Annotated in this window: 108 protein-coding genes, 3 tRNA genes and 1 pseudogene (1 of these 112 only partly in view); 39 read left to right on the forward strand and 73 right to left on the reverse strand. The window is 36.0% G+C overall.

The window, feature by feature from the left end; all coding sequences use genetic code 11:
- The 24 genes from KQI83_RS11520 to KQI83_RS11635 all read right to left on the reverse strand — a co-directional run.
- On the reverse strand, positions 1-1,256 hold the 5' portion of the coding sequence (locus tag KQI83_RS11520) for a sensor histidine kinase (RefSeq protein ID WP_216558076.1). 61 nt of this gene lie to the left of the window's left edge; the window shows 1,256 of its 1,317 coding nt (coding positions 1-1,256); its start codon is at positions 1,254-1,256; its stop codon lies beyond the left edge, outside the window.
- 11 nt (positions 1,257-1,267) lie between these two features.
- A complete protein-coding gene (locus tag KQI83_RS11525) occupies positions 1,268-1,972 on the reverse strand; it encodes a LytR/AlgR family response regulator transcription factor (RefSeq protein ID WP_216558079.1) in 705 nt (234 codons plus the stop codon).
- Positions 1,973-2,153: 181 nt separating this feature from the next.
- Positions 2,154-2,561 (reverse strand): ATP synthase F1 subunit epsilon, encoded by a 408-nt coding sequence (atpC, locus tag KQI83_RS11530; protein WP_216558081.1) that lies wholly within the window; start codon positions 2,559-2,561, stop codon positions 2,154-2,156.
- An 11-nt stretch (positions 2,562-2,572) separates the two neighbouring features.
- Positions 2,573-3,964: a F0F1 ATP synthase subunit beta gene (gene atpD, locus KQI83_RS11535; protein WP_216558083.1), complete on the reverse strand. Its 1,392-nt coding sequence runs from the start codon at positions 3,962-3,964 to the stop codon at positions 2,573-2,575.
- A gap of 130 nt (positions 3,965-4,094) precedes the next feature.
- Complete coding sequence (gene atpG / locus KQI83_RS11540) at positions 4,095-4,955, reverse strand: ATP synthase F1 subunit gamma (RefSeq protein ID WP_216558085.1); 861 nt, start codon at positions 4,953-4,955, stop codon at positions 4,095-4,097.
- A gap of 18 nt (positions 4,956-4,973) precedes the next feature.
- A complete protein-coding gene (atpA, locus tag KQI83_RS11545; RefSeq protein ID WP_216558087.1) occupies positions 4,974-6,479 on the reverse strand; it encodes a F0F1 ATP synthase subunit alpha in 1,506 nt (501 codons plus the stop codon).
- On the reverse strand, positions 6,476-7,042 hold the full coding sequence (atpH, locus tag KQI83_RS11550; protein ID WP_216558090.1) for an ATP synthase F1 subunit delta: 567 nt from the start codon (positions 7,040-7,042) through the stop codon (positions 6,476-6,478). Before atpH ends, atpA begins: the two co-directional genes overlap by 4 nt.
- A complete protein-coding gene (gene atpF, locus KQI83_RS11555) occupies positions 7,030-7,548 on the reverse strand; it encodes a F0F1 ATP synthase subunit B (protein ID WP_216558093.1) in 519 nt (172 codons plus the stop codon). Before atpF ends, atpH begins: the two co-directional genes overlap by 13 nt.
- A 22-nt stretch (positions 7,549-7,570) precedes the next feature.
- Positions 7,571-7,825 carry an ATP synthase F0 subunit C gene (gene atpE / locus KQI83_RS11560; RefSeq protein WP_216558096.1) on the reverse strand — a complete coding sequence of 85 codons (255 nt, stop codon included), beginning with the start codon at positions 7,823-7,825 and terminating at the stop codon, positions 7,571-7,573.
- 66 nt (positions 7,826-7,891) lie between these two features.
- On the reverse strand, positions 7,892-8,629 hold the full coding sequence (gene atpB, locus KQI83_RS11565; protein WP_216558099.1) for a F0F1 ATP synthase subunit A: 738 nt from the start codon (positions 8,627-8,629) through the stop codon (positions 7,892-7,894).
- Between the two features lie 4 nt (positions 8,630-8,633).
- Positions 8,634-9,035 (reverse strand): hypothetical protein, encoded by a 402-nt coding sequence (locus KQI83_RS11570; RefSeq protein ID WP_216558102.1) that lies wholly within the window; start codon positions 9,033-9,035, stop codon positions 8,634-8,636.
- Positions 9,019-9,267, reverse strand: a complete 249-nt coding sequence (locus KQI83_RS11575) for an AtpZ/AtpI family protein (protein ID WP_216558105.1) — start codon at positions 9,265-9,267, stop codon at positions 9,019-9,021. The genes KQI83_RS11570 and KQI83_RS11575 overlap by 17 nt, the downstream gene beginning before the upstream one ends.
- A 145-nt stretch (positions 9,268-9,412) precedes the next feature.
- The gene (locus KQI83_RS11580) at positions 9,413-9,898 is read right to left on the reverse strand and encodes a deoxycytidylate deaminase (RefSeq protein ID WP_216558109.1); all 486 of its coding nucleotides are present in this window, start codon (positions 9,896-9,898) and stop codon (positions 9,413-9,415) included.
- A 16-nt stretch (positions 9,899-9,914) separates the two neighbouring features.
- On the reverse strand, positions 9,915-10,544 hold the full coding sequence (gene upp / locus KQI83_RS11585; protein WP_216558112.1) for a uracil phosphoribosyltransferase: 630 nt from the start codon (positions 10,542-10,544) through the stop codon (positions 9,915-9,917).
- On the reverse strand, positions 10,501-11,046 hold the full coding sequence (locus KQI83_RS11590; RefSeq protein ID WP_253295600.1) for an arsenate reductase/protein-tyrosine-phosphatase family protein: 546 nt from the start codon (positions 11,044-11,046) through the stop codon (positions 10,501-10,503). Before KQI83_RS11590 ends, upp begins: the two co-directional genes overlap by 44 nt.
- Before the next feature lie 16 nt (positions 11,047-11,062).
- A complete protein-coding gene (locus KQI83_RS11595; RefSeq protein WP_216558115.1) occupies positions 11,063-12,118 on the reverse strand; it encodes an L-threonylcarbamoyladenylate synthase in 1,056 nt (351 codons plus the stop codon).
- Positions 12,119-12,187: 69 nt separating this feature from the next.
- Positions 12,188-12,889 carry an N-acetylmuramoyl-L-alanine amidase gene (locus KQI83_RS11600; RefSeq protein WP_216558118.1) on the reverse strand — a complete coding sequence of 234 codons (702 nt, stop codon included), beginning with the start codon at positions 12,887-12,889 and terminating at the stop codon, positions 12,188-12,190.
- Between the two features lie 53 nt (positions 12,890-12,942).
- Positions 12,943-13,608, reverse strand: coding sequence for an FMN-binding protein (locus KQI83_RS11605; protein WP_216558121.1), 666 nt, complete (start codon positions 13,606-13,608; stop codon positions 12,943-12,945).
- A 3-nt stretch (positions 13,609-13,611) separates the two neighbouring features.
- Positions 13,612-14,181, reverse strand: coding sequence for a flavodoxin family protein (locus KQI83_RS11610; protein WP_216558124.1), 570 nt, complete (start codon positions 14,179-14,181; stop codon positions 13,612-13,614).
- The gene (locus KQI83_RS11615; protein ID WP_216558127.1) at positions 14,174-14,818 is read right to left on the reverse strand and encodes a TetR/AcrR family transcriptional regulator; all 645 of its coding nucleotides are present in this window, start codon (positions 14,816-14,818) and stop codon (positions 14,174-14,176) included. The genes KQI83_RS11610 and KQI83_RS11615 overlap by 8 nt, the downstream gene beginning before the upstream one ends.
- A gap of 140 nt (positions 14,819-14,958) precedes the next feature.
- The gene (locus KQI83_RS11620) at positions 14,959-16,782 is read right to left on the reverse strand and encodes a glycosyl hydrolase family 18 protein (protein WP_216558130.1); all 1,824 of its coding nucleotides are present in this window, start codon (positions 16,780-16,782) and stop codon (positions 14,959-14,961) included.
- 92 nt (positions 16,783-16,874) lie between these two features.
- Positions 16,875-17,675 carry an adaptor protein MecA gene (locus KQI83_RS11625; protein ID WP_216558133.1) on the reverse strand — a complete coding sequence of 267 codons (801 nt, stop codon included), beginning with the start codon at positions 17,673-17,675 and terminating at the stop codon, positions 16,875-16,877.
- Between the two features lie 865 nt (positions 17,676-18,540).
- Positions 18,541-18,741 carry a DUF1858 domain-containing protein gene (locus KQI83_RS11630; protein WP_216558136.1) on the reverse strand — a complete coding sequence of 67 codons (201 nt, stop codon included), beginning with the start codon at positions 18,739-18,741 and terminating at the stop codon, positions 18,541-18,543.
- 93 nt (positions 18,742-18,834) lie between these two features.
- Positions 18,835-19,254, reverse strand: coding sequence for an acyl-CoA thioesterase (locus KQI83_RS11635; protein WP_216558139.1), 420 nt, complete (start codon positions 19,252-19,254; stop codon positions 18,835-18,837).
- Positions 19,255-19,433: 179 nt separating this feature from the next.
- On the opposite strand from KQI83_RS11635, the gene KQI83_RS11640 reads away from it, so the two are divergent.
- Positions 19,434-19,604, forward strand: coding sequence for a DUF362 domain-containing protein (locus KQI83_RS11640; RefSeq protein WP_216558142.1), 171 nt, complete (start codon positions 19,434-19,436; stop codon positions 19,602-19,604).
- Positions 19,605-19,784: 180 nt separating this feature from the next.
- Here KQI83_RS11640 and KQI83_RS11645 read toward each other — a convergent pair whose 3' ends face one another.
- The 6 genes and pseudogenes from KQI83_RS11645 to KQI83_RS11675 all read right to left on the reverse strand — a co-directional run bounded on the left by KQI83_RS11645 (position 19,785) and on the right by KQI83_RS11675 (position 26,696).
- Positions 19,785-20,396: a MerR family transcriptional regulator gene (locus KQI83_RS11645; RefSeq protein WP_216558146.1), complete on the reverse strand. Its 612-nt coding sequence runs from the start codon at positions 20,394-20,396 to the stop codon at positions 19,785-19,787.
- A gap of 192 nt (positions 20,397-20,588) precedes the next feature.
- Positions 20,589-21,920 (reverse strand): replicative DNA helicase, encoded by a 1,332-nt coding sequence (gene dnaB / locus KQI83_RS11650; RefSeq protein WP_216558149.1) that lies wholly within the window; start codon positions 21,918-21,920, stop codon positions 20,589-20,591.
- 12 nt (positions 21,921-21,932) lie between these two features.
- Complete coding sequence (gene rplI / locus KQI83_RS11655) at positions 21,933-22,382, reverse strand: 50S ribosomal protein L9 (RefSeq protein WP_216558152.1); 450 nt, start codon at positions 22,380-22,382, stop codon at positions 21,933-21,935.
- Positions 22,379-24,430 (reverse strand): DHH family phosphoesterase, encoded by a 2,052-nt coding sequence (locus KQI83_RS11660; protein WP_216558156.1) that lies wholly within the window; start codon positions 24,428-24,430, stop codon positions 22,379-22,381. Before KQI83_RS11660 ends, rplI begins: the two co-directional genes overlap by 4 nt.
- A gap of 112 nt (positions 24,431-24,542) precedes the next feature.
- A pseudogene (locus KQI83_RS11665) lies at positions 24,543-26,467 on the reverse strand (6-pyruvoyl-tetrahydropterin synthase-related protein).
- Between the two features lie 73 nt (positions 26,468-26,540).
- Positions 26,541-26,696: a hypothetical protein gene (locus KQI83_RS11675; protein ID WP_216558161.1), complete on the reverse strand. Its 156-nt coding sequence runs from the start codon at positions 26,694-26,696 to the stop codon at positions 26,541-26,543.
- A gap of 285 nt (positions 26,697-26,981) precedes the next feature.
- On the opposite strand from KQI83_RS11675, the gene thrH reads away from it, so the two are divergent.
- Both thrH and KQI83_RS11685 read left to right on the forward strand, forming a co-directional pair.
- Positions 26,982-27,584, forward strand: a complete 603-nt coding sequence (gene thrH, locus KQI83_RS11680; RefSeq protein WP_216558164.1) for a bifunctional phosphoserine phosphatase/homoserine phosphotransferase ThrH — start codon at positions 26,982-26,984, stop codon at positions 27,582-27,584.
- A 130-nt stretch (positions 27,585-27,714) separates the two neighbouring features.
- Positions 27,715-28,398 carry a 4'-phosphopantetheinyl transferase family protein gene (locus KQI83_RS11685; protein WP_216558166.1) on the forward strand — a complete coding sequence of 228 codons (684 nt, stop codon included), beginning with the start codon at positions 27,715-27,717 and terminating at the stop codon, positions 28,396-28,398.
- 23 nt (positions 28,399-28,421) lie between these two features.
- On the opposite strand, the gene rpsR is transcribed toward KQI83_RS11685, so the two are convergent.
- From rpsR to KQI83_RS11730, 9 genes are all read right to left on the reverse strand, one after another.
- Entirely contained in the window at positions 28,422-28,685 is a 264-nt protein-coding gene (gene rpsR / locus KQI83_RS11690; RefSeq protein WP_075717519.1) for a 30S ribosomal protein S18, read from the reverse strand.
- Between the two features lie 17 nt (positions 28,686-28,702).
- Positions 28,703-29,146 carry a single-stranded DNA-binding protein gene (locus KQI83_RS11695; RefSeq protein ID WP_216558170.1) on the reverse strand — a complete coding sequence of 148 codons (444 nt, stop codon included), beginning with the start codon at positions 29,144-29,146 and terminating at the stop codon, positions 28,703-28,705.
- Between the two features lie 17 nt (positions 29,147-29,163).
- Positions 29,164-29,454: a 30S ribosomal protein S6 gene (rpsF, locus tag KQI83_RS11700; protein ID WP_075717523.1), complete on the reverse strand. Its 291-nt coding sequence runs from the start codon at positions 29,452-29,454 to the stop codon at positions 29,164-29,166.
- A gap of 111 nt (positions 29,455-29,565) precedes the next feature.
- Positions 29,566-29,754, reverse strand: a complete 189-nt coding sequence (locus KQI83_RS11705; protein WP_216558173.1) for a DUF951 domain-containing protein — start codon at positions 29,752-29,754, stop codon at positions 29,566-29,568.
- Between the two features lie 80 nt (positions 29,755-29,834).
- Positions 29,835-30,575 (reverse strand): NAD-dependent protein deacylase, encoded by a 741-nt coding sequence (locus KQI83_RS11710; protein ID WP_216558176.1) that lies wholly within the window; start codon positions 30,573-30,575, stop codon positions 29,835-29,837.
- 26 nt (positions 30,576-30,601) lie between these two features.
- Entirely contained in the window at positions 30,602-31,375 is a 774-nt protein-coding gene (gene srtB, locus KQI83_RS11715; RefSeq protein ID WP_216558179.1) for a class B sortase, read from the reverse strand.
- A gap of 76 nt (positions 31,376-31,451) precedes the next feature.
- Positions 31,452-32,687 (reverse strand): ABC transporter permease, encoded by a 1,236-nt coding sequence (locus tag KQI83_RS11720; protein ID WP_216558181.1) that lies wholly within the window; start codon positions 32,685-32,687, stop codon positions 31,452-31,454.
- A 28-nt stretch (positions 32,688-32,715) separates the two neighbouring features.
- Positions 32,716-34,386, reverse strand: coding sequence for an efflux RND transporter periplasmic adaptor subunit (locus tag KQI83_RS11725; RefSeq protein ID WP_216558184.1), 1,671 nt, complete (start codon positions 34,384-34,386; stop codon positions 32,716-32,718).
- Positions 34,387-34,389: 3 nt separating this feature from the next.
- The gene (locus KQI83_RS11730) at positions 34,390-35,091 is read right to left on the reverse strand and encodes an ABC transporter ATP-binding protein (RefSeq protein WP_305798549.1); all 702 of its coding nucleotides are present in this window, start codon (positions 35,089-35,091) and stop codon (positions 34,390-34,392) included.
- 218 nt (positions 35,092-35,309) lie between these two features.
- Between KQI83_RS11730 and KQI83_RS11735 the strand changes: the two genes are divergently transcribed.
- From KQI83_RS11735 to KQI83_RS11750, 4 genes are all read left to right on the forward strand, one after another.
- Positions 35,310-36,266, forward strand: a complete 957-nt coding sequence (locus KQI83_RS11735; RefSeq protein ID WP_216558187.1) for a dipeptidase — start codon at positions 35,310-35,312, stop codon at positions 36,264-36,266.
- A 37-nt stretch (positions 36,267-36,303) separates the two neighbouring features.
- A complete protein-coding gene (locus KQI83_RS11740) occupies positions 36,304-37,155 on the forward strand; it encodes a C40 family peptidase (protein WP_216558190.1) in 852 nt (283 codons plus the stop codon).
- A gap of 116 nt (positions 37,156-37,271) precedes the next feature.
- Positions 37,272-37,697 (forward strand): MarR family winged helix-turn-helix transcriptional regulator, encoded by a 426-nt coding sequence (locus tag KQI83_RS11745; RefSeq protein ID WP_216558194.1) that lies wholly within the window; start codon positions 37,272-37,274, stop codon positions 37,695-37,697.
- A gap of 6 nt (positions 37,698-37,703) precedes the next feature.
- The gene (locus KQI83_RS11750) at positions 37,704-38,363 is read left to right on the forward strand and encodes a YczE/YyaS/YitT family protein (RefSeq protein ID WP_216558196.1); all 660 of its coding nucleotides are present in this window, start codon (positions 37,704-37,706) and stop codon (positions 38,361-38,363) included.
- A 58-nt stretch (positions 38,364-38,421) separates the two neighbouring features.
- Here the strand turns inward: KQI83_RS11750 and KQI83_RS11755 are convergent.
- Positions 38,422-38,495, reverse strand: a tRNA-Met gene (locus tag KQI83_RS11755).
- Between the two features lie 226 nt (positions 38,496-38,721).
- Between KQI83_RS11755 and KQI83_RS11760 the strand changes: the two genes are divergently transcribed.
- Positions 38,722-40,011 carry an MFS transporter gene (locus tag KQI83_RS11760; protein WP_216558199.1) on the forward strand — a complete coding sequence of 430 codons (1,290 nt, stop codon included), beginning with the start codon at positions 38,722-38,724 and terminating at the stop codon, positions 40,009-40,011.
- 116 nt (positions 40,012-40,127) lie between these two features.
- On the opposite strand, the gene KQI83_RS11765 is transcribed toward KQI83_RS11760, so the two are convergent.
- Positions 40,128-41,540: an alanine/glycine:cation symporter family protein gene (locus KQI83_RS11765; protein ID WP_216558201.1), complete on the reverse strand. Its 1,413-nt coding sequence runs from the start codon at positions 41,538-41,540 to the stop codon at positions 40,128-40,130.
- 168 nt (positions 41,541-41,708) lie between these two features.
- On the opposite strand from KQI83_RS11765, the gene KQI83_RS11770 reads away from it, so the two are divergent.
- Positions 41,709-43,154, forward strand: coding sequence for an aminotransferase class I/II-fold pyridoxal phosphate-dependent enzyme (locus tag KQI83_RS11770; protein WP_216558204.1), 1,446 nt, complete (start codon positions 41,709-41,711; stop codon positions 43,152-43,154).
- Between the two features lie 36 nt (positions 43,155-43,190).
- On the opposite strand, the gene KQI83_RS11775 is transcribed toward KQI83_RS11770, so the two are convergent.
- Positions 43,191-43,907 carry an HAD family hydrolase gene (locus tag KQI83_RS11775; protein ID WP_216558207.1) on the reverse strand — a complete coding sequence of 239 codons (717 nt, stop codon included), beginning with the start codon at positions 43,905-43,907 and terminating at the stop codon, positions 43,191-43,193.
- 100 nt (positions 43,908-44,007) lie between these two features.
- On the opposite strand from KQI83_RS11775, the gene KQI83_RS11780 reads away from it, so the two are divergent.
- Genes KQI83_RS11780 through KQI83_RS11800 form a run of 5 tightly spaced genes read left to right on the forward strand, consistent with a single transcriptional unit; the run spans position 44,008 to position 47,777 of the window.
- Positions 44,008-44,622 (forward strand): guanylate kinase, encoded by a 615-nt coding sequence (locus KQI83_RS11780; RefSeq protein ID WP_216558210.1) that lies wholly within the window; start codon positions 44,008-44,010, stop codon positions 44,620-44,622.
- A gap of 25 nt (positions 44,623-44,647) precedes the next feature.
- On the forward strand, positions 44,648-45,088 hold the full coding sequence (locus KQI83_RS11785) for a YaaR family protein (RefSeq protein WP_216558213.1): 441 nt from the start codon (positions 44,648-44,650) through the stop codon (positions 45,086-45,088).
- A gap of 23 nt (positions 45,089-45,111) precedes the next feature.
- On the forward strand, positions 45,112-46,101 hold the full coding sequence (holB, locus tag KQI83_RS11790) for a DNA polymerase III subunit delta' (RefSeq protein ID WP_216558216.1): 990 nt from the start codon (positions 45,112-45,114) through the stop codon (positions 46,099-46,101).
- Between the two features lie 3 nt (positions 46,102-46,104).
- A complete protein-coding gene (locus tag KQI83_RS11795) occupies positions 46,105-47,013 on the forward strand; it encodes a PSP1 domain-containing protein (RefSeq protein WP_216558219.1) in 909 nt (302 codons plus the stop codon).
- A 26-nt stretch (positions 47,014-47,039) separates the two neighbouring features.
- The gene (locus KQI83_RS11800; protein WP_216558222.1) at positions 47,040-47,777 is read left to right on the forward strand and encodes a tRNA1(Val) (adenine(37)-N6)-methyltransferase; all 738 of its coding nucleotides are present in this window, start codon (positions 47,040-47,042) and stop codon (positions 47,775-47,777) included.
- 68 nt (positions 47,778-47,845) lie between these two features.
- On the opposite strand, the gene KQI83_RS11805 is transcribed toward KQI83_RS11800, so the two are convergent.
- The 6 genes from KQI83_RS11805 to lanM form a co-directional block, all read right to left on the reverse strand.
- Entirely contained in the window at positions 47,846-48,040 is a 195-nt protein-coding gene (locus tag KQI83_RS11805) for a hypothetical protein (protein ID WP_216558225.1), read from the reverse strand.
- A 29-nt stretch (positions 48,041-48,069) separates the two neighbouring features.
- On the reverse strand, positions 48,070-50,175 hold the full coding sequence (locus KQI83_RS11810; protein ID WP_216558228.1) for a peptidase domain-containing ABC transporter: 2,106 nt from the start codon (positions 50,173-50,175) through the stop codon (positions 48,070-48,072).
- On the reverse strand, positions 50,168-50,923 hold the full coding sequence (locus tag KQI83_RS11815; RefSeq protein ID WP_216558230.1) for a flavodoxin family protein: 756 nt from the start codon (positions 50,921-50,923) through the stop codon (positions 50,168-50,170). Before KQI83_RS11815 ends, KQI83_RS11810 begins: the two co-directional genes overlap by 8 nt.
- A gap of 68 nt (positions 50,924-50,991) precedes the next feature.
- Positions 50,992-51,216, reverse strand: a complete 225-nt coding sequence (locus KQI83_RS11820; RefSeq protein ID WP_216558234.1) for a mersacidin family lantibiotic — start codon at positions 51,214-51,216, stop codon at positions 50,992-50,994.
- Positions 51,217-51,230: 14 nt separating this feature from the next.
- On the reverse strand, positions 51,231-51,452 hold the full coding sequence (locus tag KQI83_RS11825) for a lichenicidin A2 family type 2 lantibiotic (RefSeq protein WP_216558237.1): 222 nt from the start codon (positions 51,450-51,452) through the stop codon (positions 51,231-51,233).
- A gap of 101 nt (positions 51,453-51,553) precedes the next feature.
- Positions 51,554-54,622, reverse strand: coding sequence for a type 2 lanthipeptide synthetase LanM (lanM, locus tag KQI83_RS11830; RefSeq protein ID WP_216558240.1), 3,069 nt, complete (start codon positions 54,620-54,622; stop codon positions 51,554-51,556).
- 158 nt (positions 54,623-54,780) lie between these two features.
- Between lanM and rsmI the strand changes: the two genes are divergently transcribed.
- Positions 54,781-55,623: a 16S rRNA (cytidine(1402)-2'-O)-methyltransferase gene (gene rsmI / locus KQI83_RS11835; RefSeq protein WP_216558248.1), complete on the forward strand. Its 843-nt coding sequence runs from the start codon at positions 54,781-54,783 to the stop codon at positions 55,621-55,623.
- A gap of 33 nt (positions 55,624-55,656) precedes the next feature.
- Here rsmI and KQI83_RS11840 read toward each other — a convergent pair whose 3' ends face one another.
- The 3 genes from KQI83_RS11840 to KQI83_RS11850 all read right to left on the reverse strand — a co-directional run bounded on the left by KQI83_RS11840 (position 55,657) and on the right by KQI83_RS11850 (position 58,742).
- Positions 55,657-56,280 carry a GTP pyrophosphokinase gene (locus KQI83_RS11840; protein ID WP_253295601.1) on the reverse strand — a complete coding sequence of 208 codons (624 nt, stop codon included), beginning with the start codon at positions 56,278-56,280 and terminating at the stop codon, positions 55,657-55,659.
- A gap of 127 nt (positions 56,281-56,407) precedes the next feature.
- Positions 56,408-58,228: a DUF885 domain-containing protein gene (locus tag KQI83_RS11845; RefSeq protein WP_216558251.1), complete on the reverse strand. Its 1,821-nt coding sequence runs from the start codon at positions 58,226-58,228 to the stop codon at positions 56,408-56,410.
- A 73-nt stretch (positions 58,229-58,301) separates the two neighbouring features.
- Positions 58,302-58,742 (reverse strand): MarR family transcriptional regulator, encoded by a 441-nt coding sequence (locus KQI83_RS11850; RefSeq protein ID WP_216558254.1) that lies wholly within the window; start codon positions 58,740-58,742, stop codon positions 58,302-58,304.
- A gap of 123 nt (positions 58,743-58,865) precedes the next feature.
- On the opposite strand from KQI83_RS11850, the gene KQI83_RS11855 reads away from it, so the two are divergent.
- Together KQI83_RS11855 and KQI83_RS11860 are read left to right on the forward strand one after the other, a co-directional pair.
- Positions 58,866-59,465, forward strand: coding sequence for a nucleoside recognition domain-containing protein (locus KQI83_RS11855; protein ID WP_216558256.1), 600 nt, complete (start codon positions 58,866-58,868; stop codon positions 59,463-59,465).
- Positions 59,462-59,986 (forward strand): spore maturation protein, encoded by a 525-nt coding sequence (locus KQI83_RS11860; RefSeq protein ID WP_216558259.1) that lies wholly within the window; start codon positions 59,462-59,464, stop codon positions 59,984-59,986. Before KQI83_RS11855 ends, KQI83_RS11860 begins: the two co-directional genes overlap by 4 nt.
- A 4-nt stretch (positions 59,987-59,990) precedes the next feature.
- On the opposite strand, the gene KQI83_RS11865 is transcribed toward KQI83_RS11860, so the two are convergent.
- Complete coding sequence (locus KQI83_RS11865; protein ID WP_216558261.1) at positions 59,991-60,752, reverse strand: hypothetical protein; 762 nt, start codon at positions 60,750-60,752, stop codon at positions 59,991-59,993.
- On the reverse strand, positions 60,752-61,375 hold the full coding sequence (locus tag KQI83_RS11870) for a type IV toxin-antitoxin system AbiEi family antitoxin domain-containing protein (protein WP_216558264.1): 624 nt from the start codon (positions 61,373-61,375) through the stop codon (positions 60,752-60,754). The genes KQI83_RS11865 and KQI83_RS11870 overlap by 1 nt, the downstream gene beginning before the upstream one ends.
- Before the next feature lie 135 nt (positions 61,376-61,510).
- On the opposite strand from KQI83_RS11870, the gene KQI83_RS11875 reads away from it, so the two are divergent.
- Complete coding sequence (locus KQI83_RS11875; protein ID WP_216558266.1) at positions 61,511-62,014, forward strand: hypothetical protein; 504 nt, start codon at positions 61,511-61,513, stop codon at positions 62,012-62,014.
- 136 nt (positions 62,015-62,150) lie between these two features.
- Here KQI83_RS11875 and KQI83_RS11880 read toward each other — a convergent pair whose 3' ends face one another.
- Positions 62,151-63,509, reverse strand: coding sequence for a D-alanyl-D-alanine carboxypeptidase family protein (locus KQI83_RS11880; protein WP_216558269.1), 1,359 nt, complete (start codon positions 63,507-63,509; stop codon positions 62,151-62,153).
- A gap of 143 nt (positions 63,510-63,652) precedes the next feature.
- Between KQI83_RS11880 and trmB the strand changes: the two genes are divergently transcribed.
- From trmB to KQI83_RS11895, 3 genes are all read left to right on the forward strand, one after another.
- Positions 63,653-64,291 (forward strand): tRNA (guanosine(46)-N7)-methyltransferase TrmB, encoded by a 639-nt coding sequence (gene trmB / locus KQI83_RS11885; protein ID WP_216558272.1) that lies wholly within the window; start codon positions 63,653-63,655, stop codon positions 64,289-64,291.
- Positions 64,292-64,424: 133 nt separating this feature from the next.
- Complete coding sequence (locus KQI83_RS11890) at positions 64,425-64,649, forward strand: hypothetical protein (protein ID WP_216558275.1); 225 nt, start codon at positions 64,425-64,427, stop codon at positions 64,647-64,649.
- Complete coding sequence (locus KQI83_RS11895; RefSeq protein ID WP_216558279.1) at positions 64,630-64,941, forward strand: YbjQ family protein; 312 nt, start codon at positions 64,630-64,632, stop codon at positions 64,939-64,941. The genes KQI83_RS11890 and KQI83_RS11895 overlap by 20 nt, the downstream gene beginning before the upstream one ends.
- Before the next feature lie 84 nt (positions 64,942-65,025).
- On the opposite strand, the gene pepT is transcribed toward KQI83_RS11895, so the two are convergent.
- On the reverse strand, positions 65,026-66,246 hold the full coding sequence (gene pepT, locus KQI83_RS11900) for a peptidase T (protein WP_216558281.1): 1,221 nt from the start codon (positions 66,244-66,246) through the stop codon (positions 65,026-65,028).
- A 12-nt stretch (positions 66,247-66,258) separates the two neighbouring features.
- A complete protein-coding gene (locus KQI83_RS11905; RefSeq protein WP_216558283.1) occupies positions 66,259-67,896 on the reverse strand; it encodes a CvpA family protein in 1,638 nt (545 codons plus the stop codon).
- A gap of 183 nt (positions 67,897-68,079) precedes the next feature.
- Here KQI83_RS11905 and KQI83_RS11910 point away from each other — a divergent pair.
- Positions 68,080-68,152 (forward strand) — tRNA-Lys (locus KQI83_RS11910).
- Positions 68,153-68,460: 308 nt separating this feature from the next.
- Here the strand turns inward: KQI83_RS11910 and KQI83_RS11915 are convergent.
- From KQI83_RS11915 to KQI83_RS11955, 9 genes are all read right to left on the reverse strand, one after another.
- Positions 68,461-70,242: a hypothetical protein gene (locus tag KQI83_RS11915; protein ID WP_216558286.1), complete on the reverse strand. Its 1,782-nt coding sequence runs from the start codon at positions 70,240-70,242 to the stop codon at positions 68,461-68,463.
- Positions 70,243-70,278: 36 nt separating this feature from the next.
- Positions 70,279-70,352, reverse strand: a tRNA-Arg gene (locus KQI83_RS11920).
- An 11-nt stretch (positions 70,353-70,363) separates the two neighbouring features.
- A complete protein-coding gene (locus tag KQI83_RS11925) occupies positions 70,364-71,239 on the reverse strand; it encodes a DUF3881 family protein (protein ID WP_216558289.1) in 876 nt (291 codons plus the stop codon).
- Positions 71,240-71,320: 81 nt separating this feature from the next.
- Positions 71,321-72,328 (reverse strand): HD-GYP domain-containing protein, encoded by a 1,008-nt coding sequence (locus KQI83_RS11930; protein ID WP_216558293.1) that lies wholly within the window; start codon positions 72,326-72,328, stop codon positions 71,321-71,323.
- A gap of 13 nt (positions 72,329-72,341) precedes the next feature.
- Entirely contained in the window at positions 72,342-72,866 is a 525-nt protein-coding gene (locus KQI83_RS11935) for a DUF4446 family protein (protein ID WP_216558296.1), read from the reverse strand.
- 48 nt (positions 72,867-72,914) lie between these two features.
- A complete protein-coding gene (locus tag KQI83_RS11940) occupies positions 72,915-73,823 on the reverse strand; it encodes a ParB/RepB/Spo0J family partition protein (RefSeq protein WP_216558299.1) in 909 nt (302 codons plus the stop codon).
- A complete protein-coding gene (locus KQI83_RS11945) occupies positions 73,824-74,591 on the reverse strand; it encodes a ParA family protein (RefSeq protein ID WP_216558301.1) in 768 nt (255 codons plus the stop codon).
- Between the two features lie 516 nt (positions 74,592-75,107).
- A complete protein-coding gene (locus KQI83_RS11950; protein ID WP_216558304.1) occupies positions 75,108-75,752 on the reverse strand; it encodes a response regulator in 645 nt (214 codons plus the stop codon).
- A complete protein-coding gene (locus tag KQI83_RS11955) occupies positions 75,753-76,778 on the reverse strand; it encodes a sensor histidine kinase (protein ID WP_216558307.1) in 1,026 nt (341 codons plus the stop codon).
- 173 nt (positions 76,779-76,951) lie between these two features.
- Here KQI83_RS11955 and KQI83_RS11960 point away from each other — a divergent pair, with 173 nt between their 5' ends.
- Positions 76,952-77,905, forward strand: coding sequence for an alpha/beta fold hydrolase (locus tag KQI83_RS11960; RefSeq protein ID WP_216558310.1), 954 nt, complete (start codon positions 76,952-76,954; stop codon positions 77,903-77,905).
- 47 nt (positions 77,906-77,952) lie between these two features.
- Here KQI83_RS11960 and rsmG read toward each other — a convergent pair whose 3' ends face one another.
- The 8 genes from rsmG to rpmH all read right to left on the reverse strand — a co-directional run bounded on the left by rsmG (position 77,953) and on the right by rpmH (position 84,883).
- Entirely contained in the window at positions 77,953-78,675 is a 723-nt protein-coding gene (gene rsmG / locus KQI83_RS11965) for a 16S rRNA (guanine(527)-N(7))-methyltransferase RsmG (protein ID WP_216558313.1), read from the reverse strand.
- Between the two features lie 24 nt (positions 78,676-78,699).
- The gene (gene mnmG / locus KQI83_RS11970) at positions 78,700-80,592 is read right to left on the reverse strand and encodes a tRNA uridine-5-carboxymethylaminomethyl(34) synthesis enzyme MnmG (protein ID WP_216558316.1); all 1,893 of its coding nucleotides are present in this window, start codon (positions 80,590-80,592) and stop codon (positions 78,700-78,702) included.
- Between the two features lie 74 nt (positions 80,593-80,666).
- Positions 80,667-82,058 (reverse strand): tRNA uridine-5-carboxymethylaminomethyl(34) synthesis GTPase MnmE, encoded by a 1,392-nt coding sequence (gene mnmE / locus KQI83_RS11975; RefSeq protein WP_216558319.1) that lies wholly within the window; start codon positions 82,056-82,058, stop codon positions 80,667-80,669.
- 110 nt (positions 82,059-82,168) lie between these two features.
- Positions 82,169-82,792, reverse strand: coding sequence for an RNA-binding cell elongation regulator Jag/EloR (gene jag / locus KQI83_RS11980; protein WP_216558322.1), 624 nt, complete (start codon positions 82,790-82,792; stop codon positions 82,169-82,171).
- Between the two features lie 11 nt (positions 82,793-82,803).
- Positions 82,804-84,069: a YidC/Oxa1 family membrane protein insertase gene (locus KQI83_RS11985; protein WP_253295602.1), complete on the reverse strand. Its 1,266-nt coding sequence runs from the start codon at positions 84,067-84,069 to the stop codon at positions 82,804-82,806.
- 17 nt (positions 84,070-84,086) lie between these two features.
- Complete coding sequence (gene yidD / locus KQI83_RS11990; RefSeq protein WP_075717631.1) at positions 84,087-84,296, reverse strand: membrane protein insertion efficiency factor YidD; 210 nt, start codon at positions 84,294-84,296, stop codon at positions 84,087-84,089.
- 40 nt (positions 84,297-84,336) lie between these two features.
- Positions 84,337-84,678 carry a ribonuclease P protein component gene (rnpA, locus tag KQI83_RS11995; protein WP_216558325.1) on the reverse strand — a complete coding sequence of 114 codons (342 nt, stop codon included), beginning with the start codon at positions 84,676-84,678 and terminating at the stop codon, positions 84,337-84,339.
- Between the two features lie 70 nt (positions 84,679-84,748).
- Positions 84,749-84,883 (reverse strand): 50S ribosomal protein L34, encoded by a 135-nt coding sequence (gene rpmH / locus KQI83_RS12000; RefSeq protein ID WP_075717635.1) that lies wholly within the window; start codon positions 84,881-84,883, stop codon positions 84,749-84,751.
- Positions 84,884-85,414: 531 nt separating this feature from the next.
- Between rpmH and dnaA the strand changes: the two genes are divergently transcribed.
- The 16 genes from dnaA (at position 85,415) to KQI83_RS12080 (ending at position 103,673) form a co-directional block, all read left to right on the forward strand.
- On the forward strand, positions 85,415-86,764 hold the full coding sequence (dnaA, locus tag KQI83_RS12005) for a chromosomal replication initiator protein DnaA (RefSeq protein WP_216558328.1): 1,350 nt from the start codon (positions 85,415-85,417) through the stop codon (positions 86,762-86,764).
- Between the two features lie 298 nt (positions 86,765-87,062).
- Positions 87,063-88,175: a DNA polymerase III subunit beta gene (dnaN, locus tag KQI83_RS12010; RefSeq protein WP_216558330.1), complete on the forward strand. Its 1,113-nt coding sequence runs from the start codon at positions 87,063-87,065 to the stop codon at positions 88,173-88,175.
- An 18-nt stretch (positions 88,176-88,193) separates the two neighbouring features.
- Positions 88,194-88,403, forward strand: a complete 210-nt coding sequence (locus tag KQI83_RS12015; protein ID WP_075717641.1) for an RNA-binding S4 domain-containing protein — start codon at positions 88,194-88,196, stop codon at positions 88,401-88,403.
- The gene (gene recF / locus KQI83_RS12020; RefSeq protein ID WP_216558332.1) at positions 88,400-89,491 is read left to right on the forward strand and encodes a DNA replication/repair protein RecF; all 1,092 of its coding nucleotides are present in this window, start codon (positions 88,400-88,402) and stop codon (positions 89,489-89,491) included. The genes KQI83_RS12015 and recF overlap by 4 nt, the downstream gene beginning before the upstream one ends.
- 14 nt (positions 89,492-89,505) lie before the next feature.
- On the forward strand, positions 89,506-91,440 hold the full coding sequence (gene gyrB / locus KQI83_RS12025; RefSeq protein WP_216558335.1) for a DNA topoisomerase (ATP-hydrolyzing) subunit B: 1,935 nt from the start codon (positions 89,506-89,508) through the stop codon (positions 91,438-91,440).
- A gap of 40 nt (positions 91,441-91,480) precedes the next feature.
- A complete protein-coding gene (gyrA, locus tag KQI83_RS12030; protein WP_216558338.1) occupies positions 91,481-94,099 on the forward strand; it encodes a DNA gyrase subunit A in 2,619 nt (872 codons plus the stop codon).
- Positions 94,100-94,713: 614 nt separating this feature from the next.
- Positions 94,714-96,267: an ATP-binding cassette domain-containing protein gene (locus tag KQI83_RS12035; protein WP_216558340.1), complete on the forward strand. Its 1,554-nt coding sequence runs from the start codon at positions 94,714-94,716 to the stop codon at positions 96,265-96,267.
- A gap of 90 nt (positions 96,268-96,357) precedes the next feature.
- Positions 96,358-97,968 (forward strand): hypothetical protein, encoded by a 1,611-nt coding sequence (locus KQI83_RS12040; protein WP_216558342.1) that lies wholly within the window; start codon positions 96,358-96,360, stop codon positions 97,966-97,968.
- 56 nt (positions 97,969-98,024) lie between these two features.
- The gene (locus tag KQI83_RS12045; protein WP_216558344.1) at positions 98,025-98,291 is read left to right on the forward strand and encodes a hypothetical protein; all 267 of its coding nucleotides are present in this window, start codon (positions 98,025-98,027) and stop codon (positions 98,289-98,291) included.
- A 167-nt stretch (positions 98,292-98,458) separates the two neighbouring features.
- Positions 98,459-99,412: a putative ABC transporter permease gene (locus KQI83_RS12050; protein WP_216558346.1), complete on the forward strand. Its 954-nt coding sequence runs from the start codon at positions 98,459-98,461 to the stop codon at positions 99,410-99,412.
- 229 nt (positions 99,413-99,641) lie between these two features.
- Positions 99,642-100,355: a LytR/AlgR family response regulator transcription factor gene (locus KQI83_RS12055; RefSeq protein WP_216558348.1), complete on the forward strand. Its 714-nt coding sequence runs from the start codon at positions 99,642-99,644 to the stop codon at positions 100,353-100,355.
- Positions 100,356-100,361: 6 nt separating this feature from the next.
- Entirely contained in the window at positions 100,362-101,741 is a 1,380-nt protein-coding gene (locus tag KQI83_RS12060) for an ATP-binding protein (protein WP_216558350.1), read from the forward strand.
- A gap of 114 nt (positions 101,742-101,855) precedes the next feature.
- Complete coding sequence (locus tag KQI83_RS12065) at positions 101,856-102,539, forward strand: FlxA-like family protein (RefSeq protein WP_216558352.1); 684 nt, start codon at positions 101,856-101,858, stop codon at positions 102,537-102,539.
- Positions 102,540-102,686: 147 nt separating this feature from the next.
- Positions 102,687-103,166, forward strand: coding sequence for a DUF2975 domain-containing protein (locus KQI83_RS12070; RefSeq protein WP_216558355.1), 480 nt, complete (start codon positions 102,687-102,689; stop codon positions 103,164-103,166).
- A 23-nt stretch (positions 103,167-103,189) separates the two neighbouring features.
- Positions 103,190-103,420: a helix-turn-helix domain-containing protein gene (locus tag KQI83_RS12075; RefSeq protein ID WP_216558357.1), complete on the forward strand. Its 231-nt coding sequence runs from the start codon at positions 103,190-103,192 to the stop codon at positions 103,418-103,420.
- Positions 103,395-103,673 (forward strand): hypothetical protein, encoded by a 279-nt coding sequence (locus KQI83_RS12080; protein ID WP_216558359.1) that lies wholly within the window; start codon positions 103,395-103,397, stop codon positions 103,671-103,673. Before KQI83_RS12075 ends, KQI83_RS12080 begins: the two co-directional genes overlap by 26 nt.
- The last annotated feature ends 156 nt before the right edge of the window (positions 103,674-103,829 follow it).

Genomic DNA, 103,829 nt, shown 5'->3' on the forward strand with positions numbered 1-103,829 from the left:
CATTCAAATATTCCCTCATTCTTTTCTACAGTTTCTGTTACATTTCTCAACCCGATTCCATGATTCTTTTTATCTTTTTTAGTGGTTTCGGGCAATTCTCCCTGTATTTCTCCCTCCCTTGAAATACTATTGGAAATCTCTATCTTAAATGCCTGTTGCCCAGAGCTTACTTTTATTTTCAGGTACTTTTTACCTTCTCCGTTTTTTTTCAATTCCTCTACACTATTTTTAATAAGATTGGAAAAAATTGTACATAACTCTACATCACTAATAGCAATTTCCTGGGTTAAACAACCGGTAACACTAACTTCTACATCTTCCTCTAACATTTGTACATAATAATTTAAAAAGGCATCTATAATGGTGTTTCCAATGCTGTAACACTTTTGCTGTATTTTCACAATGTCACCCTGTATTTCTTCTACATAATCTGCAACCGGCTTCATTTCTCCCTGCCTTGCTAATTCACCTAACGCAATTAAATGATTCAGTACATCATGGCGAAATCTCCGGGTATCCTCCTCCTTTGCCAACATTGCTTCATAATAATTTTTCTGGGTATCTTTTAATGTCTTTTCCATTTCCAGATAGCGTTTCATTCTTTTATTGGTATTATTTACATAAATAATAAATATTGCCAGGGCAATCATACTAAAAAGAAAAATATCTGTTAATATTTGCAATTTTGAAGTAAGTGCCGGATTATTAATTTCTCTACCTAAATAAGCTAAACCTGTTACAGTAGCCGGTAATGCTATCATCATAATTGCAATACAAATATACAATATTACTTTTGCCACTCTTTGAAATACTTTACTTTTTTCCAACAACCTTTTTTTCTGTATCCAGTAAATAAGAGATAATCCGCAAATAGAAATAAGACTAAAAATCATCCATCTTTGCTCTAGACGCAATTGTGCATAAGCTGCCTTACTTAATAATATTTCTACTAACATTCCTATGCCAGAATCTAAAGTGATTGCAATAATCCATGCTACTACTACATACAACACTTTCCTTATTATAGCTTCTTTCGCTGTGACTAATAATGTAACAACCACCATAGCATTAATAACAATAGATATTCTCCTCATATCATTTGTTTGCACCATTCCAGTAAACAATAAAATCGTCCATATAACTACTGATACTCCCGCCATCCATTTTCTACGGATTTCTGTTCCAAACAGAACATGTAATAATAACGTATATTTTACTATTTCCAACACAAGTTCACATATTAACGCCAGCTTCATTATAGGTCTCCTTATCTATAGTTTATATCATATACCGTGTATGCTTTTTCAAATTCTTTTTTCTTTCTAACAGAAACCCTTATTTTTGCTGCTCCAACCTGAATGATTCCATCTTTATATGTATGAATATCAATATATTTCATATTTACAATATACTGTTTGTTTACGCGAAAAAACAACCTGTCATCTAGTTCTTTTTCTAATTGTTTTAACGATGTTTCCTTACGGAATACCCCATCTCTTAAAACAAATTCTACAGAACTATCTACCGCCTCCATATACATAATATCTTTTTGGTAAAGCTTATATGGTACCCGCTCTCGATATACCTCAATTTTTTCCATTCCGACTCTTGTTTTCAGTACATCTTCCAGAGACTCTTTTACTTCACTTTTTTGAAATGGCTTGGTTATAAATCGAAAGGCATTTATCTTAAAAGCTTCTTTAAAACGATCCTGCCTACTGGTTGCCATAATAACCTTGCAATCTAAATTGCGTTTTTGTATTTGGCTTCCCACTTCGATTCCATCTAATCCCGGCATCTCAATATCCAGAAATAATACATCCAATTTTTCTACTTCTTCTAATAGCTCTTCTCCAGAGTGAAAGTTAATTATCTTGCCTCCTTCCTCTAATTCCTCCAAACTCTGCTTTACTAATGTTCCTAATACGCTTAATACAATTTTTTCATCATCACAAATCCCAATTTTTATCATATGCAATATTCTCTCCTATTTCTTTCCCTCGAAGCACATACAATTTTAAATATATATTATATTATAAAAATTGGCTTTTGTACATGATATTTTATGAAAATTTAAATAAAATTAAGTTTTTATTTAAAAAAGGCTTTATCACATAGATGTGATAAAGCCTTTCTATTTACCATTTATTATCTTACTGTTTAATATTAATTCGTACCAATGCCTTCTTCAAAGCAATTTCCGCACGGGCAACATCTATCTCTGCTGCATGATTGTGAAGTCGCTCTTCGGCGCGGGCACGAGCTGCCTCTGCACGAGCAACATCAATTTCTTCCGGCCACTCTGCAATCTCTGCCAAAAACGTTACCTTATCCGGTAAGATTTCTACAAATCCTGCATGTATTGCCGCTTCTTTTTGTCCTTCTGCTTCTGTAATCGTTACAATTCCAGGAGCTAAAACAGTTGTCAGCGGAATATGATGTTTGTAAACACCCATCTCACCATTTACGGATGTGAATTCTACCATAGAGGCTTCTCCTTCGTAAAAGTTACGATCCGGTGTTATGATTTCCAATCGGAAAAATTTGTTTTCCTCTGCCATTTGTCCACCCCCTATTTCATACGGGCACGGACTTCATCAATGGAACCTGCATTTAAGAAATAACTTTCCGGTACATCATCATGTTTTCCTTCCAGAATTTCTTTAAATCCGCGAATAGTTTCTGTAATTGGTACATACTTTCCATCCAATCCGGTAAACTGTGTTGCTACGAAGAATGGCTGAGACAAGAATCTCTGTACCTTTCTTGCACGGCTTACTACCAGCTTGTCATCCTCGGAAAGTTCATCCATACCAAGGATTGCAATGATATCCTGCAATTCCTTATAACGCTGTAAGATTTCCTGTACTCCACGAGCTACTTCAAAATGCTCCTGACCTACGATACGCGGGTCTAAGATACGAGAAGTAGAACCAAGTGGGTCTACTGCCGGATAAATACCAAGTTCTACGATAGAACGGTCCAATACGGTAGTTGCATCCAAATGGGCGAATGTGGTCGCCGGAGCCGGGTCTGTTAAGTCATCGGCTGGTACATATACTGCCTGTACGGAAGTAATAGAACCATTTTTTGTGGATGTAATACGTTCCTGCAATGCACCCATTTCTGTCTGAAGGGTTGGCTGATAACCTACAGCAGATGGCATACGTCCTAACAACGCAGACACCTCGGAACCTGCCTGTGTGAATCGGAAAATGTTATCAATAAATAACAATACGTCCTTTCCACCCTTATCACGGAAATATTCTGCCATGGTAAGTCCTGTTAAACCTACACGCATACGCGCTCCTGGTGGCTCGTTCATCTGTCCGAACACCATACAGGTCTTATCAATAACGCCAGACTCCTTCATTTCATAGTAAAGGTCATTTCCTTCACGGGTTCTTTCTCCTACACCGGTAAATACAGAATATCCACCGTGCTCTGTTGCAATATTATGAATCAATTCCTGAATTAATACGGTTTTACCTACACCGGCACCGCCGAATAAACCAATCTTTCCACCCTTTTGGTATGGGCACAAAAGGTCTACGACTTTAATACCGGTTTCTAACATTTCTGTAGAAGTTGCCTGATCTTCAAAAGCCGGAGCTTTTCTGTGAATTGGCATGTATTCTACATCAGTTGGTGCATCTATTTCATCAATGGGATCTCCTAAAACATTAAACATACGTCCCAATGTTTTCTCTCCTACCGGAACGGAAATCGGAGCTCCTGTTGCTTCTGCCTCCATTCCACGGACAAGTCCATCGGTAGGTCCCATGGCAATACATCTTACCGTATCATCACCCAAATGCTGTGAAACTTCCACTACCAATCTTTTTCCGTCTTTTAACGGAATATTGATAGCTTCGTTAATCTGTGGCAGCTTTCCGTCGGAGAATTTTACGTCAAGAACCGCTCCGACAATCTGAGTGATTTTACCTATATTCTTTTCTGCCATATTTTCACTCCTTATGTTTATCATTCTCAAAAGTGCGTACCTGCACTTCTTCTATACCGTCCTGCAACTATGAGAAACATGCTTTGCAAGTTTCTCAAGTTATCGCGGTACTCATAAAAGCATTTATGCTTTATGAGATAGCCTCCGCTCCCGCTATAATCTCTGTCAGTTCCTGTGTAATGGAACCCTGACGGGCACGGTTATATTTCAGTGTCAAATCACTAATCATTTCATCTGCATTGCTTGTTGCGGAATCCATTGCCTGCATTCTGGCACCATTTTCACTTGCAACAGCTTCTACCAAGGCTCCGTAGAGTAAGCTTGTCACATACTTTGGTATAATGAGATTTAATGCTTCTTCTTCGTTTGGCTCATAATTCATTAATAAATCATGATCCGTCTCAGCTTCTGAATCTGCATCATCAATCTCTACCGGAAGCAGTTTTATCAGCGTAGGTTCATGGCTTACTGTATTTTTAAAATGAGTGTATGCCAGATAAATCTCGCCAATTTCTCCTTCAGTAAATGCTTTTAATACTTCTTTACTGATAAGGGCTGCGTCTTCATATGTTGGACCTTCTATCACGTCAGAATAATCTTCTTTGATACTATATCCTTTTCGTACAAACGTCTCTTTTGCCTTACGCCCAATCATGTAAATCTCAACATCCTCTTTTTTCATATCGCTTTCTGTAATCAATTTTACGATATTAGAATTATATCCTCCGGCAAGTCCTCGATTGGATGCAATTGCAACGACTGCCTTCTTCTTGGAATCTCCTGCCTTCAAATATGGATGGTTGATATTTCCGGAATGCGCAAGCATGGAACTTACCGTTTGATACATATGGTTAAAATATGGATTCGACTGCTCTGCATGGTTTCTTGCTTTTTGCAGTTTTACAGTAGAAACAAGCTTCATGGCTTTTGTGATTTGCTGCGTACTTTGTATGCTGCCTTTTCTTCTTTTAATATCTCTCATGGAAGCCATAGTTTTTCACCACCTGTTCTACTTAAATTGTGCTTTGCACTCCTCAATTGCCTTAATCAGTTTTGTTTCCGTTTCTTCTTTAATCTCTTTATCTGTACGGATTGCTTCCGGAATTTCCGGATATTTGGTATCCACAAATTCAAACAATTCTGCTTCAAATCTTAAAATATCTTCTACTGCTACATCTAATAAGTATTTCTTAGTTGCTGCGTAAATAATCATAACCTGATATTCTACCGGCATTGGCTTATACTGTGGCTGTTTTAACATTTCTTTGATTCTTTCACCCTGTGCCAGCTTTTCTGCTGTATCTGCGTCTAATTCAGAACCAAACTGCGCAAATGCTGCCAACTCACGATACTGTGCCAATTCCACACGGATTGGTGCTGCAATTTTCTTCATTGCCTTAATCTGAGCAGAACCACCTACACGAGATACGGATAATCCCGCATTTACTGCCGGGCGGAAACCTGCATTAAACATTTCTGTTTCCAAATAAATCTGACCATCTGTAATAGAAATTACGTTGGTTGGAATATAGGCAGAAACGTCACCAGCCTGTGTTTCGATAATCGGAAGTGCAGTTAAGGAACCGCCGCCCAACTTATCAGACAATCTTGCTGCACGCTCTAACAATCTGGAGTGTAAATAGAATACATCTCCTGGATATGCCTCACGTCCTGGTGGACGACGAAGTAATAAGGAAAGTGTACGATAAGCCGTTGCATGCTTGCTTAAGTCATCATATACTATCAATACGTCTTCTCCGTTTTCCATCCATTCTTCACCGATTGCGCATCCTGCATATGGTGCAATATACTGCAATGGTGCAAGTTCACTTGCGGTAGATGTTACTACAGTAGTATAATCCATTGCGCCAAACTCTTCTAATGTTTTTACAATGGTTGCCACGGTAGATGCTTTCTGTCCGATTGCAACGTAAATACATTTTACGTTCTGTCCTTTTTGGTTAATAATGGTATCTATTGCAATTGCAGTCTTACCGGTCTGACGGTCACCGATAATTAACTCACGCTGTCCACGTCCGATTGGTACCATGGAGTCAATTGCCTTAATACCTGTCTGCAATGGTGTATCTACGGATTTTCTTGAGATAACACCGGATGCTACTCTTTCTATCTGACGAAACTTACTGGTTTCGATTGGTCCTTTTCCATCAATAGGCTGGCCCAATGCGTTTACAACACGTCCCAACATAGCATCGCCAACTGGAACTTCTACAACTCTTCCGGTAGTCTTAACGGTATCCCCTTCGTTGATACTTTTCTGGTCACCTAACAATACGGCACCAACGTTATCTTCTTCCAGGTTCAACACCATTCCATAGACCTCTCCGGGAAACTCCAATAATTCGCCCTGCATTGCATTTTCAAGCCCGTGAATACGCGCAATACCGTCTGCTACCTGGATAACTGTACCTACGTCAGACACTTCCAGCTCTGCGGCATACCGTTTCACCTGCTCTTTTATGACTGAACTTATTTCCTCTGGTCTTAAATTCATGGAGCGCATTCACCTACTTTCAACTGTATTTTTGATAATTCTCTGGTAAGCTGTGAAAGCTTTTGCTTTACACTGCTATCTACCACACGGTCACCGATACGGATTACCATGCCGCCTATCAGGCTTTCATCCACTTCATAATGCATTTCAAATGCTTCATAATGTGTGGTTTTTAATAACTTTTCTTCTACTTTTTCTTTTTGAACTGCATTAAGCTCCATTGGAGTTTTTACATAGGCAGTTCCAATATTCTTGTATTCTTTTATCCGGTCAATAAAATAAATAAATACGGATTCCATATCTTTATAATGACCCTTTGAAACAAGCATACACATAATTCCGGTCAATTCGTCCCGTACTTGACCTTTAAAGATATTTTCCAGGATCTGAATCTTTTCTTCCTTTACGATTTTTGGGTGATTCATCAGTTTGGAAAGCTCGTTGTTTTCCTGAAGAATGCTAAGAATACCTCTTGCTTCTTCTAACATCTCATCCACCTGACCAGATTCCACAGCAAGCTCTACTAATGCATCCCCATATGTCTTGGATACTAGCTTTGCCATGTATTCTCACCTATTTCCTTTAATGTTTCTTCTACCAGGGCATCCTGCACAGATGTATCAATAGACGCTGACACAACCTTTCCTGCCATCATGGATGCAATGGAAATCATTTCCTGCTTTGCCTCATCCATAACACGCTTCTTTTCCAATAATGCTTCCTCATTGGCACGTTTTATGATACGGGCTGCCTCTTCTTTTGCTTCGTCTATGATTCTTGCTTCGTTTTTCAAAGCTTTCTGACGAGCCTCACTTAAAATCTCCTCGGCCTCTTTTTCCACACCTTTAAGCTTTGCATCATATTTATCTTTTAAAACAGATGCATCTTCTTTATCTTTCTTTGCCGCATAAATGTCACTTTTAATACGTTCCTGTCGATCCTTAAGCATCTTTCGCGCCGGATTAAATAACAGATATGACATTGCAGTAAATAAAAATAATACCGCAAGTGCTAAAAGTATCGTGTCATGTAAAAGCTGAGGATCTAAGCCAAATATTCTTGGTTCCAAGGCTTGTCCTCCTTTCCCTTACTTATACTAATGGTTTTACGAACAGTAACAGGATTGCAACTAACAAACCATACAAACCTGTGGTTTCTGCTACCGCCTGTCCTAAAAGCATGGTAGATGTAATATCGGATTTTGCTCCCGGGTTACGTCCTACTGCTGCTGCTGCATGTCCTGCTGCAATACCCTGTCCAATACCAGGTCCAATACCTGCAATAACTGCTAATCCTGCACCAATTGCTGAGCATGCTAAAATCAAATCTGTTCCACTAATGTTCATAAAAATTTCCTCCTTAGATTCTTAATCTTGTTTTTCTTTTCTTAATTTTGTTTTGATACTTCACTCTTACTCTTCTTTGTCTCCAATTGCATTCGTGATATATGTCATCGTCAGCATGCAGAATACATACGTCTGGATACATCCCGAGAAAATATCAAAATATGCGTGCAACGCACCCGGCCAGAAATATGCAAACTTGGATAACAAAGCATAAATCAACGCCATAATAATGGTTCCGGATAAAATGTTTGCGAACAAACGAAGTGATAAAGAAATTGGTACTGCAATCTCTCCTATCAAGTTAATCGGAAGCCATAACGGCAGCCACGGGGGCAATGGAGAACACATATCCACCCATATTTCCTTTAGACTGTTGTGCTTAAACTGACAAAAATGAATAATACAAAAACTCATCAATGCCAATGGCAGTGTCACTCCGTAATCTGCTGTGGGCGGTCTTAGACCGAATAAACCTGATATATTACTCAGTAAAATAAATAAAAATACTGTACCGATATAATTGGCAAATCGTTCTCCCTTTTTTCCCATTACACCATGAACCATCTTGTCTAACATTTCTACAATCAGTTCTACTACATTTTGAAATCCAGTAGGAACCTGACTGGCATGTTTCATTGCCCTGTTGGCTACAATAGCAAATCCCAGCAAAATCAACATGACAATCAATACACATACATGGGTCGTGGTAATCCAGAACGTATGTCCAAACAGCTCATAGGAAAATAATCCGTGAACTTCAATGTCAACCTCTGTACTCGTTGCCAGCAAAATCGAACTACGCACTCTCTCACCTCCTTAAAAATTTATGTTTTGTAATAAATTTATGTGTAAAGGGATTGAGATAAGCTGCTACCTTTAGTCCCATTACGCCCAAAAACATGGTAATCAAATTACCTAAGTGAAACACTCCTACTACTGCAAAAGCTGCCACTACCAAAATATAACGTATTGCAGAAAAAACAGCACTCTTTCTGGATGCTCGTTTTTCTGCCATTAACTCCACAGTATCCAAAATAACTACTGCCATATTAACCGCCATTCCCGCAGCAACTGCAATTCCAATCCATAACCCTGTGGTATAACGCAACTGGTCTTCTACAAACCACACTCCCGTAAACTGTATTACCAATCCGTACAGCACCAATTCTATAATCAGCTCGGGTAATACCGGATTAATTCTTTTTAACACGCCTTTGCTCCTTTTCACTCTTTTGCTGATAAATTTTCTTTGCCATAACATATATATTCCGGAATCCCGCTAATGCTCCTACAAAGAAAAACGGTATCACTAACCATTCCATTTGGAATCGTTTTCCTATATATACTCCGGCAAAGCAACATAATAAAATAGGCACCAACATACTGATTCCAAACTGCGTAATAAGAACCAACGATTGATATACGCTTTTTTTGTACCTCACATGTGCTACCTCCTATTACTTTCATCCTATATATTATATCTATTTTTCGACAAAATGTCTATCATTTCTACTCCTATTGAAAAAAATGCCAAAAAAGAGCAACCTTTTTCCTTCTTTTGGTTACTCTTTCCACTTTCTACTACAATTATACTGTTATTTTAATTTCTCTTCCATTTCTTTGATAGCGATAAAAATCTACCCCTGCTGCACGAAACATTCTTTTGGATGCAATCACAGATGGCGTATCGCCATACTTATCGTCATCATATATTACTGTTTTTATCCCGGCCTGAATAATCGCCTTTGCACATTCGTTACACGGAAACAAGGACACATACATCTTGGCGCCTTCTAAACTACCTCCACGATAATTTAATATGGCATTCAGTTCGCTATGGGTCGTATAAAAATACTTATTATCTAAAGGTTCGCCTTCTCGTGCCCAAGGGAATTCATCATCGGAACATCCCATAGGAAATCCGTTATACCCCATAGATAAAATCTTGTTGTCGGAACTTACAATGCATGCTCCTACTTGGGTATTGGGGTCCTTAGAACGCATCCCGGACAAAATGGCAACACCCATAAAATACTCATCCCAGGAAATATAATCCTTTCGTTTATCGCTCATAGCTGTCCTCCTGTCTCTATTTTGTGCCGAAAATACGGTCTCCCGCATCTCCTAATCCCGGAACAATATATCCGTGTTCATTCAATTTTTCATCTAATGCACCAATATAGATATCTACATCCGGATGTTCCTTTTTCATACACTCTACCCCCTCCGGTGCTGCAATAATACACAGAAAACGAATATTTTTTACGCCTCTGTCTTTCAACATCTGAATGGCTGCTGCTGAGGAACCACCTGTGGCTAACATGGGGTCTACTACAAACACTTCACGTTCTGAACAGTCTTCCGGCAACTTGCAATAATATTCTACCGGTTCTAGTGTTTCCGGGTCACGATACAATCCAATATGTCCAACCTTGGCTGCCGGTATCATGGCAAGCATTCCGTCTACCATACCAAGTCCTGCTCGTAATATCGGCACAACTGCCAGTTTCTTTCCTTTTAATTCTTTTACAGTGGTGGTGCAAATCGGTGTTTCAATCTCAATATCTGTCAATTCCAAATCTCTGGTTGCTTCATAACACATAAGCATTGCTATTTCGCTAACCATATTTCTAAAATCCTTGGAGCCTGTGGATTTTTTTCGAAGCCAACCGATTTTATGCTGGATTAACGGATGACTCATTACTGTTACTTTCCCCATTCACATCGCCTCCTTCTATTTCATTATTATCTTCATTTTCTTCTTCATTGGCTTCATTTACTAAATTTACCAATTTCTTTATCGTCTTATTCAACGTTTCATAACAAAGTCCATATGCCTGCAATGTTCCGCCATATGGATTAATAATTTCCAGTTCGTCTCCTGTCAGCTCATTCAATACTGCAAGATCCATTCCCTCCGGAATTTCATAATTTTCTATAATCTTTTGCCTTTGTTCCTCTCCCATGGCTATGATGAGATGTTCCGGTGTTAAATCTTCCTGCTCTAATTGACATGACATTTGATTTTCTACATTGATTCCATTACTAATCAAAACTGCCTCCGCCTTTTGATTTAATGGTTCTGGAAAAAGTACCACCAGACCACGACTTTCAATTTCCAACGGATATTTTATCATATATTCTTTCATGATTGCTTCTGCCATAGGTGCTCGTGCAGTTCCGCTGTCACATACAAAAATTACTTTCTTGTATTTCTTCATTCTGCTTCCTTCCATTCTACACTTCAATTACCTGATGTCCTGCCGCTTTTAACATACGATTCATAATAGCCTGCCCAATTCTCGGTGTGGAAAAACTTTCTGAATAAATAACGTCCACATCTAAATCATCAAATTCTCGCAAAATTCCATATAAATGACGGGCTATAGTATCTTCCTCACTTCTGGTTCCAATACTTTTTACAATTCCAGCCTGATATCGTCCGCATGTTTCGTCCGTTCCGATAACCCCCGTTTTCTTTCCGGACTCTTGCGCCATGTTAACCAGTTCATTGATTTTTTGTATTACCTTCTCTTGTGCCCCATTTACCAGTATCAAATCTGCCTTTGGAGCATAATGCTTGTACTTCATTCCCGGTGCCTTTGGATGTGCTGTAGGATCATCCATAGAAAGTCCCGGGTCCATCTTCACTTCTCCAATTACTTTTTGAATCATTTCCGGTGTAATATATCCCGGTCGTAAAATCATTGGTATTTCTGTTGAAAAATCCACAATGGTAGACTCTATCCCAATGCCAACTGCCCCTCCATCCAAAATCATAGGAATCTTTCCATCCATATCCAACGCTACATGTTCTGCCTTTGTGGGACTTGGCTTTCCTGATGTGTTGGCACTTGGTGCTGCGATATATCCGCCCCCGGCATCAATCAACGCCAGTGCAATGGGATGATTTGGCATACGAACAGCAACGGTTTCCAGTCCTCCGGTTGTTTCTAAAGGAACCTGTTCGCTCTTTGGAAAAATCATAGTCAATGGTCCCGGCCAGAATTCTTTTGCCATTTTCTTTGCCTTTTCCGGTATTTCCGACGTAATCTTCTCCAGAGCCTTCATATTAGAAATATGCACAATCAGCGGATTATCTGATGGGCGGCCCTTTGCTGCATAAATTTTCTTGGAGGCTTCCGGATTCAGCGCATCTGCTCCAAGTCCGTATACTGTCTCCGTTGGAAATGCTACCAAGCCACCTTGTTTTAAAATATCCCCTGCTGCTTCTATTTTCTTTTTATCTTCTTCTGTTAACTGTTCTGTTATTTTTTCTATTACCGTCTTCATAATTTCACTATCCCATTTTTACATATTATGTTTCTAAGTATAACACGTTCTTAGATTTTCGCAACTATTTCATTGTTTTTCCTGCTCTGGATGTAGGTATTGTACAATGCCGCTATGTACAGCTTCTGCCACCTTTTCCTGATATTCCTTGGTTGCCAAAAGTGCTGCTTCCTGAGAATTACTCAAAAATCCGCACTCCACAATAACAGTGGGACTGGAAGTCTTTTTTAATAGATAATAACTTTCATTTGCTTTTGCCTGTCGGTGATTGGAGGGATCTAATTGTTCTATCAAAACACTTTGTAAGGTTTCTGCCAACTGTTTTCCCTCTGCTGATTCTCCATAGTAAAAGACCTGCGCCCCCTTTACATATTCTTCCGGATAACTGTTTTGATGTATACTCACGGTAAACACCGGCTTTGCTTCTTCAATAATCTCACACCGTTTTCGCATATCTTCTACCTTTTTATTATTGGAACTTTCACTATACAATCCATTTTCATCCGTTCGAGTCATAACTACTTCTATCCCGTCTTTTTCTAACAGCTTTTTTAGTTTTTTGGCTATTTTCAGATTAATATCTTTTTCTTTTTCCTTATTAATACCTATCTTTCCCGGGTCCATCCCTCCATGCCCTGCATCCACCACAATACAGATTTTCCCCTCTTCTGCTTTTTTGCTTTCTACAATGTAAGCTCCTCCTTCTTTTGCCAAAAAATAGGCTCCCACCAGTACGATGACAGCCATAATAAGTTCCATTTTTTTCTTCATATTCTCACCTAAGTATCTTCTTAATTAAAGATATGAAGCTTTGGAAAAAATATTCAATTTTGCAGTGCTTCTTCTACTGCCTTTTTTATCACTTTGCTAGAATTGGTAGCTCCTGTTATCTCATCCACATCTGTCCGTTGTTCTTTTAGGATTTCATCTACTACTTTTTCTGCTGGTTTTCCTCTTTCATTTTTATGTTGTACCAATTCGATATGGGTGATTTTTTCATTCTCTACAGTAACTTCTACTTCTGCACAAATATACCCCACATCATATTTTCCTCTATAAGTTCCGTTTGCAACTCCGGAAGCATCCATTCCCTCAATCTGAATGTTTTCTACCTTATTCTGATAGCTGTTGAAATCCACAATACTTACCACTACATGGCTAATCACCATTACCAGCATTGCCAACGACAATATCCGATGCCAACGAAGTTTTTGTTCTCTTTTTTTCATAATATGACAAAACACTATAATTGCTATAATAAGAATCGTGGCTATCACTCCTGTAATTCGCACCCACTTATCGCGATTTCCCAATACCGGAATCACACATATCACATGAGCAAAACAGCTTACTACCAATACTCCACATATCCATTTATGCCCTCTCATCAATATTCTATCTATTTTTTTCCATTGTAATTTCCGTGTCACTAATTTTAGTAACAATAAGATGACACATAAAAAACTTATATACCCTAAAACAATACCCATCTTTTATCCAAATCTCCTTTGTAGCTTTTTCTTCAATTTTTCCGGTATTTCTTTGCTTTTTCCGGTATTGGCACAGACGAAAGTTCCTCCACATTTCATACCTGCTGTCTTAAAAAACTCCTTTACCACCCGTTTTGCCCCTCGGCTTTGTCCTGCTATCCATGAAAAGGGTGATGGGGTGTTACAGGCAGTAAGGAAAAAATATTTTTTCCCCGGAAGTCTGCCTTTGGGAAAAGTAGCGGTTTCCTCCATTGCCACTCCCAGTAGTCTGTCAAACATATTTTTTACAACCGCCGGCACATTTGCCCAATAAACAGGTGCCGCTAACACTACTGCATCACTTTTGCGTAAGGAATTTGCTATTTTTTGAATATCGTCTTTTTTTACACATTCTTGTGTGCCAAGGCATACGCGACACCCTTGACAAAATCCGATTTCTTTTTCATAAAGATTTATCTCTTCTACTTCCCAGCCCGCTCCTTGTGCTGCTTTTGTGGCACATTGTAGCATCTGACTTACCACTCCATTTTTATGGGGACTACCCAAAATTGCAACCATCTTTTTCTTATTCATCCTGTTTCTCCTTGGCAATTGTGTGGTACAATGTATCAAATCCATTTTGCAAAAATTCCTGTTTTGTCTGATTCATTGCCTTTTTGATATATTCTTCTTTATTGACAGCTAACTGTATTAAACCGGATAACATTCCCCAAAACGCAAATACGGTTGATATACTATTAATTTCCTGACGAAATTCCCCCGCTGCAATTCCCTCTTCCACAAACTTTTTTAACACCAGATTCAGTTCTTCACCAATTCGAAATGTTTCCTCTTCTTCCGGCAAGCACTCCTCTTGCTCAAAGTTCACATTAATTCCTTTCAATACAATCTGAAAATAAAATGGATATTTTTCCTGATATCGCACAAGTCCCTGGCAAATTAGTAAGTATCGTTCTCGCATGCTCTTCTCTTCCTGAATTGCTCCCACTATGTAGTCATACAGCTTTTTCATACTCTCTAATACTAATAGTCCTACAATCTCTTCCTTATTTTGAAAATATACATACAATGTTGCTTTACTATATCCTGCCTTTTGGGCTATTTCATCCATGGATGTTGCTTCAATTCCTTTTTTGGTAAACAGTTCCTCTGCTGCCGTTGCTATATTTTGTCTATGTACCGCCCTTGGCTCTTTTTTTCGTCTTGCCACGTTGTTTCCTCCTCTTTAATTAAACTCACGGTTTAATTATATATTTTATTTTCGTTTTGTCAACATTTTTATAGCATAAGAAAAACGCCCATTTTCTAATTTAATAGAAAATAGACGCTTTTCACTATAAGTTTACTACTCTAATTTACATATTTTATTATGGTATCCCAGGCTGTTGCCCGTTCAAATCCCAACTTCCAGTAAGCTGCTCCCGCAAGAGAATTGTCTTTCATAACTTTTAATTTTTCTTCTAAAGACGCTTCATTTTCAATCCATATTTTATAGGTTTTTCCACTATTTTCATACTCTACATAATACTGTCCTGTGGTATCATCCCATGTTGGCTGTGCTCCATTTACTGTGTAACGATTTTCTACGGTTTGCATTCCTTCTTCGCTACAGGTAAACGTATATGGCAGGTAGTCTTCCGATGCAGACTCCACATCTTCTCCTGCGCCATCTTTCGGTGTCAGTTCCCATACTCTTGTGTAAAATGGCATACCAAGAATTGTCTGATTTGCCGGAACTTCTGCCAGTGTGTCTTCTACTCCTTTTTTTACAAATCCAATAGACGCTACAGACCCTACATCTTCCGATGCTCTGGTATGTTCATCATATGCCATAATTACTATATAGTCTGCAAACAATGCCTGCTCACTTCGATTATAAAAAGCAGTATAAGAAGATGGCACATAGTTGTCAACCGACAATACAATATTATTGTTTTCGCACTTAATTGACAATTCTCTGATAAACTGGATGTAAGCGTCACCCACTTCACCCGCTAAAGCTTCAAAGTCTAAGTTAATTCCGTCTAAGTTATATTCTATTGCCGATGCAATAATCTGATTTACTAATTTATCTCTCACCGATGTGTGGGTTAATACATAAGTAGTATCCACTTCTGAATTCTCCAAGTTACTAATTAACGCCCACACTTCCACGCCCTGCTGATGACAGTAATTTACATAATCATGATTTGCCAGGGAATAGATATTTCCGTCATTATCATTTAAATAGAACCATGTGGGAGACAATACATTTATCCCTTTGGTAGATTGCAATACATTGGCAACTTTCTTATTTCCATCTTGATTGGTTACCTGATGCCATCCCATACTGATGGTCTTATCTTTTAACAAATGATTAAATACCGGTTGCTCACCTTTGGCTTTCACAGTGGTTTTCTGTTCGCTACCCAGTTTATTATTTCTTATATAACCAATCATACCATCCTGTGTGCAAACTTTATCCCAGTCGTTACCGCTCTCAAGAATTGTTACTATAGCTCCCTTTTCCACGTCTACAACAATTGGACTCTTAATACCGCCCTTCTGGCGAATTTCCGTACTGCGTTTTACTTCTGCCGTTTTTATGGTACCACCTTTACTTTCAATTGCAACACGGTTCGGTTTTTCATATACTTTATAGCTGATTGCCGGATATTCTGTATACTTTTGTACAAAATCCAACGCAATATACATCTTATCAGCATCCACTTTTACAATGGTATAGTCTGTATTCTCACTGGATTTTGTAACCATATAACTCTGTTCTCCGGCATTTACGGATATTACATCTGTCGGCGTTACATAGCGTAAAATATTTTCATTGGCATCCCAGTAAAAACGTTCATTCAAATAATCGTGTACCGTCTGATACTCCAAATACACATGTCCTTCCCAGTTCTTTGCTACACCCTCCAGTCGCTGATTGTCTACCACAATCGCCATATCCTCTTCGTTTTGTACATTGTAATAACTATTTAAGTTCACTCGCTCCTTGCTCGGACTGTACTTTTTCACTAACAAGCTTATTCCCGCAATTAGAATCACTACTACAATAAAAACAGCTGCAATAATCACAGAATGATTATTTTTCTGTTGCCTTTTATTGTTTATAGGTCTTCTAGTTGCACCTTTTTTTACATTAGCCTTTGGCGTTGATCTGTCTATTTCTGCCATAATATCCTCCTATGTACTCCCTTGTTCATAATAAGTCTTTCCTATAATACATGATAAAGCCCCTCATGCATGAGCACAAGGGGCTTTGTTTCCTATATTTCACTCAATATCTGCAATGCATTTTCTTTCAATATAATATCATAATGCTCTTCAAAATATGCTTTGATTGCATTGGAATATTTTTCCTGATGTGCGTACTCCGACAAAATATTGCATACTTTGTTAAATTCTTCCGGACTATGTTGGCTCTTACTAACCACCAGATAATACTTGCGGTTTAATCGATTTTTATACAATACGTTGCAGCCGTTATAAAATCCCTTCAGCACATGTGCAAGACGATTTACTTCATCAAATCCTTCAAATACAAACAGCTTGGTAATGTCTACTACCACGGTTTCCTCTGCCGGCTGTTCTTCTGGCTTTTCTCCATTGATTGCCTTTCCTAACGGAACAAATTGATTTGCCTTTCTTAAATCTTCCGCTTTCTTATGTTCTGCCTGAATCTTGCGGAACAAGTCTAAGATATCATCTGCTCCGGCAGCCTCGTAAATCTTCTCGCCTTCTTCATTATCAAATGCTTCTTGCGTCTCTTCCACGGTATCCCCCGGTGCAAACTGGGAAAATCTTGTGTCCAGTTCATCCGGATATTCAACCTTTGTAATAATCAAAATTATGGTGTCTGCCGACAACGGAATCGCTTCAATCATCAGCGGTATATCTTCTGCTTCAAATCCACATTCATATGCTGCCTGCTGCATCATATCCCGAAAAAGTGCCTTTGCCTTCTCCGTTCCATATGCCAATTCACTTAGCTTAATCTGACGGTCTGCCAAGTCTTCCTTGGTAAGGGTGCATCGAATCTGATTCTCACTTACTTTTTCAATTTTCATATAATCACTTCCTTCTTTCATGTTACACATCAGGAATTAATATACTTTTGAGTAAACAAAGTATATTACATATTATAACCTTTCGTCAAGCTGAACTCCCCTATATTTTATTAAAAAACTATTAAATTTCTAAAAATTCTACAAAAAGCATTGTTTTTTTCGACAGTTTTGTGTATAACATAGCAAGAGATGTTTTTCTGGCTCAGACAGAAAGGAATCACGATAACACACAACCTCATAAATAGGTCTTTTTATTCTTTCTCATCCCCACGGATGAGTCTATGATTTACGCGGGTAGCGATAAGAATGATATGCTTGCATGGACATTCCAGAAACACCGCGATAACGAGAAAACTCGCAAAGCGTGTTATGTCTCGTTTTTCCAGAAAATCATATTTTCCCTATTTTATATTATATATATGATTACTAAAATTATTTTATGCAGTCTGTGTCAGATATTTTCAATTTCATCTCTATTTTGTTTTTCTATCCGATATTCTTTTGCAACATTGGACTATGTTGCCTTTACTTCCAAACTATTTATAAGTAAATTTTCACTCTTTTCATATCGGAAAATTGTTCCTTTAACTTATAACATAAAAATTATTGCGTGCTGGCAAAACGGGAATCATTTGGGAACAGTAGAAAAACAATCTTTTTCGCAAGGTAATCTGGATACCTTACGACAGCTAATATATCACACATATTTTAATTCAGAAAGGAGGTTCGCAAAAAACTAAAAATAAATTGAGATGGGAAAATCTTATTCACGAACAGATTTCTTATCAAAATACAAAAACAGATAAAAAGATAAAAATGGCTGCCTCTTCCAATTAGAAGTGACAGCCACTTTTGCATAAACTTATTATTTTGCTAAAAAGTCATTAATTCTATTTACTAATGCCTCTGGATCAATGCCGTGTACCATTGCAGCTTCTGCAATTGTTTCCATCTGAGAAGATGGGCAGCCAAGGCAATGCATACCAATCTCTAAAAGAATTGGTGCAACATTTTCATCAATCTGAAGTAATTCACCAATCATTGTGTCTTTGGTTACCTGTGCCATTTCGTTACCTCCTTCGTTTTTAACATGTTCCTTATTATAATACCATTCTGTCCATTATGCAATCTTTTATCAAAAAAATTGCCTTTTCCGCTTTTATTCAACGCAAGCGGAAAATTTCTCATAAATATCCGGTGCTACTTTCTTTAACCGGATTGGTCGAAACTGTGCATCTAAAAAGCAGTGTTCTGTGGTGCCTTCTGCATGCAGTATCTTGCGTGTCTCATCATATACTTTATAAGCCACAGTAAACTTCAAGCCATTAAAACCGGTAACCACAGTATCAATCCACACTGTTTCTCCAAATCGAACTGCTTGTCGATACTGGCAGGCTGCTCCCAATACCGGAATCATAATCTGGCGCCTTTCAATTTCATCATAAGGAAGACCTATCTGTTCCAGATAATCCAGTCTGGCTTCTTCAAACCAACGTATATAATTGGAATGATGTACGATTGCCATTGCATCTGTTTCGTAATATTGTACTTTGTGTGTGTAAGATTTTAATTTTTCCATATAAATTATTTTAGCACTTTCTCATAAAAAATTCAATTTTTCTCCCTGCTGTACACAAAAAAATACCAAAACCACCATCAATTTTCCTTGTAATCACTACCTATTTGTATTAAAATAAAGAAAAGCTATCAATGTGGTAGCTTAAATGAATATTCATTTTATAAAAGGAGGAAAATAGTATGGCATACGTAATTACTGACGGCTGTGTAAGCTGTGGAACTTGCGAAGGTGAATGTCCAGTAGGTGCTATCTCCGCTGGTGATGGCAAATACGAAATCGATCCAGGCGCATGTGTAGACTGCGGAACCTGTGCTGGTGCCTGTCCAACAGGAGCTATTGAGCAGGGCTAATTATTTCAATAGTACGGTAAAGAGGCTGTTTTACCAAATGGTAAAACAGCCTCTTTTTATGCGAGTAGCGAGAAAAATCGAGTGCTTGCATGAAGATTTGGCGAGCACCGCGATAACTTGAGAAACTTGTAAAACGTGTTTCTCATAGTTTACGCGAGTAGCGAGAAAAATCAAATGCTTCTACGTGGTTAATTTGGGATCCAGCTTTTTCTTTGCAAATAGTTTTCTTTCTGACTTTTCTCTATGAAACCGTTTCCCCTTTTGATGAGTACGAATCGCTGCATCTAATTTGCGGAATCGTTCTTCCTCTGCTTCGTCTTGTTCTCGCATCAGATAGTTCATTTCTTTTAAGACTCTGTCTCCCACCTGAACCCCAACTTCTTTTCCAAGTGCCTGATTATTTTCCTCCACCGCCTGTCTTACAATCTTAATCATCATGTTCTGAAATTGTTCCAGCTTAACGGTGTTTAAAGCGGAATTATCATGTTGTTTACCGGCAACCATGGGTTTTGACATTTCACTATTTCCCATTGTTACTTCTGATAAAACAGCATTTTCCGAATTCATTCCACCGTTATGTATCATCATTCGAATGGCTTTTAATTGATACCCTTTTTCTTTCCACTCTTTTATCTTTTGAAACTGCGCTATATTCTCTTCTGTATAATAGCGGTGCCCCATTTCATTTCTTGGAATTTGAAGTTCCAGCTCCTCTTCCCAATAACGCAAGACATGAGACTCTACATTGACTATATTTGCCGCATCTGAAATCATATAGCGTAATTTTTCCACATTTTCTACCTCCTTTAGGAATATGCCATATACTTGTCCATTTCCTTTATTTCTATTCTAGCGATTTCTTCTCCAGGTTACAATCATTTTTCATCGTGAAATACTGACAGAAAAAAACAGATACTTTTCTTTTTAGAAAAATATCTGTTTTCTTTTACAATAAGCATGTTTTTTTGCATATTAAATCTTGAATTAATTTTTCTCCATGTTGGCAAATTTGGTGTACTGTGGTAACCAAACCAAGTTAACCGTACCAATTGGACCATTTCTTTGTTTTGCAATAATAATCTCTGCAATGTTTTTATCCGGTGTATCCTTATTATAATAATCATCACGATAAATAAACATTACCACGTCGGCATCCTGCTCAATGGCTCCGGATTCACGAAGGTCGGAAAGCATCGGACGGTGATCCGGTCGCTGTTCTACCTGACGGCTTAACTGAGACAATGCGATTACCGGCACATTTAACTCTCTGGCAAGACTCTTCAAGGAACGGGAAATATCAGAAATTTCCTGCTGTCTGGAATCGCTCTTTCCACTACCGGACATCAACTGCAAGTAGTCGATGATGATTAACTTCAAATCGTGCTCTAACTTATACTTACGACATTTAGAACGTAGCTCTGAAATAGAAATACCCGGCGTATCGTCAATAATTAATTTAGAACGTCCTATGGTTCCTGCTCCTTCAATGAGCTTTTCCCAATCAGAGTCTGCAAGATTACCGGAACGAAGCAACTGTGCATCCACACGGGATTCCAAGGAGAATAGACGGTTTACCAACTGTTCCTTTGACATTTCCAGACTGAAGATTGCTGTACACATATCGCTGTGAAATGCCACATACTGGGCAATGTTTAGGACAAACGCTGTTTTTCCCATAGATGGACGTGCTGCTACCAGAATCAGGTCAGAAGGCTGAAGTCCGGACATACGATAATCTAAGTCCACAAATCCGGTTGCTATTCCGGTAACACTACCCTTTGTCTTGGATGCCTGTTCTATTTTTTCAAGCGCATTGATAACTACTGTTTTAATGGGAACATAATCACCACCGCTTTTATTTTGCAAGAGATTGAAAATTTTCTTTTCCGTATCTGCCATAATATCATCTACACTTTCATTTTGCAGATAACATTCATTGGCAATCTCTTCGTTTACCTTTATCAATTTTCGCAGTGTTGCTTTTTCTTTTACAATATTGGCATAATACTTGATATTGGCAGAAGTCGGAACAGCTGTTACCAGTTCTCCTACAAATTCCATGCTGCTTAATTCTGCCGGAACATCCTTTTCCCGCAAACGGTTCTGTAAGGTAACTACGTCCACCGGCTGTTCCTCGTTATAAAGTTCAATCATAGATTCAAATAAGATTCCATACTGCTGATGATAAAAATCTTCTTTTATCAAAGTTTCAGAGGCAATTACAATTGCCTCCTTATCCATAATCATAGAACCGATAACCGATTGCTCTGCTTCCAGACTATTGGGCATAATCCGTTTGATAAGAGCTTCCTCCATAACCGGGTCCTCCTATTCTTCTGTTACTTTTACCTTCAATGTTGCGGTTACCTTTGGATGAAGTTTAATGGTTACTTCATGGGTTCCCAAAGTCTTTAACCCACCCTCTTCTAACTGCATTTTCTTTTTATCTAATGCTAAATTTAACTGTTCTTTTGCTGCTGCTGAAATTTCCTTGCTTGAAACAGAACCAAAGGTCTTTCCGCCTTCTCCGGTCTTAATCTTAACTGTTACCTGTTTTGTAGCGATTTCTTCTGCTAATGCTTTTGCTGCTTCTAAGTTTTCTTTTGCAACCTTATCTGCATGCTGGTTTTGAAGTTTCAAATCATTCATATTTTTGCTGGTTGCCTCTACACCCAATTTCTTTGGTAAAATCATATTTCTTGCATATCCATCGCTAACATTTACAATATCCCCCTTTTTTCCAAGAGCTTTTACATCTTCTAATAATATTACTTTCATATTTCTATATCTCCTTCTTCAATCATTTGATCTAAGGTGTCTTTTAATTGTGCTTCTGCCTCTTCTAATGTACAATCTACCAACTGGGTTCCTGCCATGTTCAGATGACCACCGCCACCCATGCGTTCCATGATAATCTGTACATTGATTTCATCAATCGAACGAGAACTGATATATATTTTATCATTATATTCTGTCAGTACAAAAGACGCTTTGATTCCCACTATATTTAATAGTTCATTTGCAGCCTGTGCCCCTACAATTGTAGGACTTTCAATATTTTCTCCCGGACAGATAGAGATAGCAAATGCACCTCGATACACCTGTGCATGACGTACTGCTTCTGCTCTTGCCTTATATGCTTCCATATCGTCTCGCATCAGCTTACGCACTCGTGTCACCTCTGCACCACAACGTCTTAAATATGCCGCTGCTTCAAAGGTTCGCACTCCGGTTTTCGTCATAAAGTTATTGGTATCAATTAAAATACCTGCATAGATACAATCTGCCTCTGCCGGCTTTAAATGAATATTTTCATTAAAGTACTGCAATACTTCTGCTACCATTTCACAAGTAGAAGATGCATATGTTTCAATATAAGAAAGCACTGCATTATCAATCACTTCACTGCTCTGTCTATGATGGTCAAATACCACAATGGTCTTTGTACGGTTTAATAAATCCGGGCATTCTACGAAGTTCGGGCGGTTGGTGTCTACTACTACAACGGCTGTATTATAGTCTACCAATTCCATTGCTTTTTCACTTCTTACAAACATATCCACCGGATATCCTTTTTCTTCTGCAAAACATTCCTTCATCGGACGTAAAGAAGAAGTCACTTCGTCAATTACGATATGTGCCTTTTTCCCTAATACCTGTGCGGCACAATATACACCTACTGCTGCACCAAAAGCATCCATATCACTAATCTTATGTCCCATAATGAGAACCTGATCTTTGGTCTCCATAATTTCACGCAAAGCATGTGCTTTTACTCGCGCTTTTACTCGTGTCATTTTCTCGACCTGTCTGGACTTTCCACCGAAATAGGAAATCTTCTCGCCATCTTTTACCACTACCTGATCTCCGCCACGTCCTAATGCAAGGTCGATTGCCATACGGGAATACTCGTACTTCTGATTGTAATTTGTGGCATTGACACCTACACCGATACTCAGTGTGACTGCCATTTCATTTCCTACTTTTATGGTCTTTACTTCTTCCAATATACTGAACTTATCTTCAATAAGTTGGTCTAAATATTTGTGTTTAAATACAACAAAATACTTATCTTTTTCAATCTTCTTTATAATACTGTCTCGCTCGGAGAAATATTTACTTACCTTTCGGTCCACCAATGCCACCAATAAGGAACGTTTTACTTCTTCGATACTTTCCAAGGCTTCTTCATAGTTATCAATATACACCAGTGCAGATACTAACTGCTGTTCTTTGTTTTCCTGGATATAATGATGAAGTTCTGTCTCATCAAAGAGATACAAGGCTGTAAGGTATTGCTCGTTATTTTCCAACTCAATTACATCACTGTCTTCTGTCACTTCATCAAAATAAATTCGATTCATGCTGGCACGGTATATTTTTTCTCCATAGGTAACCTGCACATTATTTGTGTCACCTTCCTTTTCCAGCAATTCTCTGGTGATTACCGGAAAAATCGTTGTTATGGACTTATGATATTTTTTATCCTTCTCCGTAACTTTTTGAAACTCCTGATTCATCCACAATATTTTGCTGTTATAATCCAATAACGCATACGGTATTTCAAATTCATTTAACAAATGTTTTTGTACTGTTGCATATTGGGTTGCAAAATTGATAATTTCATTCAGCATTGCCGGTTTATTTAAAAAATACGCTGACAATACTACAATAAAATACAGTACAGTAAAGATAGAAACACAAATTCCCGCTTTCGTATTCATGTAATATACCGGAATATTCATCAATACTACTAGTATGGTAAGCATCAATGGCCAGTACATGTATGTCTTTAGCTGTCCTTTTAAACGAATTTTTCTTTTCATTTACTCTCTCCTGCATAAATATGCTTGCTGTCAAAATAACCATTTACGGCAGTGCCGCCGGATTTCGCTATGCCGTAGCCTTTGCACTGCTCACTGCCTAATACGCACATTATTATACCATTTTCCTTCGGTAAGTAAAAGGTCTTTTTTGTGATATACTCATTGCCACTCCTATAAGCCCTATCATTCCAACGACACTCAATAGCACTCCCTGCTTGAAATACGGATAGGTGAATTTTATTTTGGTTACTCCTTTATTTACTATTAATAGATGATTTTCTTCTTTTGCATCCTGCTCTATGGCAAAGGAATCTAAATATGCAAACCCTGTATTTACATTATTTTGGGGACTTTTGACTTCAATTCCGCTTTTAGAATAAGTGATTTCCAGTGGCACTACACTTCGTTTCGGTGTACTTCCGCTTTCCATCCCGAAGTATGTGTCTAAGAAATCTCCGGCTTCTGCATCTTGAGTACTGATGCCATAATAAACCAGATTAAATCCTAATAGATGAATATTCTCATTTTCTCCTGTACTGCTAAAGCACAATTTTTCATTATTATATGTGGTTGTTCCGTCTGAATGTTCCGGATTTACTAAGTATACTGTATTCCACTGACGATTCTCATCCGAAAACCAATCTGTTTGATATGTGTGATTCTGATAGGTCAATTCCGGATAGTAATTTTCTAATAGCACTTCTGCCGTTTTACATCCAAGGAAGCTGGAAAGCCCCGTTTTTTCTGTAGGAATTCCTCCCATATCAACATAAATCTGGCATCCTTTCTTTGCCAAATCTTTCACCAGACTTTCTGCCTCCTCTTTATCATCATAAGTAAAACCGGATAAATATATTTTCTTATATGCCAACAACATTTCCACGGAATAATGATTCAAGTTGGAATCGGTTGTTTCCTGAAACACCGGATAACGCAACGCAATATCCTGGGCTGTACTTCCGATTGCAATCCCTTCGTATTCCACTGTTGTACCAAAATTTCCTGTTATTTCCCGATGAAAAATAATGTCTATTCCGTTATCGGTTACATATTCATATCCCTGACGTTCTGCTGCCTGCTTTAGCACTTCCATATCTCGCCGTCCGTTTTTCATCGCGGATGCCAATACATATACTGTATCATTTCCAAGCTCTAAACTACGGTCAAACAGATAATCATAATAACCTTGTGAAATAGCAGTATTTAACATTACTACGTTTGCCGCTGTATGAGCACTCTGCCAGGCTGCTCCAAACGTACACATGACCTTCGGATTTTCTCCTGACAAATAATATGGCGCAAACGCGGTATAGGAACTCAGGTCCAATACTGCAATTCGTTGATTTGTCACCGATTTTGCTTCATCTAACAATAAACGACTGGCATCATTTTCTATTTTTTGTTGTGCATCTTCTACCCATTGTTCTTTTGGTGTCCAGATAAAAGCCAAGGACGGCAGTATATCTGCCACAAGTAGAATGCATATAACCACCGTAATCTGCGGTTTTAACCGTTTCCATTGTAAAAATGAAATAAGTACAAAAATAAGCGCAACCGATACAAAACGTTCCATCCATAAAATACTGCTAAAAGGTAGCTTCATTAAAATTTTATAGGCAGAAAGTGTTGTTCCAAGAAAAATAATAATTCTGGTTAAAAATCCTGCTCTTTGCTCACAAAAGCCAAAAAGGTTCCCATAATTGCTAATGCCAATACGGACAGCCCAAAGTACATTACATCTGAATTTTCTAATCGCAATAAAGGCTGAATAGATGTCCATGCACTTTGAAAACTATTTTTCATTACCTGAGCACTGTCGCTTCCCATGGAAACCAGTCCACCCTTCAAAGACGGATATAACCAGATTCCGGTGAGGGCATAGCCGCAAAGTGCTGCTACAATCACCTGCATTGCTGCTTTTCCCTGCTTTTGTGAAATCCCATAAATCAATAAAAAAATCAGCAGACACAACAGCACGATACTTCCTTGTCCCGAATGTGCCAACACCAGCAATGACGTCTGTATGCCGACTGCCATAAACACATATCCCTGCTTTTTACATACTTCCTGATTTTGCGGTTCTTCTTTTCTTACCTTTTTGGGAAATTTTCTAAGTATTTTTTGTATTCTCCTCTAATACATAAAACATTTTTTCTTCTTCTACTGCCCCTATATACAATACTAAATGAATTACACCGGACGGTTCCGACTGTTCATTATTCAAGTATGCATTGATATAATATGTTGAAATGTAGTATTTTGTCATAAAATGCTCCATATAGAAAGAGTATTATAAAATTTTTCAGATGTCAACAAAATTTAGTTTCCAAAAGTGCCCGGAAGCCTTGATTTTCCGCTGTTTAGTACCTATTTCCCACGTTCCTTGTCAACAGTTTTTTATTTTAATACCTTTTCTTATAAAATTACCGTTTTTTGTGGAAAAAAGAATTATAATATGATAATATAAATTTGTTGAATTAAAGTGACAGAGTGTTACAACTACTATTTTCTGTCATATTATAAATTACCGAATTATTGGAGGATATGATTTATGTATATTACTTGTCTTGATGTAGAAGGCGTACTGGTTCCTGAGATTTGGGTTGCATTTGCAGAAGCAAGTGGAATTCCTGAGTTGAAGAAGACAACTCGTGACGAGCCGGACTATGATAAACTAATGAACTGGAGACTGAGCATCTTAAAAGAACACGGTCTTGGATTAAAAGAGATTCAGGAAACAATCGCCAAGATTGATCCGTTGCCAGGGGCAAGAGAATTTCTCGATGAACTGCGTACATTCAGTCAGGTAATCCTTATTAGTGATACATTTACTCAGTTTGCAACACCTTTAATGGAAAAATTAGGATGGCCAACACTGTTTTGTAATACACTTGAAGTTGCAGACAATGGTGAAATTACCGGATTTAAAATGAGAACAGAACAGTCTAAGTTAAGTACGGTAAAAGCACTTCAGTCTATTGGATTTGAAACTATTGCCAGCGGAGACTCTTACAATGACCTTGGAATGATTCAAGCCAGCAAGGCAGGATTCCTTTTCAGAAGTACCGATAAAATTAAAGCAGATTATCCGGAACTTCCTGCATATGAAACATATGATGAACTGTTAAATGCAATTAAAGAAGCTATGAAATAAATTGTTTGGCTAAAAACGCCAGACATGTGATGCCATGTTGTCCCATATACGTTACATTTTATCTTGGACAACGTGGCACTATTATATTGGTTACAATTGTAAAACAAACTTACCAAAGGAGCGTACTGCTATGTACACTTATTTTTTATCTTTTCTTTCTGATAATTGGACCCCCACAGAAGAAAATTTGCTTGCTTACATATCTCCGGAACGTCATGCCCACCTTTTACGTTATGCTCATCCTGCTGATCGAAAGCTTTCACTCTATGCTGCACTTCTCACTCGTATGATGCTTTTAATGCATACCCCGCTTACTTGGAAAGACCTTCAATTTCACTCAGGGAGTAATCATAAGCCCTCGCTCCTTACAACCCCATCCATTGATTTTAATTTTTCCCACACCCGAAATGCCATCTTATGTTCTGTTTCTCTCAATACAACAGTTGGAGTTGATGTGGAAACCTGCAAAAAAGCTCCTTTTGAAATTATGGACACAGTCTTTCATCCGGAAGAAATCTCCTATATTTCAGCTGCAACAGATAAGGAAAAGCAAGAACGTTTTTTCAGGGTATGGACGCAAAAAGAGGCATATACCAAACGAAACGGTACCGGACTGGTATGTAATCTTACTGATATTAATACACTATCCCCTTCCGTTTCCAACTCCCTTTATAGCTTTAAAATAAATCAGTATACTTGTTCCGTTTGCAGCGATTTGGTACACCCACCGGTTCCTAAAATAGTTTTTACCCAAGATGTATTGCAATTTTTCACTTTATCATCTAACGCAAAAACACCCATTATCCGAAGATAACGGGTGTTTACGTTAACTATTTATTAGTCTGTTACATATGGCATTAAAGCGATATGTCTTGCTCTCTTAATTGCTACAGTGAGAGCTCTCTGATGTTTTGCACAGTTTCCTGTGATTCTTCTAGGAAGAATTTTTCCTCTTTCAGAGATGTATCTTTTTAATTTATTTGTATCTTTGTAATCGATTACATTATCTTTTCCACAGAATACGCAAACTTTTTTTCTTCTACGCATTCCGCCTCTTCTCTTCATTGGAGAATCGCTTTTCTCGGTTTTATTGTAAGCCATTGCCTTTACCTCCTGTTCTAATTAAAGGGTAATTCTTCGTCAATTCCATCCGGAATATTCATGAAACCATCACCTACAGCTGCACTTGGTTCCGGTCTTCCTGCCGGCTGGTATCCACCGCCCTGACCTTCACTTGCTGCTTTGCTCTCTGCAAATTCCTGTTCCTCTACGACAACGTCTGTTGTGTAAACCTTCTGTCCTTCCTGATTTGTATAGCTTCCAGTCTGGATTCTTCCGGTTACTACAACCTTAATTCCCTTGTGGAAATACTTCTCAGCAAACTCACCGCTTCTTCCGAAGGCAACGCAGTTAATAAAATCTGCGGTCTGCTGATCTCCGTCACGTCTGAATCTTCTATCTACTGCCAGAGTATATCTTGCTATCGCTGTAGCCTGTTCGCCTTGTGAATAGCGAACTTCCGGGTCTCTGGTTAATCTACCCATCAGTATAACCTTATTCATGTTATCTCCTCTTTCTATTACGCCTCGTCCTGTCTAACGCATAAGAAACGAAGTACATTGTCCATAATACGAACACGAGATTCTACTTCTGCTGGACAATCTGCTTCTGCATCGAACTGAATAAAGTAATAGTAACCTTCTCTCATTTTCTGGATCTCGTAAGCTAATCTCTTCTTTCCCCAGTCATCTACGTTGGTTACTGTTCCACCGAAACGAGTAATAATCTCTTTTGCCTTTTCTACGGTTTCGGTTCTTACATCATCCTCGACTTTTGCATTAACAACGAGTGCTAATTCATACTTGTTCATGCTTGTCTTACCTCCTTTTGGTCTTTTGGCCCCTTGCCTGTGCAGGGAGCAAGGATAAATTATTAACTAATATATCACGAGCTAATATGTTACCATATCTATCCGTTTTTTTCAAGAACTTTTGCGAATTTCTTTTGTATTTTTTTCTACCAGCTTTCTTGCTATCATTATCTGGTGCCCACATCCCATACACTTTAAGCGAAAATCTGCTCCCACACGAAGCACTTCCCACTCATGACTGCCACAGGGATGCTGCTTCTTTAATTTTACAATATCCCCCACTTCATATTGTATTGGCATACTGTTTTCTTCCTTTCCTTCTATATTTCTACTCTTTATTTTATAGACATCTGTATTCTATATTTGTATCGTTGCTTTTATTAGCAGTTGATTTTTTCAAATAACTCACCGATTGCCACCGGAAGTACTAAATCCGCACTACTGTCCTTTGTTGTTGCTGACTTATTAATAACTACTAACTTATGTCCCTGATAGTAGTCTACTAAACCTGCCGCCGGATATACTGCAAGAGAAGTTCCTCCGATAATCAACATATCCGCCTGACTGATATAGTAAATTGCCTCTTGAATGGTCTTATTATCTAACCCTTCTTCATACAATACCACATCCGGCTTAATGTCTCCTCCACACTTTTCGCATTTGGGTACTCCTTCGCTGTGCAAAATATATTCTGCATCATAAAACGCATGGCAGGATTCACAGTAATTGCGATGAATACTTCCGTGAAGTTCTAACACCTTCTTGCTTCCTGCCTTCTGGTGTAATCCGTCAATATTTTGGGTAACAACTGCCTTTACTTTTCCTTTTGCTTCCAACTCTGCTAATTTCTTATGTGCCATATTGGGTTCCGCATCCAGACAAAGCATCTTATTACGATAAAATCGATAAAATTCCTCCGGTTTTTGACGGTAGAACGTATGGCTTAATATCATTTCCGGTGGATAATCATACTGTTGATGATACAATCCGTCTACGCTACGAAAATCCGGAATTCCACTTTCGGTAGAAACACCCGCTCCACCAAAAAATACAATATTATTACTTTTTTCTACCATATCCAGAAACTGCTGCACCTTTTCTGCTTCTTCTATATGCTCCATTTTTCTCTCCCTTTCTCTTTCCCGCTTTACTTTTCCTTTGGCTGAATTACTTCAGCTAACGCTCCATGCACCAAGAAACGATAATTCTCTCCGGAAGGAGTACAAGTCATTAGTGTTACCGTCTTTTGGTCCTTTTGCGGGGTTACACCTGTGTCATAAATACTTCTGTTTTTCACTGTTTGTAACCACTCTCCATATGCATCTTCTGTGGCAAACTGATAATTAAAGGAATCCCATGAAATATCTGCTACATAACAGGAAAAAATACTATAACGATAAATTGCATTCTCTGTATAAATCAAAAACTCCGGATTTTCCTTATATATCTGTTTATCCTTAAACTGGTTGAGTTTTGCAAACATGGACTTATCTTTCATATTGTGGCCATAGATAAAGGTATTATCATCACTAAAATCGGATGCATTTTCTGCCTCCATGAAAATACTTCCACACTTTATCTCCTCTTTTTCAAAAGAATGTGTCAAATAATAATCATTATCTGTTCCTTGTACAATGGGATAACTGATGTCCATATTTTCAAAACGAATCCACCCTACAATATCCGGATTTATTTTCTTCAACGCTTCAAAATCCACAGAAAAGTTTTCCGGCAATTCGCCGCCTTTTCCCACATCCGTACTACTGGTAAATTTATTTAACTTATCGTAAGTATTCTGTCCTTTGGCGTATTCCCAAAATATCATTCCCAATCGAACAATTGCATAAATAAATATAACTAATGCCAGCAAAAAAATTATGGTACTTTTTAAGTCTCTTTTTCCTTGTCGTATTTTCTTCATAAATAAAAAAGCCTCCCGGTCTTACCTCTAGTTAGTTACTAGTATAATGTATTTCCGGGAAACTTTCAATTTTTTATTAATTTCTTCGCAATGCTTCAATTGGACTTAATTTTGCTGCTTTTCTTGCCGGATAAATTCCGAAGAATACTCCCACCGCACAGGAAAACAGAGTTGCACCTAATATGGTACTTACTGTGATTCCCGGATGAATTGTACTTTCCATTGCACTGCTCATAATACTACAAATTCCTGTTGCTCCGAGAAGACCTAACAGTATTCCGATAATTCCTCCCACAATGGTTAGAATTGCCGCCTCTGCTAAGAACTGCATTAGAATTGAAGAAGTCTTTGCTCCTAGGGACTTACGAATTCCAATTTCTCTGGTACGTTCTGTTACAGATACCAGCATGATGTTCATAACACCAATTCCTCCTACAAATAGGGAAATTGCTGCCACACAGGAGATAAAGGTTGTTACAATTCCAAGCATACTGTTCATTTCAGAAAGCATATCCTGAAAACTCTGTATCTGATAATAGTCTTCTCCCGCACTCTGATGTCTGGATTCTAATAAATGAATTAAATCTTTGGCTGCCTTTTTTGCATCCGCACCATCTGCTGTAAATGCATTGAACGAATAAAATTCATCACTTTCCCATCCAAAGGCTTCAAAGGATGTATATGGCACATTCAATGTAACCGGCATTCCTTCATAGGTGTAGCTTACAAAGCTTCCGTTTGCCTTTTGCTGGGTAACTCCAACAATCCGATAACTTTGTGTAATTCCTTCCATTGTTACATCCAAATCCATCCCTACCACATCATCGGATCCGAATAAGCGCTTGGCATCCTCATCGGTAAGTACACAAACTCGATTTCCCTCTTGTACATCTGCTTGTGTATAGTAACTTCCTCGTTTCATATTATAATTCAAGGATTTCCATGAATCTTCCGTTCCACCGGTAAGTGTGATAGAAAACTCTCCCTTTCCGGTTACTGTCGTTCCACTTGCCCCATCATCCGGGCTTGCCCCATCGATTCCATCTACCTTTTCTTTGATTGCTTCAATATCTTCCGGAGTAATCCACTCTTCTGCATTTTGCGCATCTTCACTACAATACACATAAATCTGTCCGGTTCCTATATCCTGTACCTCGGAATTCATGGCATTTGCCGTTCCGTTTCCTACTGCCATTACCATAATAACAGAAGCAATTCCTATGATAATACCTAACATGGTCAGAAAAGAACGCCCTTTATTGGCAGTAATGTTCTTTAATGCCATCTTTATATATTCTAACATCTTTCCCATTTAAGTACCTCTTTCTAATTCTACACTGCTATTCTGCTTCTGTTTCTGTTCCTGCTGTGATGGTTGTGATTGGATCTCCTTCTTCATTATCTCCCGGATCAGTAATTACTTCTTCACCTTCTTTTAATCCTTTGGTAATTTCCGCACAATCGTCTGAGGTAACACCGGTTTCAATACTACGTTTTGTTAATACTCCGTCCTCACATACCCAGCAGAAGCTTCCATCTTTTCCGATATTTACAGCTTCTGTTGGCAAAATCACTACATCCTTTGCTTCTGCTGCATGAATAGACACCTTTGCTTCTACTCCTAAGAAAATATTACTGTCCGGATTATCAATATGGACGGTTGCTGTAATAGAAGTAGACGTAGCTGCCTGATTGTTTCCGCCTGTAGCACCGGTAGTAGCAATACGACTAATCTTGGTAACAGTTCCCTCATAGGTCTGCCCTGCAAAAGTAATGGTTGCTTTCTGTCCTTCTTTTACTTTTTCATATACATTTTTTGATAAGGAAACATTTACATTTACATCATCAATACTCTGCAATGTAAACAATTGCATTCCCTGAGAAACGGTTGCTCCTTCTACTACCTGATTGTCAGAAATAACCCCATTAAATTCTGCGCTGATTCCATTTCTTCCTTCTTGAATCAACTCTGCTAAGGATTTTTGTTCTAATTCTGCTAAATTGTTGTTGGTCTGCATCTGTGCCTTTGCTTCTTTACTAAGTGTTGCACTATCTGCTTCCGCAATGGCTTTCTGACTTTCTAACTGTGACTGCAAGTCTGCCAGTTCTGACTGGGCTGTAGTCAACTTCTGTTGTAGCTGTGTATTTTCGTTTGCACCAGTTCCAACAGAATTATCTGATTGTAAGGCTGTGATTTGCGCTGTAATATTATCTAACTGTGCTTTATTGGTATCATAGTCATTCTTTGCTGTGCTTAAGGCTGCGTTTGCTGCTTTCAAAGTCTCGGATGCAGATGCAACATCTGCTGCATTTCCTGATACTGTTGCTGCGTCAAAATTAACCTGTGCATTTTGCTGTGCAACCTGAGCGGTACTATACGCTGCCTGTGCCTGTGCTACTAAGGCTGTTGTATCTTCCTGCTGTTGCTGCAATGCTACAATCTGGTTGTTTACACTGTCATTTGCCTGCTGTAATGCTGCTGCCTGCGCCTGTGCATCTCCGGCAATTGCTGCTGTAAGGTTTGCAACTTCCTGTTTCTTAGCATCTACCTGCTGCTGTAAAGTTGCTGCTTTGCTTTTAGCATCTGCCTGGGTCTGTGCTGCCTGTGCTGACTTGTTTACACTATCCTGATAGCCCAGACTGTTTGCCTTTACGGTGAGTTCTGCTTTTTGGTTCTGCTGCTCTAAGTCATCCAGATTAAACTCTACCAGCTTATCGCCTGCATCTACCATATCTCCCACTTGGAAAGAAGCTGTTTTTACCGTCGCATTTACCGGTGAAAAAAATGTCTTTTGCTGTCCGCTTACTACCGTTCCACTGGTTTCCACGGTTTCTGTTACATCACCTTTTTCTACCTTTGTTGTTTCTACTGCCATGGCTTGTGCCATCGCTTCTCCTGCACTTGCTGCATTCTTTGTAATGATTGCTCCTATAACTACAACCACTATCAAGATAGGAATTACAATTTTTAATACTTTTTTGGTACTCTTACTCATGCCTTTTTTCTTCATCTCTTACTCCTTCACTTGCTCTTCATTATAATAATCTTCTACAATTTTTCCATCCAGAATTCTTACAACTCTCTTTGCCTGATCTGCAATGTCATTATCATGGGTAATCAATATGACACTTCTTCCGGTATCATGCAGACTTCGCAAAATCCCCATGATTTCCTTGGTAGATGCTGAATCCAGATTTCCGGTAGGCTCATCTGCCAATATAACCGGTGGCTTTGCTGCAATTGCCCTTGCAATGGCAACTCTTTGCTGCTGACCTCCTGACATTTCTGCCGGTTTATGATGAATTCTTTTTTCCAAACCTACCATATTTAATGCTTCCATTGCCAGCTTATGTCTCTCACTTCTTCCGATTCCACGATAAATAAGTGGTAACTCTACATTCTCTATGGCTGTTAGATTAGAAATCAAATTAAATCCCTGAAAAATAAACCCGATTTCCTCATTACGAATCTCTGAAAGTTGATTATCTCCCAGTTCAGACACGTCCTTGCCGTTTAGATAATATTCTCCGGAAGTAGGTATATCCAAACATCCCAACATATTCATTAATGTGGACTTTCCTGAACCGGAGTGACCAATAATTGCCACAAATTCGCCCTTTTGAATTTCTAAATTTACATGATCCAATGCCCAGACTTCGTTTTCACCGGGATTATATACCTTGCACATATTCTTTACTTTTATCAGTGCTTCCAACGTTTTCCCTTCTTTCCCTTTACTTTTTCCATTTTATGGTTATTATGGTAGTATATTTTCCTTAAGAAAATTGTTAGTTTTTCTTAATTTAACCTAAAATATTTTGATTTTCAAAACATATAACGAAACAGAAACGCTTTTTTCTTCACTTTTTAGGTATCTTTTTTCCGTACCTCTCATAAGATGATAGAAATGCTTTTACAAAGGAAGGAATACTTATGAAAATTATTGATATGCATTGCGATACAATTTCAAGAATCTATAAAAACCCAGGTTCACAACTTCGTCAAAACGATTTTCAACTGGACCTTATGAAAATGAAGTCTTCCGGCTATCTGCTTCAGAACTTTGCCATGTTTATCGACTTAGACGAAACAGAACATCCTTACGAAACTTGTCTGGAACAAATTCGCATTTTTAAGTCTGAACTAGAAAAAAACAGCGACCTCATTGCTCCGGTTACTAATTATGCAGAAATTTTAGAAAATGAAAAACTGGGAAAAATGTCTGCTCTTATGACGATTGAAGAAGGGCAGGTTTGTGGCGGTGACTTAAAAATATTAAAAGAATTTTATGATTTAGGTGCTCGTATGATGACTTTTACCTGGAATCACAAAAACACGCTGGGATTTCCTGCTGAACCCGTTCATGACTCTGACCGTGGCGGACTTACCCACCTTGGCATTGCCTTTTTAGATGCTATGGAACAGCTTGGAATTATTCCTGATGTCTCCCACTTATCAGACCAGGGAATTACCGATGTTTGCCGCCTTGCCAAAAAACCCTTTGTGGCAAGTCACTCAAATTCTCGTTCCCTTTGTGGTCGGTGTCGTAATCTGCCGGACGAACTTATCCGAAAAATTGCAGAAAAGGGTGGGGTAATTGGTGCTAACTTTTATGGTCCATTCCTTACCTCTACCCCTGACAGTGATGGTTGCTTTTTTAGCTATGCCAAAGATGTTGCCAGACACATCTGCCATCTGGTAGATGTAGGAGGTCTTGCCTGCGTTGGTCTTGGTTCTGATTTTGACGGTATTGATGACAATATTGAAATGAAAGATTGCAGTTTTTTGCCGCTTTTAGAAGCTGAACTTTGCAAAATCGGATTTTCTGAAACGGAGATTGAACATATCTTCTATCGCAATGTACTGAATTTGTATCAAGCATTATTGTAATCATTACTTTAAAACATTTTATATGGAAAGGATTTGTATGTATACCGGAATTGTAATTGTTCCTAAAGCAACGCTTTATGAAAATCCTACCAAAGAGACAGTCTCTGATGAACTGCTATCCGGTTGGCTGGTTACCGTAATGCAGGAACGAGGCAGAACTTTAAAAATTATAACCGACTATGGATATTCAGGGTGGATAAATAGCCAAAACATTCGCCGCATATCCGCAGAAACATTTCACCACTGGAAGGAAACTCCCTCCACAGCTATTCTTTGTAGAAAAACTACAGACCTTTTAAAATCACCCATGGTTCAGGCTCCTGTACTTTCTACTCTTTTTATGGGAAGTCGGGTCATCCTCTGCGGCAATCCGCAAGACGGTTGGCAAAAAATACGGACTGCCGGGGGATACTGTGGCTATGTTCCTACACTTTCCTTAATTGCACCTCCCCCTCCTGTCCCCACTACTTCGGGATGTCTGGCTCCGGACGTTCTATCTGAGGATGAATGGGAACTTCGCTCTTGTATCTTAAATTATGCCATGTCTTTTTTAGGCACACAGTATCGTTGGGGCGGCAAAACAATTCTCGGACTGGACTGCTCCGGCTTTACTTTTATGTGCTACTACATGTGCGGCATTATTATTTATCGAGACGCTGTAATAAAGGAAGATTTCCCGGTACATAAAATTTCATTTTCCTGTATAAAGCCTGCTGACCTTTTATATTTTCCCGGTCATGTCGCTATCTATCTCGGCAACGGCAAATACATTCACTGTACCGGAAATCCCAATAGTTTCGGCTGCGTCATCAACAGTTTACGCCCAGAAGATTTGGACTATCGGGCTGACTTAGCAGAAAGCCTTTTAGCTGTTGGAAGTGTGTTTTAAACATCACTTCCACACTATCTTTCTCTTGACAGACTCATTTCTTGTGATATAATTCAGAACTATTAGTATTCTAATTATAAGCATTCTAATATTTTACAAACGGAGGATGTCGCACGATGCAAGATGCTTCATTTCATTATTTATTGATGGCCACGCATACTACACTTCAAAAAAAGTTGCTTGCCCAATTAAAAGATACAGGATTGACCCTTGGGCAACCCAAGGTATTGGATTATTTAAAGGAGCACGATGGTGCGAATCAAACAGAAATCGCCAGAGGCTGCCATATTGAGGCTGCATCTCTGACTTCTATTTTAAACCGTATGGAAGAAAAAGGTATTATTGAACGAAGAATGTTAAACGGCAATCGCCGCTCTCTTCATGTTTTTTTAACAGATAAAGGGCGGGAACTTGGGCTTCAGGTAGACCGGTCTTTTTTAGACTTAGAAGCACAAGGTTTTGCCGGTATTGATGATACAGAACGTCAGCAGTTCATAGATACCCTTCTTAAAATTTATCACAATTACTGTCAGGAGGAATAAGCTATTATGGAAAAATTGAAACGTTATCTTATCTTTTTTGTGGGACTTTTTATTAATTCACTGGGTGTTGCTCTCATCACCAAAGCAAACCTTGGAACTTCTCCCATTTCTTCGATTCCCTATGTATTGAGTCTGGACTTTTCTCTCACCCTTGGACAATTCACTATTATTTTCAGTGTTTTTCTGATTCTACTCCAGATTATAATTCTTCGCAAAAACTTTCGTCTAGAAGACCTTCTCCAAATTCCAATTTCCATCTTTTTTGGATATTTCATTGATTTATCTATGAATTTATTACATACCATCAATCCGAAATTATACACTGCAAAAGCTGCCTGTCTGCTTATCGGCTGCTTAATCTTGGGATTTGGTGTTTATACCGAAGTCCTTGCCAATGTAGCTATGTTACCCGGTGAATCTTTTGTCCGTGCTATTGTTTCCACCTGGAATACAGATTTTGGAAAAACGAAAATTGCCTTTGACGTAACCATGGCGGTATCTGCTGCTATCATGTCTTTCTTCTTTTTTCATGAACTTAACGGAATACGAGAAGGTACCATTATTGCAGCATTATTGGTAGGTTTTATTGCCCGATTCTTCGGAAAACAATTGGCTGCTATAGAAATTTTTCTTTTTGAGCGTGAAGAAACCGTAATAGAAGAATAATAATAAACTAATTTTTACATTATAAAAGGCATTACCGTAAAGGTAATGCCTTTTTGAGTTGCGGGGACAGGATTTGAACCTATGACCTTCGGGTTATGAGCCCGACGAGCTTCCAGACTGCTCCACCCCGCGTCAACATTTTGTATTATAGACCTTTTTCCTCTTATTGTCAAATTTCCCGCTTTTCCTAGTGGATTTTTCTTATGTTTTTCCCTTTCTTCTTTACTAAGTATATGTTTATTTTCAAAAATTATTCTTAGAATTACAAGACTTTTACATTGATTTTATAGCTACACTACCTCCAATTACACATAGGCATTGTATAGTAACTGTATTCCAAAGGAAAAGGAGAATTTACATGAAAACCAAATTAACAAAGCCGGAAAAACAATGGATTTTATATGACGTTGGTAATTCCGCTTTTATCCTACTTGTTTCAACCATTATACCTATTTACTTTAACTATCTTGCGGATTTGGCAAACGTACCTTCCGTTACCTATCTGGCTTACTGGGGATATGCCGCCAGCATTTCAACTCTTGTTGTTGCATTGTTCGGACCTATTCTCGGCACTATGGCTGATTCTAAAAATTTTAAAAAACCTCTGTTTTTTGCTTCTATTTTAATTGGTAGCATCTGCTGTGCCATTTTGGGATTCTTTTCACATTGGCTGATTTTTCTTGGCATTTATATCATTGCCAAAATTGCCTATAATGCCAGCCTGATTTTCTATGATTCTATGCTTACTGACGTTTCCACACCAGAGCACATGGATGACGTATCTTCTCAGGGATATGCCTGGGGCTATATTGGCAGTTGTGTACCTTTTATTATTGGCTTGGTCTTAGTACTTGGTTATGATTCTATTGGCATCAGTTTTACCACTGCTATGATTCTTACCTTTTTACTGATTGCCATTTGGGGGATAGCTCTTTCCCTTCCTTTACTCAGGAACTACCGCCAGATACACTATGTAGCCGAAAATACCCACATTGTATCTAATAGCTTTCGCCGTCTTGGAACTACATTAAAAAACATTTCCAAAGAAAAGCACATTCTCTGGTTTCTAATTGCTTTCTTTTTCTACATTGATGGCGTGTATACCATTATTGAAATGGCAACTGCTTACGGACAGGCATTAGGGCTCAACAGTAGCGGGCTTTTGATTGCTCTTTTGGTCACCCAGCTGGTTGCATTCCCATGCGCCATTGTTTTTGGACGTTTAGCACAACGTTATCCTTCTCGCAACCTGATTACAGTTTGTATTGTGGCTTATCTTGGAATTTCTATTTTTGCCCTCCAATTAGATACCCAGTGGGAATTCTGGTTTCTAGCTGTCTGTGTAGGTATGTTCCAAGGTGGAATTCAGGCCTTATCACGCTCCTACTTTGCTAAGATTATTCCACCTGAAAAATCAGGAGAATACTTTGGTATTATGGATATTTGCGGAAAAGGTGCTTCTTTCCTTGGAACAACCCTTGTCAGTGTAGTAAGCCAGATTTCCGGTAGTATTAACATCGGTGTTGGTTCGATTTCCGTTGTTTTCGTCATTGGACTGATTTGCTTTTTAAAAGCATCTGCTCTTGCATCGGATGCAAAATCCTTAACAGATATTTCTGTTTCCGGCAATTCCCTCATGGGAAAATAAAATGACATCTTCCATGATATACAAAAGGAGTTTTACCTCTACACATTTAAGGTAAAACTCCTTTTTCTTCTTTCTATAAATGCTTTCCCTTTTAAGGCAAAACTCTTTTTTTCTTTCTATAAATGTTTTCCCTTCTGGAAAAAGTCTTTTGTTTCCTTTACCACTACACCGCTTAATGCAAATATGGCAATCATATTCGGAAATGCCATCATTCCGTTGAAAATATCTGCTAAGGTCCACACTGCCTTAATAGTCATATATGGTCCGACAAATACTGCTAAAATATATAACCACCGATATGCCTTTACAAGTTTTTTCTTGCCACCTGACAGATATTCTAAGCATCGCTCAGAGTAATAATCCCATCCCAAAATCGTTGTAAATGCAAAAAATATTAAACACAGCATAAGTAAAAATGCAGAAACGTCTTCCGGTATCGGCAATCCTCTGCTAAATGCATAAGTAGTAACCTCTACGCCTTCGATTCCGTCTACCTGCCATGCCCCTGTCAGTACAATTGCCAATCCTGTCATGGTACAGATTACAATGGTATCAATAAAGGTTCCTGTCATAGATACTAGTCCCTGACGTACCGGTTCTTTTGTCTGAGCTGCTGCTGCTGCAATCGGTGCAGAACCTAATCCTGCTTCATTGGAAAAGATACCTCTTGCCACACCCTTTTGCATCGCAATAAAAAGTGTACCTACCACTCCACCTGTCACTGCCGAAGGATTAAATGCCCCTTTGACAATAGTTACTACTGCCTGTGGAATTTCCTTTATATTACATAGAATCAATGTTACACAAAGCACAACATAAATAACTGCCATAAACGGCACTACCACCTGTGAAACATTTGCAATTCGTTTAATACCACCGATTAATATTAGTGCTACACACACACTTAATACCAACGATGCTATCACTACTGTCCATGAATACGTTCCAACTCCCGGAATGGAAACTGTCCAGTTTTGATTTGGATCAAAGAAATTATTTACCGCAGAGGAAATACCGTTTACCTGAGAAAAAGTTCCGATTCCCATAAGTCCTACGCAGACACCGAAAAATGCAAAGAGCTTGGCAAGCCACTTCCATTTTGTTCCCATTCCTCGTTCAATATAGTAAAACGGTCCGCCTAACGCATGGTTATCTTCGTCTACAACACGATACTTTACTGCCAGCAATCCTTCTGCATACTTAGTTGCCATACCGAAAAGAGCTGCCACTTCCATCCAAAATAAAGCTCCCGGTCCACCTGCTGCAATGGCTGTTGCCACTCCTACAATATTTCCTGTTCCAATGGTAGCAGAAAGTGCCGTACATAAGGCTCCAAAGGAGGTTACTTCTCCATCCCCTTCTTCCTCATTTTTAACCATCCACTTTAATGCCAAAGGTAAGCGTCTCAACTGTAGCCCGCCTAACCGCAGGGTAAGCATAATACCACCAACCAGTATCAATACCATAAGCGGTACATTCCAAACCAGGTTGTCCACATTTTCCAAGATTTTATTGATTGTATTCCACATTTTTTACTCCTATGTTATTGTCTATAAACATGGCTAAAAATACCATATTTCACCCAAAAAGTCAATTTTTCAGCTACATTTCACACATTTTCATGACAGCCTTCTTTTCCAATGATATAATAGAAATACTTAGCAAATGATATAATGATATTTATAAGGAGACTTTCCATGAAACCAATATTGGAACCAACCGAATATTTAGATAAAAAACTGACCGCTTACAGTAAGTCCGGCTATTATCCCTTTCATATGCCCGGACACAAACGACATGTAACGGACTTTCCCAATCCATATGCCATTGATATTACCGAAATCGACGGTTTTGATAACCTGCATCATGCAGTAGATATTTTAAAAGAGGCGCAAAACCGTGCTTCTTCCCTTTATCATACCAAGGAAAGCTTTTTCCTTGTCAACGGAAGCACTTGTGGTATTCTAAGTGCGATTAGTGCAGCTCTTCCCAGAGAAGGCACACTTCTCATGGGTCGAAACTGCCATAAAGCCGCCTATCACGCAGCCTTTTTGCGCCAATTAAAGACTTGCTATCTTATGCCGGAAGAGATCTCCTTTGGCATTATGGGCTCTATAACTCCAGATACAGTGTCCAAAGCCTTAGCTACACATCCTGAGGCAAAGGCGGTTTTTCTTACTTCTCCTACCTATGATGGCGTAGTATCCGATATCCGCATAATTGCAGACATCATCCATGCCCATAACATTCCACTTATTGTAGATGAAGCACACGGCGCACATTTTCGTTTTTCTAATGCATTTCCTGTTTCTGCTTTGGAATGTGGTGCTGATATTGTTATCCACAGTGTTCATAAAACGCTGCCTTGTTTTACACAAACTGCATTACTTCATGTGAATTCAGAGCGGATTCCTGTTGATACCGTAAAAAGTTTTTTGGATATTTATGAAACAAGCTCACCCTCTTACATTCTAATGTCCTCCATTGAGCAGGGACTTCGCACTATGGCAACAGAGGGTGCAGAACTTATGCAAAACTTTACCCAGTTGCTAAATGATTTCTATCAGCAGGCAAAACAGCTAAAACACCTTTCTGTATTTACCGCAGAGTCTTGTAAACAGGAGGTCTGCTTTAGACACGATTTTTCCAAGATTTTGATTTCCACAAAAGATACGGAATTGACCGGACAGAAATTATATAACATTTTGTTAAATAATTATCATTTACAAATGGAAATGGCTTCCGGACATTATGTTACCGCACTTACCAGTGTGATGGATACAAAAGAAGGATTTGACCGGCTAATTCAAGCCTTATTGGAAATTGACTGCAACATTACCTCAAGTACCGCCGATACTCCAAACTCCTCCCTCACTTGTCAGGAACTTTATCCAATCCCGCCGCAGGCACTTTCTATATCTAAGGCATTAGAAAAAAATTATGACACCGTTCCCTTAGCAGATGCTATCGGCTATGTCAGTCAGGAATATATCTATCTCTATCCACCGGGAATTCCTATGATTGCACCGGGAGAAGTTGTTTCGGAAAAATTGGTTGATAATATTCGTCTGTGTCAGAAACAGGGGTTAGCAGTGGAAGGACTGGCGGATAAAGAAAATAAAAAAATACGGGTAGTTAAATAATTTTACCCGTATTTTTATCTCTTTGTATTCAGATACTTACAACATCTCCATCAACTTTTTCATATCCATTTCTTCCATATAATAAGTACTATCCAGCTCTCCGGTAAGCTCCGGTGATAAGTTAGAATGAATATATAACGAATCCATTCCCAGTTCTTTTGCTCCTGCAATATCTGTGGTATTATCATTTCCTATCATCAGACATTCCTCGATATTAAGCTGATGTTTATCTATCAGCATCTGATAAAACTTTGTATCCGGCTTTTTGCACTGACAACTGGAGGAAATAAAAATGTCATCAAAGTAAGGTATCAGTCCCAAATAGCGTAACTCATAAGTGGTAAATATCTCTTGCGCATTGGAAAGAAGATATACCTTTTTTCCCTTTTTGTGTAATAACTCCAGCATCTCTTTTACACCATCGTAAAGCTTGACATATTCCATGGATAAAATTCGGAAAAACTGTCCCGCATGTACTGCCAGCTCCATATCTGCCTGTACTCCCTTTTTTTCAAATAACTTCTGAAATACATACTCCAATTCAATTTCCGGATATGCTTCATGGGCATAACTGTTTTTTTCACTTGCTACCAATGCAAGGTAGCTCTCTTGTAACTCTTTTGGTTCATAGACTGCTCCGTAAAATCCATAAAAGAATGACAATTTCTTCCATAACTTGTCATCTCCCTCTTCCGTATGAATATCTACCAGCGTTCCATATAGATCAAATATGTAATTTTTATAATCTTTCATCTTGCTCTCCTTGTAAAATTGTGTTTCTTATATTATACTAATAAAGTATATTATACCATTTTATTACAATCAGTATATATAAATTATTTAAGGAATATATATGGGAAAAATATTTTGTTTAATCGGAAAAAGTTCTTGTGGAAAGGACACCTTATATAAACGCATCCTATCAGATGGCAATCTTCCTCTAAAGACACTGGTTTCCTACACTACCCGCCCAATTCGAAGCGGTGAAACCAACGGTGTAGAGTACTACTTTCTAACGGAAGAGCAACTAAAGTCTCTGGAGCAGGAAGATAAAATTATTGAATTGCGTGCTTATCACACGGTACATGGTATTTGGAAGTATTTTACCGTAAATGATCATCAGATTGACCTTGCCAAGCATGATTATCTGGTTATCGGTACACTGGAATCTTTTCAAAAACTCCAGGAATACTTTGGTACAAAGCATCTGGTTCCACTTTATATCGAGGTAGACTCCGGTGAACGTCTCCAACGTGCACTAACCCGAGAACGACTACAACAAGAACCAAAGTATGCAGAACTATGCCGCCGTTTTCTGGCAGATGAATCAGACTTTTCACCGGAAAAGCTCGCTCAGGCAGGAATTACGGATGTTTTTCACAATGATAACTTAGAAGAATGTCTAAAGCAGCTTATTTCTTATATTGGAAAATGTCTTGGTTTTTCCTCGGAAAACGCCGATATATAATTAAGAAGGAAAGGCAGGTGACTCCATGGATATTAAAGTAAATCAGGTAACCGGTACTACTCCGGTAGATACCCAACAGACTGTAGAAAAAAGTGACGGCACCTTTAAATTTACACTTGCAAGCCATATTGAAGAGGCTGAACTACAAGAAAAACTAAATGGTCTGATGTCAGACATTACTACACAGGGAGAAAAATTAGCGGAGCACATGGACATCCGCGATATGAAGAAATACCGTGAACTGGTAAAGGACTTTTTAAACGAAGTTGTAAACCGTTCTCATAAGTTTTCCAGAGAAAACTTTTTGGATCGCCGTGGACGCCATCGTGTTTATGGTATTGTAAAGCTGGTAGATAAGAATCTGGATGATTTGGCCGGCGAACTGGTAAAGGACGAAAAAGACCACCTTACTATTTTAAGTAAAATTGGAGAAATTCGGGGACTTCTTTTAGATGTTTCCACCTAATTCAATAGAATCGAGGAATGAATATGGCTGGATTTTCAAGCATTATTGGGCACCAACAGATTATTGAACACTTACAAAATGCCATTTCCATGGATAAAGTAAGCCATGCTTACATTTTTAACGGTCCGGAAAAGTCCGGTAAAATGATGCTGGCTAAAAGCTTTGCCATGGCACTTCAGTGTGAAAAGCATGGCACAGATGGTTGTATGGAATGTCATTCCTGCAAACAGATGTTATCTGACAATCATCCGGATGTAATATATCTACGCCATGAGAAGCCAAACACGATCTCCGTAGATGACATTCGTACACAGATTAATAATGATGTAGATATTAAGCCTTATGCTTCCCCATATAAGGTCTATATTATTGATGAAGCGGAAAAAATGAACCAACAGGCACAAAATGCTCTTTTAAAAACCATTGAAGAGCCTCCTGCTTATGCCATTATCCTGCTTCTTACTACAAATGCAGATTCTTTTCTGCCTACCATTCTTTCCAGATGTATTACACTGGATTTTAAAGTAGTTCCAGACAATGTTATTCGTGAATTTTTAATGAAGGACTGTCAGGTTCCGGACTATAAAGCTGATGTTTGTACTGCTTTTGCACAGGGTAATGTTGGAAAAGCAATTCAACTTGCTAACTCTGAGGATTTTAACGAAATAAAATCTTCTGCCATTCAGCTTTTAAAACGTATCAAGGATATTGAACTCTATGAGTTGATGGAAGCGGTAAAACAAATCGGTGAGTATAAACTTTCTATTAATGATTATTTTGACATCATGATGATTTGGTTTCGTGATGTTCTGCTATACAAAGCAACTTCAGACGCAAACTCCCTTATTTTTAAGGATGAGGTTTATGATATAAAATTGCAAGCAAGTAAAAGTTCCTACAGCGGAATCGAAACGATTATCGAAGCCTTGGATAAGGCAAAACGCCGTCTCAACGCTAACGTTAACTTCGATTTGGTAATGGAATTACTACTGCTTACCATAAAGGAGAATTAAAACATGATAAAAGTAGTTGGAGTCAGATTCCGTACTGCCGGAAAAATTTATTACTTTGACCCACAGAAATTTGACCTGACCATCGGAAGCCATGTAATTGTGGAAACAGCCCGCGGTATTGAATTCGGTTCTGTCATCATTGCTCCAAGAGATGTAGATGAAGAACATGTCATTCAGCCTTTGAAGCCGGTGATTCGAATTGCAACCGATGAGGATGAAAAAATAGAAGCTAAAAACCGTGAAAAAGAAAAGGATGCTTTTAAAATCTGTTTAGAAAAAATTCAAAAACATGGTTTGGAAATGAAACTAGTTGACGCAGAATATACTTTTGACAATAATAAACTGCTATTTTATTTTACCGCAGACGGACGTATTGACTTCCGCGAGCTGGTAAAAGACCTTGCAGCAGTATTTCGTACCCGTATTGAATTGCGCCAGATTGGCGTTCGTGATGAAACTAAGATTTTAGGTGGCATTGGCATTTGTGGCCGTCCACTTTGTTGTCACACCTTCCTATCTGAATTTGCCCCGGTATCTATCAAAATGGCAAAGGAACAGAATCTTTCTTTGAATCCTGCTAAGATTTCCGGTGTATGCGGCAGACTGATGTGCTGTTTGAAAAATGAAGAGGAAACTTACGAATACTTAAATAGCCGTCTTCCAAATGTGGGAGATTATGTTACTACTGACGACCACTTAAAGGGCGAAGTACAAAGTGTCAGCGTGTTACGTCAGATGGTAAAAGTAATTGTAGAAATCGATGACGAAAAAGAAATTCGGGAATACCGTGTAGACCAGCTCCGCTTTAAGCCAAAACGCAAGAAAGATAATGTAAAACTTTCTGCTGAGGAATTAAAGGAACTGGCAGCTTTAGAAGACAAGGGTACTTCTAAGCTTGACGATACAAAATAAATTTCTTTGTATGATAAGGAGTTATTATGTCTGTTACCTTATTAGAACAAGAACGATTAGATGATCTTCACCGCAATGGCTATTCCATTATTCAAAATCCTGCTAAGTTTTGCTTCGGTATGGATGCAGTTCTTCTTTCCGGATTCGCCAATGTGAAGGCCGGAGAAACTGCCATTGACCTTGGAACCGGAACAGGAATTATTCCCATTCTACTGGAAGCCAAAACGCAGGGAGCACATTTTACCGGACTGGAGATTCAACCGGAAAGTGCCGATATGGCAAAACGCAGTGTGGCATATAATCATTTAGAAAATAAGATTGACATTGAAATAGGAAATATTAAAGATGCTTCAGCACAGTTTGGAGCATCTTCTTTTCATGTAGTAACTACCAATCCACCTTACATGACCGGACAACACGGGCTTACCAACCCCAATGAGGCAAAAGCCATTGCAAGGCATGAGATTCTTTGTACACTGGAAGATGTGATTCGGGAAAGTGCCAGACTACTAAAACCCCGCGGGCGTTTTTATATGGTGCACCGTCCATTTCGTCTGTCTGAAATCATGTGTCTCATGCACCAATACGGCTTAGAACCAAAACGTATGCGCCTGGTCCACCCTTTTATAGATAAGGAGCCAAATATGGTATTGATTGAGGGACTTCGTGGTGGGAAACCCAGAATTACCGTAGAAAAACCCCTAATTGTATATAAAGAACCAGGGGTGTATACGGATGAAATTTATGAGATTTACGGAGAGTAATCGTATAAAAGAGTTACATATGTTTCCTTTTTAGAAACTATATGTAACTCTTTCTTTTACTGCATATGTTATTGTTCATTGTCTTTCTCTTTTTGTACCCACTTATTAAATATTTTTCCTGCAATAAATCCTAACACGATTCCAAAGCAAAGTCCCTGATTTCCACCGATTCGCCATCCAATCATTGCTCCTAACAGCACCCAAAATGGAATCATTGCTACAATCGATAAAAGTGTGATTTTATTTCCATTTTCATTGTCCATAATTGTACCTCCTTTAAAAACCACTCTCCTTAAACTCCTTTATAATATAGCTCTCTATAACATTGACTTGTCTTTAGTAATTCATCATGCGTTCCGGTTGCTTCCACTTCCCCATCTTTTAACACAATAATTTTATCAAACCTTTCAATATTTGATAATCTATGCGCCACTACAATAACCGTGGATTGCATTTGAAACAAATGCTCCATAATGCGTTTCTCTGATACATTATCCAGTGAACTGGTGGGTTCATCCAGCAGAATAACCTTTGGCTGCTTTAAAATTGCACGCGCAATGCATAATCTTTGTTTCTGACCTCCGGAAATATTACTTCCATCCTCAGAAATAATCGTATTTTCTTTTGCTGAAAAGCTCTCTATTAGCTCCGTCAGGTCTGCATTGTATACTGCGCTTTCAAATTCTCCTTCCTCTACTTTTCTTCCCATTTCGATATTCTCTTTTACGGTACCGTTAAATAACATACTTTGCTGTAATACAATTCCCAACTGCTTCCGGTAATTATTCTTATTGACTTCTTGCTTACTAATTTGTTGATTTCCCACACAAATTTCACCTGAAGAACTTACGAACATTCCAGCTAGAAGCATTAAAAATGTAGATTTTCCCGAACCGGACTTTCCTACAATTGCTACTTTTTCTTTATCTTTTACTGTAATATTAATATTCTGTAATACTTCCTTCGAAAAATAATCGTACTTATAATGTAAATTTTTCACTTCAATTTTACCATTTTCCAAGACTGTTAAACGACTGTTCTTTTCTTCATTTTCCGGTTTTGAATGAATCACATCTATCAACTGGTTAATATATATTTTTACTGCCGATAATTGCAAATAAGAATTTGCTAATGATAACAGTGGACTAAGAAATGATACTCCAATGGTATTGAATGCTACAATTGTACCTAAAGACAAATTACTTTTCGCCTTTATTATAACTCCCACAACAAAAATTATCAATGTATACACAGCCTGAATTGCAACAGGTATATTTCCAAGCGCTGAGTCGATTTTCGCCTTTTCTATTTCCATTTCTAGCTGTTTTTCAAAGGACTGAGACCACTTTTCATAATATTCGTCTTCCGCACCTATTGCCTTCAATGTCTCTATATTATTAACAATTTCTCCTGTTATATTCTGCACATCTGTAATATTCGTTAACTGGGTTTCATTCTTTTTTATAATAATTTTTGAATTTATTACGGAAACCATTACCAGTGTTACGCCTAAAACAATAGTAATGATAGATAATTCTACAGAATAGCTGAACATGAGCAAAAAATACAGCACTAAAAATATAATATCCAAAAACAGACTTAACATCTGATTGGACAAAATTGCCCGAATATACTGATTACAGTTAATAGTAAATATAATTTCTCCTTTTCCTCTGTTTACAAAAAATTTGTAAGGAAGTTTTAATAGATGTCCTATTGTAGTTGACGATAGGTCTCTGTCAAAACTGTTTTGAAAAGAAGTAATTATACGCATTTTTATCAAACTAAAGGAATAATAAAATAATATAATTCCCAGCATTACCAAAAGTAATTTTGCGTAATTACTATTGGTTTGATAATTATCAATTAACCGCTTAATATATACCGGAATATATAATGCTATCAGTTGAAGAATAAAGGACATTGCCAGTGAAAGTGCAATTTCCCTCTTGCTCTTTTTTACAATATTTATTAATGTCTTATCCACATTTTTCTTCTTATGCTTTTTTTCTGAAGTAATATAAATAAGTGCACTCGAAAAACTCTTTGTAAATTCTTCTATAGATACTTTTCGTTTTCCCTGTGCAGGATCAATTATTTTTACTTCATTTTGTTTTATTTTTTCAACTACTACAAAATGATTTTTATTCCAATAGGCAATAAACGGTATTTTAAGCCTTTGTAGCTCTGCTATATTATCTGTTTTAATGGCTTTTGCCTGAATATGATAGTCTTCTAATACTTGTACCATCTGACTGATACTATATCCGCCCATAGGAACACCGTACTTTTCCCGCAATTGTGCCAATGTAACATCTTCACCATAATAATCAATCATCATTGCCACACATGCTAATCCACATTCTGAATGTTCATAACTTCCAATAAAATTAACCATTACAACTCTTCCCCTTTGCCAATACCAGATTTATATATTCCTGATAATTTTTGCAATCCAGTAATCCAGATTCCTTCCAATATCTGGTTTCTCCATTTATTTTTCCTTCGCTACACAAATAGGAATGTAATTCATGATACTTTTGAAATAAACTTTCATGAAATCTATTGGACTGCATTTTACTATTCCATCTTTCTACGGACCTTTTTACCAATTTTGGAAGCTCTTTATCTGCCTCTTCTAACAAAATTAAATTTGTATCTGTGTTTAATCCCTCTGGTATGAAATTAGCTCCAACATATTTATCAATAATTCTTGCTCCCATATATAACAATTTCAAATGTAAATCATCTACTACGGAAGTGTGTCCATTGGTATCACAAGTTGATACTAATATTACATTTTTTCCTGCTAATCGAAATGTATGTGCCCAGGTAGCCAGCCGATCAATAATATTTTTTACTTCTCCCGGCATTCCATGCATATATACCGGTGCTGCAAAAATAAATAAATCTGACTCTAATATTTTTTCTTCTAATAAGCATAAATCATCCCTTTGAATACATGCTCCCTGAGTAAAACAACTCTCACATCCCATACATGGTTTCATATGTAAATCATTTAAGGTCACTATTTCATATTGAATCTGTTCCTGATGGCTGATTTCCGTAATTATTTCTTTTACAAACGAATATGTTTTTTTCTTAGCAGCTCTGCTGCCAATAAAAGCAAAAATTTTCTTTTCCATGACTTTCTCCATGTAATCTGCTTGCTATGGATTGATACCATAGCAAGCATTTTACTAATCTTAACATATTATGCACAATTCTTTGCTGCCGTAACAAGTGTAGACACTGCCTTAGACACCTGACCGGATAATCCCGCTGATGCAACTGTAAAAACAACGGATGCAATCATACTGGCAGAAGAATTTACCTGACCTGCACCTGCACTTTGTGCACCCTGCATTTCATTCATTTCCTCTACGGACAATTCTTCAAAGGATTTTCCTACTAAATTAGACAATTTTTCTTCTTTCATTTTCTCACCGCCTATTATTTGCACTTATTTTTCTTGCTTGCTACTACAGAAATTGTGCTAGCAGAAAGTGCTGAAACTAATACAGAAACTGCTTCTGAAATTTCGATAGTAGAAATTGGAATTACAACTGTGGAATTTGCATCTGCATTTGCTGCACCCTGCATTTCCATCATTTCTTCCACTGATAATTCTTCAAAAGACTTTCCTACTAAATTGTTTACATTTTTACTACTCATATTACATATCCTCCTAAATTTTATATAGTTTTGATGTTTCTACTATGGGCCCTGAATAGCAGATTATCTTTATATTAATGGATAAATATTATCCAAAAATATCAGAACAACATTGAAAATACATTGTGAACATTTGTATCAGCTACTTTTAAATACATATATCCAACTCCTGCACTTCCTGTAAATAATCCCGGTTGTTCTACAGTTGGTGTATTTACCAACCTATAACCGTTATATAGACTTTCTCCTGTCACTTGACGTAACATTTTCTCCAAAACTACCTCTAATTGTTCTACTTGTGGAACACCATTTTCTATCAGTAGTTTTATTACAAATATTGTTCCTGCATTTCCGTGGCAAAGACTGTCACCTACAAATATATCCTGCTGACAAGTAATCAATTTATCTGTAAGAACCTCTAACTGTTTATGTATCTCTTCCTTTGAAATATATCTATTAATTTCTAATCGGGACAATATCATTCCACTAAGTCCCCGACACCATTTATCCATATCTTCTTGCTTTTCTTCATACTCTTCCATCTCTTTTTTTAAGTATAGAAGAATCAGTTCCTTTTCTATTTCCCCATACTCTGTGTTATCTTTTTCTACATATCTTGCCAAGGCTAACATTACACCGCTAATTCCATGTGCCTGTCCAGCCTCTGAAAAGCTACCGCCTATCTGTTCTGTTATAATTTCAAACAATTTCTTGCAGAACAGTTCCAATATCTCTCTTTCCTTTTCTGTAAGGCAATCTGCATACTCCTGCACTTCCATTAACAATACCAGAAATCCTGCACAGCCAATCCAATCTATTTGAAATCCATCTGATTTTATAATCTCTTCTTTGCTTTTTCCCTCTAACTGCTTGACTGCCTTATGGAGTAACTTTTCATAACTACTGTTCTTCTTCCATTTCATTTCAACTAAAATCGGCAATAAAACGGAAAACTTAGAACAATATGCGGAATAACGATCTTTCGAATAGTCAAAATCTTTTTCACAACATTTCATGCACTTATGGTAATATTCCATATATTTTTGTTTTCCGGTCACTTTTGAAACTTCTAAAAAGAACAGTGCTATCCCGGAAATTCCTTCGTATAAATCCAGCCCTGCCATTCCAAACGTTGCCGTCTGTTCTGTTATCTGAATAACATTCCAGGTGATATTTCCCATATCATCTTCCTGTGCATTCTCTATGAGCTTTTCTGCTATTTTTTCTGCCTCTGCTATTCCATTCACCTTTCCCTTAGAAAATGTATATTTTCTTCTTCCAAACTCTATTGGCTTATATTCATCATAAATTCCCAAATGCATATACAACAGATCCATCTGAATCTTTTGCTGCTCTTTATCGAAATTCTCAATTCTATCTACAACCTTGTGATATCCTGTTTCATCAAAATAATTTTTAAATACATTTCCATAGCTGTCATACAAATCCCGACAGCTTGTACTACTATAAAAAATGGGAATATCATTAAACAACATATCTCTATATTCACTTTTGATAATATCCTTATTAAAGTGAGGATATGCCCATATATTCTGTAAAATTCGTTCTCGCACCGACATTTCACTGCAACAGGAAGGATGGTTTAAAAATTCAAACATTTCCCCGTATTTTTGGGTTCCTTTTGCCAAAAATCGAATTTTTTTATCTTGAAATACGGTTAATGGTGCATTTTCTCCCTGTATTAATCGCTGTTTGTTTTTATAAAAGTAATTCATCATTTTTTCAAAACCGCAAATGATAAAATAACGATATTCCTTAAAATCAACCTTTTCGTCATTTAGCATAGGTATATTATTAGAACTGCTCATGGTATACTCTCGCTCTTCAAAATGGAAATCAGAAGTCTCCGGATTTACCACTGATAAATATTTCTTATGAGAGGTCTGTTCATCTCCCGCTAATGCACTCAGCTCCAGATTATCGTCCAGTTTTACCGTATTTGGCAGTAACGCCGTGGATAAAATGGTCTCTGTAAAATACTTGGAATAAAATCGGCTGATGACACTTTCTTTTTTATAAAACTTGATACTGTTTTGCATCATAGTTTCACCATCTACAATAATGGGATATTCTCCACATGCTATAATATTTTCTAAATGAAGATCGGTAATTGCCAAAAAATATCCCAATGCCAGCGTATATCCAAATCTTTCATAGTAATGCTCTATTTCTTTGGTATTGGTACATGTCTTATATTCTATAAATTCCAAAAACGCACAGTTTTCTTTGTATACGCCTTTTGGTGTTTTAAGTGGTAATTCTTGGAAATCCTTGTTTATAATTTCTACAAACCGGGAAAATGCCTGACATATGTCTAAATTTTTAGGTTTATAAACTACACGGCTGTTTTCAAACTGAACAAGGATTACTTCTTTCCCTTTTTCATGAGAATCGCCGGCAGATAATCCCAGATTTTTAATTTCCCCAACCTGTATCTGAAACTCTTTGCTGATTTCACTTGCACATTCTATCAGATTTGTAAAAAATTCTTTCATATTATTAAGAAAGTATATGGTTCGAACTGCTGCCAATCTACTGCTAACCGCATACTTTTTATAGAAATCATAAAACTGCTTTTTGGTTGCAAATTGCTTTTTTAAAAATTCCTGAAATTGCTCTGCCTTGTCTTCTTTTTCAAATCCATATGTATTTTTATAGTTTTCTAATTCAATTACAACACACTTTTCAAAAAAATGAATTGTTTGAACCATACAACTTTGTAATATAGTCTGAAATGCTTCTTCCGATAATCCTATTTCAGACTGTCCCCAGTCAAACTCATTTAACCTTTTTCCCACATATGCCATAAATGGAAAAACTACCACAGATATATCTACTTTTTCAATACTTTTTATCTTATCTTCTTCAAACTCTTCCATAATATCCGCTAATACCTGCAACCATTGAGGCTTGTCCAGCTTGTCCGAAATATGAATGGGTGTTATGGCATATGCAAATTCATCCTCGCTCATTTCTTCTTTTTCTAATATTAATCTGAAAACCTTTTCATCCACTAGATTTTTTTGGTTTTTCCAATTTCTCAGATTTTCTAAATTTTTTTCTGTCACATTTCCGCTATAAAACTTTTTCTTTTCCGAAATCAGCATGGTTTTTTCTAAAATTGTTGTTAAAAATTCTTTTTCTTCCATCTGCGATTTCCCCCTTTTTTTGTTCCTAATACATTATATTCATCTGTTTTCCATATTATTCCTACTTTTAAAAAAAATCCTTATGATTGTCACAAAATACAAAATGTGATATGATTCAAATAATAAACAAATAGAAGTTTTTCAGGAGAATACGCACCATGCAGGGAAAATTATACTTATGTGCAACACCTATTGGCAACTTAGAAGATATTACGTTACGAGTGTTACGAACCTTAGAAGAAGTGGATTTAATTGCCGCAGAAGATACACGCAATTCCATCAAATTATTAAATCATTTTGAAATAAAAACACCTATGACCAGTTACCACGAATACAACAAAATAGAAAAAGCCTACCAACTGGTAGATAAAATGAAATCCGGTCTGAATGTGGCTCTCATTACGGATGCAGGAACACCCGGTATTTCCGATCCGGGAGAAGATTTGGTACGAATTTGTTATGAATCAGGTATTGAGGTAACTTCTCTTCCCGGAGCAGCCGCCTGCATTACCGCATTAACCCTTTCCGGACTTCCTACCAGACGTTTTGCTTTCGAAGCATTTTTGCCACGGGAAAAAAAGGAACGACAGGCAATTTTAGCATCTCTTGAAAAAGAAACCCGTACCATTATTTTGTATGAGGCTCCACACCATTTGAAAAAAACGTTAGAAGAACTTTTTGATGTTTTAGGAGACAGACCTCTCACTCTTTGCCGTGAATTGACAAAACGATATGAAACTGCCTTTCAGACTACTCTTTCCGGTGCCATTTCTTACTATCAGGAAAATGAACCAAAAGGAGAATTTGTTCTTGTCATTCAGGGAAAACTCCATGAAGAACTTATCCAGGAAGAACGCAAGGCTTGGGAATCCCTTTCCTTAGAGGAACATATGGCGCATTACGAAGAACAGGGTATTTCCAGAAAAGAGGCTATGAAATTAGTTGCAAAAGACCGCGGCATTTCTAAGCGGGACGTATATGCTGCATTATTAGAATCTTAGTCTGATATTATAATAGAGGCTATCTGAAAATACTCAGATAGCCTCTATCCTTTTTCTCAATTCCAACACCTTACGGTCTATTTCTTCTATGGCGTTGGCATACTCCTTTAATTCCTCACTAATACGCCTTGCCTCTTTATTTTCTTTCTTGTACTGAAGTTGATAATCCAATCCCGCCCAATAATCCATTGCTGCTGTCCGCAATTGTAACTCTATTTTTACCCATTGTGTCTCTTCCTGAAAACAAATGGGAATCTCTAAAATCAGATGCAGGCTCCGATAGCCGGATTTTTTCGGATTTTTAATATAATCCTTTTCTTTTATTACCTTTACATCTTTTTGCGCATATAACATTTTTACCATTTCATATAAGTCATCCGTATAAGTACATACTGCTCTTACCCCTATCAAATCATTGATTTTTTCTTTTACTGTTTCTACATTTTCCGGCAGTTCTTTTCGTTTTAGTTTTGCCACAATACTGTCATACGACTTTATCCTGCTGGTTTTGCTGTGAATTACCTTACGATGATACCGCATTCCCAAGTCCGCATCTATAATTTGCAATTTTGTCTTCAACATGCTAATGGCACATTCACTTTTTACAATAAAATCTTCGTTTTGCAAATATTCCTGCAATAAAATATTTTTCTTCAACTTTTATTTCCTTCCAACCTTCTATTCTCATATTTCACTCTGTCCTTTCTGTGCGTATTTTACTATCACTTTTTGTAAACAAGTAGTAAATATCCTGTAAATCCTTTATCTTTTGTATATCCACCCTCTACTGTTGAAAGTATTTTGATAAATACTCCTTCAAAATAGGGAATGGCGCATTTCCCATTTGCATCAATGCCTGATGAAACTTATAGTTGCTATATGCCTCTCCATATGTCTCTTTTGCATATTCCCTTAGATTTAAGAACTCCAGATATCCTATATAATATTTCAAATAATGTGCCGGTTCTTCTATTATCAATTGATAGATTTTTGTAATCGCCTTTTTGTCTGTTATCTGATATGTTCCAAAAAAGTCCACAGTATCTGCAAGGCTCCACCCATCATAGTGTATTCCCATATCTGCTGTCGCATAAAGACTTAGCGTTGCAATCTGGTTTTTCTGTAAAAATGCCGCCAGATTTTTATCAATATCCGCATAATAATAAGACTGCATTTCTGTATAAGTTGCCCATCCTTCTGCATATCCATTGCTGCCAAATAAGCTCCGTATCGGTTCTAAGCCACAACTTCGCTCCATGACATTTTGATAAAGATGTCCCGGAAATCCTTCATGGGCAAGGGTAGTATATAGCTGCATTTTTTCATAATGATTTGACCCGTTGATATAAATAGAATTCTGGGAAATATCATCAATGGGCGGTGTAAGATAAAAAGCAGGTGCCGTATATTTTTCCAAGGATGGATGTACCGACTTTATTGTAAACGATGTGTCTGGCGGTGCCGGAAAATCCCCCTGCATCTTTTTTTGCAAATCCTCTAATATTTTTGTTGGATCTTCCGTAGGAATCGTATACTTTGCCGCATCCTTTACCACCTCAGGATGTTCTTTTAATATCTTTTTCAAATCCGATAAATCATGCAACCGCTGCTGCTCTGTCTGCTTTTGCATTTCTTCTACCGACATGGCGGAACCTGTTGTATTCGCTACCAGATATGTATAGTACCCTTTTCCATGTTCTAAATAGCAAAGCCCCTGATTGTTTTTTCCCTTATCTTTTAACTTCTCCATTTCCTCAGCCAGATTATGATATGCAGGAATGACCTGTTGTGTTACCAATTCTCGATTCTGTACTTTATATTCTTCTGCCTGCTCCGGACTAATTGTCTCCAATGCATCTATACGATCATCAAAGGTGGAAAGCATATAATTGTCTTCTGGATTTTCTGTAAAGTTATTACACTGTGTTACAATATCCGTTGCTGCAAATTCCGGCATAAACAGTCCCTTTTGTGCCTTCTTTTTTTCAAATTTAATAATCTGTGAAAAATAATCTTGAACTTCTCCAAAGAGTGTCAAATAATCCTTTACATCCTGCTCATCATAAAACGTATATTCTGCCAAAAGCACTGGAAGCTGTGCCTGAATTCCGGTAGTAGGCTTTAACAGTTCCTTATAGTAGCTGTATTTTCCCGCTCCTGTCTCTGATTCAATAAAGTCCATGATAATATCATATGTCATCTGTTGGGAAACTGTTAATTCTTCTTTTTCAAAATTCTTTAAGTTGTATTTCCAATTTTCTAAAACTGCCGATGCTTCCACAGACTGCCCGGAACTGTTCTGACCAAAAGTGACAGGATATTTCTCAATCCCATAGTTTTCAGGATGTGCCAGTGTATAGTGCATATTTAAGGTACTTGAGGTGATTTCCGTTCGAAATACCTGCATGAGGTAATCCGAAAATGCCTGTTGGACTGCTGTTTTCTGTTCTTCTGACTGGGTTGGTGCCTTATTTTCTCCTTCTGTTTCTTTTCCTGTCTGAACCTGCCCACCAAAAGTACAAGCTGTCTCAAATAAAAATGAGACTGCCAGTATTACGACCAGCAGCCTTTTCATCATATTCTTCCATCTATTCGCTAAGTTCATTACATATATTCCATTTCTGTTTTTTCTATTCATTTTATGTAGAACTTATGCTTCCTATGTATGCTATTTTCTTTTACTTTCTATATCCCTTAAAGAAATTACTTAAGTTCTGTAATGCCCTCACTAACACTTCTGTCTCCGATTTATTTAAGCCTTCTAATGTAGCCTCTACCATTTCCTCATGAAATCTCTTGTGATGATCATAAGCCTTATCTCCCTTTTCCGATAAGGAAATCAATACCACACGTCGGTCTTCCTCACTTCGTACACGACTTACATATCCCTTTTTTACCAGATTGTTAATGGCAATGGTAAGAGTTCCTACCGTAACGGACAAACTTTTCGCAATCGTAGACATATTCTTAGGTTCCTCTTTACCGATTGCTTCTATAATATGCATATCATTATTTGAGATATCCTTAAACTCCTCTGTAATAATTGCCTTTTCTTCAATATGCATAATTTCATTAAATAATTTTACCAGTACCTCGTTTATGGTGTTATAACTATCCACAAGAATACCTCCTGCCTCTTGAACTAATTTTATTATACACTAGCTTCAGAAAAAACTCAAAGAAAATACACACTTTTCCATAAACTGCATAGAATAAAATAACTACATATTTTGGAGTATGCAATGCTCAATTACTTATGGGGTTTTATGATTTTAATTGGGATTATCTATGCTGCACTCACCGGAAACCTGACTTCTGTCACAGATGCAGCTCTAGACTCTGCCAGAGAAGCCGTTACTCTGTGCATTACTATGGTGGGAGTTATGTCTTTCTGGGTGGGACTTATGCGAATTGCAGAAAACTCCGGTATTATTTCCGGTGCCGCAAAAAAGCTAAATCCTTTTTTACGTTTTATGTTTCCGGGTGTTCCTGCTAACCACAAAGCCAATGAATACATTTCTACCAACATGATTGCAAATATCTTTGGACTTGGCTGGGCGGCTACCCCGGCAGGTTTAAAGGCAATGGAAGAACTTGGAAAGTTAAATCATCACAGCAAAACCGCCAGCCGGGACATGTGTACCTTTCTTATTATTAATATTTCTTCCCTGCAACTTATTCCGGTAAATATAATTGCGTACCGTAGCCAATATGGCTCTGCTAACCCTGCACGCATTGTTGGTCCTGCAATTATTGCTACTTTAATTTCTACCTTTTCCGGTATTTTATTTGCCAAAATTATGCTTGCCCTACCAGATAAAAAAGGAGGTGTTCCAAAGTGAATCTCCTCCTTTTTCTTTCCGATGCAATTATTCCTCTATTGATTTTTTCGATTGTAGGATATGGTCTTTTAACCAAACACCATATTTACGACGATTTCATTAAGGGTGCCAAGGATGGATTTGAAACAGTTATCGGTATTATGCCTACTTTAATCGGACTAATGATTGGCGTAGGCATTTTACGCGCCTCCGGATTTTTAGATTTTCTGGCTACACTTCTCGGTTATATTACCGAACCACTTCATTTTCCTGCTGAATTAGTTCCTGTTACTATTGTAAAAATGTTTTCTTCTTCTGCCGCTACCGGTTTGGTACTGGATATTTTCAAACAATATGGTCCTGATTCCTACTATGGAACTATTACCTCTATTATGATGAGTTGCACCGAAACTATTTTCTATACCATGAGTGTGTACTTTATGAGTGCAAAAGTACAAAAGACCCGCTATACGCTGGCCGGTGCTTTACTTACTACCTTAATCGGTACAATTGCAAGTGTGGTTCTTTCCGGATTTTTATAATTTTCTATAAATATCTGCCCAACTGTGGCATCCAGTCCTCAAAGAACACTTCATCGCGAATTACAGCATCATATATGGGAGAAAAAAAGGTAACTAACAGAGAAATAACATCTTTCCATTCCGGAAACGCTCCGCTTTGACGCTTCTTTTCGTTTTTCCATTTTTTCTTCATGTACCCATAATCAGCATATCCTTTTATGGTATCTAGTCTTTTTTCTAAGGATGGGATTGCCTTACGCTCTAATAGCCTTCCAAAGCAGTCCCTTACCCTTCTTCCGTCTATCGTTTCTGTTAAAAGAATATCATAGATTTCCTTATACCAACTAAGATCATTCAAAAGTTCCAGCTTATCCACAATTTCATAGAATCCCTGTGCAAGATATTCTTCCGTTGGGAAGCGAAGATACGTTAACTTCTCAAATGTTTCTTCTGCCGGATGTAATAATATTTCTTTATATGGCTTTACTCCTATGAAAAATGGAATATGATACTTTTCTCGCTCAAATTCTAAAAGAATTCGGTTTTTGTTTTCCAAGGCAATGGGAAGATTCTTTACTTCCATAGCTTCCGGCAAAAACAATTCCCTTAATGCTTCTAGCATTTCTTTTTGATTATTCTTTGCCGGATAAAAAACAAGTCCTGGCTCTACCTTCTCGGTTTCTATTCTTTTTTTCATCCAAAGCTTATCCCGATAACCGTTAGCCAGTATACGTTCTAATACTTCGTAGCGCAGTTGTTCTGTGAGAACTTCTATTTGTTCTTTCATTACAACCACACTCCAATTCTATTTTGCACCTTTTGTATCACCTTACGCTCTTTGGCATATTCCATAAGCCGTTGAATATCCTTTTGCGGTTCCCTTAAATACATTAAAACAGCCTGCTGTAATACATTTCGTTCCAACTTTTCTTCAAACTTCAAGCAATCACAAATCATTCTTTCCTTGTTATATATCCACATCTCTCTGCTTCCAACAGCTATCTTTTCCACACCAAGTTTCAACACTTCCGGTTCAGCGTAATACGGCTGTATCAGTGGATATTTCATTTTAAATCGCGACTTTGATGTATTTTTATCCACAGCTATGTGCCAACAAGCTGGGCGTACCGCAATATAACCCTGATAGTACAATGCGCTTTCCATACATAAAACCCCATCTGTAAAAAGCTCTGCTACCATATCTTCCTCGGACTGCTTGGAAAACCCCATTCCATAGCAACCGTTTTTTATTCGTTCTAAGACTCCTTCCTCTACAAATTTCTGTATCTTTCGATAATCCATATGAAGTTCGTAAAGTTGAGCTGTGCGCATGAAACCTCCGTTTTTTTTCATTTCTTCCTGAATTAATTCAATTAGCGCATCTTTCTTTTTCTGCTTTTCCTCACCCATATTTTTTCCGCTCCATTCCTCTTTATGTGGTAATTTCATTTTATTATGGGTTCTAAGGTTTGTCAATTCTGCTTTTTCTTGAATCCCACCTTTTTATGCCGTATAATCAAAGAAAAACGAAAGGGACATGCAAACATGAATAACAAATCGAAAGGAAACCCTTCCAGAGAAACCTGTGAGACTATTATCCGACGCATTCTCACAACTGAGGTTTCAGAAAAAGGAACAAACGCTCATTTTCGCCAAGCCTCTGATTTTATGAGCTACTTTGAATCCCTTTATCCTGCTTCTGATGCTCTTACCAAACAAGTACAACGAGCAATCAAATCTATGGATATGCCAAAGGATGAAAAGGGTTACTTCATTATTAATAAAACAAAAGAACAACTGGCACAGGAAAATGAGCTAAAGCATTTTATAAAGCAGGGAGAGTTCCTTCTTAATCCTATGGATTCCTGTGAAACCGTTTTTATCAAAGCTCCAACTTCCAGCCTCGACTATCTGATTTATCAACTTTCTAACTGGGATTTATTAAAAAACAACTACATTACAATGGTAAAATCCTGTAACGGTATTTTAATTTATACACAAGACAAATTAAAGGTTTTATCTGTAATTAACAGTATTATATCCGAATAATTATATTTTTTTCTGACATCTCACAAGTTTTTTTATAATGTCCTAAGTGCACAAAAAGACAATACCCATTTGGTATTGTCTTTTTTCTATTTATCTTTTTTTCTATTTTATGTGTCTTATCTTTCAAAAAAAGACATTAAAACCATCTTCTTCTACGACGATTTTTTCTTTGCCTAATCTTCTTAAATCCTTTTGGTCGTTTAGAGCCAAATTTATAACGAATCAAATAGAAATTATCTGCAAAATGATAAATTCCAAATCCAACTCCTACTAATATAACAGCTACTAAAATTCCAATTAAAATATACTTGATATTAATGTTAACAACCTTTTCCTTCTTATTGGTTGTTTGTGCTTTGTCAAATGGGAACTGTGCTACCTTTGCTCCATTTATTTTAATATCTGCACCACCCACATTTCGCCCTGCATAAGTATATTGAATTGTTCCTACTTTATCCGCTGCCTTGGTATCTTCTACTACCTCCGGTACTGCATCTGTAAACGCAGCTGCCTTAGGAAGTACAATAAAACCTTGTGAATCTACGGAAAGGAACGATTCTTCCTTGGCAAAAATTTTATTTTCCATTTTATCAGAAGTATAATTTTGTTCATTTTCTGCTACATTCCACAGTTGGAAATTTTCAAAACAGTAATTTAGCAAATTAGTTGTATCCACATAATGCCCCGGCGACTTTTCCTTCATTACTACACAAATTAACGTCATACCGTCTCTTTCTGCAAAAGTAACCAACGTACTGTCTGCAACTGAGGTATATCCGGTTTTTCCACCAATACATCCATCATACAAGTAAGTGGAATCACCTCTCCAGTTATTCAACATTTTATGATGATTCGTCAAATAGGTTTCCTGCGCATGCTTATTGGTTGGCGGAATCGTATACCGTCTTGTACTTGTAATAAGGCGAAATGTTTCATTCTTTAATGCTTCCTGGGAAATCAATGCCATATCCCGGGCACATGTATAATGATTTTCATCCGGCAATCCATGAGGATTATTAAAATGGGTATGGGTACATCCTAACTCTGCTGCTTTCTCATTCATCATCTGAACAAAGTTGTCATACGTTCCTCCCACATGTTCTGCAATAGCATAGGCACATTCATTAGAGGATTCCAGCATTAGTCCGTATAAACAATCCTTCATACTCATAACTTCATCCACATCTCGGGAGATACCAGAACCTTCTGTCTTATAAACAGCATCCATCGAAAACGTAACCTGTTCATCCATACTACTATTTTCTACTGCCAAAAGTGCTGTCATTATTTTGGTAATACTTGCAGGATATAACTGTTCATCTGCATTTTTTTCATACAATACGGTTCCGGTAGAAGCCTCCATGACAATTGCCGCTTCTCCTTCAACCGTTGGTCCTTCCGGCCAATATTCTTCTGCCTGTACGGATAATATATTTATTTGGAAAAGACTTACTACGCCCAGTAATAATCCCATCCACTTTCTATTTTTTCTCATTCTTTTCTATCCTTCCTAATTACTACAATACTTATAGTATAATATTAGAAATCTTTTTTATCAATATTTTTTTCTATAGGGTTTTTTTCATTGAATTTTTATAGTACAATAAATGGTATTGATATAGAATTCTGGAGGTATTTATGAGATTAAGAAATATACCTGGTTCTCGCGAAGTGATTGCTGAAAATAAATGGTGCATTCAGGAACCAGAACACCAAAAAGGACACTGGAATGAGATTTTTGGAAACAAGCATCCCATTCATATTGAAATAGGTATGGGAAAAGGGCAGTTTATTACCACCCTTGCCAGACAAAATCCTTCTACTAATTATGTAGGTATTGAGAAATATTCCAGCGTACTCTTACGAGGACTTCAAAAAATGGAAGAAGATCCACTGGAAAATATTCGTTTCATTCGTATGGATGCAGAAACCATTTGTGAAGTTTTTGACAAAGATGAAGTTTCTAAAATTTATTTGAACTTCTCTGATCCATGGCCAAAGGATCGTCATGCAAAACGCCGTTTAACTTCTCGTCAATTTTTTGCTCGTTATGACCAGATTTTAAAAAACGATGGTGTGGTGGAATTTAAAACAGACAATGTTGACTTGTTTGATTTTTCTCTTGAAGAAGTAAAAGAAGCTCACTGGAATCTGGATGCATTTACCCGTGACCTACATCATGATACTGCCATGAACGAAGGAAATGTTATGACTGAATATGAGGAACGTTTTTCCGCTATGGGCAATCCAATTCATAAGTTAATTGCATCTCGCTAGAATAACCTTTTCCTTAGCTTAATATTTTATTAATCTTATTATAAAGCATTGAATTGAATTTCTTGAACTACTATAATAGATTTAGTCCTATTAAAATTTTAAGTATGTTATTTTCTTAAGGGAGATGGAGTTTATGAAATATTCAAAATTAATTGCCCCTATTATCATCACCATTATATTGGTTTTTATTTTAATGGGGTATTGCACACTGTTTCTTTTTATTCCAGAAATTCCACGTTTTGTACGAATGATTTTGCTTGTAATTTTTGGTGGACTAACATGTGTATCTTTTTATAATTTATACGAAAGAATAAAAGAAATAGAAAGTGGTGAAGAAGATGATCTTAGTAAATACTGATTACATTTCCGGAAAAGAATTGGAAATGCTTGGATTAGTAAAAGGAAGTACCATTCAGTCCAAAAATATTGGACGCGACATTACACAAAGTTTTAAGACCATTGTTGGTGGAGAATTAAAAGCCTACAATGATATGATGAACGATGCTCGTGCACTTGCTACCAAAAGAATGGTCGAAGAAGCCGAATCCTTAGGCGCTGATGCAGTTGTAAATATTCGCTATGCTTCTTCTGCAATTATGCAGGGAGCTGCCGAAGTTATCGCTTATGGAACAGCCGTAAAATTCCAATAGTTTTTACCAAAAGAGAAGTGATTGTTTTCTGATTTACCTTAAAACAATCACTTCTCTTTTTCCACTTCTTTTTTTGTTTTTTACTTACTTATCCACAGGATTCTTAATAAGTTCCTTGATAATCTTCACAACTGCTTCCATACCTTCTACTGTAACGTGTTCCTTTGGACCATGAAATGCATATCCACCGGTTCCAAGATTTGGGCAAGGAAGTCCCATAAAGCTCAGTCTTGCGCCATCCGTTCCACCTCTTACCGGAAGAGAAATCGGCTCCATACCTGCTGCCTGAATTGCTTTTTTTGCATTTTCTACTACAAAAAAGTTCTTCTCTATTACTTCTAACATATTGCGATAGCTTTCCGTTAATTTTAAAGTTACTGTTCCTGCACCATATTTCTGGTTAATTTTTTCTTCAATTTCACGCAATACCTGTTGACGTTTTTCAAACATATCACTGTCATGATCACGAACAATATAGTCAAGATGTGCCTCATTTACATCTCCATGCATTTCATCCAAATGATAAAATCCTTCTCTTCCTTCTGTATGCTCCGGTGTTTCCTGCTCCGGTAACAAACTCTGAATCTCACAAGCAATAGATGCTGCATTTACCATAATGTCCTTTGCAGATCCCGGATGTACATTTACACCCTTAATTGTAAAATGTGCAGATGCTGCATTAAAGTTCTCATATGCAACCTCTCCTTCATAATCGCCATCTACGGTATAAGCATATTCCGCTTTAAAATAGTCTAAATCAAACAAATCAGCTCCGGCACCAACTTCTTCGTCCGGTGTAAATCCAATCCAAACATCCCCGTGTGGAATTTTTTCTGCAATTACCTCTTCTACTGCTGTTAATATATTGGAAATTCCTGCCTTATCATCTGCTCCTAAAAGAGTGGTTCCATCTGTTGTAATTAATGTTCTTCCCTTTAAAGAAGTAAGATGCGGGAAATCTGATACCTTAATTACATCACCTGTTCCCTGCAATACCACATCATTTCCGTCATAATTTTCTATTACCTGCGGTTTAACATCTTTTCCCGAAAAAGACGGTGCTGTATCCATATGAGAAATAAATCCCATTGCCTTTTTGTTCTCATATCCAGGAGTTGCCTGGAGTAAACCATACACATAACAATGCTCATCACGTTTTACTTGTGTTAAACCTAAGCCTTTTAGTTCTTCTGCCAAAACATCTGCCAAAATAAACTGACAATCTGTACTAGGTATTACCTCCTTATTATCTTCTGAAGTTGTCCAGTAAGATACATATTTTAAAAGTCTTTCTTTTACTGTCATATTATGCCTCCATTACTTTATCGCTGTTACTTTTACAGGTGTATCGCCTTCCATATAGGAAAGTTTTATTTCATCACCTATACTATATTTTATTATATCAAGTAATTCAGAATTTGAAAGGTCTACATCAAAAATCTCATCTTTTCCTTCCAATGCTAAATAGATATGGGAGTTTCCTTCCAATGTTACCGGCAAAAGATTTTTAATAATTCCTGTTGCCTCTTTACTATCCTCATTAATTGCTGCTGAAATACCGTTATTTTTCAATAGCTGCTTATACGATTTTTCACATTCTCGAATAGAATCTCCGGTTGCAACCCATTGATATTTCTGAATATTTACCATGGCATACATCTTTACCAATCCTGCATCATCCTTTAATGCCATAAAATAGGTTGGCTCTCCGGATATATTAAGTAACAATGGAAAAGTTGCGGTATATCCAAGATTTTGTACCTGTCCTTCTGCCGAAGACATTGCTGAACTTTCCGTAGCTCCTTCTACTTTATAAAAACGTGTTTCCATGGTTCTTTGATTCATCAAAACAAATCCTACATTAGACTGGTCACCACTTACACTGGTAACACCGGAATATACCCACACATCATCCTCTAATGCTATATAATTATAGCCATCCGTAGTTTTTAAGCAGTCTTTTTGTCCCAAAACACTGTTAAAATATCCATGCTTTAAAGTTCCACTATAATCATATAACTGCATCAAAAGCTCTGCCTGATATACCTTGTCAATCCACTGTGGCACCTTGTCAATATCATAGGTTTTGCAATCTCCTGTCTGTGCGTTGCAGACAACCACTTTACCAATCGTTTCTCCACCAAATAAGCCAATATTAAATTTCTTTACCGGGCATATCCAATATGGTGTTCCTTCGTCGTCAATTTCAAAAAATATCTGGTCACTAAAAATGTAGGTTGGGTATTTAAATCTCAGGTGACGATAAATATTTCTATTAAAATGTTCTGATTTTGAATATTTAATTGGCTTATCCAATTTTACACATTCCGTATCCTGTGTTGCCATATCAATTTTAATATAAGCCGGGATTCCGTCTTTTTGGTTGGTCAACCACTTAATTGGACTTGCATATACCAGTGGTGTCACACGAACCGGACGGTTATTTACATTGATTTGTGTATAATCATCCGATACTTCAAACTGGGATACCATATCTACCATGCTTCCCATCTTTCTATCACCTAACAGAGCTGCTGAATCCTTATCCAAAATCGGAATTGTATTGTAATCTACCTGTGAAATATCTTCTGTAAAATTTCTTTCTTCCACCGTCATCAACTTTTGGTACTTCTTTGCATTTACAATTGGGGAGGATAAAATACTTCCTATCATGAGAATTACTACTAATGCACCGATAATTTCAAATCCTATTTTTGCAATACTGCTTGCCTTGATATTAATATCAATTTTTCCTCTTCTCCAATCAATTCTCTGATGTTCTCGGATTGCTTTGTGTATCGTTGCAAAAATACAAAACAACAAAATTCCGCCAATTACAAATACCCATGTTCCCATGGAGTGTATATTGAATGCCGGAAGTGTAATATAGTAATAAATAAAAGCTACTAATAATACTACAATTGCTATTACAATATTTCTTATTGCTTTTTTCATAAATTTTCTCCTTTTTGTATTATTTAGATAGTACAATTTTACTATCTAAATAATAGCATGTCAAGAATCCAAACTTCTTTTCTTATATAAAATTTTTCTTAAAAAAGTAAAAAAAGTTCTTGCAATTCTTAATAGTTTATTATATAATAATTCTTGCGTTGATGATTACGCAATCACAAATATGCGCTTTTAGCTCAGTTGGAAGAGCACCTGACTCTTAATCAGGGTGTCCAGGGTTCGAGCCCCTGAAGGCGCATTTACAAAAGCACTGTTTTCGAAGACGAAATGAGCTCGGGGGCGGTGTTTTTTTTCGTTCTATTATTTCTTTTTTCCACTTAATGCATTATCTACTTCTTTGATACATTTTTGAATATGTGTCATTTTTTTTTGCAAATCTTGCCTTTCATAAGCCATTTCTGTTAGTTTTTGTTTCATACTTTTTTTCCGTTTCATACTTTACATAGTTCCCATACACTTTCTTTCATTATATGCAAAAAGCAAAAGAAAATCCCTTTCAAGTAAGACTTTTATCTTCTTGAAAGGGATTTCCTTTTATCCTCTATCCTACAAATTTGCAATCAATGCTGCAATATCTTCCGGACTCATTTTTTTATTTGGATCTGATAAGTCCGGCATTGGAGGAACTGCTTCTTCTTCCTTAGATTCCTCTACGCTATTCTCTTCCACTACAGGTTCTTCCATACTTTCCGGAAGTTCTTCTTCCTGACTACCTGCAATTAACGCTGCAATTTCTTCCGGTGTCATCATCTTATTTGCATCGACTGTAGTAGCTTCTTCCGATACAGTATCTGGTGCTACATCTTCCATTACTGAATCTTCTGGCTCTAACTTTTCTTCTGCAACAACTTCTTCCATTACAGAGCCATCTTCTGTCTCAACCTCTTCCATTTCTGGTTCCGGTTCTATTTCTAACTCCGTTTCTGATAATACATCTTCTTCCGGTTCCACTTCTAACTCCGTCTCTGATAATACTTCTTCTGGTTCTTCTATCTCTGGAGTTATCTCATCTTCTAATATCGGTTCTTCTATTCTCGTTTCTTCTTCTGCTAGTTCCGGTTCCACTTCTAACTCTGTTTCTGATAATACTTCTTCCGGTTCTTCTATTTCCGGAGTTATCTCATCTTCTAATATCGGTTCTTCTATTCTCGTTTCTTCTTCTGCTAGTTCCGGTTCCACTTCTAACTCTGTTTCTGATAATACTTCTTCCGGTTCTTCTATTTCCGGAGTTATCTCATCTTCTAATATCGGTTCTTCTATTCTCGTTTCTTCTTCTGCTAGTTCCGGTTCCACTTCTAACTCTGTTTCTGATAATACTTCTTCCGGTTCTTCTATTTCCGGAGTTATCTCATCTTCCAATACTTCTTGTGGTTCCTCCCCTACTTCCGGAGTTATCTCATCTTCTAATATCGGTTCTTCTATTCTCGTTTCTTCTTCTGCCAGTTCCGGTTCCACTTCTAACTCTGTTTCTGATAATACTTCTTCCGGTTCTTCTACGCTTGCCTCTTCTTCTACTTCCGGAATTTTGTCTTCCGGCAATACTTTTTCCGCTTCTGTTTCTACAACTTTTGGCTCTTCTTGCTGTTTTTCCATTACAAATTGCTTCTGTTCATTTGCTCTGATTTCTGACTTTAATTCTTCCACCAGTTCTCTACCAACACCCGGTATTTCCTGAACTTTATCCACAACTGTATTCATGTGACTGTTTAACGAATCTTCTAAAGCCTGCATTTTTGTTAACAATGCCTGTTGGTTTTCTTCTATTTTTTCAAATTCCTCTGACTTACTTTCTTCTTGTACAATCATATTTTCCGGCTGATCTAATACTTTTCCAACCACTTCTTGTACTTTTGCCATTTTCTCCATGACCTTATCATTGGAATTCATCATAGCATTGGCATTTTCTTTACTTCTACTTAATGTAAGCTTTGCTACTTTCTTTTGATCTTCCATTAGGGAATCCAAAAGCCCACTGATTTTTTTATAATTATTTTCATTACTAGCTGCCAGTGGTTCCAGCTTTTTGTCTAACTCACCGAGCATTTCATTTGTTTCACGAAACTTCTTTCGCGTTTGCAAATAACATGCTTTTTGTGAAGTCACAATATCTTGATATTGTTCTTCTGCCTTTTGGCTACTTAAGTCTCGCAATTGCATTTTTCCACTTACTAAGAAAAATATTGCTATAAGAAGAACTACGCTTATTACCGCCAGCAATATGTAATTCTTAGGTGCATTTACAATGATATAAACATCTGCCATTGCTGCAATTACTGCTACCAGTGAAGCAACTAAAACCCTAATCCTTTGTACATTGCCATTTCTCATATCGTTTTCCTCCACCCTTGTGAATATTTTAGAAAACGTTCCCGAGGTGATTTGAACACCCGACCTACCGCTTAGGAGGCGGTCGCTCTATCCAGCTGAGCTACGGAAACAAAAAGCAAATCTATATATGGTAATTAATCTGACCTTGCATCCAAATGTTTCCTTTGAATCTACGGCCTACCGCAGGTTCTCCCAGTAAATCACTTTCATTGATGCACACATCAAAGACCAAATTATTACTATCAACTGTAAGAATATAACATTTTTCCGATGTTACACTATTTTCAATAGTATCATAATTAAGAATCTCTCCCATGATACTATATTGATCACTTTCAATTCCATATGGCATAAAATAAGTATCTACAATAGATAATATATCTTCCTTCATTACTCTTCTTGAAATCATGGAGTAAGTATCAATGTCTTCTAACGTAAGACTTTCAATTGCCTCTTCATCACCATCTCTTGCAGCCGCAATCAAATGGCTTCTTTTTTGGCTGTAATTTTCTCCTTTTTTTATCTGAGACTCATTTTTATATACTGGAAAAATAATTTTTCCACCGGTAGACAATGCAGATAATGTTGTATTTGCAGGAATTTTTCGTGCAGTGCCACCAGCTTCTTGTAAATATTCAATGACATTTTGCAGATAAAAGATAAGTGTTACACCAAGGCGTACTTCATCACAAACACCTGCATAGGCTTCCCTATCAGAACGCTTTTCAATTTCTACCTTTTCCTCGGTAGAAACTCCACTTCCAACGAAATATGGGTAATAATAATCCATTTGGAATTCTTCCTCTACATACTCTCCGCGAACTGCAATTCCGATATATTCTCCATATTGCTTACTTAATTCTGCAAAAACATTTCCCTTTGCATCTTCTGTAATTACTTTTTTATCCGGATTCTTTATAATATCATCTATTAAAATATCTAAATCTTTCTTTTTTATTAAATTCTTAAATCCAATACTTCTTAAAAAATTGTGCATATTGTCACTCCCTTCATGGGATATTTCTCTTTTTATTATATAATACAAAATATTCTTTTTCCACAGTATTTTTAATATTTTTTAAAATATGTGGATTACTTTTTCTGTCAGTCTTCTTTCGTGGATTTCACCATCTGACACTTCTATAACTTCAGGCTGTGCAGAATCTTCTGTCTGGGATACCACAATAACTTCTTTTCCATTTTCTATTTGCATCTTAGTTCCTACCGGATACTTTGCTATTTTACTTTCAAAAACTTTTACCACATTACTATCATACTTTTTATGATTTCTTAATTCTTTTAAAGCATCCTCCAGTGTTCCCTGCTCTCTTTCTATTCCACTTAAAATACCGTCTGCTGTATCACACACCTGTATAATCTTACATTCCAACTCCTGGTTTTTCTGCTTTAACGGATATCCACTTCCGTCCATTTTTTCGTGATGTGATAAAATCATTTTTTTTGAAATTTCCGGTATCCATGTTTCTTTTTCCAGTGCAGTATATGCTAAAATGGTATGTTTCTTTAATTCAAAAATTTCCACCGGCGGCATTTTTTCAAAGCAACAATTTTTATAATCTGCATTTACATAGCACAATCCCAAATCATGCAACAACGCTCCCAAAGCAATTTGCTCCAGTCTTTCTTTTTCGCATCCACACTCTTTTCCTACAATAATGCTCCACAATGTTGTCAGGATAATATGTTCATAAATATTTCCACTGTGCTCTCTAACGTCAATTTTCTTTTGGTTCTCCCGACTATAAACAGCATCCGTCATCTCCGTTGCAAGTTTCAACAACTTTTTCAACCTATTATTATCCTTATACACATGATGAACTAATACATCTTCCAACTGCTGTTGAAACTCTTTTATCTGATTACTCTTTAAATATAAGTTTGGTCTTTCGTATACTTCATATTGGTCTTGGACAAAAACCTCCTCTACATTTAATGTAAGAAGTGATTCCTTATAGGAGCTTTCTATGATTTCTCCCTTTTTTAATAGTATTTGACCATCCTCCAGATATATCGACTGGGCTAATATTTCATTTCCTGTTAATTCTGACACATGGCATTTTCTCATGTTATGCTCCTAATTACTCTGGTTTTTTCGTACTTACTCCCATTGCAATATTTAACGCTTCTTTTTCTTCTTCTGCTAAAACAAGTACTGAATTTCCGTCAATAATTTCTTTAATGTAAGTGTAGCAGCCTTCTCTACTATGTACTGCATTTATAATAAATCCATCATTTTTCTGATCTAATAATGCTAATGAAAAGCTTAGTTTTCCTCCCATTTCATTAAATGCATCATATTTAACCATTCCCACTTTTTGAAAAGTTACTTTCATACTGCGGAATAACTTTTCAATATTTTCTTCGTTTTTCTTTTCAGATACTAATACTTCCTCTACCTGATTAATTCTTTTTATCAAATTATCTTCTAAGGATTTTGCATCCTTTCCAACCATAAATGAGTTATATTTCTTTTTCAGTTTACTGGTCTTTACCATATTTATAATCAAAAGAATCAGTAATAGTAACATTACTCCTGCCATAATTGCAAAGGTAAGTAAAAAATCATCTACTGTAAATTTTAAATTTAAAAATTCCGATATCATAAGTGCCTCCATTTATAGAACATATGTTTGTTTATTTGTTTATGTATTTTATTCGTGTATTGATTGGAATAATTCCATAATTCTTTCTAATTCATCGGTAGAGTAATAATCTATTTCTATTTTTCCTTTTTGATTATCTTTTTGATGAATTGCTACCTTAGTTCCCATAATTGACTTTAATCTTTGTTCCATATCCTCAAAGAAAACAGACATACTTTCATCTACTATTTTCTTTGTTGGTTCTGTCTTTTGCTTTTGTAATTTTTTTACTAATTTCTCTGTCTCTCGTACACTAAGTTTTTCATCAAATATCTGTTGTGCAACTGCATACTGTTGCTCTTTATCTTCGATACCCAATAATGCTCTTGCATGACCTGTGGAAATCAAATCATCAATTACCATTTGCTGTACACGCTCGTCCAATTTCAACAGACGCATAGAATTAGTAACTGCTGTTCTGGATTTTGATACTCTTTCTGCTACCTCATCCTGTTTTAAATTAAACTCGTTTAAAAGTCTTTTGTATGCTAATGCTTCTTCAATTGGATTCAGATTTTCTCTTTGAATATTTTCGATTAATGAAATTTCTACGATTTCCTGATCTGTAAGATTTTTAATAATTACAGGTACTTCTTTCAATCCTGCAAGTTTAGCTGCGCGCCATCTTCGCTCTCCGGCAATAATTTCATAATAATCTTTCTTATCCTGTACCAATAACGGTTGTAATACACCATGTTGTTTTACTGACTCAGACAACTCTAGCAATGCATCTTCATCAAAATTCTTTCTTGGTTGTTCTCTATTTGGTTCTACCTTTCCTATTTTCACAAAAGTAACTTCTTTATCCGGTTCTACTTTTTTACTCTTTACAGGTTCTACCGGCGCATTTCCGGTTCCTACTTTATCTGTAATAAGACTATCCAGTCCTTTTCCTAATCCGCCTCTTTTGGTTGCCATTTATATATCCTCTCTTTCTATTACTTCTTTTGCCAACAGACGATAGCTTTCTGCCCCGGCAGATTTCGAATCATATAAATTAATGGGAAGTCCGTGACTTGGTGCTTCTGCTAATCTAATATTTCTTGGAATTATTGTTTTGTATATGGTAGTATTCAAATTATTTTTTACGTTTTCAACCACCTGCAATGACAAATTTGTTCTGGCATCGTACATTGTAAATACCACGCCTTCCATATGTAAACTTGGATTTAATCTCTGCTGTACCAGATTTATTGTATGTATTAACTGGCTTAATCCTTCCAATGCGTAATATTCACATTGAATTGGAACTAATACTGTATTGGCTGTAGTCATAGCATTAATAGTTAACATATTCAATGATGGAGGACAATCAATAATAATAAAGTCAAAATCATCCTGTATGTAATCTACTTCATTTTTTAATATGTACTCCTTTTCATTGATACCAAGCAATTCAATTTCTGCTCCAGCAAGATTTACATTGGATGGTATTAACTGTAATCCCTCGATTTCTGTTTTAATCATACTTTCTCTCACAGTACATTCTCCTAGCATAAGTTCATATACTGTGTTTTCCAATTCTTCTTTTTCAATTCCAAGACCGCTGGTTGTATTTCCCTGTGGATCTAAATCAATGGTCAATACTTTTTTTCCATTTTCGGCAAGACATGCTGATAAATTTATGGCAGTTGTTGTCTTACCGACTCCACCTTTCTGATTTGCAATAGCAATAATTCTTCCCATATTATTTTCCTTTCTCTCTCATGCTTTTTCTATTATATCACTTTTGAATATGTAATTCTATAATTATTTTGTTATTATTGTATTTACTTAGTACTATATTATTTTATTATTTATTATTGTATTTGCTTACTAACATATTAATTTATTATTTTATTACTATATTCACTTATTACTTATTACTATATTACTTATTACTATATTACTTATTACTATATTCACTTATTACTATATTCACTTATTACTATATCTACTTATTATTTCACTAAAAATGTTTCACGTGAAACATTTTACTAATCAGTAAAACTTAGTTTTATTATCTGTTTAAGCAAAATTTTTATCGCCTTTTTAACTTTTCATACTTATTTTGATATTTTTACAACTAATTTTATTTTTGCAAGGTGCACTCTCTTAGTGGAGCATTTTTTATGCAATAAAGCACAATTTACTATTGTATAAAAAAGGAATGTTTCACGTGAAACATTCCTTTTGTTTTTCAGGTTATTAAACTATTATTTATTAGAATATACTTATTAAATTATTTCTAATTGCAAATATTGCTGCCTGGGTTCTATCAGAAACATCTATCTTTTTGAATATACTTGAAATGTGGTTTTTAACTGTTCTCTCACTAATGTTCAGTTTTTCGCCAATCTCCTTATTATAAGAACCAACTGCCATTAGTTTTAATACTTCTAATTCTCTCTTCGTAAGTAATGCAAGCTTTTCCTTTTCCACATCTCTTTCAATCATCTTGGAATTAAGAATTGGAATTAAATTAGGTTGAATATAGCTTTCTCCGTCAATTACACTATAAATTGCTTTTTTCAATTCATCCGAATTGGAATCCTTTAGCATATATCCATCTATTCCAATTTCTACCGCTTTTAATAAATACTCTACTTCATTATGAACAGTTAATATGATTACCTTTGTATCTAATTTTTTTTCTTTGATTTTTTCCAGTACTTCCAATCCATTCATATTTGGCATATTGATATCCAATAATAGAGCTTGCGGTAAATTTTTTTCTAATAAATCCAAGCATTCCACACCATCACTTGCTTCCCCAATAACTACTATATCTCCATCCAATTCCAGTAATTGTTTTAATCCTTCTCTTACCATAGAATGATCATCGGCTATTATTACTTCTACTGCCATTTACTTTTCCTCCTTATCAATAGGAATTTCTACTGAAATCGTAGTACCCTTTCCTATGACTGATTCTATACTTAAATTTCCCGATAATAAGTATACTCTTTCCCTCATCATTGATAAGCCAAATCCAGATCCATCTTCCCGATGTAATTGATTCATGCTTTCCACATCAAATCCACATCCATCATCTACAATCTGAACTTTTATACTATTTTCTTTGTATGTTAGAATAATATCAATATGCTCTGCCTGTGCATGTTTTAAAATATTATTACATGCTTCCTGTACAATTCTAAGAATTGTTAATGATACTAATGGTGGTATTTTTTTCTTTTCACCTTCTATTTGATAATCCACCAGAACTTTTCCTGTATTCTTCCATTTTGCGGCTTCCCGCTCTAAGGTAACCTCTAATCCAATATCATCTAATGACATTGGGCGCAAATTATAAATTACCTGACGCATATCTTCAATAATTTTCTTCACTGTCTTTGACATTGTCTGAAGTTCTAGCTTACATCTCACTGTATCCATATCCATAAGTTTAGTACAAAGTTCTACTTTATGAATAATACTGGTAAGACTTTGAACGATAGAATCATGTAATTCCCTTGCAATTCTTTGTCGTTCCATTTCCTGAGTTTCCAGAATTTTTTTTCGAAAAATTTCTTCTGCATTTGAAATTTCATCTACACTTAACATAACTTTTTCATTCTTGTTGGTATACTGTAATACAGAATCTAGTTCTTCTAAATGATTATTTATATTTAAGATTTTTTCTTCTAATTCTTCTTTTTCTTGTTTTATCTCAGCTCTTTCTTTTTTTAATTTATCAATTTTTTCATAACTCTCATGGTTTACATCTCTTGGTGAAAATGATTCGTAATTTTTATCCAACGAGTCTTCTAACATTGCTGTAAATTGTTCGTTTTCTTTTAACAGTAATACTTTATTCTTATACTCCCTTTCTATGCATAGTTTATACTCATACATTTCCTGACGTATTTTTTCTAAATATTCTGCTACCATATTCCTCCTTACAGAACATATGTTCTATTCAAATCATACAGATTCACATATAACTTAATTTTATATCATTTTATATAATATTTAAAGATTAATTTCAATTTTTTATTTGTATATCTTCATTATTTCGTCTATAATAATAGAAAGAGAATATATGTTGAGGGAGGACACTCTAAATGAAAAAACAAATTCGCAATTTTTTACTTCTTACAACGATGACTACCATAAGTATTTATGGTATTAATAAAGCAATTAGTGTTTCTTCCATTCGGAAGAATCTACTAAAATCGGATAACGGAAAATTCTTTACCTGGAGATACGGTGAGATTTTTTATACAAAGCAAGGAAAAGGCAGTCCTGTTCTTTTAATTCATGACTTGAATCCGGCTTCCTCTTCTTATGAATGGGAAAAATGTATAAAGCATTTGGCAAAAAATCATACTGTTTACGCCATAGATCTTTTAGGTTGCGGACAAAGTGACAAGCCAAACATGACTTATAGTAACTATTTATTTGTTCAATTGATTACTGATTTTATCAAAAATGTGATTGGTGAAAAAGCTGATATTATTACCACTGGAAATTCCGCTTCCTTCACTCTTATGGCATGTAATATGAATCCAGAGCACTTTAATAAAATTATTGTTTTAAACCCTACAAATCTGGTAGAATTATGTGCATCACCAAACAAAGAAAAGAATGCATTAAAGTTTTTAATTGATTTACCTGTAATCGGAACATTGATTTATAACATTGCATTTTGTGGTAAAAATATCAAAAATCTTTTTGAAGAGAAGTATTACTATAAAGGACACATGGTATCTACCAAAACCTTAGATACCTATTATGAATCCGCTCACTTACAGAATAGTAAGGGTAAATATTTATTATCCAGCATCAAGGCAAATTATACCAACATTAATATTGTCCATGCCCTGAAGAAAATTAACAATAGCATTTACTTAGTTGGTAGCCGGGAGCAGAATGGAATTACTGAAATTATGAATTCCTATGTAGCTTACAATCCTTCTATTGAGGCTTCTTACGTTGATAATTCAAAATATCTTCCTCAGCTAGAATGTCCAGAAAGATTATTAAAATTATTAAACCTTTACTTAGAATCGAAATAACAAAAAGAGATTGGATAACTTCCAATCTCTTTTTATATTCAAATTTTTTATTGAATCGGATTTTTCGATGGCGTTCCTGCCTTTCTTGGATAGGTTTTTGGTGTTTTCTTTACTTTTTTTATCTGGACAAAAGAACGTTCCGCATCTGTTTCCACCAAGCGGAATTTTTTTACACTTTCAATTTTCCCACCTAATACAAAAATTGCCTTTTTTGACTGCGATAATTCCTCTTCAATTTCTCCAGACTTATACGAAATAAAGGATCCTCCTTGAGTTACAAAAGGCAAACAGTACTCACTCAAAGATGCAAGATTAGCTACTGCTCTGGAAACACACAAATCAAAGTTTTCTCGATACTCTGTCTTTCTTGCCATCTCTTCTGCTCTTCCATGAACAGCAACAATATTCTTTAACTGTAAGGCTTCAATTACTTCATTTAAAAAATTTATTCGTTTATTCAAGGAATCCATCAATACAATATTCAAATTTGGAAATGCTATTTTTAATGGGATTCCCGGAAAACCAGCCCCCGTTCCTAAATCTAACACTTTTAATTCCTGGTATAATTCTATCTGCTGAATCAAACTTAAAGAATCTAAGAAATGTTTTTCCACCACATCTTCAAACTCTGTGATAGCAGTTAAATTCATTACTTTATTTTTTTCTATCAGCATTTCATAATATTTCAAAAACTGCTGTATCTGTTGTTCAGACAAGTCTATTTTTAGTTTATTTAATCCTGATTTAAATTTTTCTAAATTATATTCCATCACTTTAACTCCACAAATCCTGTATTATTTTTCTTTCTTTTGATGATGCATTTGTTCTAAATATACTAACAGTACAGATATATCCGCCGGTGACACTCCGGAAATTCTGGAAGCCTGACCTACACTTACCGGTTGATACAAATTCAATTTCTGTTTTGCCTCAATACGAAGACTCTTTACCTGTTCATAATCAAAGTGTTCTGGAAGCTTCTTATTTTCCAACTTCTTAAATTCCTTTACCTGCTTCATCTGTCGTTTGATGTATCCATCATATTTAATATGAATATTTACCTGCTCCACTACATCATAAGCAAGTTGCGGACGCTGCGGATCGATTTCTGCCAAATCCTCATAATTCAATTCCGGTCTTCGAATTAATTCTGCTAAAGTAGTACCATTTTTTAACGGTGTGCTTCCATGTTCTTCTAGTACTTTTTGCGTTTTCGCATTCGCACCAATATTTACATGCTCTACTCTTTCCACTTCTTCTTGAATTAATCTTTCTTTTTCCACAACCCAGTCATAACGTTCCTGACTTATCAAACCAATTGCATATCCCTTTTTTGAAAGACGTAAATCTGCATTATCCTGACGTAAAAGTAAGCGATATTCCGCTCTTGAAGTCATCATGCGGTAAGGTTCTTTATTTTCTTTTGTAACTAAGTCGTCTATCAATACACCAATATAGGATTCTGAACGATCCAATACCAATGGTTCTTTTCCCAATACTGACATTGCTGCATTAATTCCTGCCACTAACCCCTGACTGGCAGCCTCTTCATAACCCGAGCTACCATTAAACTGTCCTCCGGAAAATAACCCTTTGATTTTCTTAAACTCCAGTGTAGGATTTAATTGTCTTGGATTAATACAGTCATATTCAATGGCATATGCATTTTTTACAATTTTTGCATGTTCCAATCCTGGCACAGTACGATACATTTCATATTGAACATCTTCCGGAAGTGAACTGGACATTCCTCCAATATACATTTCATTGGTATATTTTCCTTCTGGTTCAATAAATACCTGATGTCTTTCCTTATCCGCAAATTTTACAACTTTATCTTCGATAGAAGGACAATATCTCGGACCTGTTCCTTCAATAATGCCGGCATAAATAGGGGAACGATCTAAATTATTTTTAATAATCTCATGTGTCTTTAAATTAGTATAAGTTAACCAACAAGATTCCTGTTTGATTTGAACATCTTCAGGATTAGTAGTAAAGGAAAACGGAACAACTCTTTCGTCTCCCTTTTGTTCCTGCATTTTTGAAAAATCAATGGAACGTTTATCTATTCTTGCCGGAGTTCCAGTCTTGAAGCGGAATATTTCTACACCATTTTCTTTTAAAGAATCTGTAAGATGATTTGCCGGCTGCAAACCATTTGGTCCCGTATAATTAATAACTTCACCGTATAAACATCTTGCTTTCAGATATGTACCGGTACATAATACCACTGCTTTACTATAATAAGTAGCGCCTGAAAAATTTTTTACTCCTTTTATAACACCATCTTCTACAATTAACTTACAGACCTCGGCTTGGCGAATCGTTAAATGTTCTGTATTCTCCATTGTCATACGCATAGCTCTACTATACTCTGCCTTATCTGCTTGCGCACGAAGCGAATGTACTGCTGGTCCTTTAGAAACATTCAACATCTTTGACTGAATAAATGTTTTATCAATATTCTTTCCCATTTCTCCGCCAAGTGCATCAATTTCTCTTACCAAATGTCCCTTAGAACTTCCTCCAATATTTGGATTACATGGCATCAATGCGATACTCTCTACACTTACTGTAAATACAATGGTTTCCAATCCAAGTCTTGCACAAGCAAGTGCTGCTTCACATCCAGCATGTCCTGCTCCTACTACAACTACATCATAATTTTCCTCTATGCAAGGCATTTTTTATCCTTCTTTCTATTTCAAGTTTCTATTTGCATTAAATTACCGCTTCTTTTTTTATAAATAGGTAAATATTATTTTCCCATACAAAACTTACTAAAGATTTCGTTTACTAAGTCCTCTCCCACTGCTTCTCCTATAATGCTACCTAATTCTTCATAAGCACTCATTAAATCAATGGAATAAAAATCCTCCGGCATTTCATTTTCAATACTTTGCTGTACCAGTTGAAAACTTTTCATTGCAGATTGCAATGCAGCTTTTTGTCTTACGTTTGTAATATATATTTCATCATTAAAGGAAAGCTCTCCTTGGAAAAACATTTCCTTTATGGTATTTTCTAACTTATCAATTCCGGTTTGTTCTTTGGCTGAAATTAAAATTACAGGCTTTTCCATATTGTTTTCTTCTAATACCTTTTCTACAACTTCTTGTGAAGTAACTTGTGATAAATCTGATTTATTTAGAAGAATAATTGCTTTTTTATCAGAAAGCATGGAAATAATCTCTTCATCATTTTGATCTAATTCCGTTGAAGAATCTACTACATAAATAATTAAATTTGCACTCTTCAAATATTCCTTTGCCTTATCTACACCGATTTTTTCCACAATATCCTCAGTATCTCGGATTCCGGCAGTATCAACAATATTTAATGTAATTCCATTTAAGTTGATTTGTTCTTCCAGTGCATCTCGGGTGGTACCTGCAATATCTGTTACAATTGCCCGTTCCCTTCCTAATAAAACATTCATTAAAGAAGACTTTCCGGCGTTTGGTTTTCCGATAATTACAGTGTTAATTCCTTCTTTTAACAGCTCTCCATTTTCAGATGACGCTAACAATATTTCTATCTCCTTAGAAATGCCCTCTATAATTTTAGATAACTTTTCTCCATACCCATCAATAGAAAAATGTTCCGGATCATCCAATGCGGATTCTATAAAAGCAATTTCATGAATTACTTTTCCTCGAATCTCCTTTATCTTTTCCTTTACCTTTCCCTGTAACTGACTGATAGAAGATTCCAATGCAAAATCATTTTTTGCATTAATCACATCTATCACTGATTCTGCCTGTGACAAATCAATTCTTCCATTTAAAAATGCTCTCTTTGTAAATTCTCCCGGTTCTGCCGGACGTGCGCCATACTTGATTACCGTCTCCAATATACGTTTCATTACCAAGGTTCCACCATGACAATCAATCTCAATCGTATCTTCCGTAGTATAACTTCGAGGTGCTCTCATAATTACTACCATTACTTCATCAATAATCTTTTCTCCATCACAAATATAGCCATAATGTACTGTATGGCTTTCTTCTTGTGATAACTTCTTTTTTCCATTTTTAGAACGATATATTTTATCTATAACTGAAAATGCTTCTTCACCACTAATTCGTACAATTCCTATTCCTGAATTTGTCATAGCAGTTGCAATCGCTGCAATGGTATCTGTCTTCATAAGAGCTCCCTTCTATATCTAAACCTATATTTTCCTTGCGCACATAATAAGGCTTTCCCATTATAACATAAGTGTCATAGTTTGAGAAAGCCTTTCATAAATTAATATAATTATCTTTTCAAGGTAACTACCACATGTCTGTAAGGTTCGTCTCCCTCACTGTGTGTACTTACATAACGATCATTTTGTAAAGCAGAATGAATTACTCTTCTTTCAAATGGATTCATTGGCTCTAAAGAAACCGGACGTTTTGTTCTTTTTACCTTGTAAGCGATATTTCTTGCAAGATTTTCTAATGTCTCTTTTCTTCTCTTACGATAATCCTCTGTATCCAATTTTACTTTAACATATTCATTTACTTGTTTTCCAACTGCAAGATTGGTTAAATATTGAAGAGAATCCAGTGTTTGACCACGTTTTCCAATTAAAACGCCCATTTCATCACCTTTTAATTCTACATCTACATTTTTTCCATCTTCGCTTTTTGTAATCATGATTTCTACCTTCATGTCCATTGCATGAAATACATCTTCTAAGAAATCGCGTACATAATCTTCTACATCAGATTTCTTACAAACTCTGATTTTTGCCATTTTACTTCCAATTCCAAGGAAACCATTGCTTCCCTTTTCAATTACTTCATATTCAATTTTATCGCTTGTTGTTCCAAGCTGTACTAAACTTTCTGTAATTGCATCGTCAACAGTCTTAGCTGTTACTTCTATAAATTCCATGACCATTCCCCCTACTTATTGTTACGTTCATTGAATTCTTTTACCATGTTTGCTTTTTCCAAAAGACTTCCTGTTTTCGCCTTCTTTGCATATTCTTCTGTCTGACGAATCTTTTCGTCTTTTTCTCTTTCACTCATTGGCTCTTTGATATTTCTAGTGTTCATCTTAGCTGCATTAGCAATCTGATTCTGATAAACACCTCTTTTTTCTTTTTTCTTTCTAGCTTTTTCCTTGTTCTTTTCAATAATATCATCAAGATCAAGGTTTTCCATACGCTTATTGATAATTAACTGCTGGATACAACGAATTACTGAACCTGCTATCCAGTAAATACCAAGACCAACCGGAACACTGAAACACATAAACAATGAGAACAATGGCATCATCATATTCATCGTTTTCATCTGTCTTGCCATTGCATCATTATCGCCGTTTGCATTGGCTGCTGTTGGCATTAACTTAATGTTAATTACCTGTGTTAAATAAGAAATAAGCGGAACTGCTAAAGCTGCAATAATTAAAATAAAATCTTTTTCGCTCCATCCATTCTTTAACATAGAGAATGGAGTATTTGCAATATTGATTCCTAAAAAGTTATTTAAATGAGAAACCTGTGATGCTGTTGAGCTAATTACATCAGATAATCCTGAAAAACTTTCCTTTAACATATCCCAACCATGACTTGGAAGTGCATAAAGCACATCAATAATTGAGTTGCTGGTAGATGTTGCTGTATCAAAATTCAAACCATACATCGGACGAACTTTAACATCTGATACAAACTTTGTAATGATATCCTGGAATCCGGATACACTTGTAATTTTATCTACTAATGGAATATATACTTCTTTTACACTGCTTACATAAGCTGGAACATTATATACTACACGGTACATTGCCAAAAGAATAGGCATCTGAATTAACATCTGAACACAGCTACCTGTTGGAGAAACACCGTATTTTTCGTAAACTGCCTGGGTTTCTTCATTCATCTTCATCATAGAAGACTGATCCTTCTTGCCCTGATATTTTTTCTGAATCTCTTTTATCTCTGGTTGCATCTTTTGGGATAACTTTGAAAACTTCTGCTGCTTATAAGTCAGCGGAATCATACACATATAAATAATAAATGTAAATAAAATAATACAAATACCTATATTCTGAATTCCAAACACCTTGTCCAGAAACATATATAGATAATTCATAATATAACCAATTAATTTTGCAATAGGCCCGATAATCTTACCAGAATACTGGGTCAAAATAATCTGTGTCAAATTAAAAACCTCCTACATTATGGAACTGGATCATATCCGCCTTTTGAAAAGGGATTACATCTTAATATTCTCCACCCGGCTAACATAGAACCTTTTACTGCACCATACTTTTCTATTGCCTGTAATCCATAAGTGGAACAGGTTGGATAGTACGGGCATTTTGTCGTTTTTAAAGGTGACAAATATTTTCTATAAAACTTTATAATTGCGATTAATATTCTTTTCAAAATATTCCATCTTCTTTTCTAATTTTCTAAAATAAATTTGCTATTGTTTTCTTAAGATATGGTGAAGATTCCCAAGGTGCAACAAAGCACTCTCAGTTTCATGATAAGTTATATTCTTTGCTGAAACCCTTGCGATGACTACGATGTCCAAACCACTATTGAACCTCTCTTCCTGTAGTCGGTATGCTTCTCTTACTAATCTTGTAATATGATGTCTTATAACACTATTTCCTACTTTTTTACTAACCGATATTCCTAGCCTATTTCTTTCCAGATGATTTTCCATAACATACATAACCAAAAAACGATTTGCATACGATTTTCCATTTTTGTAAACATTCTGGAAATAACTATTTTTCTTCAACGATTCTGAGAATTTCATACAAAACTTTCCTCATTCCTCTGATATAAAAAATTTATACCAGTAAGAAGAAAGACCACAAAGTTGTGGCCTAAGCTGATAATTTTTTTCTTCCTTTTAATCTTCTTGCAGCCAATACTTTTCTTCCGCCTGCTGTACTCATTCTAGCTCTAAATCCATGAACCTTGGATCTTGATCTCTTTTTTGGTTGAAATGTCATTTTCACGGGTATCCACCTCCTCTACGTTAAAAAACATCACTTTTGATTATAACAAAAAATCCCCTTAAGTCAAGCTATTTCGCAACTTTTTTCTTTTTTTAAGAATCCGCCACTATATATATTAATAGGAAATTCTTTTTATCAACATCTAGTTTTTCCGCATTTTTCTGATTTTTATACTTTTCCACAAAATTAACATGCTTTATTATTAATAAGGAAGAAACTCATCCCATCCACAATTTATGCACATTTTTAGCGTTTACATAAAGTTATCCATATTTTGTGGATAACTTGTGGAAAACTTTTTGATATTCTGTTTATACAGAAATCGATTGTTGATTTTTTTATTATAAAATCAATGTTTTTTCTACTGTAGATATGTTTATAATACATTTCTTGATAAAATAAACATATTTTCATTTTTTTATCAATCCCCTATACCCATCTAATTTTGTAATTGATTATTTAAGCGATTTGCGGTATTATAGAGTGTGGAAGACTATGAATATATAAATAGAAAGAAGCTTGGAGAATTATATGGAACTTATTTTAGAAAAATGGGATGAGATTTTACGAACTGTCAAAGAAGAATATGAAATTTCCGATATTGCTTTCGATACTTTCTTAAAACCATTAAGCGTTTACAGTATTGAAGATATGAAACTCTACATACTGGTACCTTCAGAACAAATTGGTGTGAATTATATTTCAAAGAGATATACCCTTCCTATTAAGGTAGCAGTAGCTGAGATTACTGGAATTGAATATGAGATTGAATTTATTCTTCCTGAACAGACCAAATCTATGAAGTCTTTTCGGAGTAAGAGTCCTGAATTCATTCCAAATACAGATAAAACCAACCTGAATCCAAACTATACCTTTGATACTTTCGTGGTTGGTGAAAATAACAAGTTTGCCCATGCGGCATCCCTTGCAGTTGCTGAGTGTCCGGGTCAGGTATACAATCCCCTCTATATTTATGGTGGACCGGGATTAGGAAAAACCCACTTGATGCAATCCATTGGACATTTCATTTTGAAACAGCAACCTGAAAAAAAAGTTCTTTATGTTACTTCTGAAGAATTTACAAATGAAGTAATTGATTCTATTCGTAATGGTAATGCATCCGCAATGACGAAACTTCGTGATAAATATCGTACTGTAGATGTATTAATGATTGACGATGTTCAGTTTATTATAGGAAAGGAAAGTACACAGGAAGAATTTTTCCATACATTTAACGTACTTCATTCTGCCGGAAAGCAGATTATTCTTTCTTCCGATAAACCACCAAAAGAAATGGAAACCTTAGAAGAACGTATTCGTTCCCGTTTCGAATGGGGACTTTTAGCGGATGTTGGTTATCCTGATTATGAAACACGAATGGCCATTCTTCGTAGAAAAGAAGAAGTTGATGGCTTTCATTTGGATGATCAAATATTGGATTACATTGCAACAAACATTAAGTCCAATATCCGTGAACTGGAAGGAGCTTTAAATAAACTTCTGGCTTTTTCTAACTTAGAGCATACTGACATTACAATGGAAATAGCTGTGCGGGAATTACAAAACATTATTTCTCCGGACAAGCCTAGAGAGATTACTCCGCAACTTGTAATTGAGATTGTTGCTGAACATTTTAACATTTCTACTGATCAGATGATTTCTAAGAATCGTAGTAATGAAATTGCACGACCTAGACAAATTGCCATGTATTTATGTAAAAATATGACCGATACTCCACTAGAAACCATTGGTGCATTGCTTGGAGGACGTGATCATTCTACTATTATTCATGGTATTAAGAAGATTACAGGCGAATATGAGACAAATGAAACTTCTCATAACCTAATTGAAACTATTAAGAAGAAGATTAACCCGAATTAATTCTTACTTCAACAATTGTGGACAAGTTATTCACACTCTATGTTGAAATACCTTGATAAGCTCTTATTTATGCCCTAAAATCCATTTTTAAGATTTTTTTGAAATAAAAGCGGTTTTAATTATTCACAGCTTATCCAGTCGATTTCAAGGAGGAATTCACAGAATTATACCTTAAGCTCAAGTCCCTAAACATAAGGGTTTGAAACACTTATACACTTATTAACATCCCTTAAGATGAAGAATACGAATCTTTAATTATAAATATATCTTTAAGCCCAGGAAGGAGTTATACACAAGCATGAAAATCATATGTTCCAAATCTAATTTATTACACGGCGTAAATATTGTCTCTAAGGCAGTACCTTCTAGAACCACTATGGCTATTTTAGAATGTATTTTAATTGACGCTTCTACCAATGAAATAAAATTAACTGCTAATGATATGGAATTGGGAATAGAAACAAAAATAGAAGGAGAAATTGCTGAACGTGGAGTGATTGCATTGGATGCAAAAATCTTTTCTGAGATTGTAAGAAAACTTCCTGATAATGAAGTCACCATAGAAACAGATGCATCTTTTAAAACTATCATTACCTGTGAAAAAGCAAAATTCAATATTATTGGAAAATCAGGAGATGATTTTTCCTATCTACCATACATTGAAAGAAATGAACCTGTTGTACTTTCTCAATTCACTTTGAAAGAAGTTATACGTCAAACAATTTTCTCTATTGCAGATACTGACAATAACAAATTAATGACAGGTGAATTGTTTGAAATCAAAGAAAATGAATTAAAAGTTGTTTCTTTGGACGGACATCGTATTTCTATTCGTAATATTGAATTAAAAGAAAATTATGAAAACCACAAAGTTGTTGTTCCAGGAAAAACATTACAGGAAGTAAGTAAAATTTTGCCTGGTGATGCAAATGAAAATGTAAATATGTTCTTCACAGATAATCACATCGTATTTGAATTTGATGATACAACGGTTGTTTCTCGTTTGATTGAAGGTGAATATTTCAAAATTGAACAGATGCTTTCTTCTGACTATGAAACAAAGATAAAAATTAACAAACGTGAATTATTAAACTGTATTGACCGTGCAACACTTTTGGTAAAAGAAGGTGACAAAAAGCCTATCATCATGAATGTTACAGATGGAAATATGGAATTAAAAATTAATTCCTTTATTGGTTCTATGAATGAAGACATTGATATCCAGAAAGAGGGAAAAGACATTTTAATTGGATTTAATCCAAAGTTCTTTATTGATGCACTTCGTGTTATTGATGAAGAAGAGGTTACTCTTTACATGGTAAACCCAAAAGCTCCATGTTTTATCAAAGATGATGAAGAGAAGTTTATATACTTAATTCTTCCTGTCAACTTTAACGCAGCTACAAACTAATTCGAGGTAAAATCAATCATGGAAGAAATAAAATTAAGAGAAGATTATATCAAATTGGGACAAGCCTTAAAGGCTGCAAATTTGGTAGACTCTGGTGTTATGGCTAAATTGGTAATTCAAGACGGACAGGTAACTGTTAACGGTGAAGTAGAATATCAACGAGGTAAAAAATTAGTAGACGGAGATATTGTTTCATTTGATGGCGAAACAATTAAAATTATAAAATGATTTTAAAATCCGTTGCGTTAAGTCATTTTCGCAATTATGACGATTTGTACATGGAATTTGATAAAGGTACCAATATTCTGTATGGTGACAACGCTCAGGGAAAAACCAATGTTTTAGAATCAATTTACGTTAGTGGAACTACCAAATCCCACAAGGGAAGCAAAGATCGGGAATTGATTCAGTTTGGACAAGAAGAATCTCATATTCGAACTGTGGTAGAAAAAGGTGGTTTGGATTATCAGATTGATATGCATCTGAAGAAGAATAAGTCAAAGGGCATTGCTATTAATCGAATTCCTATCAAAAAAGCTTCCGAATTGTTTGGAATTTTAAATATTGTCTTTTTTTCACCAGAGGACTTAAACATTATCAAGAACGGTCCTTCGGAACGAAGAAGATTTCTGGATGTAGAGCTTTGTCAGTTAGATAAAATCTATCTTTATAATCTGACAAAGTACAACAAGATATTGAATCAAAGAAATCGTTTACTAAAAGATATTAATTTTAAGCCGGAGCTTTTAGATACTCTTGCAGTATGGGATATGCAGCTTGTGGAATATGGCAAAAAAATTATACAGACCAGAAAAGAGTTTGTAGAAGAATTAAATGCAATTGTTTATGAGATACATAAGAAAATATCTGGAGACAAAGAAGAACTGGTATTAAAGTACGAACCGGATGTAATAGCAGAAAACATGGAAGCCCAGTTGGAAAAATGTAAAGAAAAAGACTTGCGATTTGGACAGACTTCCGTAGGACCGCATCGAGATGACCTTTGTTTTATGATACAGGAAATTGATGTAAGAAAGTATGGTTCCCAGGGACAGCAGCGAAGCTGTGCATTATCTTTAAAGCTTTCTGAAATAGAACTGGTTAAAAAATCTATCAAGGAAACACCGATTCTTATATTGGATGATGTGTTATCTGAGTTAGATAGTAACAGGCAAAACTTTTTGTTAAATAGTATCCATGATATACAAACAATTATTACATGTACCGGATTGGATGAATTTGTAAGAAACAGATTTGAAATAAATAAAATTTTTAAAGTAGTGAATGGAACGGTAGAGGCAAAAAATAGTCTCTAAGAATTGGAGGAAATATGAGTACAGATACAAATACAAATGCGGAGTACGGAGCGGATCAGATACAGATTCTGGAAGGTCTGGAAGCAGTGCGCAAAAGACCTGGTATGTATATTGGAAGTACATCTGTGCGTGGATTGCATCATTTGGTATACGAAATTGTAGATAATGCAGTAGATGAAGCATTAGCTGGTTATTGTGATACCATAGAAGTTCAAATTCATGAAGATAATTCGATTACAGTTATTGATGATGGTCGTGGTATTCCGGTAGGAATTAACCACAAGGCAGGACTCCCGGCTGTAGAAGTTGTATTTACCGTATTACACGCAGGAGGAAAATTCGGCGGTGGAGGATACAAGGTATCAGGAGGACTTCACGGTGTAGGTGCGTCTGTCGTAAATGCATTATCAAATTGGTTGGAAGTTCAAATTTTCCATGAAGGAAAAGTATATCAGCAGCGTTACGAAAGAGGAAATACCATGTATCCGTTAAAGGTGGTTGGTGAATGTGATCCAGAAAAAAGTGGAACTCAGGTAACTTTCTCACCGGATGGAAGTATCTTTGAAGAAACAGTATATGATTATGATACATTAAAACAGCGTTTAAGAGAGATGGCATTCCTGACAAAAGGATTAAAAATTCGCTTGGTTGACGAAAGAAGTGGAATGGAGCATGAAGAAGAATTCCATTACGAAGGCGGAATTAAAGAATTTGTCACTTATTTAAACCGCAGTAAAGAAGCTCTTTATCCGGATGTTATTTATTGTGAAGGTGAAAAAAACGGAGTATATGTAGAAGTGGCAATGCAGCATAATGACTCTTATAGTGATTCTACTTACAGTTTTGTAAATAATATTACAACCCCGGAAGGTGGTACACATTTAGCAGGATTCCGTAATGCATTAACAAAAACATTTAATGAATATGCTAAGTCAAATAAGATTTTAAAAGAAAATGAAACAGCACTTTCCGGAGACGATATCCGTGAAGGGTTAACTGCAATTATTAGTGTTAAAATTTCTGAGCCACAGTTTGAAGGACAGACGAAGCAAAAACTGGGAAATAGTGAAGCGCGAGGAGCCGTTGATAGTGTAGTAAGTGAGCAGCTTACCTACTTCTTGGAACAGAATCCGGTAGTAGCAAAGTCTATTTGTGAAAAGTCATTACTTGCACAGCGAGCTAGAGAAGCAGCAAGAAAAGCAAGGGATTTAACCAGAAGAAAAACTGCATTAGAAGGAATGTCACTTCCGGGTAAGTTAGCAGATTGTTCTGACAAGGACCCTAAGAATTGTGAGATTTTTATCGTCGAAGGAGATTCTGCGGGTGGTTCTGCAAAGACCGCAAGAAGTCGTGCAACACAGGCAATTCTTCCATTGCGTGGTAAAATTTTGAATGTAGAAAAAGCAAGATTAGATAAAATTTATGGAAATGCTGAAATCAAAGCAATGATTACAGCATTTGGTACCGGAATTCATGATGATTTTGATATTTCAAAATTAAGATATCATAAAATTATTATTATGACCGATGCCGATGTGGATGGTGCACATATTAGTACATTAATGCTTACTTTCTTATATCGTTTCATGCCGGAGTTAATTCGCCAGGGACATGTATATTTGGCAAAGCCACCACTATTCAAGATTGAAAAAAATAAAAAAGTGTGGTATGCATATGACGAAATTGAGTTAAATAAAATTTTAACGGAAATTGGTCGTGATGGAAATAACAAGATTCAGCGTTACAAAGGTCTTGGTGAGATGGACCCGGAACAGTTGTGGGAAACTACCATGGATCCGGAAACCAGAGTTTTAGAGAGAGTCACCATAGATGAAGAAACCTCTTCCGAAATTGATTTGACCTTTACTACCCTGATGGGAGATAAAGTAGAACCAAGACGTGAATTTATCGAAACAAATGCAAAATATGTACAGAATCTTGATATCTAGGATTGAATTACTAGACATCAGTCACAGGAGGATATAATAAATGGATGACAGAATATTCGATAAGATTGATGACGTTGATTTGAAAAAAACAATGGAAAAATCTTATATAGATTATGCCATGAGTGTTATTGCATCTCGTGCATTACCAGATGTAAGAGATGGTTTAAAACCAGTACAGCGTAGAATTCTCTATGCAATGATAGAGTTGAACAACGGACCGGACAAGCCACATCGTAAGTGTGCCCGTATCGTTGGTGATACCATGGGTAAATATCACCCTCATGGTGATAGTTCTATTTATGGTGCCTTAGTAAATATGGCACAGGAATGGTCTACCAGATATATGTTAGTAGACGGTCATGGAAATTTTGGTTCCGTAGATGGTGACGGAGCTGCTGCGATGCGTTATACAGAAGCTCGTTTAAGTAAGATTTCCATGGAAATGTTAGCTGATATCAATAAAGATACCGTTGACTTTACACCAAACTTTGATGAAACAGAAAAAGAGCCAGTGGTACTTCCATCCCGTTACCCAAACCTTTTGGTAAACGGAACTACCGGTATTGCCGTAGGTATGGCAACCAATATTCCACCGCATAACTTACGCGAAGTTATCGGTGCAGTAGTAAAAATTATTGACAATCGAATTGAAGAAGATAGAGAAACTGATATTGAAGAAATCCTAAAAATTGTAAAAGGACCAGATTTCCCAACCGGAGGTATGATTTTAGGAACTGCCGGAATTGATCAGGCATATCGTACCGGTAGAGGTAAGGTAAAGGTTCGTGCAATTACCGATATTGAACCAATGCAAAACGGAAAGAATCGTATTGTAGTTACAGAACTTCCGTACATGGTAAATAAGGCAAGATTAATTGAAAAAATTGCTGAAATGGTAAGAGATAAAAAAATCGATGGAATTACAGATCTTCGAGATGAATCCAGCCGTGAAGGTATGCGTATTTGTATTGAATTGCGTCGTGATGTAAATCCAAATGTTGTATTGAATCAGCTTTACAAGCATACACAATTACAGGATACCTTTGGTGTTATTATGTTGGCACTGGTAGACAATCAACCAAGAGTCATGAACTTAAATGAAATGCTTGGATATTACCTGAAACATCAGGAAGAAGTTGTTACCAGAAGAACAAAATATGAGTTGAACAAAGCAGAAGAACGTGCTCATATTTTGCAGGGATTATTAATTGCTCTTGATAATATCGACGAAGTTATCAGCATTATCCGCAGCAGTGAAAATGTACAGTTAGCAAAAGCACGTTTGATGGAGCGATTTGCATTATCTGATGCGCAGGCGCAGGCAATTGTAGATATGCGTCTTAGAACACTTACCGGTTTGGAACGTGGTAAGTTAGAGGCAGAGTACAAAGAGTTAATGGCAAGAATCGAAGAATTAAAGGCAATTCTTGCAGATGAAAAGAAACTTCTTGGCGTAATCAAAGAAGAGATTATGATAATTGCAGAAAAATACGGAGATGATAGAAGAACTTCCATTGGATTTGACGAATATGATATTTCCATGGAAGATTTAATTCCAAGAAGCAATACGGTTATTGCTATGACAAAGCTTGGATATATCAAACGTATGAGTATTGATAATTTCCATAGCCAGAACCGTGGTGGTAAAGGAATCAAGGGAATGGAAACCATTGATGATGATTACATTGAAGAACTTTTGATGACAACCACACATCATTATCTGATGTTCTTTACCAATACCGGAAAAGTATATCGTATGAAAGCATATGAAATACCGGAAGCAAGCAGAACCGCAAGAGGTACTGCAATTATTAACTTAATTCAGCTTCAGCCGGGAGAAAAAATTACGGCAGTAATTCCGTTAAAAGAATATAAAGAAGACCACTACCTGTTTATGGCAACCAAGAATGGTATTGTAAAGAAAACACCTGTAACGGATTATGCAAATGTAAGAAAGAAAGGTCTTGCTGCTATTAACCTTCGTGAAGATGATGAACTTATTGAAGTTAAGTTTACCGATAATACCAAGGATATTGTATTGGTTACCAAGTATGGTCAGTGTATCCGTTTCCACGAAACAGATGTAAGAAGTACCGGAAGAACCTCTATGGGGGTTATAGGTATGAATCTTGCAGATGAAGATGAAGTAGTTGGAATGCAGTTGAATACTCAGGGCGAATATTTGTTGATTGCTTCTGAAAAAGGTCTTGGAAAACTTACAAAGATGGAAGAATTCAGCCCACAAAACCGTGGCGGTAAGGGTGTGAAGTGTTATAAGATTACCGAAAAGACTGGAAATATCATCGGAGTAAAGGCAGTAAATATGGATAATGAAATCATGATGATTACCACAGAAGGAATCATTATCCGTATGAAGGTAGAGGGAATTTCCGTTCTGGGACGTGTAACCTCTGGAGTTAAACTGATGAACCTTTCTGATGACGTTACGGTTGCAAGTATTGCAAAAGTACGAGAAGACAAATCTCTTATGGAAGAAACAGATGAGTCAGAATTAGTTACCGAGGAAGAAGAAAAAATGAGTGCAGCGGCTGCAGCCGAGGCAGCAAAAAGAGCTTCCGGTCAGGTAACAGAAACAGATGATGAACTGATGCAGGAATTATTAGAAAGAGCAGAAGGGGATTCTGAGGAAGAAGAATAGAGTTAAAAATAAAATAAAGTGGAAAAATAAACCGCATTGTGGATAAAGCACAGTGCGGTTTGTTTTTGTGTGAAAAAGCAATCAAAAATGTTCCATAAATGTCATGTTAATATAATAAAAAGTATGATATATTAAAAATTAGAATATGCGAAGTTATTCAAAAGACATATACACAGGAAGGGAAAACCGGAGATAAAGAAGCATGTTAATATTATTATCAACAGGCTTATCAGTTGATGAAATTAATAAAGGTAGAATCAAATGTGAAAGTGTTGGAAAATTATTATAAACGTAATTACAACAAAGAAATTTTTTTATGAAGATTATTGTAGCCTCAAATTTCTTGAAGATGTATATTGGAATTAAAAAAAGTACAGTAGAGTTTTGAAACATTGGATAAGTAGTAATATAAATATAGATATAAAACATGTATTATTTTTAATAGTAAATAATGATAAAAATAGTAGCAGATTTAAAAGTAAAAGTTTATATAAAAACTGAAAAATAAAAAAATCCGGTTTTGGTATAAACTTTTTCTTAAAAATAATATAAAATAAAAGAATAATTCCAGATCAACCAATTTCAAAAAAATTAAGGAAAAGGATATCAGAGATATGAAGAAAGAATACAGATACTTTTTTATTGCAATGATAATAGTTGTTATTGCCACAGGATTAATTTCATTATCAGGACCGCTATGTATAGAGATTTGGAATAAAAAAGGAGAGACTTTGTCGGCAAAAGGGTTAGCGTTTGTAATAGGGTTAATGGTATTGGCAAATATACTTAATATCATACTGATTGTATATCGTGAAAGGTTTGCTCAAAAATATAATGAACATAATTTTAAAAAGTATATTGAATTGCTGTTAAATACAAAATATGATTATTTGATAGAGGAAGGACCATCAAATTTATTAGAAAAAATAGTAAATTCAGTAAATGGCATATATACATATATGACGGATGCATTTATCCATATGTGGTCATCAATTTTAGTTGCAGCAGGCTGTATTATTCTTACAGCAAATGCAAATATATGGCTTGCAATTATGTTGTTACTTGTAATACCAATTGACTATCTGGGATTTAAAATACTAAACAATCAATTGTCTAAAAAGTCCCAAATAATGCAAAAAATGACGGGAGAAGGTTTTCAGGAGATAATGTCTGATATACAGCAACCGGATTATATGAAGCAATTGTCTGATTATACTCCTCTTTTGGAAAAAATGTCCGTATCTGTTGCAAAAATCTATAGAAGTATGGCACGGGTCAATGAATATGCTCAATCTATGTCAACAGCTATTTCAGGAATTTCAAGTATCATTCAAAATATAGTAATGTTAATAATGGTATATTTATTTTATTGTGGTGAAATTACACCATATTTATTAATGATATCTACAATCGCAGTTCCCATGTATTTTTCCAGTGTAAATACGATTGTAAATACAAACATAAGTAAAAGAGATTATAATATAGCAAAAGATTTGTTTCATAAGTTAGAGGAAAATTCAGATATATCCGGTTTTGAAAGTGTAGACAATATAAGTTCTATAGATGTTGATATATCAAATTTAATTATCAAGAATAAGTCTATTCCTTTCAAGGGAAAAACTGAGTTGGAAAAGGGGGATATTTTGCAGGTGTGTGGACCAAGCGGTTGTGGGAAAAGTTCATTTGCAAAAGGAATTATAAAATTTAGAGAAATGAAAGGAGTTAAAATTAATGGATTTGAACTAGAAAAAATTTCTAACAAGTCAATAAGGGATAGAATTGAATATGTATCACAAAACATACCTATTATCAAAGGTTCTTTAAGAGAAAATCTTCTATTTGGAAAAAAGCGAGATGTTGTTAGTGATAGTGAATTATTGTCTTTGGAATTTATGAAAAGCATTTATGCTGATAAAAAACTTGATGATGTAATATTGGAAAATGGGGCTAACTTATCTGGGGGAGAAAAGCAGAAAATTGCAATTGCCAGAGCATTAATCTCAAATCCAGATGTTTTGATATTAGATGAAGTATGTAGCAATATCGATGTAAAGGTTTCAAATGAAATTTATTCCTTGATTGCAGCTGAAAGATGTAAAAGAATAACTATTTTGATAACACATGATAAATTACCAAATGGATTAGTAAATAAAATGATTAATTGTTAAAGTATAAATTATAAAAAAGAGAATGTGAAGAAAAAAAGTGGAAACAGAGGATAATAAAGAAATTTTATTATGGCAAAAGGGAGAAAGATTATGAAAAGAGCAGTAACAATACTTTTAATAATTTCGCAATTACTTATTTTTTCGAGTTGTGATCAAAATACTACTGCATTCACAGAAAGCAATCATCCACGCTCTGAGTCATACAACGCGACCTTTGATACTATGTGTAAGACAGAAGGAAACCTGACAGTACATATCGCAGAAGAAGTTTATGAAGAAAAAAATGCAGACAAAGTGTTCCAACAAATAAAAGAAGATTATGATAAAGTGATAAAAGTTACGGGACAGAAAGAAAATCCAGTGACAGTATATATTGTATCAAAAACAATTGTAGGAAAGGTTTATTGCACAGAAAATGAAATCTACTGTACGACGTCTGATTTGGAAACAGAGGATTTTAGAAAGTATCTTGTAAAAGAAACTTTGAATGTGACTGATATGTGGCAATGTATAGGATTGAGAGATTTTATATTTGAAAATAAAAGTAAAACATTGGATATAGATGAGCTAAAAAAATACTATAGTAATTCAGAACATATCAATACATTATCTATGTTTCCAGCTTATTTTATAGAAGAATTTGCAGATGAAGATACAAGAAAAGTAGCAAATACAACAGCTGATTTATTGACACAATGTATTATAAAGGAAAAAGGAATAGAGGAATATTTAAATAATGGAAATAGTAGGGAATACCGAAGTCAGTGGATGAAATCCATCGGGATAGATGAAAAATATCCGTGGAATGATGAAGAAACAGAATTTTTAAATAATATACAATTTAAAAGTTCGCAACAGTACCCATTAATTTTAAATGTAGATAATTGGAATTATAATTTTCAGATTACAGATTGGCTTCAAAATGCAGATGATATGTTAACATTTTGGATGAAAACATTGAAAGGGTATCAGGGATTATTAGAAAAACTTCAAGAAGATAATTTATTAGAAACAAAACAAATTCAAGAGATACTAAAAAAGGAAAAACAGGTAAATTTATTGGAGACAGCGGATGGAACTAGCAGTACAGATGGAAATGTAATTCAACTTAGAGCGGCAAATAGTATTTGGCATGAAATGGTTCATGTATTTGTTCCACCATCTTCAATAGAAAATAAAAGGTGGATTGCAGAAGGAATTGCGGATTACTACGGATTGCAGATAGAAAATAAATATGGAAAATCTATTAGTCAAGGTGGAATTTTTAGATATCTTACATATGATTTAAGAGAAACAGATACTGATTCAGAAAGTGTATTTGAAAAGAAGGTAATTGATTATTACCTAAAGTATTTAAATTTACCATTGAGTGAGGAAGAGGTTGATGAAATATTAATCTACGAAGCATGGGGAGTGGTAGCTACTCTTAATCCAGAATTAAAATCTGGAATTTATATAGTAGATACACCAATTGCAGATATAAGAGAAGAGGGAGTTCAATCAAAGCTAGAAAGTAAAAGAGGAAATAGTCTTTCGTATCCGGAGGCATATGTTTTTGTAAAGTATTTGGTAGAAAATTATGGAATTGATACAGTAGTTCAGGCAACATCTGAGTACGAAGAATTAGAAAAAATTTTTGGAAAAAGCTATGAAGAACTATATTCTGATTTTTTAAGTAATGTATCAGAAAAGAATATTTAATGATTCCAATTAAACTCTATAAACTAAAAAGTACAGAAAAAAGTGAGGTCTTGCTAATGATAACATTTTTTAATCGAAAGAAACTTTTGGTAGATATATCTTCAGAAGAGATTGCCAATATAAGAGAAAAGTTAGAGGCTAATGAGATTAAATATAATTTGAATACAAAGAGAAATTCTAATATTTTGTTAGATATAATTCATTCAGATATGGCAGCAAGAGCAAAACTTCCATATTCATATACAGAAGAAAAAATAAAATATTATTATGTAATTTATGTGAGAAAAAAAGATTATGCAAAAGCAAAGAAGTTATGTTCTTGAATAAAAGGGAAGTAATAAATTATATGTAGAAATAAAGTGAAAATACAGTTTTAGATATGTTACATATAATTTAAAAGAAAAAGAGATTGAATAGAAAAAATAGTAATTGCAAAATATTTTTAACTCCTCTATAATCATAATAAATGTACCAAAGGAGGAGTTTTATCATGCCAGTATCATTTTATGAAGTAGCTTGGATATTTGTAATTTATGCATTTTTAGGGTGGTGTACAGAGGTAGCATATGCAGCCTTAGAAACAGGTAAGTTTGTAAACCGTGGATTTCTAAATGGTCCGGTGTGTCCGGTCTACGGCTGTGGTGTATTAGTTGTAATAGTGATATTGACACCTTTAAAATACAATTTTTTAATACTATTTGTCGGTTCTATTTTACTTACATCAATCATTGAATTTATTACAGGATTTTTATTGGAAAAGCTATTCCACAACCAATGGTGGGATTATTCTAAACAACCTTTCAACATTTGTGGATATGTGTGCTTAAAATTTTCTATCCTGTGGGGAATTGCCTGTGTTTTGATTATGGATGTGATTCATCCAACTATTTATGCAGTTCTTAAAGCAGTGCCAAAACTTCCAGGAACTATTATTTTGGTAATCTTATGTATTGTATTTGCAGTAGACTTAGTAATTACAGTAAGCACTATTCTCAAGTTTAATGAGCATTTGAAGATGATAGACGAACTTGGAGCTAAGATAAAGGTCGTTTCCAATGAAATAGGTGAAAATATCTATGAAGGTGTTACCACCGTATTAGAAAAAAGTGAAGATTTTAAGGAAACGATGGAAGTTAAAAGTACAGAGTTTTCTGAAAATCACGAGGAACTTGTGGAGAATCTCACCAGTATAAAGAGCAGTATTACAGATAAAAAAGACGAACTTACCGAAAGTTTTGGAAATGTAAAGTCTGCATTCAGTGGAAAAAAGGAAGAATTATTGCAGCTTCAGGCGAAGTATAAAGAAGCCTTAGAAAAACGAAATAGTGGTGAAAGACGTTTGATGAAAGCATTCCCGGCAATGAGAGCAAAGGGACATGAAGAATCCTTTAACAGATTAAAAAGATATTTTGAAGAAAAAAGAGAAGAAAAAAGAGAAAAATAAAATAGAAGTATTTGAGGGATAAAAATGGGGAAAATGGAGCGAAGCAGGAAACTATACAATTTGTCTTAATAGTAGCGATATTGGTTACGAAAAATGTATTGAGATTATCTGTGACTTAGCTAAGAACTTATAGTTTTACAACAAAAAATAGTCATTTCACGACATTTACATATAGTAATAGGGCATTTTTTCGATATAATAGAGAGAAAAAGAATAAGGAAGTGGAAAAATGCAGATTGCAATATGTGATGATGAGGAATCTGTACGGAAAATCTTAGAGGAAAAAATAAAACAGTACAATCCAAATGGAGAAACCGTATCTTATTCATCCGGCGAACAACTGCTTTTAGCAGAAAATCCGCCGGATATTTTATTTTTAGATATTCAGATGCCCCAAAAAAACGGAATGGAAATAGCAAGGGAGTTACGCAAAAAGTCAGAAAAGATGATTCTTATTTTTGTCACAGCCATAGAAGAATATGTATTTGAAGCATTTGATGTAGGTGCTTTTCATTATCTGGTAAAACCATTCAGTGAAGAAAAGTTTAGAGAAGTTATAAAAAGAGCAATAAAACAATATGAAGAAAATAATGTAGATATTCAGGCATCAGAAAGTTGTATTTGGGTAAAAACCAGAGGAACTAGCACAAAAGTGTGGATAAAAGATATTATTTACGCAGAAGTATTTAATCGAAAAATTATATTACATAAAACAGATGGGGATTTAGAGTATTATGGGAAAATGTCAGAATTAGAAAAGCAAGTAGGAAAAGCATTTTTTCGCTCTCATAGAGCCTATTTAATTCATTTCAAATATGTAGAAAAGTACAATGCCACTACTATTTATCTGGAGAGGGGTACCGCAATTATGGCAAAGCAAAACTATCCGGAGTTTGTAAAAAGGTATCTTAAATACAATGAAAGTAAGCGGAAAGGAATATAGTGTGGTATGAAAAACGTAGCATTTTATTATGCTTTGGCAAATAATATATTTATCATAGGAACCATAGTAATTACTGCCTATTGCTATTATTATCTGGCAAAGCAGTTTATGGGAAAGAAAAGAAATGTCTGGCTGGTAGGATTCGTATATTTTGCTGTAATGTTGTTGTTGTATTATATTCCAATCCCTATAAGTAATTTTGTGGTATACGGAATCGGAACTTTGTCCGGGTTTCTGGTAATGTACTGGATAGAACGAGAAAAAGTGGAGCAAAAGATGTTTTTGGCAATAACATTCTTTTCCTTGCGCTGGCTTTCATTTTCTATGGAAGGCTGTGTAGAAATAGAATGCTACCAGATAATAAAAAAAGGTATAAAAGAGAATAATGATTGGCACATATGGTTTCTGGTATTTATCACACAGTTATTATTTTCGTTTCTCTTTAGTTTTTTGTTACTGTTTTTCGCAGTATGGCTGATTCAAAAGGTTTATATATACAAGGAAGAGGGAATGACTAGGAAAGAATTGATGCTCCTATTTATTCCATCCTTATCAGGTATTATGGGGTATCTGATGTTAAAATATTACAATCAGATTTATGAAACAGATACGAAAAAAAGTATTTATAATATCTATGGCGGGTACAATTTACTTTGTTTTATTACCTATGCCATATATTTTGGCGCAATTTTGGTGTTAATTTTTCTGTTTCAGGGAATCAAAAGTACGCAAAGAGAAGAACGACAAAATCACATGTTGCAAAATCAGATAGAAGAGATAAAAGCCCATGTAGAAAAAGTGGAAAAGCTGTATCAGGAAATACGAGGAATTAGACATGATATGGGAAATCACATCATGATTCTGCAAAATCTCTATGAAAAAAGAGAATATCAGGAAGCAAAAGCCTATATGACACAGCTAAAGCAGGAGTTAGATAAAATAACCCCAGAAATAAAAACAGGAAATCCCATAACAGATATAATTTTAACAGAAAAGCAAAAAGAAGCAGAAGAAAAGGGGATAGCATTTCATTGTAACTTTCATTATCCTCAAAGTACTAAAATCAACGTTTTTGATATCAGTGTTATCCTGAACAATGCCATTACGAATGCAATGGAAAATGTAAATGTAAGGGACAATCCTTATATTGAAATAAGTTCCTATCGTGAAAAAAATGCCTATCTGATAGAAGTAAAAAATTCCTTTTTAAATGAACTTTTGTTAAATGAAAAAACAGGTTTACCAAAAACGACCAAAGAAGAAAAGGATAAGCATGGATTTGGTCTTGAAAATATAAGAAGAGTAGCACAAAAATATTTTGGAGATATGGATATTACTCGAAAAGATCAACTTGTTACCCTCAAAGTTATGTTGATGTTAGAATAAAAGTTACTTCACGACAAAAAAGAGCCGTTCTACAACAAACTTCTTTCCTTTAATTGAAAGAATTCCGAAATATCCGGTGAAAAGGAATTTAATTTAGATTCAAGGAGGAAAAATATGATGAGAATTAGTGGTATCAGCCAGGGGGCTGCGCAGGATAAAACAACAATGTTGCAAACCCAAGATGCTGAGAGTAGAAGGATTCAAAAAGAAATCAGCAATGTACAAAAAAAGCTGCAAGAGCTTTCATCCAATGATGAAATGGATGCAGAAGAAAAAATGAAAAAGCGTCAGGAGTTGCAAAAACAAATAACAGAGTTAAACAATGAATTGCGTCAGCATCAGATAGAACAGCGAAGAGAAGAACAGCAAAAAAAGAATTCCTCTATGGATGAATTAACAGAAAAATCAGGTGAAAAATCAGAAAAAGATAAAAATATGAAAGCAATGATTTCGGCTGATAATGCAATGAATCAGGCAAAAGTACAAGAAAGTGTAGCAACCCATATGGAGGGAAGGGCTGCTGTTCTTGAAATAGAGATTCGTATAGATCAGGGAAGAGGAGGTTCTACAGAGGGAAAGGAAAAAGAGCTTGCAAAAGCAGAAAAGGCAGTAGCAAATGCAACAACCTCTCAGGCAGAAACCCTTGGAGAAGCAAATCATGAATTGAAGGAAGAAAATAGTGTACAAGAGAAAGAAAAAGAGAAAAAGGAATCAGAAGGGACTGAAGTAAAAGGATATACCAATGATGGAAAACCCATAAAAGACCAAACACAGCCTATGGTTTCTGTTCAGTTATAATAAAGATTATAAATTAAAATAGAATAAAAATAAAACGAAAGTCAACACAAATTTATTGTAAAACGATAAATTTGTGTTGACTTTTTTGAATTGTAGTAGTATTCTATGGATAAATAAGGAAAGAAAAGCAAAATAAGGAGGCTTATTATGAGTCAAAAAAGTTTAAGTAGATGGTTAAAAGGAATCATAGCAGGAATGGTGATTTGTGGAGCAATTGTTTACTTATATTTTATCCCAGTGTGGGGAAAAGAGTTTACAGAAATAAATGAAGAGTATATGTCATGGTATCTGCCATGGTTGATTGTTTTACTGATTTCAGCAATTCCATGTTACTGGGTGCTGTATTTCGGATGGAAAATTTCCACAGAAATAGGAAAGGACAATTCTTTTTCTATAGAAAATGCTCTATACCTTAAAAATATAGCGATATTAGCAGCATTAGACAGTGTTTACTTTTTTGTAGTGAATTTAGTATTTATGGTAATTGGAATCAATCATCCGGGAATGTTTTTAATATCTCTTATCGCAGTGTTTGTGGGAATTGCAATCACAGTAGCTGCCGCAGCCTTATCACATTTAGTACGCAAGGCAGCGGAGATTCAAAAAGAAAATGAATTTACCATTTAAAAATACAAAAAGAGGTGAGGCAAATGTCTATTATTATAAATATTGACGTAATGTTAGCAAAACGAAAAATGAGTGTAACCGAATTATCAGAACGAGTAGGCATCACGATGGCAAATATTTCAATTTTAAAAAATGGAAAAGCGAAAGCAATTAAAGTAGATACATTGAACAAGATATGTAAGGCATTGAACTGTCAGCCCGGAGAAATTTTAGAATGGAGAGATGATGATGGAGACGATGGAACAGAAATGTAAACTAGAAAATCCCGTGTTAGAACACAATACAATATATTTTCTTGTAGCAGCATTGATTTATAGTGTATGTTTTACCATAGCTTTTTATAAAAACTATGCCAGCGTGACGTTTCCACTTATTATAGTTGGAACACTGTTCCTTTGTGGATTATTCTTAAAAAAATCAGGGATTGTATGGAAAACACAAAATCTTTATTATGTGATACCAATTGTGCTATTAGGAATTAGCACAATGTTAACTAGTGTCTGCTGATTAAAAGAAAATCAGCTTAAAACTATTGATTTTACTGTATTTTCTGCTCAAAGATGGTATAATAAAGTGCACGGTTTTAACAGAACTTAAATCTTTTTTCGTGCAGTTTTCAATAGAAAAATACCATTTACGGAGCGGAAAATAATGTACAAATAT

This window comes from Roseburia sp. MSJ-14, assembly GCF_018918225.1.
Taxonomy (GTDB): Bacteria; Bacillota; Clostridia; order Lachnospirales; family Lachnospiraceae; genus Petralouisia.

What these genes read in the sequence shown, in the direction of transcription:
- KQI83_RS11525 (WP_216558079.1), bottom strand. Translation starts at nt 1,972, where the DNA reads ATGATAAAAATTGGGATTTGTGATGATGAAAAAATTGTATTAAGCGTA.
- atpC (WP_216558081.1), bottom strand. Translation starts at nt 2,561, where the DNA reads ATGGCAGAGGAAAACAAATTTTTCCGATTGGAAATCATAACACCGGAT.
- atpD (WP_216558083.1), bottom strand. Translation starts at nt 3,964, where the DNA reads ATGGCAGAAAAGAATATAGGTAAAATCACTCAGATTGTCGGAGCGGTT.
- atpG (WP_216558085.1), bottom strand. Translation starts at nt 4,955, where the DNA reads ATGGCTTCCATGAGAGATATTAAAAGAAGAAAAGGCAGCATACAAAGT.
- atpA (WP_216558087.1), bottom strand. Translation starts at nt 6,479, where the DNA reads ATGAATTTAAGACCAGAGGAAATAAGTTCAGTCATAAAAGAGCAGGTG.
- atpH (WP_216558090.1), bottom strand. Translation starts at nt 7,042, where the DNA reads ATGGCAAAGCTAGTATCCAAGACATATGGGGATGCATTAGTAGAGCTT.
- atpE (WP_216558096.1), bottom strand. Translation starts at nt 7,825, where the DNA reads ATGAACATTAGTGGAACAGATTTGATTTTAGCATGCTCAGCAATTGGT.
- KQI83_RS11580 (WP_216558109.1), bottom strand. Translation starts at nt 9,898, where the DNA reads ATGAGCGATAAACGAAAGGATTATATTTCCTGGGATGAGTATTTTATG.
- upp (WP_216558112.1), bottom strand. Translation starts at nt 10,544, where the DNA reads ATGGGGAAAGTAACAGTAATGAGTCATCCGTTAATCCAGCATAAAATC.
- KQI83_RS11590 (WP_253295600.1), bottom strand. Translation starts at nt 11,046, where the DNA reads ATGAAGAAATACAAGAAAGTAATTTTTGTATGTGACAGCGGAACTGCA.
- KQI83_RS11595 (WP_216558115.1), bottom strand. Translation starts at nt 12,118, where the DNA reads ATGAAGACGGTAATAGAAAAAATAACAGAACAGTTAACAGAAGAAGAT.
- KQI83_RS11600 (WP_216558118.1), bottom strand. Translation starts at nt 12,889, where the DNA reads ATGAAGAAAAAAATGGAACTTATTATGGCTGTCATCGTACTGGTGGGA.
- KQI83_RS11605 (WP_216558121.1), bottom strand. Translation starts at nt 13,608, where the DNA reads ATGGGTATTGTTTTAGGGTATATAAGTTTTTTATGTGTCATCTTATTG.
- KQI83_RS11610 (WP_216558124.1), bottom strand. Translation starts at nt 14,181, where the DNA reads ATGAATAAGAAAAAGATGGTTGCAATTTTGGGTAGTCCCCATAAAAAT.
- KQI83_RS11620 (WP_216558130.1), bottom strand. Translation starts at nt 16,782, where the DNA reads ATGGCAGAAATAGACAGATCAACGCCAAAGGCTAATGTAAAAAAAGGT.
- KQI83_RS11625 (WP_216558133.1), bottom strand. Translation starts at nt 17,675, where the DNA reads ATGAAAATTGAAAAAGTAAGTGAGAATCAGATTCGATGCACCCTTACC.
- KQI83_RS11630 (WP_216558136.1), bottom strand. Translation starts at nt 18,741, where the DNA reads ATGGCACAGGTAACCAAAGACACAATGATTGGTGAATTACTTCAGATT.
- KQI83_RS11635 (WP_216558139.1), bottom strand. Translation starts at nt 19,254, where the DNA reads ATGGAAAAATTAAAATCTTACACACACAAAGTACAATATTACGAAACA.
- KQI83_RS11640 (WP_216558142.1), top strand. Translation starts at nt 19,434, where the DNA reads ATGGCATACGTAATTACTGACGGCTGTGTAAGCTGTGGAACTTGCGAA.
- dnaB (WP_216558149.1), bottom strand. Translation starts at nt 21,920, where the DNA reads ATGGAGGAAGCTCTTATCAAACGGATTATGCCCAATAGTCTGGAAGCA.
- rplI (WP_216558152.1), bottom strand. Translation starts at nt 22,382, where the DNA reads ATGAAAGTAATATTATTAGAAGATGTAAAAGCTCTTGGAAAAAAGGGG.
- KQI83_RS11660 (WP_216558156.1), bottom strand. Translation starts at nt 24,430, where the DNA reads ATGAAAAGAAAAATTCGTTTAAAAGGACAGCTAAAGACATACATGTAC.
- KQI83_RS11675 (WP_216558161.1), bottom strand. Translation starts at nt 26,696, where the DNA reads ATGACAAAATACTACATTTCAACATATTATATCAATGCATACTTGAAT.
- thrH (WP_216558164.1), top strand. Translation starts at nt 26,982, where the DNA reads ATGTATATTACTTGTCTTGATGTAGAAGGCGTACTGGTTCCTGAGATT.
- KQI83_RS11685 (WP_216558166.1), top strand. Translation starts at nt 27,715, where the DNA reads ATGTACACTTATTTTTTATCTTTTCTTTCTGATAATTGGACCCCCACA.
- rpsR (WP_075717519.1), bottom strand. Translation starts at nt 28,685, where the DNA reads ATGGCTTACAATAAAACCGAGAAAAGCGATTCTCCAATGAAGAGAAGA.
- KQI83_RS11695 (WP_216558170.1), bottom strand. Translation starts at nt 29,146, where the DNA reads ATGAATAAGGTTATACTGATGGGTAGATTAACCAGAGACCCGGAAGTT.
- rpsF (WP_075717523.1), bottom strand. Translation starts at nt 29,454, where the DNA reads ATGAACAAGTATGAATTAGCACTCGTTGTTAATGCAAAAGTCGAGGAT.
- KQI83_RS11705 (WP_216558173.1), bottom strand. Translation starts at nt 29,754, where the DNA reads ATGCCAATACAATATGAAGTGGGGGATATTGTAAAATTAAAGAAGCAG.
- KQI83_RS11710 (WP_216558176.1), bottom strand. Translation starts at nt 30,575, where the DNA reads ATGGAGCATATAGAAGAAGCAGAAAAGGTGCAGCAGTTTCTGGATATG.
- srtB (WP_216558179.1), bottom strand. Translation starts at nt 31,375, where the DNA reads ATGAAGAAAATACGACAAGGAAAAAGAGACTTAAAAAGTACCATAATT.
- KQI83_RS11720 (WP_216558181.1), bottom strand. Translation starts at nt 32,687, where the DNA reads ATGGGAAAGATGTTAGAATATATAAAGATGGCATTAAAGAACATTACT.
- KQI83_RS11725 (WP_216558184.1), bottom strand. Translation starts at nt 34,386, where the DNA reads ATGAAGAAAAAAGGCATGAGTAAGAGTACCAAAAAAGTATTAAAAATT.
- KQI83_RS11735 (WP_216558187.1), top strand. Translation starts at nt 35,310, where the DNA reads ATGAAAATTATTGATATGCATTGCGATACAATTTCAAGAATCTATAAA.
- KQI83_RS11740 (WP_216558190.1), top strand. Translation starts at nt 36,304, where the DNA reads ATGTATACCGGAATTGTAATTGTTCCTAAAGCAACGCTTTATGAAAAT.
- KQI83_RS11745 (WP_216558194.1), top strand. Translation starts at nt 37,272, where the DNA reads ATGCAAGATGCTTCATTTCATTATTTATTGATGGCCACGCATACTACA.
- KQI83_RS11750 (WP_216558196.1), top strand. Translation starts at nt 37,704, where the DNA reads ATGGAAAAATTGAAACGTTATCTTATCTTTTTTGTGGGACTTTTTATT.
- KQI83_RS11760 (WP_216558199.1), top strand. Translation starts at nt 38,722, where the DNA reads ATGAAAACCAAATTAACAAAGCCGGAAAAACAATGGATTTTATATGAC.
- KQI83_RS11765 (WP_216558201.1), bottom strand. Translation starts at nt 41,540, where the DNA reads ATGTGGAATACAATCAATAAAATCTTGGAAAATGTGGACAACCTGGTT.
- KQI83_RS11770 (WP_216558204.1), top strand. Translation starts at nt 41,709, where the DNA reads ATGAAACCAATATTGGAACCAACCGAATATTTAGATAAAAAACTGACC.
- KQI83_RS11775 (WP_216558207.1), bottom strand. Translation starts at nt 43,907, where the DNA reads ATGAAAGATTATAAAAATTACATATTTGATCTATATGGAACGCTGGTA.
- KQI83_RS11780 (WP_216558210.1), top strand. Translation starts at nt 44,008, where the DNA reads ATGGGAAAAATATTTTGTTTAATCGGAAAAAGTTCTTGTGGAAAGGAC.
- KQI83_RS11785 (WP_216558213.1), top strand. Translation starts at nt 44,648, where the DNA reads ATGGATATTAAAGTAAATCAGGTAACCGGTACTACTCCGGTAGATACC.
- holB (WP_216558216.1), top strand. Translation starts at nt 45,112, where the DNA reads ATGGCTGGATTTTCAAGCATTATTGGGCACCAACAGATTATTGAACAC.
- KQI83_RS11795 (WP_216558219.1), top strand. Translation starts at nt 46,105, where the DNA reads ATGATAAAAGTAGTTGGAGTCAGATTCCGTACTGCCGGAAAAATTTAT.
- KQI83_RS11800 (WP_216558222.1), top strand. Translation starts at nt 47,040, where the DNA reads ATGTCTGTTACCTTATTAGAACAAGAACGATTAGATGATCTTCACCGC.
- KQI83_RS11805 (WP_216558225.1), bottom strand. Translation starts at nt 48,040, where the DNA reads ATGGACAATGAAAATGGAAATAAAATCACACTTTTATCGATTGTAGCA.
- KQI83_RS11810 (WP_216558228.1), bottom strand. Translation starts at nt 50,175, where the DNA reads ATGGTTAATTTTATTGGAAGTTATGAACATTCAGAATGTGGATTAGCA.
- KQI83_RS11815 (WP_216558230.1), bottom strand. Translation starts at nt 50,923, where the DNA reads ATGGAAAAGAAAATTTTTGCTTTTATTGGCAGCAGAGCTGCTAAGAAA.
- KQI83_RS11820 (WP_216558234.1), bottom strand. Translation starts at nt 51,216, where the DNA reads ATGAAAGAAGAAAAATTGTCTAATTTAGTAGGAAAATCCTTTGAAGAA.
- KQI83_RS11825 (WP_216558237.1), bottom strand. Translation starts at nt 51,452, where the DNA reads ATGAGTAGTAAAAATGTAAACAATTTAGTAGGAAAGTCTTTTGAAGAA.
- lanM (WP_216558240.1), bottom strand. Translation starts at nt 54,622, where the DNA reads ATGGAAGAAAAAGAATTTTTAACAACAATTTTAGAAAAAACCATGCTG.
- rsmI (WP_216558248.1), top strand. Translation starts at nt 54,781, where the DNA reads ATGCAGGGAAAATTATACTTATGTGCAACACCTATTGGCAACTTAGAA.
- KQI83_RS11845 (WP_216558251.1), bottom strand. Translation starts at nt 58,228, where the DNA reads ATGAACTTAGCGAATAGATGGAAGAATATGATGAAAAGGCTGCTGGTC.
- KQI83_RS11855 (WP_216558256.1), top strand. Translation starts at nt 58,866, where the DNA reads ATGCTCAATTACTTATGGGGTTTTATGATTTTAATTGGGATTATCTAT.
- KQI83_RS11865 (WP_216558261.1), bottom strand. Translation starts at nt 60,752, where the DNA reads ATGAAAGAACAAATAGAAGTTCTCACAGAACAACTGCGCTACGAAGTA.
- KQI83_RS11870 (WP_216558264.1), bottom strand. Translation starts at nt 61,375, where the DNA reads ATGGGTGAGGAAAAGCAGAAAAAGAAAGATGCGCTAATTGAATTAATT.
- KQI83_RS11875 (WP_216558266.1), top strand. Translation starts at nt 61,511, where the DNA reads ATGAATAACAAATCGAAAGGAAACCCTTCCAGAGAAACCTGTGAGACT.
- KQI83_RS11880 (WP_216558269.1), bottom strand. Translation starts at nt 63,509, where the DNA reads ATGAGAAAAAATAGAAAGTGGATGGGATTATTACTGGGCGTAGTAAGT.
- trmB (WP_216558272.1), top strand. Translation starts at nt 63,653, where the DNA reads ATGAGATTAAGAAATATACCTGGTTCTCGCGAAGTGATTGCTGAAAAT.
- KQI83_RS11890 (WP_216558275.1), top strand. Translation starts at nt 64,425, where the DNA reads ATGAAATATTCAAAATTAATTGCCCCTATTATCATCACCATTATATTG.
- KQI83_RS11895 (WP_216558279.1), top strand. Translation starts at nt 64,630, where the DNA reads ATGATCTTAGTAAATACTGATTACATTTCCGGAAAAGAATTGGAAATG.
- pepT (WP_216558281.1), bottom strand. Translation starts at nt 66,246, where the DNA reads ATGACAGTAAAAGAAAGACTTTTAAAATATGTATCTTACTGGACAACT.
- KQI83_RS11905 (WP_216558283.1), bottom strand. Translation starts at nt 67,896, where the DNA reads ATGAAAAAAGCAATAAGAAATATTGTAATAGCAATTGTAGTATTATTA.
- KQI83_RS11915 (WP_216558286.1), bottom strand. Translation starts at nt 70,242, where the DNA reads ATGAGAAATGGCAATGTACAAAGGATTAGGGTTTTAGTTGCTTCACTG.
- KQI83_RS11925 (WP_216558289.1), bottom strand. Translation starts at nt 71,239, where the DNA reads ATGCACAATTTTTTAAGAAGTATTGGATTTAAGAATTTAATAAAAAAG.
- KQI83_RS11930 (WP_216558293.1), bottom strand. Translation starts at nt 72,328, where the DNA reads ATGAGAAAATGCCATGTGTCAGAATTAACAGGAAATGAAATATTAGCC.
- KQI83_RS11935 (WP_216558296.1), bottom strand. Translation starts at nt 72,866, where the DNA reads ATGATATCGGAATTTTTAAATTTAAAATTTACAGTAGATGATTTTTTA.
- KQI83_RS11940 (WP_216558299.1), bottom strand. Translation starts at nt 73,823, where the DNA reads ATGGCAACCAAAAGAGGCGGATTAGGAAAAGGACTGGATAGTCTTATT.
- KQI83_RS11945 (WP_216558301.1), bottom strand. Translation starts at nt 74,591, where the DNA reads ATGGGAAGAATTATTGCTATTGCAAATCAGAAAGGTGGAGTCGGTAAG.
- KQI83_RS11950 (WP_216558304.1), bottom strand. Translation starts at nt 75,752, where the DNA reads ATGGCAGTAGAAGTAATAATAGCCGATGATCATTCTATGGTAAGAGAA.
- KQI83_RS11955 (WP_216558307.1), bottom strand. Translation starts at nt 76,778, where the DNA reads ATGGTAGCAGAATATTTAGAAAAAATACGTCAGGAAATGTATGAGTAT.
- KQI83_RS11960 (WP_216558310.1), top strand. Translation starts at nt 76,952, where the DNA reads ATGAAAAAACAAATTCGCAATTTTTTACTTCTTACAACGATGACTACC.
- rsmG (WP_216558313.1), bottom strand. Translation starts at nt 78,675, where the DNA reads ATGGAATATAATTTAGAAAAATTTAAATCAGGATTAAATAAACTAAAA.
- mnmG (WP_216558316.1), bottom strand. Translation starts at nt 80,592, where the DNA reads ATGCCTTGCATAGAGGAAAATTATGATGTAGTTGTAGTAGGAGCAGGA.
- mnmE (WP_216558319.1), bottom strand. Translation starts at nt 82,058, where the DNA reads ATGAAGACAGATACCATTGCAGCGATTGCAACTGCTATGACAAATTCA.
- jag (WP_216558322.1), bottom strand. Translation starts at nt 82,792, where the DNA reads ATGGAATTTATAGAAGTAACAGCTAAGACTGTTGACGATGCAATTACA.
- rnpA (WP_216558325.1), bottom strand. Translation starts at nt 84,678, where the DNA reads ATGAAATTCTCAGAATCGTTGAAGAAAAATAGTTATTTCCAGAATGTT.
- dnaA (WP_216558328.1), top strand. Translation starts at nt 85,415, where the DNA reads ATGGAACTTATTTTAGAAAAATGGGATGAGATTTTACGAACTGTCAAA.
- dnaN (WP_216558330.1), top strand. Translation starts at nt 87,063, where the DNA reads ATGAAAATCATATGTTCCAAATCTAATTTATTACACGGCGTAAATATT.
- KQI83_RS12015 (WP_075717641.1), top strand. Translation starts at nt 88,194, where the DNA reads ATGGAAGAAATAAAATTAAGAGAAGATTATATCAAATTGGGACAAGCC.
- recF (WP_216558332.1), top strand. Translation starts at nt 88,400, where the DNA reads ATGATTTTAAAATCCGTTGCGTTAAGTCATTTTCGCAATTATGACGAT.
- gyrB (WP_216558335.1), top strand. Translation starts at nt 89,506, where the DNA reads ATGAGTACAGATACAAATACAAATGCGGAGTACGGAGCGGATCAGATA.
- gyrA (WP_216558338.1), top strand. Translation starts at nt 91,481, where the DNA reads ATGGATGACAGAATATTCGATAAGATTGATGACGTTGATTTGAAAAAA.
- KQI83_RS12035 (WP_216558340.1), top strand. Translation starts at nt 94,714, where the DNA reads ATGAAGAAAGAATACAGATACTTTTTTATTGCAATGATAATAGTTGTT.
- KQI83_RS12040 (WP_216558342.1), top strand. Translation starts at nt 96,358, where the DNA reads ATGAAAAGAGCAGTAACAATACTTTTAATAATTTCGCAATTACTTATT.
- KQI83_RS12045 (WP_216558344.1), top strand. Translation starts at nt 98,025, where the DNA reads ATGATAACATTTTTTAATCGAAAGAAACTTTTGGTAGATATATCTTCA.
- KQI83_RS12050 (WP_216558346.1), top strand. Translation starts at nt 98,459, where the DNA reads ATGCCAGTATCATTTTATGAAGTAGCTTGGATATTTGTAATTTATGCA.
- KQI83_RS12055 (WP_216558348.1), top strand. Translation starts at nt 99,642, where the DNA reads ATGCAGATTGCAATATGTGATGATGAGGAATCTGTACGGAAAATCTTA.
- KQI83_RS12060 (WP_216558350.1), top strand. Translation starts at nt 100,362, where the DNA reads ATGAAAAACGTAGCATTTTATTATGCTTTGGCAAATAATATATTTATC.
- KQI83_RS12065 (WP_216558352.1), top strand. Translation starts at nt 101,856, where the DNA reads ATGATGAGAATTAGTGGTATCAGCCAGGGGGCTGCGCAGGATAAAACA.
- KQI83_RS12070 (WP_216558355.1), top strand. Translation starts at nt 102,687, where the DNA reads ATGAGTCAAAAAAGTTTAAGTAGATGGTTAAAAGGAATCATAGCAGGA.
- KQI83_RS12075 (WP_216558357.1), top strand. Translation starts at nt 103,190, where the DNA reads ATGTCTATTATTATAAATATTGACGTAATGTTAGCAAAACGAAAAATG.
- KQI83_RS12080 (WP_216558359.1), top strand. Translation starts at nt 103,395, where the DNA reads ATGGAGACGATGGAACAGAAATGTAAACTAGAAAATCCCGTGTTAGAA.